100 protein-coding genes and 2 pseudogenes (1 of these 102 only partly in view) are annotated in these 111,996 nt (G+C 60.4%); 26 read left to right on the plus strand and 76 right to left on the minus strand.

Annotated features, from left to right (window positions below):
* Together flhF and flhA are read right to left on the minus strand one after the other, a co-directional pair.
* Positions 1 to 155, minus strand: partial view of a flagellar biosynthesis GTPase FlhF gene (gene flhF / locus NN484_RS19000; RefSeq protein ID WP_127651598.1) — the 5' end (the start) only. It extends 1,186 nt beyond the left edge of the window; 155 of the gene's 1,341 nt are visible here — the first part of the coding sequence; it begins with the start codon at positions 153 to 155; its stop codon lies off the left edge, out of view.
* Positions 156 to 166: 11 nt separating this feature from the next.
* A complete protein-coding gene (gene flhA, locus NN484_RS19005) occupies positions 167 to 2,296 on the minus strand; it encodes a flagellar biosynthesis protein FlhA (RefSeq protein WP_098967853.1) in 2,130 nt (709 codons plus the stop codon).
* Positions 2,297 to 2,816: 520 nt separating this feature from the next.
* On the opposite strand from flhA, the gene NN484_RS19010 reads away from it, so the two are divergent.
* On the plus strand, positions 2,817 to 3,176 hold the full coding sequence (locus tag NN484_RS19010; protein WP_274657658.1) for a DUF6124 family protein: 360 nt from the start codon (positions 2,817 to 2,819) through the stop codon (positions 3,174 to 3,176).
* Positions 3,177 to 3,389: 213 nt separating this feature from the next.
* Here the strand turns inward: NN484_RS19010 and NN484_RS19015 are convergent, their stop codons facing one another.
* The 55 genes and pseudogenes from NN484_RS19015 to NN484_RS19285 form a co-directional block, all read right to left on the minus strand.
* Positions 3,390 to 4,061 (minus strand): hypothetical protein, encoded by a 672-nt coding sequence (locus tag NN484_RS19015; RefSeq protein WP_274657659.1) that lies wholly within the window; start codon positions 4,059 to 4,061, stop codon positions 3,390 to 3,392.
* Between the two features lie 112 nt (positions 4,062 to 4,173).
* Positions 4,174 to 5,313 carry a flagellar biosynthesis protein FlhB gene (gene flhB, locus NN484_RS19020; RefSeq protein WP_274657660.1) on the minus strand — a complete coding sequence of 380 codons (1,140 nt, stop codon included), beginning with the start codon at positions 5,311 to 5,313 and terminating at the stop codon, positions 4,174 to 4,176.
* Positions 5,314 to 5,316: 3 nt separating this feature from the next.
* The gene (gene fliR, locus NN484_RS19025) at positions 5,317 to 6,102 is read right to left on the minus strand and encodes a flagellar biosynthetic protein FliR (protein ID WP_215501669.1); all 786 of its coding nucleotides are present in this window, start codon (positions 6,100 to 6,102) and stop codon (positions 5,317 to 5,319) included.
* 3 nt (positions 6,103 to 6,105) lie between these two features.
* Positions 6,106 to 6,375, minus strand: coding sequence for a flagellar biosynthesis protein FliQ (gene fliQ, locus NN484_RS19030; RefSeq protein WP_003222897.1), 270 nt, complete (start codon positions 6,373 to 6,375; stop codon positions 6,106 to 6,108).
* Positions 6,372 to 7,130 (minus strand): flagellar type III secretion system pore protein FliP, encoded by a 759-nt coding sequence (fliP, locus tag NN484_RS19035; protein WP_003222895.1) that lies wholly within the window; start codon positions 7,128 to 7,130, stop codon positions 6,372 to 6,374. The genes fliQ and fliP overlap by 4 nt, the downstream gene beginning before the upstream one ends.
* Entirely contained in the window at positions 7,130 to 7,588 is a 459-nt protein-coding gene (fliO, locus tag NN484_RS19040; protein WP_274657661.1) for a flagellar biosynthetic protein FliO, read from the minus strand. Before fliO ends, fliP begins: the two co-directional genes overlap by 1 nt.
* Positions 7,589 to 8,047, minus strand: coding sequence for a flagellar motor switch protein FliN (fliN, locus tag NN484_RS19045; protein WP_003222891.1), 459 nt, complete (start codon positions 8,045 to 8,047; stop codon positions 7,589 to 7,591).
* Positions 8,048 to 8,103: 56 nt separating this feature from the next.
* Positions 8,104 to 9,072, minus strand: a complete 969-nt coding sequence (gene fliM, locus NN484_RS19050) for a flagellar motor switch protein FliM (RefSeq protein WP_003222890.1) — start codon at positions 9,070 to 9,072, stop codon at positions 8,104 to 8,106.
* Positions 9,073 to 9,081: 9 nt separating this feature from the next.
* On the minus strand, positions 9,082 to 9,585 hold the full coding sequence (gene fliL, locus NN484_RS19055) for a flagellar basal body-associated protein FliL (protein WP_127651605.1): 504 nt from the start codon (positions 9,583 to 9,585) through the stop codon (positions 9,082 to 9,084).
* A gap of 206 nt (positions 9,586 to 9,791) precedes the next feature.
* Positions 9,792 to 11,180 (minus strand): flagellar hook-length control protein FliK, encoded by a 1,389-nt coding sequence (locus NN484_RS19060; protein ID WP_274657662.1) that lies wholly within the window; start codon positions 11,178 to 11,180, stop codon positions 9,792 to 9,794.
* Between the two features lie 106 nt (positions 11,181 to 11,286).
* The gene (locus NN484_RS19065) at positions 11,287 to 11,634 is read right to left on the minus strand and encodes an Hpt domain-containing protein (RefSeq protein WP_127651607.1); all 348 of its coding nucleotides are present in this window, start codon (positions 11,632 to 11,634) and stop codon (positions 11,287 to 11,289) included.
* Positions 11,635 to 11,664: 30 nt separating this feature from the next.
* Positions 11,665 to 13,368, minus strand: coding sequence for an ATP-binding SpoIIE family protein phosphatase (locus tag NN484_RS19070; RefSeq protein WP_274657663.1), 1,704 nt, complete (start codon positions 13,366 to 13,368; stop codon positions 11,665 to 11,667).
* A gap of 5 nt (positions 13,369 to 13,373) precedes the next feature.
* Positions 13,374 to 13,679 (minus strand): STAS domain-containing protein, encoded by a 306-nt coding sequence (locus NN484_RS19075; protein ID WP_127651609.1) that lies wholly within the window; start codon positions 13,677 to 13,679, stop codon positions 13,374 to 13,376.
* 158 nt (positions 13,680 to 13,837) lie between these two features.
* On the minus strand, positions 13,838 to 14,287 hold the full coding sequence (fliJ, locus tag NN484_RS19080) for a flagellar export protein FliJ (protein WP_003222878.1): 450 nt from the start codon (positions 14,285 to 14,287) through the stop codon (positions 13,838 to 13,840).
* A gap of 6 nt (positions 14,288 to 14,293) precedes the next feature.
* A complete protein-coding gene (fliI, locus tag NN484_RS19085; RefSeq protein ID WP_127651611.1) occupies positions 14,294 to 15,652 on the minus strand; it encodes a flagellar protein export ATPase FliI in 1,359 nt (452 codons plus the stop codon).
* The gene (gene fliH, locus NN484_RS19090) at positions 15,642 to 16,448 is read right to left on the minus strand and encodes a flagellar assembly protein FliH (RefSeq protein ID WP_127651612.1); all 807 of its coding nucleotides are present in this window, start codon (positions 16,446 to 16,448) and stop codon (positions 15,642 to 15,644) included. The genes fliI and fliH overlap by 11 nt, the downstream gene beginning before the upstream one ends.
* 4 nt (positions 16,449 to 16,452) lie before the next feature.
* Positions 16,453 to 17,472, minus strand: coding sequence for a flagellar motor switch protein FliG (fliG, locus tag NN484_RS19095; protein WP_007920042.1), 1,020 nt, complete (start codon positions 17,470 to 17,472; stop codon positions 16,453 to 16,455).
* On the minus strand, positions 17,465 to 19,252 hold the full coding sequence (gene fliF, locus NN484_RS19100) for a flagellar basal-body MS-ring/collar protein FliF (protein WP_127651613.1): 1,788 nt from the start codon (positions 19,250 to 19,252) through the stop codon (positions 17,465 to 17,467). Before fliF ends, fliG begins: the two co-directional genes overlap by 8 nt.
* A 15-nt stretch (positions 19,253 to 19,267) precedes the next feature.
* Positions 19,268 to 19,597, minus strand: coding sequence for a flagellar hook-basal body complex protein FliE (gene fliE, locus NN484_RS19105; RefSeq protein ID WP_003222869.1), 330 nt, complete (start codon positions 19,595 to 19,597; stop codon positions 19,268 to 19,270).
* Between the two features lie 126 nt (positions 19,598 to 19,723).
* Positions 19,724 to 21,115, minus strand: coding sequence for a sigma-54-dependent transcriptional regulator (locus NN484_RS19110; RefSeq protein ID WP_215501707.1), 1,392 nt, complete (start codon positions 21,113 to 21,115; stop codon positions 19,724 to 19,726).
* A 5-nt stretch (positions 21,116 to 21,120) separates the two neighbouring features.
* Complete coding sequence (locus NN484_RS19115) at positions 21,121 to 22,314, minus strand: sensor histidine kinase (RefSeq protein WP_215501706.1); 1,194 nt, start codon at positions 22,312 to 22,314, stop codon at positions 21,121 to 21,123.
* 125 nt (positions 22,315 to 22,439) lie between these two features.
* Positions 22,440 to 23,915, minus strand: a complete 1,476-nt coding sequence (locus NN484_RS19120) for a sigma-54 dependent transcriptional regulator (RefSeq protein ID WP_215501665.1) — start codon at positions 23,913 to 23,915, stop codon at positions 22,440 to 22,442.
* 172 nt (positions 23,916 to 24,087) lie between these two features.
* Positions 24,088 to 24,384 (minus strand): flagellar protein FliT, encoded by a 297-nt coding sequence (gene fliT, locus NN484_RS19125; protein WP_215501664.1) that lies wholly within the window; start codon positions 24,382 to 24,384, stop codon positions 24,088 to 24,090.
* Between the two features lie 11 nt (positions 24,385 to 24,395).
* Positions 24,396 to 24,791, minus strand: coding sequence for a flagellar export chaperone FliS (gene fliS / locus NN484_RS19130; RefSeq protein ID WP_215501663.1), 396 nt, complete (start codon positions 24,789 to 24,791; stop codon positions 24,396 to 24,398).
* Positions 24,792 to 24,920: 129 nt separating this feature from the next.
* Positions 24,921 to 26,363: a flagellar filament capping protein FliD gene (fliD, locus tag NN484_RS19135; protein ID WP_215501662.1), complete on the minus strand. Its 1,443-nt coding sequence runs from the start codon at positions 26,361 to 26,363 to the stop codon at positions 24,921 to 24,923.
* An 84-nt stretch (positions 26,364 to 26,447) separates the two neighbouring features.
* A complete protein-coding gene (locus tag NN484_RS19140) occupies positions 26,448 to 26,804 on the minus strand; it encodes a flagellar protein FlaG (RefSeq protein ID WP_215501661.1) in 357 nt (118 codons plus the stop codon).
* Positions 26,805 to 26,877: 73 nt separating this feature from the next.
* Complete coding sequence (locus NN484_RS19145) at positions 26,878 to 27,729, minus strand: flagellin domain-containing protein (protein ID WP_003222852.1); 852 nt, start codon at positions 27,727 to 27,729, stop codon at positions 26,878 to 26,880.
* Between the two features lie 237 nt (positions 27,730 to 27,966).
* Positions 27,967 to 28,239 (minus strand): hypothetical protein, encoded by a 273-nt coding sequence (locus NN484_RS19150; protein ID WP_274657665.1) that lies wholly within the window; start codon positions 28,237 to 28,239, stop codon positions 27,967 to 27,969.
* The gene (locus NN484_RS19155; protein WP_274657666.1) at positions 28,236 to 29,525 is read right to left on the minus strand and encodes a motility associated factor glycosyltransferase family protein; all 1,290 of its coding nucleotides are present in this window, start codon (positions 29,523 to 29,525) and stop codon (positions 28,236 to 28,238) included. Before NN484_RS19155 ends, NN484_RS19150 begins: the two co-directional genes overlap by 4 nt.
* 85 nt (positions 29,526 to 29,610) lie before the next feature.
* Complete coding sequence (locus NN484_RS19160; RefSeq protein WP_047599991.1) at positions 29,611 to 30,537, minus strand: ketoacyl-ACP synthase III; 927 nt, start codon at positions 30,535 to 30,537, stop codon at positions 29,611 to 29,613.
* A gap of 226 nt (positions 30,538 to 30,763) precedes the next feature.
* Complete coding sequence (gene pseI, locus NN484_RS19165) at positions 30,764 to 31,816, minus strand: pseudaminic acid synthase (protein WP_215501657.1); 1,053 nt, start codon at positions 31,814 to 31,816, stop codon at positions 30,764 to 30,766.
* On the minus strand, positions 31,809 to 33,314 hold the full coding sequence (gene pseG / locus NN484_RS19170; RefSeq protein ID WP_274657667.1) for a UDP-2,4-diacetamido-2,4,6-trideoxy-beta-L-altropyranose hydrolase: 1,506 nt from the start codon (positions 33,312 to 33,314) through the stop codon (positions 31,809 to 31,811). Before pseG ends, pseI begins: the two co-directional genes overlap by 8 nt.
* Complete coding sequence (gene pseF, locus NN484_RS19175) at positions 33,311 to 34,006, minus strand: pseudaminic acid cytidylyltransferase (protein WP_274657668.1); 696 nt, start codon at positions 34,004 to 34,006, stop codon at positions 33,311 to 33,313. The genes pseG and pseF overlap by 4 nt, the downstream gene beginning before the upstream one ends.
* Positions 34,003 to 34,623 (minus strand): pseudaminic acid biosynthesis-associated methylase, encoded by a 621-nt coding sequence (locus NN484_RS19180; RefSeq protein WP_274657669.1) that lies wholly within the window; start codon positions 34,621 to 34,623, stop codon positions 34,003 to 34,005. Before NN484_RS19180 ends, pseF begins: the two co-directional genes overlap by 4 nt.
* Before the next feature lie 31 nt (positions 34,624 to 34,654).
* Entirely contained in the window at positions 34,655 to 35,812 is a 1,158-nt protein-coding gene (gene pseC, locus NN484_RS19185; protein WP_215501653.1) for a UDP-4-amino-4,6-dideoxy-N-acetyl-beta-L-altrosamine transaminase, read from the minus strand.
* Entirely contained in the window at positions 35,809 to 36,810 is a 1,002-nt protein-coding gene (gene pseB / locus NN484_RS19190; protein ID WP_215501652.1) for a UDP-N-acetylglucosamine 4,6-dehydratase (inverting), read from the minus strand. The genes pseC and pseB overlap by 4 nt, the downstream gene beginning before the upstream one ends.
* A 21-nt stretch (positions 36,811 to 36,831) precedes the next feature.
* The gene (locus tag NN484_RS19195; protein WP_274657670.1) at positions 36,832 to 39,756 is read right to left on the minus strand and encodes a TIGR00180 family glycosyltransferase; all 2,925 of its coding nucleotides are present in this window, start codon (positions 39,754 to 39,756) and stop codon (positions 36,832 to 36,834) included.
* A 49-nt stretch (positions 39,757 to 39,805) separates the two neighbouring features.
* Positions 39,806 to 40,534, minus strand: a complete 729-nt coding sequence (locus NN484_RS19200; RefSeq protein ID WP_215501650.1) for a cephalosporin hydroxylase family protein — start codon at positions 40,532 to 40,534, stop codon at positions 39,806 to 39,808.
* Positions 40,535 to 40,563: 29 nt separating this feature from the next.
* Positions 40,564 to 41,229, minus strand: coding sequence for an acetyltransferase (locus tag NN484_RS19205; RefSeq protein ID WP_064586556.1), 666 nt, complete (start codon positions 41,227 to 41,229; stop codon positions 40,564 to 40,566).
* Positions 41,226 to 42,347, minus strand: coding sequence for a DegT/DnrJ/EryC1/StrS family aminotransferase (locus NN484_RS19210; protein ID WP_215501649.1), 1,122 nt, complete (start codon positions 42,345 to 42,347; stop codon positions 41,226 to 41,228). Before NN484_RS19210 ends, NN484_RS19205 begins: the two co-directional genes overlap by 4 nt.
* Positions 42,344 to 43,570, minus strand: a complete 1,227-nt coding sequence (locus tag NN484_RS19215; RefSeq protein WP_215501648.1) for a class I SAM-dependent methyltransferase — start codon at positions 43,568 to 43,570, stop codon at positions 42,344 to 42,346. The genes NN484_RS19210 and NN484_RS19215 overlap by 4 nt, the downstream gene beginning before the upstream one ends.
* A complete protein-coding gene (rfbC, locus tag NN484_RS19220) occupies positions 43,567 to 44,127 on the minus strand; it encodes a dTDP-4-dehydrorhamnose 3,5-epimerase (protein WP_215501647.1) in 561 nt (186 codons plus the stop codon). The genes NN484_RS19215 and rfbC overlap by 4 nt, the downstream gene beginning before the upstream one ends.
* On the minus strand, positions 44,124 to 45,206 hold the full coding sequence (gene rfbG, locus NN484_RS19225) for a CDP-glucose 4,6-dehydratase (RefSeq protein WP_215501646.1): 1,083 nt from the start codon (positions 45,204 to 45,206) through the stop codon (positions 44,124 to 44,126). The genes rfbC and rfbG overlap by 4 nt, the downstream gene beginning before the upstream one ends.
* Positions 45,188 to 45,961 (minus strand): glucose-1-phosphate cytidylyltransferase, encoded by a 774-nt coding sequence (rfbF, locus tag NN484_RS19230; protein ID WP_077571633.1) that lies wholly within the window; start codon positions 45,959 to 45,961, stop codon positions 45,188 to 45,190. The genes rfbG and rfbF overlap by 19 nt, the downstream gene beginning before the upstream one ends.
* A 284-nt stretch (positions 45,962 to 46,245) precedes the next feature.
* On the minus strand, positions 46,246 to 46,467 hold the full coding sequence (locus tag NN484_RS19235; RefSeq protein ID WP_274657671.1) for a hypothetical protein: 222 nt from the start codon (positions 46,465 to 46,467) through the stop codon (positions 46,246 to 46,248).
* 147 nt (positions 46,468 to 46,614) lie between these two features.
* Positions 46,615 to 46,725, minus strand: a pseudogene (locus NN484_RS27395) (hypothetical protein); the annotation flags it as partial.
* A 228-nt stretch (positions 46,726 to 46,953) separates the two neighbouring features.
* Positions 46,954 to 50,547, minus strand: a complete 3,594-nt coding sequence (locus NN484_RS19245) for a glycosyltransferase (RefSeq protein WP_274657672.1) — start codon at positions 50,545 to 50,547, stop codon at positions 46,954 to 46,956.
* A 108-nt stretch (positions 50,548 to 50,655) separates the two neighbouring features.
* A complete protein-coding gene (locus NN484_RS19250) occupies positions 50,656 to 52,224 on the minus strand; it encodes a flagellar hook-associated protein 3 (protein WP_274657673.1) in 1,569 nt (522 codons plus the stop codon).
* 13 nt (positions 52,225 to 52,237) lie between these two features.
* Positions 52,238 to 54,283 carry a flagellar hook-associated protein FlgK gene (gene flgK, locus NN484_RS19255; protein WP_215501643.1) on the minus strand — a complete coding sequence of 682 codons (2,046 nt, stop codon included), beginning with the start codon at positions 54,281 to 54,283 and terminating at the stop codon, positions 52,238 to 52,240.
* Positions 54,284 to 54,304: 21 nt separating this feature from the next.
* Complete coding sequence (gene flgJ / locus NN484_RS19260) at positions 54,305 to 55,588, minus strand: flagellar assembly peptidoglycan hydrolase FlgJ (protein ID WP_127652329.1); 1,284 nt, start codon at positions 55,586 to 55,588, stop codon at positions 54,305 to 54,307.
* 11 nt (positions 55,589 to 55,599) lie between these two features.
* Positions 55,600 to 56,688: a flagellar basal body P-ring protein FlgI gene (locus NN484_RS19265; protein ID WP_274659317.1), complete on the minus strand. Its 1,089-nt coding sequence runs from the start codon at positions 56,686 to 56,688 to the stop codon at positions 55,600 to 55,602.
* A gap of 27 nt (positions 56,689 to 56,715) precedes the next feature.
* Positions 56,716 to 57,411: a flagellar basal body L-ring protein FlgH gene (gene flgH / locus NN484_RS19270; RefSeq protein ID WP_007965503.1), complete on the minus strand. Its 696-nt coding sequence runs from the start codon at positions 57,409 to 57,411 to the stop codon at positions 56,716 to 56,718.
* Positions 57,412 to 57,463: 52 nt separating this feature from the next.
* Positions 57,464 to 58,249: a flagellar basal-body rod protein FlgG gene (gene flgG / locus NN484_RS19275; protein WP_003222804.1), complete on the minus strand. Its 786-nt coding sequence runs from the start codon at positions 58,247 to 58,249 to the stop codon at positions 57,464 to 57,466.
* 45 nt (positions 58,250 to 58,294) lie between these two features.
* Positions 58,295 to 59,035, minus strand: a complete 741-nt coding sequence (locus NN484_RS19280) for a flagellar basal body rod protein FlgF (protein WP_007965507.1) — start codon at positions 59,033 to 59,035, stop codon at positions 58,295 to 58,297.
* Positions 59,036 to 59,306: 271 nt separating this feature from the next.
* The gene (locus tag NN484_RS19285; RefSeq protein ID WP_274657674.1) at positions 59,307 to 60,869 is read right to left on the minus strand and encodes a sigma-54-dependent transcriptional regulator; all 1,563 of its coding nucleotides are present in this window, start codon (positions 60,867 to 60,869) and stop codon (positions 59,307 to 59,309) included.
* A gap of 373 nt (positions 60,870 to 61,242) precedes the next feature.
* On the opposite strand from NN484_RS19285, the gene phhA reads away from it, so the two are divergent.
* From phhA to NN484_RS19315, 6 genes are all read left to right on the plus strand, one after another.
* Positions 61,243 to 62,034 (plus strand): phenylalanine 4-monooxygenase, encoded by a 792-nt coding sequence (gene phhA / locus NN484_RS19290; protein WP_215501642.1) that lies wholly within the window; start codon positions 61,243 to 61,245, stop codon positions 62,032 to 62,034.
* A 118-nt stretch (positions 62,035 to 62,152) separates the two neighbouring features.
* Positions 62,153 to 62,509: a 4a-hydroxytetrahydrobiopterin dehydratase gene (locus tag NN484_RS19295; RefSeq protein ID WP_003222798.1), complete on the plus strand. Its 357-nt coding sequence runs from the start codon at positions 62,153 to 62,155 to the stop codon at positions 62,507 to 62,509.
* Positions 62,509 to 63,702 (plus strand): amino acid aminotransferase, encoded by a 1,194-nt coding sequence (locus tag NN484_RS19300; protein ID WP_274657675.1) that lies wholly within the window; start codon positions 62,509 to 62,511, stop codon positions 63,700 to 63,702. The genes NN484_RS19295 and NN484_RS19300 overlap by 1 nt, the downstream gene beginning before the upstream one ends.
* A gap of 295 nt (positions 63,703 to 63,997) precedes the next feature.
* The gene (locus tag NN484_RS19305; RefSeq protein WP_256214777.1) at positions 63,998 to 64,129 is read left to right on the plus strand and encodes a hypothetical protein; all 132 of its coding nucleotides are present in this window, start codon (positions 63,998 to 64,000) and stop codon (positions 64,127 to 64,129) included.
* 70 nt (positions 64,130 to 64,199) lie between these two features.
* A complete protein-coding gene (locus tag NN484_RS19310; RefSeq protein ID WP_127652334.1) occupies positions 64,200 to 64,382 on the plus strand; it encodes a hypothetical protein in 183 nt (60 codons plus the stop codon).
* 115 nt (positions 64,383 to 64,497) lie between these two features.
* Complete coding sequence (locus tag NN484_RS19315) at positions 64,498 to 65,685, plus strand: MFS transporter (RefSeq protein ID WP_274659318.1); 1,188 nt, start codon at positions 64,498 to 64,500, stop codon at positions 65,683 to 65,685.
* Here the strand turns inward: NN484_RS19315 and arfB are convergent.
* The 3 genes from arfB to NN484_RS19330 form a co-directional block, all read right to left on the minus strand.
* Positions 65,682 to 66,095 carry an alternative ribosome rescue aminoacyl-tRNA hydrolase ArfB gene (gene arfB, locus NN484_RS19320; protein WP_095050152.1) on the minus strand — a complete coding sequence of 138 codons (414 nt, stop codon included), beginning with the start codon at positions 66,093 to 66,095 and terminating at the stop codon, positions 65,682 to 65,684. The genes NN484_RS19315 and arfB overlap by 4 nt on opposite strands.
* Positions 66,096 to 66,268: 173 nt before the next feature.
* Positions 66,269 to 67,687, minus strand: a complete 1,419-nt coding sequence (locus NN484_RS19325; protein WP_127652337.1) for an amino acid permease — start codon at positions 67,685 to 67,687, stop codon at positions 66,269 to 66,271.
* A gap of 290 nt (positions 67,688 to 67,977) precedes the next feature.
* Positions 67,978 to 68,124, minus strand: coding sequence for a hypothetical protein (locus NN484_RS19330; protein ID WP_164747920.1), 147 nt, complete (start codon positions 68,122 to 68,124; stop codon positions 67,978 to 67,980).
* A gap of 455 nt (positions 68,125 to 68,579) precedes the next feature.
* Between NN484_RS19330 and NN484_RS19335 the strand changes: the two genes are divergently transcribed.
* Positions 68,580 to 68,717 carry a hypothetical protein gene (locus NN484_RS19335; protein ID WP_003222780.1) on the plus strand — a complete coding sequence of 46 codons (138 nt, stop codon included), beginning with the start codon at positions 68,580 to 68,582 and terminating at the stop codon, positions 68,715 to 68,717.
* Positions 68,718 to 68,786: 69 nt separating this feature from the next.
* Positions 68,787 to 69,752: a M29 family metallopeptidase gene (locus tag NN484_RS19340; protein ID WP_215501639.1), complete on the plus strand. Its 966-nt coding sequence runs from the start codon at positions 68,787 to 68,789 to the stop codon at positions 69,750 to 69,752.
* A gap of 232 nt (positions 69,753 to 69,984) precedes the next feature.
* Here NN484_RS19340 and rluB read toward each other — a convergent pair whose 3' ends face one another.
* From rluB to NN484_RS19370, 6 genes are all read right to left on the minus strand, one after another.
* Positions 69,985 to 71,205, minus strand: a complete 1,221-nt coding sequence (gene rluB, locus NN484_RS19345) for a 23S rRNA pseudouridine(2605) synthase RluB (protein WP_127652339.1) — start codon at positions 71,203 to 71,205, stop codon at positions 69,985 to 69,987.
* 142 nt (positions 71,206 to 71,347) lie between these two features.
* Entirely contained in the window at positions 71,348 to 71,539 is a 192-nt protein-coding gene (locus tag NN484_RS19350) for a DUF1289 domain-containing protein (RefSeq protein ID WP_003222773.1), read from the minus strand.
* 144 nt (positions 71,540 to 71,683) lie between these two features.
* Positions 71,684 to 72,679 (minus strand): SMC-Scp complex subunit ScpB, encoded by a 996-nt coding sequence (gene scpB, locus NN484_RS19355; RefSeq protein ID WP_274657676.1) that lies wholly within the window; start codon positions 72,677 to 72,679, stop codon positions 71,684 to 71,686.
* 11 nt (positions 72,680 to 72,690) lie between these two features.
* On the minus strand, positions 72,691 to 73,389 hold the full coding sequence (locus tag NN484_RS19360; RefSeq protein ID WP_171061841.1) for a segregation and condensation protein A: 699 nt from the start codon (positions 73,387 to 73,389) through the stop codon (positions 72,691 to 72,693).
* Between the two features lie 123 nt (positions 73,390 to 73,512).
* Positions 73,513 to 74,142 carry an L-threonylcarbamoyladenylate synthase gene (locus NN484_RS19365; protein WP_007966016.1) on the minus strand — a complete coding sequence of 210 codons (630 nt, stop codon included), beginning with the start codon at positions 74,140 to 74,142 and terminating at the stop codon, positions 73,513 to 73,515.
* A gap of 13 nt (positions 74,143 to 74,155) precedes the next feature.
* Positions 74,156 to 75,019, minus strand: coding sequence for a PHP domain-containing protein (locus NN484_RS19370; RefSeq protein ID WP_215501637.1), 864 nt, complete (start codon positions 75,017 to 75,019; stop codon positions 74,156 to 74,158).
* Positions 75,020 to 75,106: 87 nt separating this feature from the next.
* Between NN484_RS19370 and NN484_RS19375 the strand changes: the two genes are divergently transcribed.
* From NN484_RS19375 to NN484_RS19400, 6 genes are all read left to right on the plus strand, one after another.
* A complete protein-coding gene (locus tag NN484_RS19375) occupies positions 75,107 to 75,703 on the plus strand; it encodes a septation protein A (protein ID WP_027613975.1) in 597 nt (198 codons plus the stop codon).
* Between the two features lies 1 nt (position 75,704).
* Entirely contained in the window at positions 75,705 to 76,004 is a 300-nt protein-coding gene (locus NN484_RS19380; protein WP_127652342.1) for a YciI family protein, read from the plus strand.
* A 277-nt stretch (positions 76,005 to 76,281) separates the two neighbouring features.
* Positions 76,282 to 76,692, plus strand: a complete 411-nt coding sequence (locus tag NN484_RS19385; protein WP_127652343.1) for an SH3 domain-containing protein — start codon at positions 76,282 to 76,284, stop codon at positions 76,690 to 76,692.
* A gap of 7 nt (positions 76,693 to 76,699) precedes the next feature.
* Entirely contained in the window at positions 76,700 to 77,377 is a 678-nt protein-coding gene (locus NN484_RS19390) for a response regulator transcription factor (RefSeq protein WP_007966021.1), read from the plus strand.
* A gap of 262 nt (positions 77,378 to 77,639) precedes the next feature.
* The gene (locus NN484_RS19395) at positions 77,640 to 78,089 is read left to right on the plus strand and encodes a Spy/CpxP family protein refolding chaperone (RefSeq protein ID WP_127652344.1); all 450 of its coding nucleotides are present in this window, start codon (positions 77,640 to 77,642) and stop codon (positions 78,087 to 78,089) included.
* Between the two features lie 170 nt (positions 78,090 to 78,259).
* The gene (locus NN484_RS19400; RefSeq protein ID WP_274657677.1) at positions 78,260 to 79,600 is read left to right on the plus strand and encodes a HAMP domain-containing sensor histidine kinase; all 1,341 of its coding nucleotides are present in this window, start codon (positions 78,260 to 78,262) and stop codon (positions 79,598 to 79,600) included.
* A 112-nt stretch (positions 79,601 to 79,712) separates the two neighbouring features.
* Here NN484_RS19400 and NN484_RS19405 read toward each other — a convergent pair whose 3' ends face one another.
* The gene (locus tag NN484_RS19405) at positions 79,713 to 80,279 is read right to left on the minus strand and encodes a nitroreductase family protein (protein ID WP_274657678.1); all 567 of its coding nucleotides are present in this window, start codon (positions 80,277 to 80,279) and stop codon (positions 79,713 to 79,715) included.
* Positions 80,280 to 80,400: 121 nt separating this feature from the next.
* Between NN484_RS19405 and NN484_RS19410 the strand changes: the two genes are divergently transcribed.
* Positions 80,401 to 81,855: a TrkH family potassium uptake protein gene (locus NN484_RS19410; RefSeq protein ID WP_215501632.1), complete on the plus strand. Its 1,455-nt coding sequence runs from the start codon at positions 80,401 to 80,403 to the stop codon at positions 81,853 to 81,855.
* On the opposite strand, the gene NN484_RS19415 is transcribed toward NN484_RS19410, so the two are convergent.
* Positions 81,812 to 82,867, minus strand: coding sequence for an AraC family transcriptional regulator (locus tag NN484_RS19415; RefSeq protein ID WP_274657679.1), 1,056 nt, complete (start codon positions 82,865 to 82,867; stop codon positions 81,812 to 81,814). The genes NN484_RS19410 and NN484_RS19415 overlap by 44 nt on opposite strands.
* A 164-nt stretch (positions 82,868 to 83,031) precedes the next feature.
* Between NN484_RS19415 and NN484_RS19420 the strand changes: the two genes are divergently transcribed.
* Positions 83,032 to 83,343, plus strand: a complete 312-nt coding sequence (locus tag NN484_RS19420; RefSeq protein ID WP_064586526.1) for an Mpo1-like protein — start codon at positions 83,032 to 83,034, stop codon at positions 83,341 to 83,343.
* Positions 83,344 to 83,370: 27 nt separating this feature from the next.
* A complete protein-coding gene (locus NN484_RS19425; protein ID WP_215501630.1) occupies positions 83,371 to 83,961 on the plus strand; it encodes an HD domain-containing protein in 591 nt (196 codons plus the stop codon).
* A 110-nt stretch (positions 83,962 to 84,071) separates the two neighbouring features.
* On the opposite strand, the gene NN484_RS19430 is transcribed toward NN484_RS19425, so the two are convergent.
* Positions 84,072 to 84,887 (minus strand): UDP-2,3-diacylglucosamine diphosphatase, encoded by an 816-nt coding sequence (locus tag NN484_RS19430; protein WP_047292436.1) that lies wholly within the window; start codon positions 84,885 to 84,887, stop codon positions 84,072 to 84,074.
* Between the two features lie 136 nt (positions 84,888 to 85,023).
* Between NN484_RS19430 and NN484_RS19435 the strand changes: the two genes are divergently transcribed.
* Together NN484_RS19435 and NN484_RS19440 are read left to right on the plus strand one after the other, a co-directional pair.
* Entirely contained in the window at positions 85,024 to 85,788 is a 765-nt protein-coding gene (locus NN484_RS19435; protein WP_274657680.1) for an AraC family transcriptional regulator, read from the plus strand.
* A 173-nt stretch (positions 85,789 to 85,961) separates the two neighbouring features.
* A complete protein-coding gene (locus tag NN484_RS19440; protein ID WP_215501628.1) occupies positions 85,962 to 86,855 on the plus strand; it encodes a DMT family transporter in 894 nt (297 codons plus the stop codon).
* Here the strand turns inward: NN484_RS19440 and NN484_RS19445 are convergent.
* Positions 86,849 to 87,136, minus strand: a complete 288-nt coding sequence (locus NN484_RS19445) for an Rdx family protein (protein ID WP_064586521.1) — start codon at positions 87,134 to 87,136, stop codon at positions 86,849 to 86,851. The genes NN484_RS19440 and NN484_RS19445 overlap by 7 nt on opposite strands.
* Positions 87,137 to 87,207: 71 nt before the next feature.
* Between NN484_RS19445 and NN484_RS19450 the strand changes: the two genes are divergently transcribed.
* The gene (locus NN484_RS19450; protein ID WP_274657681.1) at positions 87,208 to 89,409 is read left to right on the plus strand and encodes a patatin-like phospholipase family protein; all 2,202 of its coding nucleotides are present in this window, start codon (positions 87,208 to 87,210) and stop codon (positions 89,407 to 89,409) included.
* 96 nt (positions 89,410 to 89,505) lie between these two features.
* Here NN484_RS19450 and NN484_RS19455 read toward each other — a convergent pair whose 3' ends face one another.
* The 3 genes from NN484_RS19455 to recQ form a co-directional block, all read right to left on the minus strand.
* Positions 89,506 to 91,290 (minus strand): motility hub landmark protein FimV, encoded by a 1,785-nt coding sequence (locus NN484_RS19455; RefSeq protein WP_274657682.1) that lies wholly within the window; start codon positions 91,288 to 91,290, stop codon positions 89,506 to 89,508.
* A gap of 127 nt (positions 91,291 to 91,417) precedes the next feature.
* The gene (locus NN484_RS19460; protein WP_064586519.1) at positions 91,418 to 91,852 is read right to left on the minus strand and encodes a MarR family transcriptional regulator; all 435 of its coding nucleotides are present in this window, start codon (positions 91,850 to 91,852) and stop codon (positions 91,418 to 91,420) included.
* A gap of 133 nt (positions 91,853 to 91,985) precedes the next feature.
* Positions 91,986 to 94,115, minus strand: a complete 2,130-nt coding sequence (gene recQ / locus NN484_RS19465) for a DNA helicase RecQ (RefSeq protein WP_127652355.1) — start codon at positions 94,113 to 94,115, stop codon at positions 91,986 to 91,988.
* 414 nt (positions 94,116 to 94,529) lie between these two features.
* Here recQ and NN484_RS19470 point away from each other — a divergent pair, with 414 nt between their 5' ends.
* The 4 genes from NN484_RS19470 to NN484_RS19485 all read left to right on the plus strand — a co-directional run bounded on the left by NN484_RS19470 (position 94,530) and on the right by NN484_RS19485 (position 102,523).
* Positions 94,530 to 95,117 (plus strand): UPF0149 family protein, encoded by a 588-nt coding sequence (locus NN484_RS19470; RefSeq protein ID WP_127652356.1) that lies wholly within the window; start codon positions 94,530 to 94,532, stop codon positions 95,115 to 95,117.
* Between the two features lie 10 nt (positions 95,118 to 95,127).
* Complete coding sequence (locus NN484_RS19475) at positions 95,128 to 95,523, plus strand: YbaN family protein (protein ID WP_215501625.1); 396 nt, start codon at positions 95,128 to 95,130, stop codon at positions 95,521 to 95,523.
* Positions 95,524 to 95,660: 137 nt separating this feature from the next.
* Positions 95,661 to 97,763, plus strand: a complete 2,103-nt coding sequence (locus NN484_RS19480; RefSeq protein ID WP_274657683.1) for a hypothetical protein — start codon at positions 95,661 to 95,663, stop codon at positions 97,761 to 97,763.
* Positions 97,764 to 97,798: 35 nt separating this feature from the next.
* A complete protein-coding gene (locus NN484_RS19485) occupies positions 97,799 to 102,523 on the plus strand; it encodes an Ig-like domain-containing protein (RefSeq protein ID WP_274657684.1) in 4,725 nt (1,574 codons plus the stop codon).
* A 76-nt stretch (positions 102,524 to 102,599) separates the two neighbouring features.
* On the opposite strand, the gene NN484_RS19490 is transcribed toward NN484_RS19485, so the two are convergent.
* The 3 genes from NN484_RS19490 to NN484_RS19500 form a co-directional block, all read right to left on the minus strand.
* The gene (locus NN484_RS19490) at positions 102,600 to 104,654 is read right to left on the minus strand and encodes an autotransporter outer membrane beta-barrel domain-containing protein (RefSeq protein WP_274657685.1); all 2,055 of its coding nucleotides are present in this window, start codon (positions 104,652 to 104,654) and stop codon (positions 102,600 to 102,602) included.
* 426 nt (positions 104,655 to 105,080) lie between these two features.
* Positions 105,081 to 107,021: a hypothetical protein gene (locus NN484_RS19495; RefSeq protein WP_274657686.1), complete on the minus strand. Its 1,941-nt coding sequence runs from the start codon at positions 107,019 to 107,021 to the stop codon at positions 105,081 to 105,083.
* Positions 107,022 to 107,170: 149 nt separating this feature from the next.
* On the minus strand, positions 107,171 to 109,090 hold the full coding sequence (locus NN484_RS19500) for a hypothetical protein (protein WP_274657687.1): 1,920 nt from the start codon (positions 109,088 to 109,090) through the stop codon (positions 107,171 to 107,173).
* Positions 109,091 to 109,380: 290 nt separating this feature from the next.
* Between NN484_RS19500 and NN484_RS19505 the strand changes: the two are divergent.
* Positions 109,381 to 111,996: pseudogene (locus tag NN484_RS19505) on the plus strand (hypothetical protein); the annotation flags it as partial.

Here is a 111,996-nt window from a genome sequence, read left to right on the forward strand (position 1 = left end):
GCCAGCGCCGACAATTTGTAATCCAGCGCCGCCGTCAGCTCGACGCCGCCGGCAATGCGGCGGTTGCCGATGATGGCGGCATCAGCGCCCAGCTCATCACGAACCAGCTTCATGGCCTGACGCATATCGGCGGCGAAAAAACGCTTAACTTGCATAAACCACTACCTCAGCCGTTGGGCCCTACTGTCGCAACGATGGTCACTTGCTTGTTGTCCGGAATTTCCTGGTAGGCCAGCACATGCAGCCCTGGGACTGCGAGGCGGCCGAAACGCGAGAGCATCGCGCGTATCGGGCCTGCTACCAACAGGATCACCGGTTGACCTTGCATCTCCTGGCGCTGCGCCGCTTCGATGAGCGAACGCTGCAGCTTCTCGGCCATGCTTGGCTCCAGCAGAACGCCCTCTTCCGAGCCTTGTCCTGCCTTCTGCAGACTATTGAGCAATATTTGTTCCAACCTTGGTTCCAGGGTGATCACAGGCAGCTCGGAGTCAGTGCCTACAATGCTTTGGACGATGGCACGGGATACGCCGACGCGCACCGCAGCCACCAAGGCGGCGGTATCTTGACTCTTGGCGGCGTTGTTGGCGATAGCCTCGGCAATGCTGCGGATGTCGCGCACCGGTACGTGTTCGGCCAGCAGCGCCTGCAGCACTTTGAGCAACTGCGACAGCGAAACCACGCCCGGCACCAGCTCTTCAGCCAGTTTCGGCGAGCTTTTGGCCAGCAATTGCATGAGTTGCTGCACTTCTTCGTGGCCGATCAGCTCGCTGGAGTGCTTGTACAGAATCTGGTTCAAGTGGGTCGCGACCACGGTGCTGGCATCGACCACGGTGTAACCAAGCGACTGGGCCTGGGCGCGCTGGCTGACTTCGATCCACACCGCCTCCAGACCGAAAGCCGGATCTTTGGCGGTAATGCCGTTGAGCGTGCCATAGACCTGCCCCGGGTTGATCGCCAGTTCGCGATCCGGGTAGATCTCGGCTTCGGCCAGAATCACGCCCATCAGGGTCAGGCGATAGGCGCTCGGCGCCAGATCGAGGTTGTCGCGGATGTGCACGGTCGGCATCAGGAAGCCCAGATCCTGCGAGAGCTTCTTGCGCACGCCCTTGATCCGCGCGAGCAGCTGCCCGCCCTGATTGCGATCCACCAGCGGGATCAGGCGATAGCCGACTTCCAGGCCGATCATGTCGATCGGGGTCACATCATCCCAGCCCAGCTCCTTGGTTTCCATGGCGCGGGCCGGCGACGGCAGCAGTTCCTGCTGACGCTGAACCTCTTGCAGTGCCTGAACCTTGGCGACGTTCTGTTTTTTCCAGAACAGGTACGCGCCTCCGGCAGCCAGCGCCGCCATGCTCAGAAACGAGAAGTGCGGCATGCCCGGCACCAGGCCCATGACCGCCATCAAACCAGCGGCCACCGCCAATGCTTTTGGCGAAGCGAACATCTGCCGGTTGATCTGCTTGCCCATGTCTTCCGAACCGGAAGCACGGGTCACCATGATCGCCGCCGCTGTCGATAACAACAGTGATGGCAATTGCGCCACCAAACCGTCACCGATGGTCAGCAAGGCGTACACCTTGCCCGCGTCGGCGAAGGTCATGTTGTGCTGGAAGATACCGACGGCCATACCGCCGATGAGGTTGATGAACAGAATCAGCAGGCCGGCAATGGCATCACCACGCACGAACTTGCTGGCACCGTCCATCGAACCGTAGAACTCGGCTTCCTGAGCGACTTCGGAACGCCGGGCCTTGGCCTGGTTCTGATCGATCAGGCCGGCGTTGAGGTCGGCGTCGATCGCCATTTGTTTGCCGGGCATCGCGTCGAGGGTGAAGCGCGCGCTCACCTCGGAAATCCGCCCGGCACCCTTGGTCACCACGACGAAGTTGATGATCATCAGAATCGCGAAGACCACGATACCGACCACGTAGTTACCGCCGATCACCACCTCACCGAAGGCCTGGATCACCTTACCGGCAGCGGCGTGGCCGTCCTGACCGTGGAGCATCACCACCCGCGTCGACGCCACGTTCAACGCCAGCCGCAGCAGCGTCGCCACCAGCAGGATCGTCGGGAACACCGCAAAATCCAGCGGTCGCAGTGCGTACACGCAGACCAGCAATACGACAATCGACAGGGCGATGTTGAAAGTGAAGAACACGTCCAGCAGGAACGGCGGCACCGGCAACATCATCATCGCCAGCATGACCAGCAGCAACAACGGCACGCCCAGATTGCCTCGACTGAGGTCGGCAACATTCGAGCGAGCAGTGTTGAATAACTGAGAGCGATCCACCGGTTTTCCCCGTTCCTTTAAAGCAAACTTTTGACGCCCAGAGCGGGCTCACGGCGGCTACTGCAAGAAGCCTTCCAACTTTTACGCAGACAAAAAAGATCGCAGCCTGCGGCAGCTCCTACACCGATCCCTGTAGGAGCTGCCGAAGGCTGCGATCTTTTGGTTTTGCGTAATTAAGGAATCGCGGCGTCTTTAAACTTCAGTGTTTAAAAAACACCTCAAGACACGTCTTGCGGGCTACACATCCTTGCGCCATTGCCTACAGCTACGCCAGAATCCGCCGGCTTGTGCGCCATGGGGTCGGGTTCTATTGTGGATCGGTCGCTGACGAATCAGCGATCGGGTCTCGCAGCCCGTCGATCTCTGGACGCACAACACTCGCTTTTTTATGGCGGCTGTACGTGGGAGACCTTTGGGTCTGCCGGTTCTAGAGTCCCGGTCTGCGACCCGCGTATAGCTGCCACCCTCCTTTCGTATCGCAGCGAAATGTGGCGGCTCCGTCGACTCTAGGAGCTTCACCTTGATCAAACCAACGCCAAACCCGCCCGAAACCGACGCCACCTCCCCCTACGAATCCCTCGATTCAAAAAAGCTCCACGATGCCGCCGACCGTGCGCTCGACCATTACCTCTGCCCGCCCGGATCCACTCCACCGCCGCGTAGAACCCGCAGGATGTATGCCGTTACCGCCGACTTCAAAAACGAGGAGCTATTGGCCAACGCCTGCGAAACACTTGCTTCAGCCAGAACCATCGCCGATGACTTCGCCCACCTCATACCCGCATCACAGCGCAGGACGCTGCTGGGTATCGCGCAATTGATCATGCTCGGGGAGCTGGCGGTGAATCGAGTGTTGGATAATCTGGAGTTGCCAGGCTGACACTGGCGCGGTGAAAACCCGCTGAGTTTTTCGTAGTCAATTCTTGCCGCTTTGCGAGCAGGGATCGGGAGTGTTCCGGAGGTTGCCGGTTTGAGTTCGCCCCCCATTCTCGCGGGTTAGAAAGATCAAAAGATCGCAGCCGGCAGCAGCGACTTCATCACTCGGCGCAGGCGCCGCCGAAGGCTGCGATCTTTTTGCTTGAAACACGGCCAACTACGCCGTCAGCACCTGCTTGGCGACGATGTCGCCAAATAGCAGCTGATTGCCGTGAATGTATCGAGTCCCCCGATACAGTTGCTCGCCATCCACCTCAACCAGGTCTTCATCCATGTACATGAACACGACCTTGGTGGCCGGCGCGGCGATATCTCCAGGAAATTTTTCGTGATTTTCCAGCAGGTTGAGCGCCCAGCGAAATTGCATGAGCGGCAGGTGACTGATTTCGATCTGCTCCGTTCCGCCCGGCAACCGGAAATCCCGCCGCGCCGTGATGCGCAACGTGTTCCCTTGCACTTCGAATACTGGTTTTACGTAGCGCACATCGAGAGCAGCGCCTTCAGCCCATTGATCCATGTAGTAATTGGGCGGCGTGAAGAGTTTGAACAGCGCCGCGTTGTCGTGAATGTTGCCAGCGGCATCAAACAGGTAGTTGTAGGAGTAGTGGTAAGCAAGACCATCCAGTTCTGGCCGAATGGCATTGACCGGACTGTTCAAAAAGTCCGGAGAGTGAACGTTTGTCATATGCACAAAGTGGGTGAAGTCCAGATCCATGTCGAAGGTCACGCTGTAACCGAGGGCCCGCTCCGACTCATTCTTCTGCAACCGTCCTGAAACAAAATCCAGAGCCATGCCTTCGAGTTTTCGATAGCTACGTTCTTCTTGCATCACCGTGCCTCCCTGAGAGCGGATATGCCCGCCCCTCATGTCACCGCGTTCGACGATTGACGTCTACTGACAGAACTGACAGGTAAACAAGCATTTCAGATGAACGGCCCCATCAAGAATCGCGGCGCAAATCCGGCGGGATCGGCAGATCATCCTTGAGCGGATCCGGACGCTTGCCCTTGCCGGCGCGGTACTGGCGGATCTGGTAGACGTAGGCCAGTACCTGGGCGACGGCCAGATACAGGCCGCCGGGGATTTCCTGCTCCAGTTCGGTGGAGTAATAGATCGAACGCGCCAGCCCCGGCGATTCGAGGAGCATGACGTTGTTGGCGACAGCGATTTCGCGGATCTTCAGCGCCAGGAAGTCGCTGCCCTTGGCCAGCAGCACCGGCGCCCCGCCCTTCTCCGCGTCGTACTTGAGCGCGACGGCGTAGTGGGTCGGGTTGGTGATGACCACGTCGGCGTCGGGAATCGCCGCCATCATCCGCCGCTGCGACATCTCGCGTTGAGTCTGGCGGATGCGTTGCTTGACCTCTGGCCGGCCCTCCTGATCCTTGTGCTCGTCGCGCACTTCCTGCTTGGTCATCAGCAGTTTCTTGTGGCTTTCCCAGAGCTGCACCGGCACATCGACGGCAGCGATGATGATCAGGCCGCAGGCCAGCCACAGCGAACTCCAGCCGACCAATGTCACGCTGTGAATGATCGCCTGCTCAAGCGGCTCGTGGGCAATGCGCAGGAAGTCATCGATGTCTGCCGACAACACCATCAGCGCTACAAACAGCGTGATAAGAAACTTGGCCAGCGCCTTGACCAACTCGATCACCGCCTTCATCGAGAACATGCGTTTGAGGCCGGCGCCCGGGTTCATCCGGCTGAATTTCGGCGCCATGGAGCCCGCCGCGAACAGCCAGCCACCAAGGGAAATCGGCCCGATCAGAGCGGCCAGCAGCAGGGTGATCATGACCGGCTGAATCGCCACCAGCGCGATCTTGCCCGACACCAGCAGGAAGGTGCCCATGGATTTCTCGTCCATGATCACCTCCCGCGACAGCGAGAAGTTCAGCCGCATCAGGTCCATCAGTTCCTGCGCCAGCATGCCGCCGAATATCAGCAAGCCACCGGCACCGGCAAGCATCACCGCCAGAGTGTTGAGCTCTTTGGAACGGGCAATCTCACCCTTCTCACGGGAGTCCTTTTTGCGTTTCTCCGTGGGGTCTTCTGTTTTGTCCTGACCGCTTTCGCTCTCAGCCATGCCTCAGCGCGCCCGTGCCAGTTCGCGTAGCAACTGCAAGGCCTCGGAGGCCAGCGGTTGATACTGATTGAGAATGTCCGCCAGACCGACCCAGACGATGAACAGACCAAGGACCAGGGTCAGCGGAAAACCGATGGAGAAGATGTTCAGTTGTGGCGCAGCGCGGGTCATCACGCCGAACGCGATGTTGACCACCAGCAGCGCGGTAACCGCCGGCAACACCAGCAACAGCGCCGCCCCCAGCACCCAGCCGAGTTTGCCGGCCAGCTCCCAATACTGCGCCGTCATCAACCCGCCACCGACCGGCAGCGTGGTGAAGCTCTCGGTGAGCACTTCGAAGACCACCAAGTGGCCGTTCATCGACAGGAACAGCAAGGTCACCAGCATGGTGAAGAACTGGCCGATCACCGCCACCGAGACACCGTTGGCCGGGTCGACCATCGAGGCGAAGCCCATGCCCATCTGAATCGCGACAATCTGCCCGGCCACGGCAAAGGCCTGGAAGAACAGTTGCAGGGAAAACCCCAGCACCGCACCGACCAGAATCTGCTCGGCGATCAGCAACAAGCCGCTGAGATCCAGCGGACTGACCGCCGGCATTGGCGGCAGGCCCGGGGCAATACACACGGTGATCGCCACGGCGAAATACAGGCGTATCCGGCGCGACACCAGCGTGGTGCCGAACACCGGCATGACCATCAGCATCGAGGCGACGCGAAACAGCGGCAACATGAACGAGGCCACCCAGCTACTGATCTGGGTGTCGGTCAGCTGAAGCAGCGATTGCATGGCTCAGCCGATGACCATCGGGATGTTTTTGTAGAGCTGGATGATGTACTCCATGAACGTCTGCACCAGCCACGGGCCGGCAACGATCAGGGTCACCAGCATCACCAGCAGACGCGGCAGGAAGCTCAGGGTCTGTTCGTTGATCTGTGTCGCGGCCTGGAACATCGCCACCAGCAGGCCGACCAACAGGCTCGGCACCACGAGGATGGCGACCATCATCGTGGTCAGCCACAACGCTTCACGAAAGATATCGACCGCCACTTCCGGCGTCATGGCGAAACACCCCCGAAGCTACTGGCCAGAGTGCCGATGATCAGCGCCCAGCCATCCACCAGCACGAACAGCATGATCTTGAACGGCAACGAAATGATCAGCGGCGACAGCATCATCATACCCATCGCCATCAGCACGCTGGCCACGACCAGGTCGATGATCAGGAATGGAATGAAGATCATGAAGCCGATCTGGAACGCCGTCTTGAGCTCGGAGGTGACGAACGCCGGCACCAGAATAGTCAGCGGCGCCTGATCCGGGGTAGCGATGTCGGTGCGCTTGGACAGGCGCATGAACAGCTCCAGATCACTGGTGCGCGTCTGGGCGAGCATGAAGTCCTTGATCGGCACTTGCGCCTTCTCCACCGCTTGCTGCGCAGTGAGTTTTTCCGCGAGGTAGGGCTGCAGCGCATCGTTGTTCACCCGATCGAACACCGGCGCCATGATGAACATGGTCAGGAACAGCGCCATGCCGGTGAGGATCTGGTTCGACGGCGTCTGCTGCAGGCCCAGGGCCTGACGCAGGATCGAGAAGACGATGATGATCCGGGTGAAACTGGTCATCAGAATCACGGCCGCCGGAATGAAGCTCAGGGCGGTCATGATCAGCAGGATCTGCAGACTGACCGAATACTCCTGCGCGCCGTCGGCGTTGGTGCCCAGCGTGATCGCCGGGATCGACAACGGATCGGCGGCGAACGCCAGCGGCGCGGCCAGCATCAGGGCCAGCGTCAAGACGATGCGTAGCGCACCCATTACTTCTTATCCTTCTGATCCTTGCCGAGAATCTTCAGCAGATGCTGGGCAAATTCCGGGGTCGCTTTTTCGCTGGTGCTCGGCACCTGCACCGGCTCCTTGAGCACATGCAGCGCAGTGATGGTGCCGGGGCTGAGGCCGAGCAGAATCTGCTCGTTGCCGACCTGCACCAGCATCAACCGGTCACGAGGGCCGAGCGCGCGCGAACCGATCAGCTCAATCACCTGGCCCTTGCCCGCCGGCCCCGCCTGCTGCACCCGGCGCAACAGCCAGGCGAGGAAGAAGATCAAGCCCAGCACCAGCAACAACCCGAATACCAGTTGCGTCAGTTGCCCGGCCACACCACTGCCGATCGCCGGCGCAGCAGTCGCAGCAGTCGCAGCGGCAGACGTAGCGGCCGGTTCAGCGGCCAGCACACTCAGTGGCAGCGCCAGCAATGCCCAGAGAAACCGTTTCACTCAGCGCAGCTTCTTGATGCGTTCGCTTGGGCTGATCACGTCGGTCAGGCGGATGCCGAACTTCTCGTTGACCACCACCACTTCGCCGTGCGCAATCAGCGTGCCGTTGACCAGCACGTCCAGCGGCTCACCGGCCAGACGATCCAGCTCGATCACCGAGCCCTGGTTCAGTTGCAGCAGGTTGCGAATGTTGATGTCGGTGCTGCCCACTTCCATCGAAATCGATACCGGAATGTCGAGGATCACGTCCAGGTTCGGACCGTCCAGGGTCACCGGATCGTTGTTCTTCGGCACACTGCCGAACTCTTCCATCGGCAGACGGTTGGAGCTTGCGGCGCCAGCGTCGGCGGCCAGCAGCGCATCGATGTCGGCCTGGCTGCCATCACCGGTCTCTTCCAGGGCCGCAGCCCATTCGTCGGCCAGTGCCTGATCGTCCTGGGCGTTCATTTCGTCGTTCATCATTTGTCCTCGGCGGGCAACAATTCAGTTAAATGCGTGGGGGTGAGAGCGCCGCTTCAGCGACGCTCGATCGGCTCGATCACTTGCAACGCGAGGTTGCCTTTGTGCGAGCCCATCTTGACCTTGAAGGCCGGTACGCCGTTGGCGCGCATGATCATGTCTTCTGGCATCTCGACCGGGATCACATCCCCCGGCTGCATGTGCAGGATGTCGCGCAGCTTCAACTGGCGGCGGGCCACGGTGGCACCGATTGGCACGTCGACATCGAGCACGTCCTGACGCAGGGCATTGACCCAGCGCTCGTCCTGATCGTCGAGGTCCGACTGGAAACCGGCGTCGAGCATTTCGCGCACCGGCTCGATCATCGAGTACGGCATGGTCACGTGCAGGTCACCGCCACCGCCATCGAGTTCGATGTGGAAGGTGGAGACCACAATCGCTTCGCTCGGGCCGACGATGTTGGCCATGGCCGGGTTAACTTCCGAGTTGATGTACTCGAAGTTGACTTCCATGATCGCCTGCCAGGCTTCCTTCAAATCGACGAAGGCCTGCTCCAGCACCATGCGCACCACACGCAACTCGGTCGGGGTGAATTCACGCCCTTCGATCTTGGCGTGACGGCCGTCGCCGCCGAAGAAGTTGTCCACCAGTTTGAACACCAGTTTGGCGTCGAGGATGAACAGCGCGGTGCCGCGCAACGGCTTGATCTTGACCAGGTTGAGGCTGGTCGGCACGTACAGCGAGTGCACGTATTCGCCGAACTTCATCACCTGCACGCCACCGACGGCAACGTCCGCCGAGCGGCGCAGCATGTTGAACATGCTGATGCGGGTGTAACGGGCAAAACGCTCGTTGATCATTTCCAGAGTCGGCATGCGTCCGCGGACGATGCGATCCTGGCTGGTCAGGTCGTAGCTTTTGACACTGCCGGGTTCGGCAGCGTTATCGGTCTGTACCAGACCATCGTCGACGCCATGCAACAGCGCGTCGATTTCATCCTGGGACAGCAGATCCTGCACGGCCATGTCGTGTTCCTACTGCAGTACGAAATTAGTGAAAAGCAACTGTTCGATCACCACTTTGCCCAGCTCTTTCTGCGCCACTTCCTGGACGCTGGCTGTGGCCTTCTGGCGCAACATCTCTTGGCCGACCGGAGTCGCCAGTGTGGCGAAGTCCTGACCGGAGAAGAGCATCACCAGGTTGTTGCGGATCACCGGCATGTGCACTTTGAGCGCCTCCAGATCGGCCTGGTTACGCGCCAGCATGGTGATGCTCACCTGCATGTAGCGCTGACGGCCGTTCTGGTTGTAGTTGGCGACAAACGCCGGCGCCATCGGCTCGAAAATCGCCGGCTGCTTGCCGACCGGCGCGCTCTCGGCCGCTGCGGCAGGCTTGCTCTGAGCACTGTGCATGAAGTACCAGGTCGCGCCCACGGACACACCGATCGCCAGCAGCAGAGCCACCACGATCAGGATGATCATCTTGAGTTTGCCTTTGGTCGCGGGGTCTTTTACAGCTGCTGCTTCGCTCTTCGCCATGCCAATAATCCGTCACTAATCGGGTTTTCACAGTCGCACGGCAAGGCAAGAGCAAGTGTTATGCCAGAAGTGTCGGAGGAAGGACCTGCAAGAAATCGCCGAGAGCCAAAAGCAAAAGATCGCAGCCTTCGGCAGCTCCTGCATTGGAAGGTGTACACCCTGTAGGAGCTGCCGAAGGCTGCGATCTTTTAGTGTCGCCGCAATCGTCAGGCGTAATAGTCGACCGCGCTGCTGCCGATCACGCTGGTCGCTTGAGCAGCAGCTTCAGCAACAGCCGCTGGCGCCAATTCTTCATCGGCCGAATCCAGACGCCCGCCAGCGGCACTGGTGCGACCGCTATGGCCCTGCTGCGCCTGCTCTTGGCCCTGCTGACCTTGCCAGCCACGGCTCTGGTCGGAGACGTTGACGTCGACCTGGCCCATGCCCTGCTGAGTGAACATGTCGCGCAGACGATGCATCTGGCCGTCGAGGGCTTCACGCACACTTGGATGCGCGCTCATGAACGTCACTTGGGTCTGCTGGTCCGGGACCATGTTCACCCGGATATCCAGACGCCCGAGCTCCGCCGGCTGCAATTGAATATCCGCGGCCTTCAGGTTCGCGCTCGACAGGTACATGACGCGGTTGACGATCTCTTCGGTCCAGCCGCTCTGGTGCATGGCGATCGGTTGATTCACCGGCACTGCATTCGCGGTCTTCGGGGTGGCCGCCTGGGTCAGCGCCGCCAGACGGTTGGCGAAATCATCAACCCGGGTGTCGCTGGTGGCGGACTTGAGATCTTTCAGGCCATCGTCGATCAGGCCGCTGAAGGCTTTCTCGCCATTCTGGCTGGTGCTGTCCTTGTCGGCCTGCACGTCGAGCATGCTGGCCATGCCGGCGGCAAAGGTCTGCGCCGAAGTCAATTCACCGTCGGCCTGAGTCTGGGCTGGCGCGGCTTTAGGCTGGGACTGGCTGGCGGCGGAAATATGCCCGCCCTGCTCCATTGCCATGCGCACCGCTGGCAGCGAGTCGAGAGGATCGGCCGCGGGGTCGAAATCACTGTCGGTGGATGCCGCCGGGTCTTTGACCACCGCCGACGCCATGGTAGCGGCCACAACCGGTGTGTCGATTTTGGCCGGCGTTGGCGCAGGTGTTTCAGCGACCGGGGCTGGCACCACGGGCGTCGTCACCAGCGGTTGTACGGTTTGCGCCAGGGCCGGATCCAGCGTCGGATCAACCGGCGTGGTGTCAGCCACTGGAGTCTGCGTTGTGTCCGCGGCAGCTTCATCGCTGGCGGCCTGATCATTGGATGCGGTCGAGGCTGTCTTGTCGGCAGGCAAAGCATTGCCGCTATCGGCAACGGTCGGTTGTGCGGCGGCAGACTGCGACTTGCCGACATCCTTTTTATCGCTGCTATCGGCGACCTTGTCGCCTGCCGACTTCGTTGCGGTGTCAGTGCTGGCGAGGGTCTTTTTCGGGCCTTGATCGGCAAACACCTGAGCGAAGCTTGAGGCCTTGTCCCCAGCATCTGCGGCCACTGCCGAGGTTTTGGCAGCCGCGGCTTGCGCCTTGGCCTGGGCGGCAGATTGAAGAAGAACATTGGGGGTCGCAGGCATGACACGGTCTCCGCTGCACTGGAATCGTAGGTACAGTTGAAGGGGATTATTGCAAGTGTCGGGCCAGATTTGTCCGGCGCCTGAGAAAAGCGCCGGACGGCAGGATTTAATGAGTCAGTGCGTGCTGGCGTTCGTCTTCGTAGACCGGACGCACTTCGGCAAATTCGCTACCGATATCGGCCACCAGTTTGACGATTTCCGCCGGACTACTGTTTTTGGCGCCTGCCTCAAGCTCCTGACAGAGCTTCGCCAGTCGAACAGCGCCCATGTTGCTGGCGCTACCCTTGAAGCTATGCGCAACCCCGGACAACTGCTCGGCATCGGCGGTCTCTTGCAACTGATGCAAGCGACTTTCGGAATCTGCCAGAAAGGTATCCAGAAGCTCCGGATAGCCCTCCTCCATCACTTCGCGCAGTACGCTCAGCGCCTCGCGATCAATATGTGTATCAGCCACTTGTTCACTCCTTGATCAAGAATTCGTGAATTATGCCTTAACCTCCCAGAAAAACTCCACGCAAGCACTGCGACCTTCGTCCGACCAACTGGCGTTATGCCCCAATTGCCGGACCAAACTGACGCCACGCCCCGACAGACGGACACCATCAAGCGGTCGCCCCATCACCCGCGCCACGTCAAAACCCTTGCCGCTGTCCTCGACGCGGATGACCAGACAGCCACCCGCCCCTTGCGGCCGCACCTGCAGATGCACGCGCACGTAACCGTCCTGCAACGCCTCCAGCCGCTCGTTGCGCTGTTCGTAGTAGCGGGCGAATCCCGCTGCATCGCGCTTGAGACTGGAATCCAGGCCCAGCACCCCGTGCTCCAGCGCGTTGGAGTACAGCTCGGCAAGCACGCTGTAGATCGCGCCGCTCTGGCTGCGCAACCCATGCACTTCCAGCAACAATTGCAGGAGGTAAGGCAAGGGATTGAAGCGCTTGAGTGTGGCGCCGCGAAACTCGAAGCTCACCGACCAGTCCAGCGGACACGATTGGCCGCTGTCGGAATAGACCGGCGCCGACGGCACCACCTGCGCGGCCTCCAGCAGGCTGATCTCGACCATGCTCACATCGTCACGGGGCTCGCCGCGAAATTCGTGCAAGGCCTGCTCGATCTCGGCAAACAGGTTGTCCGGCTCATGGTTGGCGGCAAACAGTTGCTGCAAACGCTCGACACCGAACAACCGGTCATCGGCGTCAGTGGTGTCGATCACCCCGTCCGACAGCAGGAACACCCGGTCACCCACGGCCAGGGTCTGCACTTGCGTGCGGTCATCAAACGCTTGCGGGCTGAGCACTCCCAGCGGCAAATGCCGCGCCGGCAGCGGTACGCGCTCGCCCGTGGCAATCCGGTGCAGATAACCGTCGGGCATGCCGCCGTTCCATACCTCCACCGAACGGCGCTGAAAACTCAGGCAGAGCATGGTCGCGCAGCAGAACATGTCCACTGGCAGGATGCGCTTGAGCTTGGCGTTCATCTCGCGCAGGGTCTCGGCCAGGCCGTAGCCCTTGGCGGTCATGCCGTAGAACACTTCGGCCAGCGGCATCGCGCCCACCGCCGCCGGCAAGCCGTGACCGGTAAAATCGCCGAGCAGCACATGCATGTCGCCGGCCGGGGTGTATGCCGCCAGCAGCAGATCACCGTTGAACAAAGCATAGGGCGATTGCAGGTAACGAATGTTCGGCGCACTGAGGCAACCCGAGTGCGCGACCTTGTCGAACACCGCTTTGGCCACGCGCTGTTCGTTGAGCAGGTAATCGTGATGTCTGGCGATCAGGTCGCGCTGTTGCAGCACCGTGGCCTGCAGACGGCGCAAGCGATCCATTGCCTTGATTTTGGCGGCGAGGATCACCTGGTTGTAGGGCTTCGCCAGAAAGTCGTCACCACCGGCCTCAAGGCAGCGAGCCAGCGCTTCGCTTTCGGTCAGCGAGGTCAGGAAGATGATCGGCACCAGGGTTTCCCCCGCCAGCGCCTTGATCTGCCGCGCCGCTTCGAAGCCGTCCATCACCGGCATCATCGCGTCCATCAGCACCAGATGCGGCGGCTGACGCAGGAACACCTCCAGCGCTTCGGCGCCATTGGCCGCCGTCAGCACCTCATGCCCCTGCCGGCGGACGATGGTCGACAACAGCAGCCGATCGGCGGCGCTGTCTTCGGCGATCAGGATCGTCAGCGGCTCTTGCGCCTGCATGGCCGTCAACTGATGTCGAAGAGCTTGTCGAAGTTGGAGATGGCGAGGATCTTGCGCACGTCGGAGTTGCTGTTGACCACCCGCACGTCCGAATTGTCACCGCCGGCGTGATCGCGCAGCAGGAGCAACATGCCCAGCGCGGAGCTGTCGAGATAGGTGGCGTCTTTCAGGTCGACCACGATGGAGTCGGGCGTCGGTTTAAGCTGCTCATAGGACTCGCGAAACTCCTGATGGCGACCAAAATCGAACCGCCCCTTGACCGAAATCGTCAGCTTTTGACCATCCGGAGAGACTTCTGTAACGACTGACATTGACTGGCTTCCTTGTCATTGACGAACGTGTACAAGGTTTAGCACTTGCACAGGGTTGCAGCAAGGTTAGAAGCCAGATCAAGAGATCGCAGCCTTCGGCAGCTCCTACACCGATCCCCTGTAGGAGCTGCCGAAGGCTGCGATCTCTTGATCTTGTTTTAGAACGGATTCTGCCGCGGTAAACGCTGCGACAGTTCATCAAGCAGCTTCTGTTCGCGCTTGTCTTCGAGGCGTTGCGCCTCTTCGCGATAGCGCTGCACCAGCTTGCGCAGGCCCTCGACCTTGGCGAACGCCTGTTGCCAGGCGTCCCGCGCCTTGATCAGGTTGTTCTGGTGCCAGACCAGACTCTGGCGCTGCTGGTCGATGGCCGTGTCCAGCTGCGCCAGAAAACCGTGATAACCCAGCAGCCATTGCCCGGAAACCCCGTCGCTGCCACGCACGATCCACTGTTCCTGATAATCCAGACGAAAGGCGTCGAGGTCGGCGAGTTTGCTTTCGGCGACTTTGACCTGGCCCTGGAAGTAACCCAAACGCTGCACGGCAGTTTTTTCGGCCTGCTCGGCCATTTCCACCACTGGCGCCAGGCGTGCGGCGCGACTCACGGCCATGGCCGGTTACCCGCCTGCCGCAGGCGCGAACAGGGTTTCCAGATAAGCCTGGCTTTCGCCCATGTTGATCTTGTCGTTCAGCCCCTGGCGCTGGTAGCGGGTCAGTTGCGGCTGCAGCGAGATCGCCAGATCGGTCTCGCGATCGCCACCGGCCACATAGGCACCGACGCTGATCAGATCGCGGCTCTGCTGATAGCGCGACCACAGTTGCTTGAAGTACTGCGCACGCTGCATGTGCTCCGCCGAAACCACGGCCGGCATCACCCGGCTGATCGAGGCTTCGATATCGATGGCCGGATAATGACCTTCCTCGGCCAGACGCCGGGACAACACGATGTGGCCGTCGAGCACGCCCCGTGCCGAGTCGGCAATCGGATCCTGCTGGTCATCACCCTCGGACAACACGGTGTAGAACGCGGTGATCGAACCCCCGCCCTTCTCCGCATTACCGGCGCGCTCCACCAGTTTCGGCAGCTTGGCGAACACCGACGGCGGGTAACCCTTGGTCGCTGGCGGCTCGCCAATGGCCAGGGCGATTTCCCGCTGAGCCTGGGCAAAACGGGTCAGCGAATCCATGAGCAACAGGACGTTCTTGCCCTTGTCGCGGAAATACTCGGCAATCCGCGTGCAGTACATGGCCGCGCGCAAACGCATCAACGGCGCATCGTCCGCCGGCGAGGCCACCACCACCGAACGCTTGAGGCCTTCTTCACCGAGAATGTGCTCGATGAACTCTTTAACTTCACGACCCCGCTCACCGATCAGGCCGACGACGATGATGTCGGCCTCGGTGAAGCGAGTCATCATGCCCAGCAGCACCGATTTACCGACACCGGTACCGGCGAACAGGCCCAGACGCTGACCGCGCCCGACCGTGAGCAGGCCGTTGATGCAACGGATGCCCACGTCCAGCGGGACGTGGATCGGGTCGCGGTTGAGCGGGTTGATCGTCGGGCCGTCCATCGGCACCCAGTCTTCGGCTTTCATCCCGCCCTTGCCGTCCAGCGCACGTCCGGCGCCGTCGAGCACGCGACCGAGCATGCTCATGCCCATCGGCAGCCGACCGGTTTCGGCCAGTGGCACCACGCGGGCGCCCGGGGCGATGCCGGCGACGCTGCCGACCGGCATCAGAAATACTTTGCTGCCGGAAAAACCCATGACTTCCGCTTCCACCTGGGACGGGTGATAGCTGTCGTCGTTGATCACCAGGCAGCGCGTGCCCATGGCGGCGCGCAGGCCTTCGGCTTCGAGGGTCAGGCCGACCATGCGCAGCAGGCGGCCTTCGAGAATCGGCGCACCGGCAATCTCGACGGCCTCGGCATAACTGCTCAGACGCTTGGCGAAGCTGGTGCGTTCAAGGCGCATCGGGGGCGTCCGCGAGCGGCTCGTCAGGGGTGGCGGCGGATTTCGGTTCTTGCGGCAAGTCCAGACTCAGATCCGGCGCGGCCGGGTGCAAAACCTGTTCGTGCAACTGGTCGAACAGCTTGTCCATGACCTGAGTGATGCGGGTTTCAATGCTCGCGTCGATGCGGCTGTGCGCGGTTTCAACCCGGCAACCACCGGGCATCAGCGATTCATCCTCGACGATCCGCCAGGATTCCTCGTGACGCTCGCGCAGGGCCTTGGCCTGCTCGAAGTCCTGCGGATTGACGTACAGACGCACGTTGTCCACACCCAGCGGCAACAGCTTGATGGCGTCACGCATGACGTGTTCGATCTGGCTGGAATCGATGGCCAGTTCGCGCTTGATCACCTGTTTGGTGATGTGCTGCACGAGGTCGACCAGCGACTTTTCGATCTGTGTGTCCTGCTCGGCAATCGGCTCGAACAAGTGCGTCATCAGTTGCTCGAGGCTGGCCAGTTTTGCCGCCAGCGCGACTTCGGCTTCCTGACGCACCTTGAGCGTAGCGCTGTGAAAACCTTCTTTCTCGCCGATGCCAAAGCCCTCGTTGTAAGCCTCCTGACGGATGCTTTCGAGTTCTTCCAGGGTCAGTGGCTGGACTTCCTCCAGCGGCACTTCTTCCATTTCCGGCGGTTCGGGCTCCGGTTCCGGCTCGGGTTCCGGTTTCGGCGGATCGAAGCTGGGCAGTGCCCAGGACTCGAAACCACGGACATCCCGGGCGCGGATCAGATCCGTCACTGACTCGTCATGCTTGTCCATGGGCTTAGATCATTTCCTCGCCACCCTTGCCACCGAGCACGATTTCGCCGGCTTCGGCCATGCGACGGGCAATGGTGAGGATTTCTTTCTGCGCGGTTTCCACGTCGCTGACGCGCACCGGGCCCTTGGCCTCGAGGTCGTCGCGCAACAGTTCGGCCGCACGCTTGGACATGTTCTTGAAGATCTTCTCCTTGACGCCTTCGTCCGAACCCTTGAGGGCCAGTACCAGCACGTCGGAGGACACTTCGCGCAACAGCGCCTGGATGCCGCGGTCGTCGACATCGGCGAGGTTGTTGAACACAAACATGAGGTCTTCGATCTGACCGGACAGGTCTTCGTCGACTTCGCGGATCGAATCCATGAGCTGGCCTTCGATCGAGCTGTCGAGGAAGTTCATGATGTCCGCCGCGCGCTTGATGCCACCCAGGGTGGTGCGCGAGGCATTCGAGTTGCCGGAGAACTGCTTCTCGAGAATCTGGTTGAGTTCTTTCAGTGCGGCTGGCTGCACGGTGTTCAACGACGAGACGCGCAGGATGATGTCCAAACGCACCTTGTGGTCGAAGTTGCCGAGCACTTCACCGGCCTGATCCGGGTCGAGGTACGCGACCACGATTGCCTGGATCTGCGGGTGTTCGTAACGGATCACGTCGGCAACGGCACGTGGCTCCATCCACTTCAGGCTGTCGAGGCCGCTGGTGTTGCCACCGAGCAGGATGCGGTCGATCAGGCCGTTGGCCTTGTCTTCGCCCAGGGCCTGGGTGAGCATTTTGCGCACGTAGTCGTCGGAGCCGACGCCAAGGCTGGTCTGGTCGCCGACGATATCGACGAACTCGCTCATGACCTGCTCGACCTGCTCGCGATGGACGTTGCCCATCTGGGCCATGGCCACACCGACACGCTGAACCTCTTTGGGGCCCATGTGGCGCAGCACTTGCGCGGCATCGGTCGAACCCAGGGACAGCAGCAGAATCGCGGCTTTGTCGACCTTGTTCAGTTTGACGGTTGCGGCTCGGTTATCACTCATCTGCGTTAATCCACTCTTTCACGACCTGAGCCACGCGACCCGGATCTTCGGCCACCAAGCTCTTGATTGCATTCAGCTGTGCGTCATAACCCTCGCTCGGGCTAGGCAACAGAATGCTCTGCGGACCACCGAGGCTTACGCGATCGTTGGCCAGTTCGCCGTCCAGGCCGCCCATGCCACCGAGTTCCACGTCGCTGCCCAGACCGGCCAGCTCCTTGCCTTTGCCGCCACCGGTGATGTTGTTCAACACCGGACGCAGCACACCAAACACCAGCACCAGGATGAACAACACACCCAGCACTTGTTTGACGATGTCCCAGAACCATGGCTGGGAGTAGAACGGAATATCGGCGACCACTTCACCGCGCTCGGCGGAGAACGGCATGTTGATCACGCTGACGCTGTCGCCACGGCTGGCGTCGAAGCCGACGGCGTCCTGCACCAGACGGGTGAAGCGCGCCAGTTCATCGGCACTCCACGGCGCACGGGTGGTTTCACCGTTGGCAGCATTGACCTTGACCTGATCGTCGACCACCACCGACACCGACAGACGATTCAGGCGACCCTGCTGCTGTTTGGTGTGGCTGATGGAACGGTCGAGTTCGAAGTTCTTGGTGGATTGTTGACGCTTGTCCGCCGGGTACGGCGCGAGCATTGGCTGGCCGGTGGCCGGGTCCATGATCTGCTGACCGTTGGCGTCCACCAGGGGCTGACCGGGCTGAATCATGCCGGCAGCAGCCTGCGCGCCACCCGTGGTTTGCGGTGCCGAAGCCGGCGCCGGCGGCTGGTTGCTCAGGGCACCCGGCACACCTTGCGGACCATTGCTGGCGGTGCGTTGTTCGTTGACCGACTGCTCGCTGCGCAACGCCGGTTGATCCGGGTTGAACTGCTCGGCGGTCGATTCGACGGCACTGAAATCGATGTCGGCCGAAACTTCAGCCTTGTAGCGATCATTGCCCAGTACCGGCTGCAGAATGTTGTGCACGCGCTGGGTGAGCATGCTTTCCATGCGGCGGCTGTAATCGAACTGCTTGCCGGCCATGGTCATTTCGGAGTTCTCCGCCTGATCGGAGAGCAGGTTGCCCTTCTGATCGACGACGGTGATCTGCGATTTGCTCAACTCAGGCACGGAGGTCGCCACCAGGTTGATGATCGCAACCACCTGCCCCGGCTCCAGCGAACGCCCGGAGTACAACTCGACCAGCACCGAGGCGCTTGGCTTGCGCTCATCACGCACGAACACCGAACTCTTCGGAATCGCCAGGTGCACGCGGGCGCCCTTGACGTTGTTCAGGCTGGAGATGGTGCGTGCCAGCTCGCCTTCCAGACCACGACGGTAGCGCGTCGCTTCCATGAACTGGCTGGTGCCCAGACCCTGTTCCTTGTCGAGGATTTCGAAACCGATGTTGCCATCGCTGGGAGTGACACCAGCGGCCGCGAGTTTCATCCGTGCACGGGACAGATCGTCGGCCTTGACCAGCAGGGCGCCGGAGTTCGGTTCAACGGTGTAGGGAATGTCGGCGGAGGCCAGAGTGTCCATGACCTGCTTGGCGTCCATGCCGGCAAGGCTGCCGTACAACGGACGGTAATCCGGCTGCTGCGACCACAGCACCACGGCAAAGCCAATCGCCACGCTCGCAGCCAGGCCGACCAACAGGCCCACCTGACGCAGCATGGTCATCTCGGAGAGGTTTTCCAGGAAGGACAGGCCGAACAGCGGCGGTTTGCCGTCTATCGGGGTGGCCTTGGCCGGAACGTTATCGGCGACTGCTTCTGCCATGACTCAATCTCGTCCTTAAACCGGCATCTGCATGATGTCTTGATAAGCCTGAACCAGTTTGTTGCGCACCTGGGTCAGAGCCTGGAACGACACGCTGGCTTTTTGCGAGGCAATCATCACGTCGGTCAGATCGACGCCGCTCTTGCCGATTTCAAATGCGTTGGCCAACTGAGTCGACGCCTGCTGGGTATCGCTGACTTTGTTGATGGCCTGACCGAGCATGTCGGAAAAGCTGCTGCCTGCCAGTTCCGGGACGGCGGCAGTCGATTTCGGCGTGGCCATGGCGTCCATTTTCATGGCCTTCATGTCCATCATCAACCGATTAAATTCAATACCTTGGCTCATGGTCTACTCTCTTGGGCGGCCCGCAATTTTTTGACACTCACTCGGCGGGTACACAGGTGTTAGCAACAAGGGTGCCAGCTCATGGGCAGCCTTTTCAGAAAAGCGTGTTCAAACGTCTGGCGCGGCTCAGGTGGCGAACAGATACCCTTCGACATCCATCCCGGCATCACGCATTTGCGCCAGTTTGTAGCGCAGGGTACGCGGGCTGATCCCGAGCTTTTGCGCGGCTTCTTTACGCCGGCCACGCTCGGTACGCAGGGTGTCGATAATCATCTGAAACTCCCGACGCCGCAGGTCATCGCCCAGCGCACCGGCGGATTCGGCCTCGACTTCGATCTCGCGCACCGACGGTAGAACCGGAGCAACGGCGGGCGCTGCGGTGTATGTCACCACGCCCGTCAGACAGAAATCCTGCGGCTGGATCAACCCGCCCTGCTGCAGAATCAGTGCACGTTGAATCGCGTTATCCAGCTCGCGCACATTGCCCGGCCACGGGTAACCAGTCAGACACGCCTGAGCCTCTGGCGAGAGTTTCGCCGCCGCATGCTTCATTTTATTGACGTGTTTGTTCAGCAACCGCTGCGCCAGCGGCAGGATATCGGCGGTGCGCTCGCGAAGTGGACGCCACGCCAGAGGGAAAACCGACAGCCGGTAGAAAAGGTCTTCACGGAAGCGCCCCGCCGCCACTTCGCCCGCCAGATCACGGTTGGTGGTAGCGACCACGCGGATGTCCAGAATGATCGGCTTGCGTGCGCCGACACGCTCGACTTCGCGCTCCTGCAGCACCCGCAGCAACTTGGCCTGCAGGCCCAGCGGCATCTCGGAAATTTCGTCGAGCAGAATGGTGCCGCCATCGGCCTGCTCGAACTTGCCGGCCTGCGCCGCGATGGCGCCGGTGAACGAGCCCTTCTCGTGACCGAACAACGTGGCTTCGAGCATGTTGTCGGGGATCGCCGCGCAGTTGATCGCGATGAACGGCTGACTGGCGCGATGGGAATGCTGGTGGATGTAGCGCGCCAGCACTTCCTTGCCGGTGCCGGACTCGCCGGAAATCAGTACCGTGGAATCGCTGCGTGCGACCCGCGCTGCCAGCTCCAGCAACTGCGCACTGGCGGGCTCGACCGCCACCGGGCCTTCACTGTCAGCAAGGCTGACACCCCCCAGGGCATGGCGCGAGACCAGATCCAGCAGCGCCTTCGGCTCGAACGGTTTGACCAGATAATCCGCCGCGCCCTGACGCATCGCATCCACCGCGCGCTCCACCGCGCCATGGGCGGTCATCAGCAGCACCGGCAATTGCGGCTGCCGCGCACGCAACAATCCAAGCAGTTGATGGCCATCCATGCCGGGCATGTTGACGTCGCTGACCACCAGACTGAACGCTTCGTGCTCGACCGCCTTCAACGCCTCTTCGGCGCTGCCGACCGCCTGGTAGTCGTGGCCCGCCAGCAACAGCGTATCGGCCAGCGCTTCGCGCAACGAGCGGTCATCCTCGACCAGCAACACCTTGATGCCCATGACGTTCACTCAGCTCCCTGAACAGCGGAAAACAACGGCAGGATCACCTGCGCGCACGTGCCGCGCCCGACTCGCGAACGCAGCTGCAACTCTCCCTGATGTGCCCGCGCCACTGCCTTGACCACGGTCAGGCCAAGTCCGGTGCCGGTGACTTTGGTGGTAAAAAACGGCTCGCCGAGACGCTCGAGCACCACCGGATCAATGCCGCTGCCGCTGTCGCTGACGCACAGGCGCAGGCTGTTGTCGCGGGTGTAGCAATGCACTTTCAGGCGCACGTTGCCGTCACTGGCCTGAATCGCGTTTTCAATCAGATTCAAGATCGCCCCGACCAGGGTGTCGCGATTGCACAGCAACTCGCCGGCATGACTGTCGCACTGCCAGCGGATGGGCAGGTCCTGCACATGGGTCAACGCGGCGGCTTGCAGCGACTGCATCAGGGCACTGGGGGTGATGCGATCGGTCAGTGGCAGTTCGCCACGGGCGAACACCAGCATGTCGCGCACCTGATGCTCCAGTTCATGCAGGCGCTCCTTGAGGCGCCCGGCAAAGCGCTGCTGGGTGGCGACCGGCAGAGCCTGCTCAGTCAAATGACTGGCGTAGAGCAAGGCGGCGGACAACGGCGTGCGGATCTGATGGGCCAGCGAGGCAACCATGCGCCCCAGCGAAGACAGACGCTCGTGGCGCGCCAGTTGATCTTGCAGATGACGGGTTTCTGTCAGGTCGTTGAGCAACACCAACTGCCCCGGCTCGGCGTCCAGCGAGCGGGTGGCAATCGACAGGCGCCGACCGTTCTTCAGGGAAATTTCGTGGCCGTCGTCTTCACGCGGGGCAAAGCAACGGGCGATGACATGGCGCCACAACTCGCCTTCGAGTGGCAGACCGAGCAATTCGATCGCCGCCGGGTTGGCTTCATGGACGATGCCGTGACCGTCAATCACGATGACGCCACCGGGCAACAGGTCCAGAAGGTTTTGCAAACGGTTGGCCAGACGCTCCTTCTCGGCCAGCTCCTGCATGCGCTGGGCACTGACCACCGCCAGTTCGCCCTTGAGCTCGGTGACCCGGGCTTCAAGCATGCTGTAGGAGTCGGTCAACTGGCTGGACATCTGATTGAACAACGCGAACGCGTGCTCAAGACCCTGACGGCTCGCCTGCTCGATGGACGCTGGTTGCCCCTCGGCATTGGAGGCAGAAGACATCTGGGCGTGGGGCATTGTGTTCTCTCGCTTGGCTGACCGTCAGTTAAACGGAACGTTGCGAGGGATGTAGCAATACCCGTGCCTAAAAAAAACTGCTTATAAATGAAGAGGTTGAAAAACAGGCGTCAATCATCCGCCTGTTCGTCTCCTTCGCGCCGGCTCATGCCGTACTTGCGCATCTTTTCCACCAGCGTGGTGCGACGGATACGCAGGCGTTCGGCGGCACGCGCCACAATGCCATTGGCATCGTCCAGCGCCTGCTGAATCAGGCCCTGCTCCAGACCACCGAGATAGTCCTTCAGGTCCAGGCCTTCGGGCGGCAGCATGGCGTTGGCGGTGAAGTCCGGCGTATGACCATTGATCGCCACACGCTCTTCGAGATCACTGCGCAGGTTGTCGACCATCTGCTCGTCTTCGTCGTCGACGTAGCGGAATTTCTTCGGCAACTCGACCACGCCGATCACCCCGTACGGGTGCATGATCGCCATGCGCTCCACCAGGTTGGCCAGTTCGCGGACGTTGCCCGGCCAGCCGTGACGGCACAGCGACATGATCGCCGCCGAGTTGAAACGGATAGAGCCGCGCTTTTCGTGCTCCATGCGCGAGATCAGTTCATTCATCAGCAGCGGAATATCTTCGACACGCTCACGCAGCGGTGCCATCTCGATCGGGAACACGTTCAGGCGATAGTAGAGGTCTTCGCGGAAGGTGCCGATCTCGATCATGCTTTCGAGATTCTTGTGGGTCGCGGCAATGATGCGCACGTCGACGCTCTGGGTCTTGTTGCTGCCCACGCGCTCGAAGGTGCGCTCCTGCAACACGCGCAGCAGCTTGACCTGCATCGGCAGTGGCATGTCGCCGATTTCGTCGAGGAACAGCGTACCGCCGTTGGCCAGTTCGAACCGTCCGGCACGGCTGGTGATCGCGCCAGTGAAGGCACCCTTCTCGTGACCGAACAGCTCGCTTTCCAGCAGCTCCGCCGGGATCGCTCCGCAATTGACAGGAACGAATGGCGCATCGCGACGCTTGGAGTGGTAATGCAGGTTGCGCGCAACCACCTCCTTACCGGTACCGGACTCGCCGAGGATCAACACACTGGCGTCGGTGTCGGCTACCTGCTGCATCATCTGCCGAACGTGCTGAATCGCCCGGCTGGTGCCGACAAGACTGCGGAACAGATTGGGTTCGCGATGACGGCCGCGCTCGCGGGCCTGGTCGTACATCTCGCGATAGACCTGGGCACGGTGCAGGGAATCGAGCAATTTGCTGTAGCTGGGCGGCATTTCGAGGGTCGAAAGCACTCGACGACGCTGGTCTTCAGGCAAGTCAACGGAAGAATTATCGCCCATCAACAAAACCGGAAGGAACTCATCCCAGGTTGAGAGTGTCTTTAACAAGCCCAAAAGTGCACCCGGAGCATTGACCGTCCCGATTAGTACACAAATGACTTCACGACTTGATGACAAAGAGCCGACAGCCTGCTGCCAGTCATGGCTGCCGCAGGGTAAATTTTCTTCGCCGAGAAAATTTAAAATCACCGCCAGGTCGCGGCGGCGGACGCTATCGTCATCGATCAGCAGAATTTTGGTTTCACGCCACATGCAATAGCAACTTCCCTAGTCAACTCAATGCCCGAAAAATGGGGCAAGCGAGACGCTTGCAGGACACCTTGTGCCTGTAGACGCCTGAAATCTGAAAACAGCCACTAGTTAAGTCAAAAAACCGTGCACAGTCAAATTTATGGCGCACATATCTGGATTAACTTCGGGTTAATTAACCAAACAGATGGTAAACCTTTGCCGCCTTTTGCGCTTGGGTGATCTGCGACATCTCGTTGGCTATCGCCTGCCGCTCACCCATGGCCGCCTCCAGCAATTGCTTGTAGACGTGCAGCAACTCCTCGAGGTTTTCGCGCAACGCAGCTTCGTCCAGCGAAGCCTCGGCCATGACGTCTTCCATGCAGGAACGGCAAGCCAGATCCAACTCGCCAATGGCTTCCCAATTGCGTTCGGCCAGCGCGCCGACCAACGCTTCACGGGTATCTGCGATTCGCTGCAATACAAGATTCATGGTGATCTCCTTTAAAACTGAGGACCCGGCGGAGCAATGCCGTCCCAGCCTTCCTTCACGGTGCGCAGCAGACCTGCCACTTCATCGAGAATCTTCGGGTCGCTGCTGATGTTGGCCTCAGCCAGACGCTTCATCATGTAGATGTACAACTGATCGAGTTCACCCACCGTATCGGCGCAGTTATCCAGATCCAGACCTTCGCGCAAGCCACTGATGATGCCGATAGCCTTGCTGATCGATGTGCACTTGCCCGGAATATCCTTGCGCGCGATGGCGCCTTTGGCCTGAGCGATGCGGTCCAGACCACCTTCCATCAACATTTGCACCAGACGGTGCGGGCTTGCTTCGGACGTTTGCGCGTGCGCACCCACTTTCTGGTACTGCCGAAGGGCTAACATTGGGTTCATGTTCTACCTCATTGCAACAATGACTCGTATAGCCAGTGTATCGCCAACGAATGACAAAACTTTAGATCTAAAGACAAAAACCCGGCGCACGCCGATAAAGCGTAGCCGGGTTTTTGTCGCTCTAGCCTGTTACTTCGCGGACTGCTGAGCGTTCAGCGAGCTGAAGAACGACGTAATGTTGCTCGCCGTGGCCTTCATTTGCCCGACCAGCAGGTCCATCGCGTTGTATTTGGCGGTCAGGGTAGCCGTCAGGTTGGTGACGTGCAGGTCCAGTGCAGCCTGTTGCTTCTGCACGTTCGAGGCCAGGTTCGTCAGGTTGGAACTGCGCTGATCGAGCAAGCCACCGGTCTTCACATAAGGATCGACCGCAGCGTTCATGCGCGCCAACAAGCCATTCTTGGCATCGGTACCGCTGAACATCTGTTGAACCTGACCCGCCATGCCTGGCGTCGCCAGACGCTGATTGAGCGTCGAGCTGTTGATCGTCAGCAAACCGGTCTGGCTGTCGGTCATGACACCCAGCTGCGACAACACGGCCAGTTGACCGCCAGCACCTGTGTCCGTCAGCTGTTCACGGATATCCGCCATCAGCGAACGCGGCAGCGAGTCACCGGTGAACGCCGCGGAAACCGTCAGCTTGCCATCGGCGTCCGGCGTGGCCTTGGACAGCGTGTCGATGGTTTTCTTCAGGGTGTTGTAGGAGTCGACGAACGTCTGCAGCGACGTCTGGATCCCTGTAGTGTTGGTCGCCACGGAGATGACCGATGCGGTTTGCGCGCCGTTCACAGTAGGGCTGGCGGCAGTCAGGTTCAGCGTCATGCCGCTGATTGCACCCGTCACCGTGTTGGTCTTGCTGGTAACAGGCAGCCCGTCGATGGTGAGCAACGCATCCATGGCCAATTCACCCACTGCACCGGCAGTACCCGCCGCAGGATTTGTGCCCATTTTCTGGGTGCCATCGATTTCCAGACCGGCAATGCCGCTGACCTTCAGGTCCATGCCCGCGCCGGTCTTGCTCGAACTGAGCACCAGACGTGAAGCGCCGGAGCTGTCTGTCACGATGTTGGCGGAAATACCGTTGCTTGCCTGCGCGGTGTTGATCGCATCGCGAGTGCTCTGCAACGTGGCATTGGCCGGGATCGTGACGTTGTAATCAGTGCCATTCTGACTGATTTTCAAAGTACCACTCGGAATGGCACTGGCGGCACCACCGGCAAATGCGGCACTGGCTACTTTCGAGCCGGTGGCCAGGTTCTTGACGACCACGTTGTAAGTACCCGGAACAGCGGTACTGTTGGAGGTCGCACCGATAACCGACGGCGAGTCCGAAGTGGCGGTATAGCCAGCAAATGCGGGGGACGTCGCATTGTTCAGGTCATTCATCGACTTCTGGAAGGCTGCCAGTGCGCTTTTCAACGAACCGACACCGGAAATCTTCAGCGAGTTGGTTTTCGTCTGATTATCGATTTGCGTCTGTTTCGGCGCCTTGTCGGCGTTGACCAGTGCCGTCACGATCGCACCGATATCCAGGCCGGAACCCAGTCCCGAACCCGGTAAAATTGGACTTGCCATGCTGAATCTCCCTTCAGGTTACTGCCAGACTTTTGACCTGTACCAGCTTCTGAAAAATCTTATAAACACTATTCATGCCAGCTATCAGACTTTGGCGTCGAACAATACGTGACTCGCATTGGCGAGGCTGTCTGCCAGCTTGAGAGCTTCTGCGGAAGGGATTTGTCGAACGACCTCACCCGTCTCGCTTGCAATCACCTTGACGATGACTTTTCCTGAATGCTCGTCGATCGAGAATTCCAGGTTGCGCTTGATCGACTGTACAAACTTCTCGATCTCCTGCACTGCCAGTTTCAACTTCGTATCATCCGAATCCTGATTTTTATCAGCAACCGGCGTATCGACACTGGAAACTTTAGGCGTCTCTGGCGGCTTTTCAGCAACTGGCGTTGCTGGCTTTGGAGCCGGATAAGACACGTTAAGCTTGACGCTCATGTCCATGCTCATCACCTCCTAACGTAAAAAAGCGAGAGAGCGCGACCAGCGCACTCCCCCGCCCTAACTCTTTCCGAAATTACTGAAGCAGCTTCAGTACAGCGGAAGGCAGTTGGTTGGCTTGAGCCAGAACGGAGGTCGAAGCCTGCTGCAGAGTTTGCTGCTTGGTCAGGTTAGCAGTTTCTGCGGCGAAGTCGGTGTCTTGTACACGACCCTGTGCTGCAGTGGTGTTTTCCACGATGTTCTGCAGGTTGGAGATGGTGCTGGTCAGACGGTTTTGCGAAGCACCCAGGCTCGAACGAGTGCTGTTGATCGCGGCAATTGCAGCGTCGATCGCGGTGATTGCGTTGTCGATGTTGGTAGCAGCGCCCGATACGCTTGCACCGGTCAGAACGACAGTACCGCTACCTACGGACAGGCTGACGGCGTCGAACTTGGAGCTCAGTACCAGGTCGATGTGGTTAGCCGAACCAGTGTTCGCGCCCACTTGCAGGGTCACAGTACCAGCCGAACCGTCCAGCAGGTTTTTGCCGTTCAGGTTGGTGGAAGCAGCGATACGGGTCAGTTCGTCCGACATCTGAGCGAATTCAGAGTTGGTTGCGGCCTGGTCGATGCTGCCGTTGGTACCGGTACGGGCTTTAACAGCCAGTTCACGCATACGCTGCAGAATGTCGGTCGAAGCTTGCAGAGCGCCTTCAGCGGTCTGAGCAACGGAGATACCGTCGTTGGCGTTCTGGATAGCCTGGTTGCCACCACGGATCTGGGAAGTCATGCGGGTAGCGATTTGCAGGCCGGCAGCGTCGTCTTTAGCGCTGTTGATTTTCAGGCCGGAAGACAGGCGCTGCATCGAAGTCGACAGGGCGTCGGAAGCGCGGTTCAGGTTCTTTTGAACGTTCAGCGACGTGGTGTTGGTGTTTACTGTTAAAGCCATGACGAATTCCTCGTTGGTTGGGTACTGCGGCTTCCGGCCCTGGCAACCGCCTGGAATGGCCTAGAGAACCTTCGTAATAGTTATCGTCGGGTTGGCAGGTTGCTTGAGGGCTTTTTGAAAAAAAAATGCCATCACCCTGCCACCCCAGAGAAAACAAGGGCTTAGCGCCCTCCCACTCACGAAAAAATGACGCCACAAAACCGACCTTCGCGCAAAGCCGCGGGCCAGTGCGGTCGGTCAATGTGCCAATCGTGCTTTTTGCAACAGTTCAACCAACTCGAACTCCATCCAGTCAGCCAACCCCAGCCAGTCCTGACGCTCCTGACAGTCGAGCATCTGCGTAAGCACCAAGGCCCAGTCCTGCGCGATGGTCATCGGCGCGGATATCAGCAACTGCTGCGCGCCCTCGAACACATCGACCATGTTCAGCGCCGCCTCGACATCGCGCCCCAGACGAAACAGCCCGGCGCACTGACGGCATTCGTCGACGCATTGCTCGATCACCGTCATTGCACAAACTCCTGATTGAACTGCGTCCCGGCAATCCGCGCGCCCGCGCGACTGCTGTTGAAGAACTGCACCTGCGGATGCAGGGCGATATAACGCTCCAACACACACAGGTAGCCACGGAAATTCAACTGCGTCCTGACCCGTTCACCAAACCCGTCACGGACCCAGTGCCGAGCCTGCTCGACGGGAGGCCCCAGATCGCCGTCATCCCATCCGGCATGAGTCCTGTTCATAGGGAAGGCAAAGTCGGCGCCGAAAAGGGTGATGCGTGTGGCGCCCATTTTCACGGCCAGGTCCACGGCGGGGTGAATCACGCTGCCGCCGGCATGCAGTTCGCCCCGAGGATGCTGCTGACGCAAGGTGGCGTAGATGGGACTGGCGGTGTACGCGCCATAGCGCTTGCCCTTCCAGGCTTTCAATACATCCGGAGCGCTCATGGGCAGGTACACCAGCGGGATGCCGTCGGACTCCTCGAAAGGCAAGTGTCGAAAGCCGATCAGCTTGTCGATCGTCACCACCAGATCGGGGATGATCCCGTGTTGGCGCAACGGCCGATAAGCGGTGTCGACGCAGATGAACAACGGCCGCTCGGCCTGCCCGCGCACTGCCGCCAGCCGTTCGAAATGTTCTTCCAGGCTCGGCCCGGTGCCGATCACGTAGATTTCGCGGCCGATGCAAGTACCAAACAGTTGCGCCACATCATCATCCGCCAGCAGCACCTCCAGGCTTTCCTGCAAGCGCTGTTGAATCGCCGGCAATTGCGGATCGAACTCGCGATTGTTGAAGCTCAGGTGGACTTCATTGACCAGCCGATCGCGAACCTTCGCATTGAAGTCATCGGCCAGCAGCATTTCGGCAGGGAGCGCAAAAAACGGCGTGAAGATATCGGCATGATCGCCGGCGTACATCAGCTCCACTCTAGGGTCGGCCAGCCATTGCCGCTGATCGAGCAATTGCAGCACCAACGCAAACAGGGCGCCGTTGAGGACATGCACGTACAACCGCTCAAGCCCGGCTCGCTCCAGCAACACCGACGGCAAATCCCCAAGGCCGGTGCCGTAGACGTGCAACCGAGGTTTTTCCGGCAGGCTGGCTGCCTGAACGCGGGCCTCATGAACCCGGTCGTGGCGACTGGTGAGTTGAATTCCGTCCACACTCAGCGTCGAACCCAGGCCTTGCACCAGCCTGGCTTGAATGGCCGAACTGTCTTCAGCCTCCAATCGTACAGACAGCGCCGGCCAGCGCTGCTGGATCACCTCGGCGTTGGCTTGGAAAAACTCGCTCATGCCGGCTCGCGCTCCTTTCAGGCAAAAAAATAGCGTTCAAGGGTAACCTTGAACGCTATTTTTGTATTCGCCGTTTTTGCTTCGATCAAGGACGATAGATGATCGCCGAGCCCCACGACAGACCGACACCAAAACCGCTCAGCGCAATGCGCTGCCAGTCGGAATCGAGTACGTGTTTTTCCAGCAGCAACGGAATGCTCGACGACACGGTGTTGCCGGTCTCGACCATGTCCTTGATGAACTTCTCCGGCTCGCCTTCGAAACGTCGCGCCACGGCATCGACGATCGCCGCACTGCCCTGGTGAATGCAGAAGGCGTCGATGTCGTCAGCCTTGAGGCCAGAATCGTCGAGCAGCTCATGCAAGTGCGCCGGGACTTTGAGCAGCGCGAAGTTGAACACCTGACGCCCGTTCATGAAGAACACGCCATCGGTAACTTTCAGGTGTGGAGCGCCAGAACCATCAGTGCCGAACTTGGCCTTGCCCAGCGCCCAGGACGGGTCTTCGCCCATCCAGGTAGCCGTGGCGGCATCGCCGAACAGCATGGTGGTGTTGCGGTCTTCCGGGTCGACGATTTTCGAATACGGGTCAGCGGTGATCAGCAGGCCGTTCTTCAGGCCGGCGGCTTCCATGAAGCCCTTGATCGCGTAGATGCCGTAGACGTAACCGGAACAGCCCAGGGAAATATCGAACGCAGCGACATGGGTCGGCAGACCGAGTTTGTCCTGGACGATCGCCGCGGTGTGCGGCAAACCTTCTTCGTCACCGTTCTGGGTGACGACGATCAGCGCGTCGATCGATTCACGTTTCAGTTCAGGGTTGCTGGCAAACAGCGCATTGGCCGCTTCCACGCACAGATCGGAGGTTTCCTGTTCAGCGTCTTTGCGCGGCAGGAAGGCCGAACCGATTTTACCGAGGATGAATTCTTCATCCTTCTCGAATTTTGCACCTTGTGCGTAATTGTCCACGCCGGCTACAGGAACGTAGCTCGCAATGCTTTTTATGCCAATCATTACGGCTTCCCAATAAAAAACAGCCCAAAACCACCGCTCGCAAGGATTCGAGGGGCGCCGACAAACAGAAAACGGCCGCCACAACGGGCAGCCACGGGGAGCGCAAAGGGCTATCACTGGAACCGATCAACGGCCAGGCGCCATCTCCCCGGTCAATACAATACAGTGAAGATGCGCGTTATGACTCGCAGGTCACGCTATTTTGCCGAATCGGGTGCAGATCGGGTTATTCGACCAACGACCAGTCCAGCGGCGTGCCGCGTTTGATCGCCTGGCGAGCGCGGCGACCGAGGACCGCGTCAGTGTGCTTGGGCGGCAGACCGAGACCTGGGCGAATGGCGCGCAGATTGGCTGCGGTGAAGGGCTCACCGGCGGCCATGTCGGCGGTGATGTACAGCGAGCGGCGATAGACCAGCGACTTGCGCTCGGCCTCCGTTACGCCGTAATGCACCTGGCCCATGGCCTGCCAGGCGCGTTCGGTTTCGACCACCAGACTGGCCAGTTCCGCAGGCTCCAGCGAGAAACTGGCATCCACGCCACCCGCCGAACGGTCGAGGGTGAAGTGCTTTTCCACCACCGTGGCCCCGAGTGCCACGGCGGCCACCGATACGCCAACCCCCATGGAGTGATCGGACAGCCCCACCTCGCAACCGAACAGTTCACGCAGGTGCGGGATCGTGCGCACATTGCTGTTGAGCGGCGTTGCCGGGTAAGTACTGGTGCATTTGAGCAATACCAGATCCTTGCACCCGGCCTCGCGGGCGGCGCGTACGGTTTCGTCGAGTTCAGCGATGCTGGCCATGCCGGTGGAAATGATCAGCGGTTTGCCGGTCGCCGCCACACGGCGGATCAGCGGCAGATCGGTGTTTTCGAAACTGGCGATCTTGTACGCCGGGACGTCGAGGCTTTCGAGAAAGTCCACCGCCGTGTCATCGAACGGCGTCGAGAACGCGAGCATGCCCAACGCTTTTGCCCGAGCGAAAATCGGCGCATGCCATTCCCATGGAGTGTGGGCCTTCTCGTACAAGTCGTACAGCGAAGTCCCGGCCCACAGGCTGTTCGGGTCCTTGATGAAAAACTCGCCTTCGGCCAGATCCAGGGTCATGGTCTGGGCGGTGTAGGTCTGCAATTTCAAGGCATGCGCCCCCGCCTTCGCGGCGGCCTCGACGATCTGCAGGGCCACCTCCAGCGACTGGTTATGGTTGCCGCTCATTTCGGCAATGATGAACGGTGGCGCCTCGGCACCGATCAGACGTTCGCCAATCTTGAAACTACTCATCGCGGTGATCCTTCAAAACCTGGGTGAACGCGCAGGCACTCTGGGTGAATCCGGCGTCACGAAACACATTCAAAGAGGGGCGATTGCCCGGCAGGACCTGCGCAGTAATGGCAGTCAATTGCGGCCAGTGAGTGCGCACGAACGCTTCACCTCGCGCCAGCAACGCCCTGCCCCAACCAAGACCGAACCGTCCTGCCAACAGATAGAGCGACACTTCGGCCTCAAAGCCGCGCAGGTCATAGCGCAAGACGCCCACCGGGCCGTCATCGGCCTCGGCGATCAACAGCAGGCGCTGCGGATGGCGCAGGCTCGCATTCAGCCAGTGCAGATGCTGCGGCCACTCGATCGCGCCGCTGTCCAGCGACCAGCGCCTTACGGCCTCGGCGTTGCGCCCCTCGAACAGCAATTGCGCATCGTCGAGTGTCGCCGGGCGCAGCTTGAGCACCGCACCGGCCAGCGCTGCCGCCACCCGCAACGCACCACGGCCATCCACCAGTTGCCGCGAACGTTTGGCCAGGCTTTGGCGCAGATAGACATTGTCGACGACAAAGCCGATAGCGTCGCGCAGTTGCTCGACGCTGACCTGTTCACGGGCGCCCAGGAACACATGCGCCCCGGCCGCGGCCATGACTTCGCCGTTGGCCTGCTGATTGTTCGATACCGCGATGCACAGGGTTGGCAGACCCAGGGCTGCACGCTCCCAACTGGTACCGCCACCGGCGCCGATGAACAGATCGGCGCCGGTCATGCGTTGCTGGAAATCGCTGACGAAACTGTGCAGGCGCCAGTGCGGCCGCGTCTCGGCCAAGGCTTGCATTTGCGTCCACGCCGGGTTGTCTGCACCGGCGACGAAATCCACTTCCAGCGCTGTGAAATCCTGCAGCGCGAGCATCGCGTGATGAGTCTGCATCGCCGCGTCGAAACCACCGAAATTCACCAGCACGCGGCGGGCCTTCGGTTTGATCTCGATGGCCGGGCACTCGAATTCTTCGCGCAGCATGGCGTAACGCGGGCCGAGCAAGGTGCGGCAGCCGTCAGGCAGCAACGGCGCGTAGTTTTCGCTGAGGCCGGAGAGGTTCTGATTGAGCAGCAGATCGACGTTGTAATGCCGAGTGCCAAGATCGTCGACCGCCGCAATCCGTGGCGCCCAACGCCGGGCGGCGGTTTGCCAGTGATGGTCAAGGCCGTAATGGTCGGCGATGATCCAGTCGAACCCGGCATGCCCCTCCAGCAACGACGCCAATGCGTCGATATCGGCCTGCCACGGCAGCATCGATTCAATGGCCTGCTGCGGGTCTTCGTCGGGGTAAAAGTCCGGTAACGCGAAGGTTTCGAACCCCTCATCGCTTAGCGCATCGAGCCGATGCCCCGGCAACAGTCGACAGGCAAACGCAACATGACTGCCCTGCTTGCGCAGCACCCGCGCCAAGGTCAGGCAACGGGCAATGTGGCCGCTGCCGATGGTCGGCGAGGCGTCAGCGCGGATCAACACTCTCATGACAGTTCTCCGCCAGCCTTCAGTGCGGCGTAAAGGTATTCGGCGCGCTTCCAGTCTTCAAGCGTATCAATGTCCTGCACCAGATGCCGCGGCAGAATCACCGGCAGGCTGGCCGGTGAATACAGCACCTCACCGCGCAGCCAGGCTTCGCTGCGGCCCCAGTAGAACTGCCCGGCGTCCTGAAAAGCTTCGGGCAAGTCCTGCGAACGGGTGTTGCGAAATTCGGGGTACAACGCGGTGAGCGCGCCCTGCCCGTCCAGCGTCAGCGCGCGCTGCACCGGAAAACCGAAGCTGCACACGGAGAATGCAAAGGCTTTGTCCGGGTGCTGCGCCAGCAGCTCAAAGCCTTCTCGCAGGAATCGCGCCTGCAACAATGGCGCCGTGGCGTACACGCAGCAGGCGTAATCGAAGGCCGGCAGCTGTTGCAAGGCGTGCACGATCACCGCTGCTGTGCCGGTGAAATCATCCGCCAGTTCAGCCGGGCGCAGGAACGGCACTTGTGCACCATGGGCCAGCGCCAGCTCGGCAATCTCGGCGTCGTCGGTGCTGACCACAACCTGGTCGAACAGGCCGCAATCCTGCGCCGTGCGGATCGAGCGGACAATCATCGGCACGCCGTCGAACGGCAACAGATTCTTGCGCGGGATGCGCTTGCTGCCGCCACGGGCCGGGATGATCGCAACACTGTTCAAGGACGTTTTTCCAGCAGGAACCAGGTGATGTCGTCTACCGGGAATTGCGGGTCACGGTGATAACCAAAGCCGTAATCGAGCAAGTGCAGATCGGGATAACGATCGAGCATTTCCCCGGCGAAATCGCGCTTGAACAGCTTGCCGCTGGTGCCGCGATAAGACACCTCGACGGGCGTCGGGTTGTAATACTCGGCGATCAGGATGTAGCGCTGGCTCAACGCGTACAACTGCGCATAGGCGGTCGCCAGCAGCGTGGGCGCCAGATGGATCAGTACGCCTTTGCTCACCGTCAGGTCATAACCGCGATCACGAGGAAAATCGAACAGTGAGCCATGCCAGATCTGCGCTATGCCCAACGCCTTTGCCTGAGCACAGGCGAGCTGATTGATCTCGACGCCGAACAGTTCGCAGTGCGGCAACAACTGACGCAACGCTTGCAGATTGTTGCCGGCATTGGTCCCCAGCTCCAGCAGGCTGTCGATCCGGCTGGCGCGGGTCAATGCTTTGGCGAACAACGCCAGATTGCCCGCCACCAGTGGTTGACCGACGTTGCGCTCAACGTAGCGGTTGCCGAAATCGCCCTGCCAGAATTGTTCCTGTTCGCTCAAATCACGCATCGCAGATTCCCACCCACCGCCGCAGCGGTCTCTATTCGGTCAATCGCCGCAATTGCTCGACCACATGATCCTGCTGCTCATCGCTGAGCAACGGGAACAGCGGCAGACTGATCGCTTGAGCGTAATAACGCTCGGCTTCGGGGAAGTCGCCTTCGGCAAAACCCAAGTCACGATAGTACGGCTGCAAATGCACGGGAATATAGTGCAGGTTCACGCCGATGCCGGCTGCCCGCAAGCCTTCGAACACCTGACGGTGGGTCAGGCCGATACGCTCGGTCTGCAGGCGCACCACGTACAGATGCCACGCCGACTCCGCCTCTGGCTGCGCGCTGGGCAAGGTCAGCGGCAGGTACGCCAGCAAGTGATCGTAGCGCGCCGCCAGCTCGCGACGGCGGGCGATGAAGTCATCCAGCCTGCCCAGTTGCGACAGGCCCAGCGCTGCCTGCAAATCGGTGATCCGGTAATTGAAGCCCAGCTCGATCTGCTGGTAATACCACGGGCCGTGGCTGGGCTCGGTCATCTGTTGCGGGTCACGGGTCATGCCGTGGCTGCGCAGGCGTTGCAAGCGCTCGGCCAGCTGCGGACGATTGGTCAGCACCATGCCGCCTTCGCCACTGGTGATGATCTTCACCGGGTGAAAACTGAACACGGTCATCGCCGCAAATTCACCGCAACCCACCGGGCGCCCGGCGTAGCTCGCGCCCACCGCGTGCGAGGCATCTTCGATCACGGTGAAGTTGTAGCGCTCGGCCAGTTCGGCAATCTTGCGCATGTCGCAGCTCTGCCCGGAGAACGCCACCGCCACCAGCACTTTCGGCAACGTACCGTCCTGTTCGGCCTGATCGAGTTTCGCGGCGAGGGCGAAGGCATCGAGGTTCCAGGTCAGCGGATCGATGTCGACGAAGTCCACCTCGGCGCCGCAATAGCGCCCGCAGTTGGCCGAGGCCAGAAAGGTGTTTGGCGTAGTCCACAAACGATCGCCCGGGCCAAGGCCGGCCGCAAGGCAGGCAATGTGCAGCGCCGCCGTGGCGTTGCACACCGCGACCGCGAAGTCGGCCTGACAACGTTCGGCCATCGCCTGTTCGAAGCGCTCGATGCTCGGCCCCTGGGTCAGCCAGTCCGATTGCAGGACTTCGACCACCGCATCGATGTCCGCCTGATCGACGCTCTGCCGACCGTAGGGAATCATACCGAGAGTTTCGCGTGCAGGTCGGCGATCTGCCCGACCGAGAGGAAGTGCGGATTGGTGTCGGAGCGGTACTCGAAGTCCTCACCCACCGGCCGGCCGCATTCGCCAAGCTTGTCGACGGCAAAATCGACATCGACGCTGGTGAAACGGATCGACGGCTGAATGGTGTAGTGGTCTTCGAACTCCAGCGTCATCCGCGCATCGTCCAGCGGCACCATCAATTCATGGAGTTTTTCCCCGGGACGGATACCGACGTTCTTGTGCGGCAATTGCTCGGCCATGCCCCGCGCCAGATCGACGATACGGATCGACGGGATCTTCGGCACGAACACTTCGCCGCCGTGCATCCGCGCGAAGCTGTCGAGGACAAACTGCACGCCGTGATCGAGGGTGATCCAGAAACGGGTCATGCGCTCGTCGGTGATCGGCAGCTCCGTCGCGCCATCGGCAATCAACTTGCTGAAGAACGGCACCACCGACCCACGGGAACCGGCCACATTGCCGTAGCGCACCACGGCAAAACGGGTCTGCTGTTCGCCGGCGATGTTGTTGGCGGCGACGAACAATTTGTCCGAGAGCAACTTGGTTGCGCCGTACAGATTGATCGGGCTCGCCGCCTTGTCGGTGGACAGCGCGACGACTTTCTTCACGCCGTTGTCGATGGCGGCGGCGATGATGTTCTCCGCGCCATTGACGTTGGTGCGAATGCATTCGGTCGGGTTGTACTCCGCCGCCGGCACCTGCTTGAGCGCCGCCGCGTGCACCACGTAATCGATGCCGCGCATGGCCTGACGCAGACGATCGGCATCGCGCACGTCGCCGAGGAAGTAACGCATGCACGGCGCGTTGAACGTCTGCTGCATTTCGTACTGTTTGAGTTCATCGCGGGAGAACACCACCACGCGCTTGGGCTGGTATTGCTCAAGCAGACGGGCGATGAATTTGCGCCCGAACGAGCCGGTGCCGCCGGAGATGAAGATCGATTTACCGTTGAACATGTGCTGATTCCTGTCGGCAGCTCAGGCGAGCAACTGCGCCCAATTGATCGGGGCACTTTCACCCAAAGTGAAACCTTTGCCGGTCAGGGCCAGGTTGGCGTTATAGGCCGGGTCCTGTGCAAAGGCCGCGCTCCATTTTTCACGCAATGCCGCCAATGCTTCAGGGGCTTGCGGCAGCTCGCCGGTGTGCAATACCTGCACCAGCGGCGTCCACACGGTGAGGTAACCGACCTGACCGGCCTTCAGACACAGATCAACATCACTGAAGCCATCGGCGAAGGTCACTTCGTCCAGGCCACCGAGCGCGTCGAACAGCTCTTTACGCACCATCAGGCACACCTTCGACACGGCCGAATAGTTCTGCTCGACCGACAGGCGCTGCATGTAGCCCTCGGCAGCATGTTTCTCACCGATGAAGGCTGAAGCCACCCCATCGTTGAATCCAAGAATCAAACCTGCCTGGGAGATCTTGCCGTCGCGGTCCACCAGTTTGGCACCGACGATGCCGACTTCGGGACGCTGGGCATGATTGAGCAACGACTCGATCCAGTTCGGGTTGACCACCTCACTGTCGGTCGCCAGCAACACCAGATATTCGCCCTGCGCCTGCTGGCTGGCCGCGTTGTACAACGCCACTTGATCAAGCGGACGATCAGCATGCAGCACCCGCACTTTGGCATTGTGCAGGGTTCCCAGCCAGTCGTTGACCTCGGCCAACTGGTTCGGGTTGGCCGCAATCAACACTTCATAGCGGGTGTAACGTGTTCTGAGCAGCACGCCATCCAGGCAACGTTGCAATGCGCCAAGATCGTCGCCAGCGGGCACGATCACCGACACCAGCGGCCGCTCGATATGGCGATAGTCGATCTGCCAGGTGCCAGGCAGCGTCGAGGTGACTTGAGCCTTGTAACCGCGATTGCCCAGGTGACGCAGCAGCGCCTGACGCTCATGAGCATTTTCTGCCAGCACGGGTGCCCGGGTGATCAGCAGCGGCTCGTCGAGATGAGCCAGACCGTCGAGGCCACCCTGTTCAATGATGCGCAGCAACACATCGAGTTCCAGCGCCTTGCTGAAATCTGCCTGGTAACCACCAAGACCGGTCAGCACTTCGCGACGGATCAACCAGTGCCGCGCCATCAATGACGGAACGCTTTGCAGCAGATCCAGATTGAAGCCCGGACGGAACATATCCACCAGCGCACCGTTTTCCTGGCGCAGGATTTCATCCGTGGCCACCGCCCTTACACCAGGCGCCGCCATCAGTTCCAGGCTGGCACGCAGCAGGCCGGCAGCGGTGAACTCGTCACCCGCCTCAGCCAGCAGCAGCCAGTCGCAAGTCGACTGATTGACGCTCTGGTTGAGCTTGTCGACGAAATTGCTTTGGGTCACTCGCACAAAGTGCAGGGTATTTTGCGCAGTGGTTGCGGCCGGCGGTTCACCCGTGGTGAAGACCACAACCTTGAAGGCTTTGCTGTGACCTTCGAGCAAGCTGTCCAGAGTGACCTGCAACTTGTCGATGTCGTTGTCCAGATCGAGCAGGAAAATCCCGAACTGCGGACCACCGGCATTATCGGCCAGGTAACGGGCAATCGTCTCGGCCTGCTCGGCATCCGGCGCGCGCGCAGCGAGCCACTGGAGCAGGCGGCCGGTCAACATCTTGTCGAATGTCGGCTGATACCCTTCCAGCAATACCGCGTCCAGACGAGCCACCCACTCACGCAATTTCGGCGCGTCGTCTTCTTCGTCCAACGGTTGCAATTGCGCGATCAGCCGCTTGATCACCGCGCGATTGAACACGTTGCTGTCATGCGCTTGCCACAGGCGGTCGAGCACACTTTCCGGGGTGTCGTTGTTGCGCGCCAGCATCAGGCTCTGCTGGCGAGCCCAGATACCTTCCAGCTCCTTGAGCTGAACGCGCCCGGCAGGCATCGCGTGCAACAAAAACTCGAATTGAGTCAGCTGATCGAAAAACACCTGGTTGTAGAAAGGCATTTCAACGTATTGCTTCGGACCGAACCGGCGCTGCGGGCCGGTCTCGATATCGATCCATGTCGATTCGAAGATCAGCTCGGCGGTGAGTGCGCGATTGGTCAGCAGGCTGTCGGCCAGCGAAGCAAAACTTTTCAGAACAAACTGTTTGCCCTGCTGTGGATCCTGATGCTGGATCTGGGTCGGCAACCCGGCGAGGAATTCGGCAAAGGCTTCGCGACCGGCCACGCTCTTGGCATCCATATAGGCCAGAGAGTGATAGATCTCGGTGTTGTGATCGGACTGCACGTAGTTGATTTCGCGCACGACATACGGAATCGGCAGAATCCGCGCCTTGCCCCGGGCCAGCATGTAATAGGTGTGACCGACTTCCTGCCACTGGAAGATTGTGTCCTGCGGCATCGCGTCGTACCAGTCGCGCAAGATCGCCGTACGCTGCACGGCATAGAACGGCGGCAGGTACTGATGCATGTAATCGAGCAGACGATCTTCAGCCTGGTCGGCCGAGTAGTCCTCGCAGACTTTCTTGTCACGTCGGTAGTAATTGACGCTGTTGGCCAACGCCAGATACATCAGGCTGTAGCCATGGCACAGGCTGTAATCGGGGTTGGCCTCCATGAATGCCACAGCTTCATGCAGGGCTTCATGCACAAGGAAGTCATCGTCGGCGGCGAACACCATGTAAGGCGTCTGCAACTGCTCGACACCGTAGGCCAGCTTGGCGCGAATGCCCCAGTAGCCGAACTGTGGCAAGTGCTGATAATCCACGTGGGTGAATTCGGCAGGGATGCCCGCCAGCGCCACCGCCGACGAGTCCAGCACCAGAATCCTGCACGGCAGGCTGCTGTAGAAGCGAATGGCTCTACGCAGAAATGCCGGACGTTCGTGAGAGATCAGCACAACAGTCAACTGTTCGTTGAGTGCCAGACCGGTTCCAGAAGTGTTCTTGCCTTGCATATATTCCCCACACGCGGCGAGTCGCCGAAAACTCATCGTTGTTTGTCGATTAGCGCACGCGACGCAGATAGCCATCCGGCGCGACAGTGATCAGCAATTTGCTGTGAATCGCCTGATCGATTTCGAAATCGCGGTTTTCTTCCAGGTAAGCCCATACCGCGGTTTTCGGGTTGTCACCCTTGCCCCACGGACGATCCGGGAAAGCATCGGCGGGCATGTCTTCGACCACGGTGTCCATGACCACGCAGTAGCTGCCCACCGACACCAGCGGTGCATACAGGCGCAGTTCTTCGAGGACGTGCTCGTGGGTATGGTTGGAGTCCAGCACCACCAGCACTTTCTTGCCCTGCACACGCTCGCGCACCTGGTCGACGATGGCGGTGTCGATGCTCGAACCCTGGATCATGCTGATGCGTTTGAACATCGGGTGCGCTTCGATGGCTTCGCGGTTGTGCTGGCGGATATCGATGTCGACGCCCAGGACTTCGCCATGGCCGATCAGCTCCAGGATCGAGGCGTAGAACACCAGCGAACCGCCGTGGGCGATGCCGGTCTCGACGATCACGTCCGGACGCAGGTTCCAGATGATTTCCTGCATCGCAACCATGTCCTGCGGGAACTGAATGATCGGCCGGCCCATCCAGCTGAAGTTGTAGGTGTACTTGTGTCTGGCCGTGGTGCCGACCCAGTCCAGGGACTCGGCCTGCAGTGCCTTGTCTTGCTGCAGGCCTTCGATGTTGGCTTTCACTTCTTCGCGAAACTGCTCATGCGGATTCATTGCAACTCTCCAAAAATTCGGGAAACGGCTTACTTGAACACCCTGGCGTCCGGGTAAGGCACTGCGTTGGTCTTGATGATCCTGGCGGGATTACCCACCACGACCGAAAAATCCGGAACATCCTTGGTCACTACGGCACCGGCACCGATGGTTACCCAGCGACCGATGCGCAGGCGCGGCAGGATCGTGGCATTGGTCCCGATAAAGGTCCCGTCACCGATTTCCACGCAACCTGCGATACACACGCCCGGCGCCATGAACACCGAGTGACCGATCCGCCCTTCATGCCCCACGACACTGCCGGCGCTGATGCTGGTGTTGTCGCCCAAGGTCACTTCGGCCTGCATCAGCACGCCTTCCTGCAGATAACTGCCCTGCCCCATGCGGATCATGCTCAGGTCAATACCCGGATGAACGAACTGACCGAGGCGCGCACCGGCATCGACCAACTGACAGGTAGTTTCGTAGCGTAACCGGGTACTGCCGGTGATCAGATTGACGAAGCGCACGTCCTCGCCATTGAGTTCACCGACACGTTCGCAACCACCGAGCACCGGCACCCCGTAAAATAGCGTGCCGTGCTTGCGCGGGTCGTTGTCCAGAAAGGCGAATTCGATGTTCGGCGTGCTGCGCTTGACGGCGTGCAGCATGCGCACCGCTTCCGGGTTGGCGGCTCCCAGCAGATACATCTTCACAGTGCGTGCCTGCGAGCCAGTAGATCCAGCACCACTTGCACCACTCGCTGCTGGTCGGCGTCGGTCATGTCGTGATAGCTGGGCAGGTTGAAGGCACGCTCTGGCAACGCAAACGCCAGCGGCGTGTCGACCACGTATTGGCTGAACATCGGCAGCGACGACAACGGCCAGAAAAACACCCGGGCGTCGATGTCGGCGGCCTGGAACGCGGCGATCATTTGTTCGCGGTGGATGCCGGCGTCGGCATCGAACACCACGGTCGGCATCCAGTAACCATTGCGGCCATGCGCCGGTTCCGGGTTCAGCGACACGCCAGGCACACCCTCGAGCGCTCGCGCGTAGTTGGCAAAAATCGCGCGTTTACGTTCGATCAACTCGTCGATTCGCTCGACCTGAGCGCAGCCGACCGCCGCCTGCAGGTTGCTCATCTTGTATTTGAAACCGACAAACTCCGGCCAGAACTGCTTGGTGCAACCGGCCACACGACCATGGTTGGACAGGGTCAGGACCCGCTCATACAAAGCCTTGTCGGAGGTGACGAACATGCCGCCCTCGCCGGTGGTCATGGTCTTGGTGCCATGAAACGAAAAGGCGCCGAAAGCCCCCAGCGAACCCGCAGCCTTGCCGCGCCATTGCGAGCCGATGGCCTCTGCCGCGTCCTCGATCACCGGGATGCCGAACTCGCGACCGATGGCGAGCAGCGCGTCCATGTCACACAGGTTGCCGTACAGGTGCACCGCGAGAATCGCCTTGGTGCGCGGGGTAATCGCGTTTCTGACACGTTGCGGATCCAGGCACCAGCTGTCGGCCAGCACGTCGACAAACACCGGCGTGGCGCCCAGGTAAGTGATCGGCGCCGCCGAGGCAATCCAGTTGGTGTTGGCCAGGATCACTTCATCGCCGGCGCCAACGCCCAGCGCCGCCATGCCCATGTGCAGCGCACCGGTGCAGCTGGAGGTGGCGATGGCGTAGGTTGCACCCAGATGCTCGGCAAAGCCGTGCTCGAAACGCGTCAGGTATTCGTAGCAACGTGCGCCCCAACCGTTCTGCACGGCGTCCAGGGCATATTGCGCTTCGAGTTCGCCAACGCTGGGTTTGGTGTAATGAATTCTGCTCATTGGATGCTCAACTCCGGAACGGCGACGACAAAGCGTGCGCCCCATGCCTTGGCCGAAGACAGCTGCTGCGTCACTTCGCTCAACAGATTCCACGGCAAGACCAGAATGTAGTCAGGCTGCTCCTGGGCAATACGCTCAGGTGCAACGATCGGGACGCGACTACCCGGCAGGAACTTGCCCTGCTTGTGCGGGTTGGCATCGGCCACCCACGCCAGCAAATCGGGTTTGACCCCGGCGTAGTTGAGCAAGGTATTGCCCTTGGCTGCCGCGCCGTAGCCGACCACACGCTTGCCGTCGGCCTTGGCCTGCAACAGGAAGCGCAGCAGTTCGTGCTTGATGCGTTCGGCCGCCGGCGCCAGGGTCGCGTAGTACTCGGGCGTTTTCACCCCGGCATCCAGTTCGGCCTGCAGCTGTTGCTGCACCGCTGGTTGCACCGCACGACGCTGGCCGTCTTTACGTTGCACGAATACCCGCAGCGAACCGCCGTGGGTGCTCAATTGGCTGACGTCGAACACTTCCAGGCCATTGCGCTCGCACAGGGCCTGCACGGCGGTCAGCGACAGGTACGAATAGTGTTCGTGATACAGGGTGTCGAACTGCGCGCCGGCCATCAGCGTCAGCAGTTGCGGAAATTCGAAGGTAGCGACACCGGTCGGCTTGAGCAGCGTGGCGAAACCGCCGAGGAAGTCGTTGATGTCGGGCACATGCGCGAGCACGTTGTTGGCGGCCATCAGGTCGGCGCCCCAGCCTTCGCTGTGCAGCTGCGCAGCGCTGTCGCGACCGAAAAACACTTCACGAATCTGCAGGCCTTTTTCTCGCGCCGCTTGCGCGGTGCTGCGGGTCGGCTCGACGCCCAGGCACGGGATGCCGCGAGCGGCGACGTACTGCAACAGGTAACCGTCGTTGGCGGCGACTTCGACCACACGGCTGTCGGCGTTCAAGCCAAAGCGCTCGACCATCTCGGCGACATAGCGCTCCGCGTGGGCCAGCCAGGTACTGGAGAACGAACTGAAGTAGGCGTACTCGGCGTCGAACAGGCTGTCGGCGCGGGTGTAATCCTCGGTCTGCACCAGCCAGCATTGCTGACACACGGCGACCTTCAACGGCACCCATTGCTCGGCCTGTTCCAGGCGATCGGCGTGCACGTAGGCGTTGGACGGTGGCGAGGTGCCGAGGTCGATCAGCGGCAGGCTCAGCGGTGCGGCGCACCCACGGCAGTTCATAGACGCACTCCAGCAAAGTGTTGATCGAGCACGGGATGGCTGGAATCACGCGCTGACAAATTATTGACAGGCAACGGCCAGGCAATCGCCAACCGTGGATCGTTCACCGACAAGCCGCTCTCGTGCTCCGGCGCGTAATCGGCGCTGTGCAGGTAAAGCAGTTCGGCGTCGTCGGTCAGGGTCTGGAAGCCGTGGGCGAACCCGGCGGGAATCAATAGACTGCGACCATCGCCAGCCTTGAGGTGCTCGGCGTGCCAGTGCAGAAAGGTCTCGGAGTCAGGACGCAGATCCACCGCCACATCCCACACTTCACCGCGCAGGCAGGTGATCAGCTTGGCTTCCGGCGCGTTGGCGTTCTGATAATGCAAACCGCGCACACTGCCCTTCTCGCGGGTGCAGGAATGGTTGATCTGACGGATGTGAAATTCGTTGCCGAACGCACTCAGACTGCCTTCGCAGAACAGCCGGGCGAAGTGCCCGCGCTGGTCTTCGAAACGCTTGTGCTGGACGCTGAACAATCCGGTCAGCGGCAACTGTTTCAAGGAAAACTCGCTCACAGCGCGCCTCGGTACAGGTTCAGTTGGCCGAGGGTCACGGCGCGCATGTCGTCGCCGTTCTGCCACGCCAGGTGCCAGTCGAGGGTCTGAGTCAGGCATTGCTGCAAAGTCCAGCGCGGCTGCCAGCCAAGGACTTGGCGGGCGCGGCTGCTGTCCAGACGCAACAGGCCGGCCTCGTGCAGTTCGCTTTTTTCGATGCGCAGACCGCGTGCCTGTGGCCAGCGATTGGCGAGCAGTTCGACCACTTCGCCGACGCTGCACATGTCCGCCTCGCCCGGGCCGAAGTTCCACGCCCCGGCGTATTCAGGGCCTTGTTCATAGAGGCCGGCAGCCAGTTGCAGGTAACCGGCCAGCGGCTCCAGCGCGTGCTGCCACGGACGCACGGCTTGCGGGTAACGCAGGGTCACCGGCTCGTCGGCAGTCCAGGCCCTGAGCACGTCGGGAATCAGGCGCTCCGGGGCGAAGTCGCCGCCACCCAGCACGTTGCCGGCGCGCGCGGTGGCCAGGGCCAAACCGTGCTCGGCGTACTTGTCAGCCGGGAAGAATGACGCCGCATAAGACTGTGCCAACAATTCGCAACAGGCCTTGCTGCTGCTGTAAGGATCGTGGCCGCCGAGGGCTTCGTCTTCGCGGTACGGCCACAGCCATTCCTTGTTGGCGTAAACCTTGTCGGTGGTCACCAGCACGCAGGCGCGCACGCCACCGACCTGACGAATCGCTTCAAGCAGGTTCAGCGTGCCCATGACGTTGCTGGAGTAAGTGCCCAGCGGATCGCGATAACCTTCGCGCACCAGCGGCTGGGCGGCCAGGTGCAGAACGATCTCCGGCTCGGTGTCAGCGATGATCTCCAGCAGCGCGCCGAGATCACGCAGATCACCGCGTTGGTCGTTGATGCCTTCGTGAACCCGCGCCAGCTCATACAGGCTCGGTTCGGTCGACGGATCAAGGGCAAAACCACTGACTTGCGCACCGAGGCTTTGCAGCCACAGGGTCAGCCAACTGCCTTTGAAACCGGTGTGACCGGTGACCAGTACACGCTTGCCGCGCCAGAAATCCGCACTCAGTCCCATTGCTTCCATGGGGCCTCCCCGCTCTGCCACAGTGCTTCGAGGTGGTTCTTGTCGCGCAGGGTGTCCATTGGCTGCCAGAAACCGTCGTGCTGAAACGCCATCAGCTCACCGCGGGCGGCCAGACCGTCAAGCGGCCCTGACTCCCACGACGTCGAATCGCCTTCGATCAGCGGCAGGACCTTGGGCGACAGCACGAAGAAACCGCCATTGATCCAGCCACCGTCACCACGCGGCTTCTCGGTGAACCCCAGTACTCGATCACCTTCGCGATCCAGTGCACCGTAGCGTCCCGGCGGTTGTACGGCGGTGACGGTGGCGAGTTTGCCGTGGGTCAGGTGGAAGTCGACCAGCGCGCTGATGTTCAAATCGGAAACGCCGTCGCCGTAGGTGAAGCAGAAGGCTTCTTCATCCTCCAGATAGCGCGCGGCGCGCCCCAGGCGGCCACCGGTCATGGTCTCTTCGCCGGTGTCGATCAGCGTCACACGCCATGGCTCGCTGTAGTTCTGGTGTACGTCCATGCGGTTTTCACGCATGTCGAAGGTCACGTCGGAGGTATGCAGGAAGTAGTTGGCGAAGAAGTCCTTGATCGCGTACCCCTTGTAGCCCAGGCAAATCACGAAGTCGTGAATCCCGTGGGCGGAGTACTGCTTCATGATGTGCCAGAGAATTGGCTTGCCGCCAATCTCGATCATCGGCTTGGGCTTGAGGTGCGACTCTTCACTGATGCGCGTGCCCAGACCACCCGCCAAAATAACTGCCTTCATCCTCTCCCCTCTCGTTCGTCACAGGGCTGCGCGTCGCTTTCTTGCGCGCCGCGGCCTTCTGGCTAAACCTTTCTGCCGATTCGGGCGCAGGGGCAATGGCCGCGAGCGCTCGTTTTATGGCGATTTGAGGGGGACTTGCAGGAAACGCGCCAGCTCGCAGAGCCAATCGGCGGGCGCAGAAAAAAGGGGCTGATCCGGCTCATGCAAACCGGATCAGCCCCTCCCCGAACGTCAAACGAACGCCTTCACGTTTCTTGCAGGCGCAAAGGTGCCTTATTCAACGATCAGCCGAACATGGCGAACGCATCATTGCTGGTTGGCAGGCCGATGTACTGGCCGTCAGCCGTCTTGATAACATCCATAGTGGCGGAGCCGGCGAACCAGTCCTTCAGACGCACGCCGTCATCGGGAGTCTGACCTTCGAAAACACTGTACTGGTGTACGTAAAGGTCATTGCCGACGCGATCGAACAGCAGTTGCTGAGCGTTGATGTTGGTCAGGACCAACGTGTCACCTTGACTGGTGCCATCATCCTGAATGGTCACCAATCTCCCGCTGGTGACGGTGTAGGTGTCATCACCCTCACCACCAAATGCCGAGCCGGCGTTCTGCAGATTCAGTTTGTCAGCGCCAGCGCCACCGTCGATCTTGTCCGCACCGGCACTGCCCTTGATCAGGTCGTTACCGTCCAGACCATTGATCTGGTCATCGTCACTGGTACCGTTCAGCGTGTCCGCGCCATTTGTCCCGTTGATAACTGCGATTACTTCTTCCTTGCCTTGTTAAGAACCAGTACCGGCTCGCCAGGCGCTCACACGTCATCGCCGCGACCGCTAAAACACTTACGAATGTGTTGATATCGACAGGAACTGACGGTGTCTTGAGCCATCGGACAAAAACTGTATCGAAATTGATGCAAAGACGAATTTCAGAAAAAAAACAGGCGACTGCAAGGTCGCCTGTTTTTTTGGAAGGGGGATTGCGCGAATCGGTCAGTCCGCCAGCCAGCCATTTTCCCAATAACGCAGGTTATCGCCGCGCAGCACGTAATCGCGTAGCACCATCTCACGCAACTCGTCGCCCATGCGGTAGCTGGCATCCGGATCGGCCAGGTGCATGCGGATCGCCTGCAGCCACTCATCAGTGGTGTTGGTCTTGACCCGCGTGCACGGCAGGTAGCCGCGATAGGCCTCGGTGTCAGTGCAGATCACCGGGTAGCCACAGGCGCCGTACTCCAGCAGACGCAGGTTGCTCTTGCAGTCGTTGAAGATGTGGAACTCCAGCGGTGCGAGGGCCAGATCCAGATTGAGGCTGGCCAGTTTCGCCGGATACACGTCCAGCCCGATCACACCGTGGAACTCATGCATGTACGGACGCAAGTCGTCCGGGCACATGCCGAAAAACACCCAGTCGACTTCACTGGCCAACTCGCGCACGACATCGGCGATCACCGCCAGGTCGCCGTGGTGGCTGGTGCCACCGCCCCAACCGACCCGTGGTTTCTTCGACGTGCGCCGGCGGCTCCGCAGATGGCTCCAGAGGTCCTTGGCGAGCATGTTCGGGACGACACGAATGTCGTGGTGCATGTCCGACAGAACATTGGCCAGCGGCTGGGTCGACACGACTACCCGATCACAGAGACCGATCGCCCGACGTACCATGCGCTCCATGTCCTGCTTGCTCGGCATGTTGCGGATGTGCGCGTTGCGATGAGGTACGTCAATGACATAGTCATCCAGCTCGAAAATCCGCCGGGCACTGAAGTATTTCTTCAGTGGCGGAATTTCATCGATGGCGTGCTCCGAGTAGCGTCCTTGCAGCACGATCACGTCGGGCGCCTGACGCTCGATTTCAACGATCGACGGCAACCCGTAGCAGATGCGTCCTTCGACCCGGTTGGCCGCCACCAGCTCAATCATCGGCTGGCTCATGCGGTAATGGCCGATCGCGGAAGCATTGATCGGCACCGCGAGTACATTGGGCAGATGCGACTTGGAAAACGCACTCCAGCCGGTCAGCAGACCCGGTTCGAGGCTGAAATTTGTGGCGCCGACGCCCTGCAGCGCGAGGTTGACGTTGTACGCCGGATCGCGGGCTATCAGCGGCAACCAGCGCTGGTAAAACGCATCCTGCTCACGCTCGTGCTGTTGTTGCTCTTCGCTTGTTGCCACGGTGCTCGGGCGAGCGCCCACGGCCAGCCGGGCATGCGGATTCCACACCACCAGGTAGCCTTCGCGGCCGACACGCAGGCATAGATCCACGACGTTGTACGCGACCTTCAAGTCCTGTTCGTCGAGCCCCGCGACCTCCTCGAAAACCGACTTGCGCACCATCAGGCAGTCACCGCCGACGGCGCTCAGGTCCTGCACGGCCTGCAGCCGGAACATATAGCCTTCCGACTGCATGGGCTGACCATAGAACGGCAGCCCGGCCGGCCCCTGCAAGCCGAGAATCAGGCCGGCATGCAGAACGCCGCCGTCCGGGTCGAACAACTTGGCGCCAACGACCCCGACTTCCGGACGCTGCGCATGATTGAGCAATTCGTCGAGCCAGTCGGCTTGAGTGATCACCGCAAAGGCATTGAGCAGCAACACATACTCGCCGCGCGCCTGGCCAACGGCAAAGTTGTGAATGGCGGCGGGGTTGTTCTTTTGCGGGCAGCTCAACACGCGGATCCGGTCGCTGCCCAATTGCGCCATGCCGCCGAGCCATACCTGCGCCTCGGCGCTTTCGCTGCCGCTGTCGACCAGCAGGATTTCGTACTCGGTGTAAGCGGTCTTTTCCAGCAGCGTTTCGACGCAGCGTTGCAGGGCAGCCGTCTGATCCTGAGCGACGATGATCACCGACACCAACGGGCGTCGGGCATGCCGATAATCGACCCGATTGAGCAGCTCGTGGCCCTCTCGTCGGGTCTCGCAGGCGATGCCCAGGCGCTGCAGATGCGCATTGAGCACCCGCGGATTCTGCTCAAGGACACCCGGGTCGGTGAGCCACTGCGACAGATCGAACTTCGATTCCAGCAGCACCTCGGCAACATGGCCGATCACCTGAATGCCGTCGCTCTCGACCATGCGCCACAGCAGGTCGTGAGGCGCCAGTTGTGCGAAGTCCGAATCAAAGCCACCCAGCGCAAGAACTCGCTCGCGCTTGAACGCCAGAGCGCGGCCGACATAGGGATAGCTGCGCATCAGGTCAAGGTTGAAATCCGGCTTGAACGCAGGCTCTGCCGACTCGCCATCGCGCAGGCTGCCTTCGTCGCTGTACAGGCAGGTGAACGACCGCGAGTGCACGATGCGATCGGCCATGATCAGCAACGCCGTGGTCACCGGACGATCGCCGGGCTGCAGCATATAGAACCAGTCGGCACCTTCCAGCTGCGGCAACAAGGCGTTGACCTGTTCCAGCCCGTCATCCTGCAGCGGAAGACGGAACACCCGCCCATCCAATTCAGCTTCGGAGCAGGAGGCGGACAGCACCAGCACCAGTTCCGGCGGGTAATCCTGATTGGCGAGGGCCTCCAGCGTCCGCTCCACACCATCACGACTGCCTTTGCCGTCGATGATGATCGGCACGATCCGCGGTTGGTGCGACCAGCCGGCGATGGTTTCCGGCAGCAACTTGCGCTGTCCTTCGGTCAGCACCCGGCACTCCAGCCATTGCGCGTAGAGCTCGCCGAAACTCAGGCTGTCGACCCCGACGCCACACTCCTGACGGCTCTGCCGGGTGCCAAGGGTACGGCTCAACGGCAGTTCTTCCCACACCCTCGGCGACTCGTCAGCCTTGGTCAACGGGATGTAGCGAACCCAGCCTGGCGCAGGCGCCGATTCACCGCTGCGGACTTTGAGCATTTGCGAAAGCCACTCGCGCTCGACTTCCATCGCGTCCTTCATCGGTTGCTGCGCGCTCAGTCGCTCCGGGTACAGACGCTCGGCACTCAGCACATTGTTGGACACCGCCAGATTGCCGCGGCGCAGCAGGCAGATGTACAAGGCGAAATCCAGGCTGGCGACGAAGCAGCAACCCTCCTCGGTCAATGCTGGCAACAGTTCGGCGACGTCCGCGCGCCGAAACAGCGCATTGCTGAATCCGCCGAGAACGTTGACCGGGAACTTTTCAAATATCGCCAGCAGATCGTCACCCTTGAACAGGCCACTGACCGGTGACAGCGAGGTGTTTTCCAGCCGCGCAGGCAGGATGATGTCGTTCGCATCCCAGAGCAGTCGCTGAGCCAGCACCAGGCTGACCTCATCACGGCGCATCTCGTGCGCCTGCTGCTCGATACAGGCGGAATAGAGCAGATCATCGTCACACAGAAACTTGATGAACTCGCCCTGCGCCTGATCCAGGCAGGCTTTCAGGTTACCGACCAGGCCCAAGGTACGCGGATTGCGCACATAACGAACCGCAACGCCCGTGTCCTCGACGACCTTGGAGACGATGTTTTCGATCTCGCCGCCACGGCTGTCATCACAAACGATGATTTCGAGATGGCCATAGCCTTGGCCGACGGCACTGCGCAGTGCTCGCTCGAAAAAACGTGGATTGAAGGCGGGAATGACAAGGCTGACGAGAGGGAGTGAATTCACGGCGGGCTCACAGGCGGTACGAGCCCGCTCGGTAAAGCGAGCCCTGGAAACCGCGAAAAACATTAACTGAGGGACTGGACAAACGGGCGCTTGCGCGCCCGCTTACCGTCAGATCTTGTTGAACAGACCCAACTGACTGATCTTGCTGAAAGCCAGCTGCGAGGCCTGCAGCATGGTCTGTTGCAGGGTCAGGCGAGTCATGACTTCGGCCGGATCCGAATCTCGGATCGAGCCCTGGGTCGTGGTGTTCGCCGTACTCAGGCTCTGGTTAGTGACGTTCTGCATGTCCAGCGACTGACCACGGGCACCAATGGCGGTGACAGAGGCACCGATCTGGTTGGTGGCGGCGTCGATGTTGCCGAGACCTGCCTCCATCACGCCCTGAAACTTCTGTTTGGCAACCGGATCACCGTCGATCGGCGTATTCATGGCCGTAATCATCTGGCCCAGGGTGTCGAGCACGTTCTGGGTCTGGTGATTGTTCGGCTGAATCGAGAACTGATCGCCAGCAGCCGGAGTGTTGCCCAGCGCGAAGGTCACGCCGGCAGCGGTGGCGTTGCCGCCAGCGACGGTGCCCGACGACACCGGCTTGCTGTCTGCAGTGACGGGTGCTGCGTACAGATCGAAAGCCGTGGCGCTGGTGAACTTGAGCACCGCACCGCCCTGCGGGAATGCCGCCGTATAGGCCGCCTGGTTGGTGATGCTGGAACCGGTGATCACGGCAGTCGACGGGTTACCCGGGCTGCGCGCGGTGGTGAACGAGTCAGGCGTGGTCGACAACTGGAAGCTGTGCCCGGCAATGACCGCGTCCGGGTTGGTGTCACCGGCCTTCAGGTTGATGTTCAGCTTCAGGTCGACACCACGGAAACTGACCGACTGGTTGGTCCCGGTGGTGTTGACGATCGCGCCGTTCTGGCTGGCTTCTGAAGTCACGTCGTTGCCCAGCGCATCAGTGATTTTCAACTGAGTGCTGCTGACGAAACTGACGGTGTACGGCTGACCACCGGAGAATCGGGAATTGTAGGTGGCGGCCGTGCCAACCGTACCGTTGGACAGCACCACTCGGCCGTCATCCACCGCTGGCGCAGTCATCTGAGTGGAGGTCCGACCGGTGTTGATGGTCTGCTGGAAGGCATCCCAACCGGTGGTGTTGGTACCGACCGTCATGCCATCGCCAATGCCCAGGTTGATGGTGGTCTGGTCACCGTTGTAAGTGTAGGTACCGTCGGCGTTCTGCGAATACGGTGCGGTATCGGTTTTCGAACCGGAGAACAGATAGTTGCCGTCGGCATCCTTGGAGTTCATCAGACCCAGCACTTGTTGCTGGATCTGCCCCAGTTCTGCCGCGTAAGCCTGGCGATCCTTGTCGGTCGCCGTACCGTTGTTGGCAGCCAGGGACAGATCCTTGGCGCGTGCCAGCGCCGTCGTGATGGCATCCAGTGTGGATTCCTGGACGTTCAACGCGCTCTTGGTGCTGTTGATGTTGGTGTTGTACTGATCCAGCATCGCCGCCTGCTGACCCAGCTTGAGCAGGCGACCGGCGCCAATCGGATCGTCGGCAGCCGTGTTGATGCGTTGCAGGCTGCTCGCTTCGTTGGCGGTCGCGACCGTCTTGCTGTAGTTGCGCTGATATTGAGCAGCTTGTGTCGCGTAATACTGGGCGGTGGAAATGCGCATGAATTACGACTCCTTAAAGACTGTTGATCAGCGTGGCGAAGGTTTCCTGCGCAGCCTTGATGATCTGCGAAGACGCTGTGTAGTACTGCTGATACTTGACCAGGTTGCCGGTCTCTTCATCGAGGTTGACCTGGGACAACGAATCGCGCGCGCCCTTGGCCTGATCCAGGATCACCGAGGTGGCGTTGTTGTCGGATTTGCTCTGCGCCGCCTTGGTGCCAACGTTGGTCACCAGCTTGTTGTAGGCGTCGGTCAGGCTGATGCCCTTGCTGCCGGTGCCGGTGTCCACGGTCTGCTTGGTCTGCAGGCCAACCAGTGCCTGTGCGTTGCGGTTGTCCGAAGACGCCGCGCCGGTCAGGTTGATCGTGAAGGTTTCGCCAGACTTTGGCGTCGCACCCACAGTGGTCTGCACGGTGAAGGTCTTCTGTACGTTCGGCGTGACGCTGGTATCCATCACCGGAGCGCCGGTGGAGTCGACCATGCCGACCTTGAGGTTCAAGGTGTTGGCCTGCCCCGGCACGATGGTGCCCGAGCCGATGGTGTTGCCCTTGGCGTCGACCATGTTGTACGACTGACTGCCGCTGGCGACCGCCCCGAACACCAGTTTGACCGGCGTCGAATATTTGAGCGCATTCTGCAGCTCGGCCTGAGACGCCGGGTTGTAGATGTTGATCGAGTCGGTCAGCGTCGGCTGCGTGTAGGTGCCGGAATTGTTGGCACTGGCGACGCCCGTCAACGGTGCTGCCGCCGCGACTTTCTTCGGGTCGGTCAGTACGGTCTGAATGGCGGTTGCCGCGTTACGGGTCGGGGTCACCTTGAAGGTGTCGCCAGCGCTCAGTGCGCCGCCGTTGAGGGCCAGGGTGAAGCCGTCGATCACCGGCGGTGGCGTGGTCGTGGTGCTGAACGACCCCATATCGGTGCCATCGGAACGCTTGACCGAATAGTTGGTGGCGCTGGTGAAAGTGACCTGATAATCGCTGGTGGTCAGCTTGCCGGTGTCCTTGATGGTGACATCGAGGTTGCCCGAGCCTGCACTGTTGCCCGCCTGCGCGATGCTGCGCTGGCTGATCAGCGCTGCACTGTTGATGTTGTTGAAGATCGCCGCGCCGAAGTCACCGTTCTTGTCGATGCCCTGGGCTTGCTGGCTGTTGACCTGATCGGCCACCACCAGCGCAACACGCCCCAGCTCATTGAGCGCAGGATCGAGCACTTCTTTGCGATAGGTCAGCAGGCCACCGATTTCGCCACCGCTCATGGCCGACGTGATGTCGATGACGCTTGAGCCGCGGTCCATCTGAATGGCCACGCGCGACGGGTCGTCTTTGCTCGGGACGGTGCTCAGGGTGTTGGTGGTGTTGCCGATCACCAGCGGCTGGCCGGTGCCGATATACACGTCAAAACTGGTACCACGCTCGACGACTTGCGCACCGGTCAGCTCGGAAAGCTGACGCACGGCTTCGTTACGGCTGTCGAGCAGATCGTTCGGCTGGCCACCGCTGGTGGAAATCTCGCCGATCTTCTGATTGAGATTGGCAATCGAAGTGGCCAGCTTGTTGACCTGGGACGTCATGTCGCCCAGGTTGCCGTTGATCGTGGTGTTCTGATCGTTCAGCTGTTTGGCCAGGGCATTGAAACGGCTGGTCAGTGCCTGCGCACCGGTCAGCACCGACTGACGGGACGTGTCGTCGGTCGCCGACGTTGCCACACCTTGCATTGAGGTGAAGAACTTCTGCAGCACGCCGGTCAGACCGGTATTGGTATCGGACAGCGAGGCGTCCAGCGCAGTCGCCTGGCCACCGTATGCAGCCGCTTCGCTGTTGAGCGAGGTGGCGGTGTGCAGTTGGTTTTCGAGGTAGGAGTTGTAGACCCGGCGCACGTCGGCCAGGGTGGTACCAGTACCGATGAAAACATTGCCGAACTGCTGCGAGGCCTTGGTGCCCTGCACGGTTTGCTGGCGTGAATAACCGGCGGTGTCGACGTTGGCAATGTTGTTACCTGTCGTCGCCAGAGAGGAAGAACTCGCGGCCAACCCCGACATACCGATATTGAGCAAACTCATGATTCAAACCTTACCGTGTGTTTATAGAGGCGTCGTTGTAACGCCGGCCGCAGCGTAGTTTTCGAAACTGTTCATCTGCTTGGCAATCTGCGAAATCTTGGTCGCGTAGTTCGGGTCGGTTGCGTAACCGGCCTTCTGCAACTCGCGTACAAACTGTTCTGGGTTATCGGCCGACTTCACAACATCTTGATAGCGATTGTTGGTCTGCAGCAAAGTCACCAGATCGTGGAAACTGTCTTTATACGAGGCATAGGAACGGAACTGCGCCGTCTCCTTGACCATCTGCCCGTTGCGGAATTCGCTGGTGATCGCCCGAGCCGAATCGCCGGTCCAGTTGCTGCTGGCCTTGATGCCGAACAGGTTGTGGCTGCTGCTGCCATCCTGGGCGCGCATGACCGATTTGCCCCAGCCGGTTTCCAGCGCGGCTTGCGCCACCAGATAACGCGGATCGACGCCAATGCGCGCGGCGGCCTCTTTGGCCATCGGCAGCATGGTGTTGACGAATTCGTCGGCGGAGCTGAAGGCGCGCTTGGCCGGTGCCAGCGGAATCTGCGCCATCGCCCGGCCGTAGATCTGCATCTGCCCGCCGGACGCTTTCGCGTCTTCGGCACGACTCAGCCAGTCGCCGTTGTACAGCGGGCCAGCGCCAGTGGCAGCAGTGGTCGCAGCACGTTGTGGCAAGGCATTGGCAGCGGTCGGCGTGGCCGACGGCACCAGACCGGCGAGCAGACGATCAGCCAGTTTCGGCGGCAGCGCCAGACGACGCTTGTTGATCATCTCCATGTCGTTGGTGTGCGCCAGCTGTGTGTTCGGCGCATGCAGCGAACGCGAGGCCCACAATGGACGCTCGCCATTGAGCCGCGACAGCGGTCCGGTGCCCGTGGTGCCGGCAGCGATCGGCGTCTGCACCGCAGCGGCTTTCGCCGCCTCTTGCTTGGCGGCGGATGCGGCCGCAGCCTCACCCGGGGCCATTGGCTTGTTCTTCGACATCTGCTTCATCAGCACGTCGGCCAGGCCAATACCCCCGCCCTCGCGGGACAGCGACACCGCCAGTTGCTGGTCGTACATTTCCTGATACTGCTTGGCCGCCGGGGTGTTCATCGGGTTGTCTTTACCCAATGCCTCGGTGGCCGAGCGCATCGACTTGAGCATTTCGCCCAGGAACAGCGATTCGAATTCCTGCGCCACCTTGCGCATGTTCGCATCGCTATTCTTGTCACCGACCTTGAGCTGGTTCAGACGATTGAGGTCGGAGTACGAACCCGAATCGCCCGTGCCCACCAGACTGCCTTTGCGCATATCCATGGTCGCCGTCCTCAGATCACGATCAGGTCGGCTTGCAACGCGCCGGCCTGCTTCAGTGCTTCGAGAATGGCCATCAGGTCACCCGGTGCCGCGCCGACCTGGTTCACCGCCCGCACGATCTCGTCGAGGGTGGTGCCCGGGCCGAACTTGAACATCGGCTTGGCTTCCTGCTCGGCATTCACACGCGAACGCGGCACGACCGCGGTCTGGCCGTTGGACAATGGCCCCGGCTGGCTGACGATCGGGTCTTCAGTGATGGTCACGGTCAGGCTGCCGTGGGTCACGGCGGCGGGCGAGACTTTCACGTTCTGGCCGATGACGATGGTGCCGGTGCGCGAGTTGATGATGACTTTTGCCACCGCCTGGCCCGGGTCGACTTCGAGGTTTTCCAGGATCGACAGATAGTCGACGCGCTGGCTCGGATCGAGCGGCGCAGTCACACGGATCGAGCCGCCGTCGATGGCCTGCGCCACGCCAGGGCCGAGCATGTCGTTGATCTTGTCGACGATGCGCTTGGCGGTGGTGAAGTCGGAACGGTTGAGGTTCAGCGTCAGGCTGTTGCCCTGGTTGAAACCGCTCGGCACCGAACGCTCGACCGACGCACCGCCCGGGATACGACCGGCCGACGGAACGTTGACGGTGATCTTCGAACCGTCGCGCCCTTCGGCATCGAAACCACCGACCACCAGGTTGCCCTGAGCGATGGCGTAGACGTTGCCGTCGATCCCCTTGAGCGGGGTCAGCAACAGGGTGCCGCCGCGCAGGCTCTTGGAGTTACCGATCGAAGACACGGTGATGTCGACCTGCTGACCCGGCTTGGCGAACGCCGGCAGATCGGCACTCACCGACACCGCCGCGACGTTTTTCAACTGCACGTTGCCCGATCCCGGCGGCACCTTGATGCCGAACTGCGAGAGCATGTTGTTGAAGGTCTGCAGGGTGAACGGAGTTTGCGTCGTCTGGTCGCCGGTGCCGTTAAGCCCGACCACCAGGCCGTAACCGATCAACTGGTTGGAACGCACGCCGGAAATGCTGGCGATATCTTTCAGCCGCTCGGCGTGAGCACCAAAGGCAACGGACATCATGGCCGCTGCCAGCATGAAGCTTTTCAGATTCAACGTAGCCACCTAGAAAGGGAACAGCGGGCTGAGGAAGAAACGGTCGAACCAGCCTGGCTGACTCGCATCGGCAAACGAACCGGTGCCCGAGTAGGTGATGCGCGCATCGGCGACACGGGTCGACGACACGGTGTTGTCGGTCGCGATGTCATCGGCACGCACCAGACCTGCGATCCGCACCAGCTCGTCGCCGGTGTTGAGGGTCATCCACTTCTCGCCGCGCACGGCGATGATGCCGTTGGGCAACACGTCGGCCACGGTCACGGTGATCGAGCCGGTCAGGGTGTTGCCCTGCGCGGCCTTGCTGTCGCCCTTGGTCGCACGGTCGCCGCTGTAGCCGACGTCCAGGCTCAGATCGTTACCGCCCAACGGGTTGTTGGTGGTACCGCTGCCGCCGAACAGCGACGTCAGGCCGATGCCGGTCTTGCTGTTCTTGGCCACTTGCGAGTTGGCGTTCTTGCTCGCCTGCGTCTTCTCGTTCAGGGTGATGGTGATGATGTCACCGACCCGGAACGCCTTGCGGTCGCTGTACAGGTTCTGCTCGAAGCCGGCCTGATAGATCGAGCCGTTGTTGGCCGCAGCCGGCAATGGCGTGCGCGGCAACACCGGGGCGTAGTAAGGGTCATTGGGCTTGGGCGTCGGTGCGACGCAGCCCGCGAGCGAGACGACCCCACCCAATGCCAGAACAGATACGAAGCGTTTCATGACCCTACCTCACGGTGTTGCTGGCGACCTCATGGCCGCCCCATAGACTTGATTACAGATTCTGCGTTACGAACGAGAGCATCTGGTCGGCGGTGGAGATCACCTTGGAGTTCATCTCGTAGGCGCGCTGAGTGGTGATCATGTTGACCATCTCTTCAACGGTGCTGACGTTGGAACCTTCCAGGGTGTTCTGCAGCGTGGTACCGAAACCATTCAGGCCCGGGGTGCCGATTTGCGGCGCGCCGGAAGCAGCGGTTTCCAGGAACAGGTTGTTGCCCACCGCTTGCAGACCGGCCGGGTTGATGAAGTCGGCGGTTTGCAGGTTACCGATCACCTGAGCGGCCGGGTTGCCTGGCACAGTGATCGACACGGTGCCGTCGGTGCCGACGGTGAAGCTCTGCGCGTTGTTCGGAATGACGATGGCCGGCTCCAGGGCGAAACCGCTGGCGTTGACGATCTGGCCATTGGAATCGAGGTGGAAGGTGCCGTCACGGGTGTAGGACGTGGTGCCGTCCGGCTGCAGGATCTGGAAGAAACCGCGACCGTCGATGGCCATGTCCAGCGGCTGCTCGGTGGTTTGCAGGCTGCCGGCGGTGAAGTTTTTCTGCGTGCCGACGATGCGCACACCGGTACCCAGTTGCAGACCCGACGGCAGTTCGCTGTCCTGGGTCGACTGGGCGCCTGGCTGACGCTTGATCTGATAGAGCAGGTCCTGGAACTCGGCACGGTCACGTTTGAAACCCGTGGTCGAGACGTTCGCCAGGTTGTTGGAAATGGTGGTCAGGTTGGTGTCCTGGGCGGACAGACCGGTTTTGGCAACCCATAGAGCCGGAAGCATTCGATTCTCCTCGTGCGCCTGTTTTACGGCGCGACGTTCTGATAATTAGCTGATCTGCAAGACCCGAGCCATGGCCTGGTCGTCGTCTTTGGCGGTGTTCATCATCTTGACGTGCAACTCGAACTGCTTGGCCAGGGCCAGCACCGACGTCATTTCTTCCACGGCATTGACGTTGCTCGACTCAAGGAAACCCGACACCAGTTTGACGTTGGCATCGGCCGGCGCAGGCTGGCCGTCCTTGGTGTAGATCGAGCCGTCGAGGCCTTTGTTGAGGTTCTTGATGTCCGGGTTGACCAGTTTGATCCGGTCGACTTCCGCCATGACGCGCGGGCCTTCGCCCATCGCACGAATACTGATGGTGCCGTCTTCACCGACTTCGACCTGCTGCTCGGGCGGCACGGCGATCGGACCGCCATTGCCGAGTACCGGCATGCCGTTGCCGGCGCGCAGTACGCCGAGGGCGTCGATGTTGAGGCTGCCGGTGCGCACGTAGCTTTCGCCACCGTTAGGGTTCTGCACGGCAATAAAGCCGTTGCCGGTCACGGCCACGTCGAGGTCGCGACCAGTCTGCACCAGGGAACCTGCGGTGAAGTCGGTGGCGGGCCGTTCGCTCATGGCAAACGCACGCGCCGGAAAGCTGTCACCGAACACCGGCATCGAACGCGCCTGCTCCAGGTCGCGCTGAAAACCATTGGTGGAGATGTTCGCCAGGTTGTTGGCATGCGCCTTTTGCGCCAGTGCGTTCTGACTGGCGCCGGTCATTGCCACATAAAGGTACTTGTCCACACTCTTTCCTCTGCATGCCGGACGTTTGCCGCCCACCGCTGTACTGCTGAGCCATAAGCAATTTGCAGACCAACTTTTTTCTGGCGGCTTGCGGCCCGGTAAACAAAGGACTTGGGGGCAAGTGAGGGGATTTTTGAAATGTATCGAAGTCGAAAAACCGGCGGTGTAATGCCGCTTGGCGGCAAAGGATCAAAAGATCGCAGCCTTCGGCAGCTCCTACATTGAAATGCCTGCTCCTGCAGGCGCTGCCGAAGGCTGCGATCTTTTGAACTTAAGCTTCCGTGTCTTTACCGACTTCGTACTCACGCAGCTTATTGGCAATCGTCGTATGCGAAACCCCCAGCCGTTTGCCCAGTTGCCGACTGCTCGGGTGCTCGGAATACAGCCGCTCCAGCACCGCTTTCTCGAAGCGTCCGACGATCTCGTCCAGCCCGCCCTCCAGCGAGAAATCGCCAAGCGGCTGACGCACGCCATAGTCCGGCAAGCGAATATGCTCGGCCTTGACCGTGCCGCCGTCACACAGGGAAACCGCCTGAAACAGCACGTTCTCCAACTGCCGCACGTTGCCCGGCCAGTGATAGTGACTGAGACGCTCCATCGCCGCCGGCGCCAGTTTCGGCAGCGAACAACCGATCTGGCGGCTGGCTTGATCGAGGAAGTGTTCGACCAGTGGCGTCAAACCGTCGAGGCATTCGCGCAGCGGCGGGATGTGCAGCGACAGCACGTTCAAGCGGTGATACAAGTCCTGACGAAACTCACCGCGGGCGCACAGTTCGGACAAGTCGACCTGGGTCGCGCAGATCACCCGCACATCCAGATACACCTCTTCGTCGCTGCCCACCCGGCGGAAGCAACCGTCCTGCAGAAAGCGCAGCAACTTCACCTGCAAGCGCGGGCTCATTTCCCCTACACCGTCGAGGAACAGCGTGCCGCCCGCCGTCAGCTCCAGCAGGCCAAGTTTGCCTTCGGCCCGCGCGCCTTCGAACGCGCCGGGGCCGTAGCCGAACAGCTCGGTCTCGGCCATCGACTCCGGCAGCCCTGCGCAGTTGAGCGCCATCAACGGCGACTGCCCACGCGGACTGGCGAGGTGGCAGGCGCGCGCCAGCAACTCTTTGCCGGTGCCGGTTTCACCTTCGATCAACAGCGGTGCATCCAGCGGCGCCATGCGCCGTGCTTCGCGCACCACCGCCGCCATGACTTTCGAACTCTGGAAGATGCTGTCGAAGCCGCGCAGTTCCTGTTTGCGCACGTTATAGATGCGCTCGCCGACGCGATCGGCGCGGTGCAAGGTCAGTACCGCACCGGCCATGGCTTCGCTGTCGTCATGCTCCGATTGCAACGGCGCGATGTCGGCGAGAAAGATGTCACCCTTGACCTTGACGCGCATGCCGTTGATCCGCGACTTGTTGGCGCGCACCAGCTCCGGCAGGTCGAAATCCTCGGCATAGCGTGACAGCGGAATCCCCGGTACCTCGTCCACCCGAACGCCAAGCAACTGCGCGGCAGCACGGTTGGCGGCGACGATCGAGCCACCCATGTCGATCGACAGCACCGGGAATTCCAGCGCGCCGAGCAACGCGTTCAACTCCATGTGCCGGCGCTCGCTGGGCATCAGCCCGACGCGCTTGACGCCAAACACCCCGGCAATCGCCTCGAACTTCGGCCGCAGCGCCTGGAACTGAATGTTGATCAGGTTGGGGCAGTGCAGGTAGATCGCATTGCCATGCTCGCCACCGACCTCGCCACGCGCGACGTTGATCCCGTACTCCACCAGCAGGTTGAGGATGTCGCGCAGGATGCCGATGCGGTTCTGACAGTGGACTTTGATACGCATATAAAAGGCCTGAGAAAACGATGATTAACCTGTAGGAGCGAGCCTGCTCGCGATGAGGCCAGGCCAGTCAGCGCCTTCATTGACTGATACGCCGCCATCGCGAGCAGGCTCACTCCTACAGGGGTTAGCGCCACGAATTTTCTGTCGAGGCGCGCAGATAGTTGTCAAGATTATGTGACAGCAACACGCCTTTTCAAACCTGCAAATCACCGCAAACGCGAGATACCGGCCAAAGCGTAACGATTTTTTTACGAAATCCGGCGATTTTTCCTACAAGCAACGCCATCAACCTGCTGCATCCCGCCCCGCTCTCGGGTAATTCTGAAGCCATCGCTGGACATAACAAGAACGAATTCCCTAGCAGGAGAGCAGTATGAAGCAGACGCAATACGTGGCCCGCGAGCCCGATGCGCAAGGTTTTATCGACTACCCCGCCGAAGAACACGCGGTGTGGAACACGCTCATCACCCGCCAGTTGAAAGTGATCGAGGGTCGGGCGTGCCAGGAATACCTGGACGGTATCGAAAAACTCGGTCTGCCCCACGACCGCATCCCGCAACTGGGCGAGATCAACAAGGTGCTCGGTGAGACCACCGGTTGGCAGGTTGCCCGTGTCCCGGCGCTGATCCCCTTCCAGACCTTCTTCGAATTGCTCGCCAGCAAACAGTTTCCGGTGGCCACGTTCATTCGTACCCGCGAAGAACTGGACTACCTGCAAGAGCCGGACATTTTCCACGAGATCTTCGGTCACTGCCCGCTGCTGACCAACCCATGGTTCGCCGAATTCACCCACACCTACGGCAAGCTCGGCCTACAGGCCACCAAAGAGGAGCGCGTGTACCTGGCGCGCCTGTACTGGATGACCATCGAGTTTGGCCTGGTCGATACCCCGCAAGGCCAACGCATCTACGGTGGCGGCATCCTGTCCTCGCCGAAGGAAACCGTTTATTCGCTGTCGGAAGAGCCCGAGCATCAGGCCTTCGATCCGCTGGAAGCCATGCGCACGCCGTATCGCATCGACATCCTGCAGCCGTTGTACTTTGTCCTGCCAAACCTCAAGCGCCTGTTCGATCTCGCTCACGAAGACATCATGGGCATGGTCAAGCAAGGCATGCAGCTGGGGTTGCACGCTCCGAAGTTTCCGCCAAAACCGAAAGCCGCGTGATCCGCGACTTTTGCTGACAATTGAGTCTGTCAGTCGCCGTCACTTTGGTTTAGCGTGACGGCATTGACGGCCCAAACGCTTTAATAAAAAAAACACCCTCGATTTCAGGAATCACACCATGTCCACTTTGAACCAAGCCCACTGCGAAGCCTGCCGTGCCGATGCGCCACAAGTCAGCGACGAAGAACTGCCGATCCTGATCAAGCAGATCCCCGACTGGAACATCGAAGTGCGCGACAGCATCATGCAACTGGAGAAAGTCTTCCTGTTCAAGAACTTCAAGCATGCGCTGGCGTTCACCAACGCCGTCGGTGAAATCTCCGAGGCCGAAGGTCACCACCCGGGCCTGCTGACCGAGTGGGGCAAAGTCACCGTGACCTGGTGGAGCCACTCGATCAAGGGCCTGCACCGCAACGACTTCATCATGGCCGCGCGCACTGACGAAGTGGCCAAGACTGCAGAAGGACGCAAGTAATGCACTTCGACGCCATCGGCCGGGTACCCGGCGACCCGATCCTCGGTTTGATGGAGGCCTATGCGCAGGACAGTAACCCGCGCAAGTTCGACCTCGGCGTTGGCGTCTACAAGGATGCCCAGGGCCTGACACCGATCCCCGAGGCGGTGAAAATCGCTGAGGCGCGACTGGTCGAGAGCCAGGACACCAAGACCTACATCGGTGGTCACGGCAACCCGCTGTTCGGCAAGGTCATCAATGAGCTGGTGCTTGGCGCCGACTCGAAGCTGATCGCCGAGCAGCGTGCCGGCGCCACCCAGACCCCGGGGGGTACCGGTGCCCTGCGGCTGGCCGCTGATTTCATCGCCCAATGCCTGCCGGGCAAAGGCGTGTGGCTGAGCAACCCGACCTGGCCGATCCACGAAACGATTTTCGCTGCGGCCGGGGTCAAGGTCAGTCACTACCCGTACGTGGGCAGCGACAACCGCCTCGACGTCGACGCCATGCTCGCGGTGCTCAACGACGTGCCGAAAGGCGATGTGGTGTTGCTGCATGCGTGCTGCCACAACCCGACCGGTTTCGACCTCAATCACGATGACTGGCAGCGTGTACTCGACGTGGTACGCCGCCGTGACCTGCTGCCGCTGATCGACTTTGCCTACCAAGGCTTCGGCGACGGACTGGAGCAGGACGCGTGGTCGACCCGCCTGTTTGCCGCTGAAGTGCCTGAGTTGCTGATCACCAGTTCCTGCTCGAAAAACTTCGGCCTGTATCGCGACCGCACCGGTGCACTGATCGTCTGCGCGAAAACCGCTGACAAGCTGATCGACATCCGCAGCCAACTGGCCAACATCGCCCGCAACCTGTGGTCCACGCCACCGGATCACGGCGCGGCGGTGGTCGCGACCATCCTCGCCGACCCGGAGCTGAAAAGCCGCTGGGCCGACGAAGTGGAAGCCATGCGTTTGCGTATCGCGCAGTTACGCAGTGGTCTGGTCGAAGCGCTGGAGCCGCACGGCTTGCGCGAGCGCTTTGCGCACATTGGCGTGCAACGCGGGATGTTCTCCTACACCGGCCTGTCGCCGGAGCAGGTCAAACAACTGCGTGAGCATCACAGCGTGTACATGGTCAGCTCGGGCCGGGCGAACGTCGCCGGGATCGATGCCACGCGCCTGGCGCTACTGGCCGACGCCATCGCCGACGTCTGCAAGTAACACCGCCACCACAATTGATCGCGCCCACGCGAATGAACGATCTACACCGCAATACCCTGTAGGAGCTGCCGCAGGCTGCGATCTTTTGATCTTTGTTCTTAAAATCAAAGTCAAAAGATCGCAGCCTGCGGCAGCTCCTACATTTGTTTCGCAGTGATCCTCCTCCCCTGCGGCCATCTGTCGCATTAATTTGAATTAAAAGTCTGATTGTCATTTTTCCTGCTGTATCCTGCGCAGGCTTTCAAGAAGCGCGGATCTACCAGATCTATCAACAGACTTAGCGAGGAGCGCAACCATGCACGAGATTCCTAATCTCCCCTTCCCAAGCCTGCACGTACCTGAGCAGACGACCACGCAACAAGCCGGCGCACAGCAGCCCGAGCCGAAAGAAGCCGTTGAGAGCCGCAAGGCCGACAGCGAAGAGTAAAACCCCGCCGTACAGACCGTGTGGAAAGCGCTAAGATGCGCTTTCCACACTGCCTGAAACCGAGCCCGCCATGACCGACGAATTTTCTGAAAGCCAAGCCGCCGTCCTGATCGGCGCGACCGAGAAAATGATCGAGATCTGGAACCGCCTCTCCCCGGAAAAACAGGCCGCCCTGCTCGCCCGTTTCGGCAGCGAAGAAAACGCCCTCGCCGCCCTCGTCACCACGCAACTGGTCGCCCCGGCCCAACCCTGATTTCACCACCCGGCAAATAGTTTTACTTTTCCCCGCCTCTGACTCGTTCGCGCCGGTATCATAAGCAGCCTATCTAATCCTGCTTTGCCGTGGATCGTTTCCCATGTCGTCCTCTATGTCAGAACCGCAGCGTCCCCTGGCGGTCACGCTGCAAGTCGTTTCCATCGTCCTCTTCACCTTCATCGGCTATCTGAACATCGGCATTCCCCTCGCGGTGCTGCCGGGCTATGTCCACAGCGACCTGGGCTTCGGTGCGGTGATCGCGGGACTGGTGATCAGCGTGCAATACCTCGCCACCCTGCTCAGCCGTCCGTACGCCGGCAAGATCATCGACAACCAGGGCAGCAAACGCGCGGTGATGATCGGTCTGGCCGGTTGTGGCTTGAGCGGTGTGTTCATGCTGATTTCGGCGTGGACACCGAATCTGCCGATGCTCAGCCTGATCAGCCTGTTGATCGGTCGCCTGGTGCTGGGCAGCGCGGAAAGCCTGGTCGGTTCCGGTTCGATCGGCTGGGGCATCGGCCGGGTCGGGGCGGCGAACACCGCCAAGGTGATCTCGTGGAACGGCATCGCCAGTTACGGCGCACTGGCGGTCGGCGCGCCGTTCGGGGTGTGGCTGGTCGGCCAGTTGGGGCTGTGGAGCATGGGTGTCAGCATCATCCTGCTGGCGGCGCTGGGCTTGCTGCTGGCGTGGCCGAAAACCGCCGCGCCGATTGTCGCCGGCGAGCGCTTGCCGTTCATGCATGTGCTCGGCCGCGTGTTCCCACACGGTTGCGGCCTGGCGTTGGGCTCGATCGGTTTCGGCACCATCGCCACCTTTATCACCCTGTATTACGCCACGCAGCATTGGGACAACGCGGTGCTGTGCCTGAGCCTGTTCGGTGCCAGCTTCATCGGCGCGCGGCTGTTGTTCGGCAACCTGATCAACCGTCTCGGCGGCTTCCGCGTGGCGATCGCCTGCCTGTCGGTGGAGACGCTGGGCCTGCTGCTGTTGTGGCTCGCGCCAGACGCGCATTGGGCGCTGGCCGGTGCGGCGTTGAGCGGTTTCGGCTTCTCGCTGGTGTTTCCGGCGCTGGGCGTAGAGGCAGTGAATCTGGTGCCGGCCTCCAGCCGCGGTGCAGCGGTCGGCGCTTACTCACTGTTCATCGACTTGTCGCTGGGGATCACCGGGCCATTGGCCGGAGCGATTGCGGCAGGCTTTGGCTTTGCTTCGATCTTCCTGTTCGCCGCTCTCGCTGCATTGAGCGGGTTGGCCTTGAGCGTTTATCTGTACAAGCACACGGCCAAGTACCGCGAAGACTAGAAGTCCACTTTGCCGCGCCCGGCCTTGATACTGCCGCGCTTGGTCTTGGACTCTAGGCGGCGCTTCTTCGAGCCGAGAGTCGGCTTGGTCGGACGGCGCTTCTTTTCGACCTTGGTGGCGCTGAGGATCAGCTCGACCAGACGCTCCAGCGCATCGGCACGGTTGGCTTCCTGCGTGCGGTATTGCTGGGCCTTGATGATCAACACGCCATCGCTGGTGATGCGGCTGTCGCGCAGCGCCAGCAGCCGCTCCTTGTAGAACTCGGGCAAGGACGAGGCCGGAATGTCGAAGCGCAGGTGCACGGCGCTGGAAACCTTGTTGACGTTCTGCCCACCGGCGCCTTGCGCGCGGATGGCCGTCAATTCGATCTCGGCATCCGGCAGATGCACATTGTTGGAAATCACCAGCATGGAAAAGCGTCCGTAATCAGAGTGTGCAGGATACGCCATCAATCCTGTAGGAGCTGCCGAAGGCTGCGATCTTTTGATCTTTTGTCCGAACCCGCCCCGAGCCTTCGGCAGCTCTTACAGGGGCAATAAAAAACCCGGCACATTGGCCGGGTTTGTTGTTTTTGCGTCAGCGCCTACTTCGAAGCACTTGCCGCGTGCAGCGCCTGCTGTGCGCCGCGCTTGTTCTTGATCACGTAGCAGACCCACATGAACACGACCCACACCGGAATCGCGTACACCGAGATCTGGATGCCCGGGATCAGCAGCATCACGCCCAGGATGAACGCCACGAACGCCAGGCAGACGTAGTTGCCGTACGGGTACCACAGGGCCTTGAACAGCGGCGTCTGTTGGGTCTTGTTCATGTGCTGGCGGAACTTGAAGTGCGAGAAGCTGATCATCGCCCAGTTGATCACCAAGGTCGCCACCACCAACGACATCAGCAGTTCCAGCGCGTGCTGCGGGATCAGGTAGTTGAGCAATACAGCCACCAATGTCACCGCCGCCGACGCCAGGATCGAACGCACCGGTACGCCGCGCTTGTCGATTTTCGCCAGACCTTTCGGCGCATCGCCCTGCTCGGCCATGCCCAGCAGCATGCGGCTGTTGCAGTAGGTGCCGCTGTTGTACACCGACAGTGCTGCGGTCAGCACCACGAAGTTGAGGATGTGCGCAGCCGTGTTGCTGCCAAGCATCGAGAACACCTGCACAAACGGGCTGCCGCTGTACGAGTCGCCAGAGGCGTTGATGGTTTCCAGCAGGCTGTCCCATGGGGTCAGCGACAGCAGGATCACCAGGGCGCCGATGTAGAAAATCAGGATCCGGTAGATCACCTGGTTGATCGCTTTCGGGATCACGGTCTTCGGTTTGTCGGCTTCAGCGGCGGTGAAACCGAGCATTTCCAGACCGCCGAAGGAGAACATGATGATCGCCATCGCCATCACCAGACCGCTGACGCCATTGGGGAAGAACCCACCGTGCGACCACAGGTTGCTGACCGAGGCTTGCGGGCCGCCATGACCGCTGACCAGCAGGTAGCTGCCCAGCGCGATCATGCCGACGATCGCCACGACCTTGATGATCGCGAACCAGAATTCGGCTTCACCGAAGACTTTGACGTTGGCCAGGTTGATCGCGTTGATCAGCACGAAGAATGCGGCGGCGGTGACCCAGGTCGGGATGTCCGGCGCCCAGTAGTGGATGTACTTGCCGACTGCGGTCAGCTCCGACATGCCAACCAGAATGTACAGAATCCAGCAGTTCCAGCCCGACAGGAAGCCAGCGAAGCCGCCCCAGTACTTGTGCGCGAAATGGCTGAAGGAACCGGCCACCGGCTCTTCGACGATCATCTCGCCGAGCTGGCGCATGATCATGAAGGCGATGAAGCCGCAGATGGCGTAGCCGAGGATCATCGACGGGCCGGCGGATTTCAGGACCCCGGCGGATCCCAGGAACAATCCGGTACCGATCGCGCCACCGAGGGCGATCAGTTGAATATGGCGATTTTTCAGGCCGCGTTTCAGCTCGCCTGATTGCGAGTTTTGTCCACTCATGAAAAAGGTCTCACGCAAGGTTTGATGATGTTCAGTAGACGTTGCTGCAAGGTTGCGATTTCAGGCAGCCCCGATCAAACCCCAGCGCAGGCACCAGGAGTTCAGCGTTTTTACAACGGTCATGCGTCACCTGTTTGTTTTTGTCTGTGACGAAATCGAACCCGACACGCTTGTGACGCGGCGGAGTGAACAAGGCGGATAGCCTCGAGGTTTGCGCGATTACGCAGGGAGTCACAGTAAAACGCGGCGCATTGTACACCGCTAACCCCCTGCTGCCAGACCCCGCTGGATCAGCGTGGCGCTTGCCGGGATTGCGTGAGTCCGCCTCGAAATGCCCGGGCGGCTGCAAAAATTGAGTCAGGCCTTTGCAGACCATCGACGAGGACGAGCGAAAAACCGTCCCACAAAGAGAAGTGAAGATCGATCACGGCGTTCATTGCGCCTCCTTCTTGTTATGCACCTGCACGACAGGCATGAGGCGCATCTCACCCTTCAATCGTTGCTGAAACAAGCGCGCCAGAGCCTTGCACGGCGCAGGCGCGGCCGGGCTTCGGCAGATTTTCCTTACAGCCTGGGGAGGCAGGTCATTCCACTGGGTTTTCTCGCGCTTTTCGTAAACATTTCTTTACGATGCGTAACGCAGATTTTCCATTTCAGAAAAATCCGTAGGACGTCTGCAAATTGACGGTAGCAAGCTAGCTAATGAAAGTGACGGCTTAGTTTTTTGTTTTCAAATAAGAAAATCATCGGCAAAAAACAGAATAAAAAGTTTATTTAAATTTTAAATAAATAATTTTTTGCATTACAAAACACCCTGAACTAGGTTCTTCACGTCTTGCCGGCCACCTCGACCGGCCAGTCACAACCGTGAAAGTCATCTAGGAGATCGACCATGCAAGCACTGGAAAAAGACTTGGATACCGAACTGCAGCTGGACGAATGGTTTGAAGCACCGACCCATGAGGCCGCCGTGGAAATGATGCAAGCCGACGCGGTGGTTCCGTTCGGCACGGCGATGTGGCCTCTGTAAGACATCCCGGGCAGGCACGATCCGGCCGGTCGTGCCTGCCGCTTCTTCACGGTCAGTCAGGGAGGACACATGGATAAGCCCCGCGCGATCTCGCATTTCCTTTACTACCTCGAACATCACCCTGCCCTTGCCGGCCTCGACTCGGCGAAGGTATTGCTCGGCCACACCGCCGATTACGAAGCCCTGACCGGCGCCATTGCCGAACAGGCCGGCGCTCATCCGCGTTTCACCTTCAGCGCCCGACGGCTGGATCTGGAAAGCACCGCAGCGCTGACCGCGGCGATTGCCGACAGCGATCTGTACATTTTCTTCTACGACTCTTCCACCCTGCCCAACCCGCGCCCCGACGGCCCGGAATTTGTCCGTGCGCTGCAAGGCGTGATGGCGGAAAACTGGAAGAAGTCGCTGCTGTTCAAGGATTACGGCGACTATTTCTACGACACCTTCAGCGTCACCCCGCAGCGCATTGCGGGGCTCAACAGCCACTTGATCCAACGCATGTCCCAAGCCACGACGCTGAGCTTCAAGGACGACCACGGTTCCTGGTTCGAAACGCCGTTGAGCAGCATCAAGAAGTGGACCGACATCAACGGCGTCGGCAACTTCGACCTGGCCCCTGGCGAAATCGCCACCCACAGCGAAGCCATCAATGGCCATGTGAAATTCAAGGGCACCTTCCTCAGCACCATCCCGTTTGCGCGCAAGTACGGTGTGCTCGAATCGCCGCTGGAATTGTGGATCGAGAACTCGACCATCAGCCGCATCGCCACCAACGTGCCGGGCCTGGAGCACGACTTCAACAAGTACCTGGACGCCAACCCGTCGAACCGGCGCATCGAGGAACTGGGGATTGGCACCAACGAAGGGGTGAAGGATCTGTATGCGCGCAATGCCGGTTTCGAAGAACGGCACTGCGGCTTGCATCTGGGCCTCGGCGGTGGGGCCAAGGGCAGCCATCACCTGGACCTGATTTTCTCCGGTGGGGTGTTGGCGCTGGATGACAAGCCGGTGTTTGATGGGCGGTTTGTGTTCTGAACTGAAGTTTTGTGTTGAGGCCACTGCTCCCTGTAGGAGCTGTCGAGTGAAACGAGGCTGCGATCTTTTGATCTTGCTTTTGAAGATCAAGAGCAAAAGATCGCAGCGTGCCGCAGCTCCGACATGAATAGCGCGCAACCCAACCAATAATCCAGACGAAAAAAAACGCCAACCCTGCGGTTGGCGTTTTTTGCTTTAGCTTGAAGCTTGCCGCTCAAAGCTCACGGCTGCTTCACTCCGGCTTCTTGCGACCGAAACCCGGACGCTGACCGGAGCCGGCCGGCGCACCACGGCGCTTGCCCGATGGCTTGTCACCGTCGACCAGTTTGATCCCTGGACGCTTCGGCGCCGGTTTGGCCGGACGCTTGTTGGTGGTGTCCGCCGGACGATCCGCCACTGGCGTACCGCGACCGGCAGGAGCGCCACGCTCGCCACGCTCAGTGCGACCGTTGGCCGGACGCGGTGCGCGCTCGCCGTCACGGGCCACTGGCTTGCGCCCTGGACGCTCACCTTCGATCTGCGGCTCACGGCTCTGACGCGGGCCGGTCGGCGCGCCAGCAGCAGGACGCAGCGTGCGTACGCGCTCGGTCTTGGCCATCGGCCGCGACGATTTGCGCTGCATACGCTCCAGCTTGTCTTTGCTCTTGGCGTTCAGTTGCGGCATCGCCACCGGCGTCAGGCCGACTTCGGCGCTCAGCACGTCGACTTCGTACTGGCTCATTTCGCGCCAGCGGCCCATTGGCAGGTCGGAGTTGAGGAACACCGGACCGAAACGCACGCGCTTCAGACGGCTGACCACCAACCCCTGGGATTCCCACAGACGACGAACCTCACGGTTACGGCCTTCCATCACCACGCAGTGGTACCAGTGGTTGAAGCCTTCGCCGCCCGGTGCCTGTTGAATGTCGGTGAAACGCGCAGGGCCGTCTTCCAGCACCACGCCCGCCTTCAGGCGCTCGATCATTTCATCGTCGACTTCACCGCGTACACGCACGGCGTACTCACGGTCCATCTCGTAGGACGGGTGCATCAGGCGGTTGGCCAGTTCACCGTCGGTGGTGAACATCAGCAGACCGGTGGTGTTGATGTCGAGACGACCGATGTTGATCCAGCGACCTTCTTTCGGACGCGGCAGTTTGTCGAACACGGTCGGACGGCCTTCCGGGTCGTCACGGGTGCAGATTTCGCCATCAGGCTTGTTGTACATGATCACGCGGCGGACCGACTCGGCAGCCTCTTCGCGCTTGATCACCTTGCCATCGATGGTGATGGCGTCGTGCATGTCGACACGCAGGCCGAGGGTGGCGTCTTTGCCATTGACCTTGATCCGGCCCTGGCTGATCCAGGCTTCGACGTCACGGCGCGAGCCGACGCCGATACGGGCGAGGACTTTCTGCAGCTTTTCGCCTGCGGGGCCGATTTCCTGGTCGTCTTTCTGATTGATGTCACTCATCTGGGCACCTCCCGGTGTGGTCTGTTCAGGCGGCGCCTGAAGCTTTGAAAACGGGTATTCGGGCGAAGGGATCGCCGAAGGGTCGCGAATCATACGCGGATGTGCGCCGTCGCGCATCAGAGACTAGCTGATCGATCGACAGTTATTTCTTTTTCCGCCGACCGGCGCCACCGAGTTTGATCAGGCGCAGCGCGGCTTCGGCCAGTACCGTGCGCTTGTCGTCCTTGTCGAGCTTCTTCCAGGCGCGAATCTCGCGCTTGCTGCGGCCGCAGCCCAGGCAGATGTCGTCGGTGAATTTGCAGAGGCTGATGCAGGGGTCTTTGGTGGAACTCATACTCACTCCAGAAGCACACAATCCTTTGTAGGAGTGAGCCTGCTCGCGATAGCGGTGTGTCAGTCAACACCTTCTTGCCAGATACACCGCCATCGCGAGCAGGCTCACTCCTACAGGGGGGCGGCAGTGTTCAGGCGATCGGGCTCAGTCGTCGAACTCGCGACGTTCGGCTTCGATCGCTTCGGCCAGGGCGCGGGCTTCGGCTTCTTCTTCGCTCAGTTCGGGCTCTGGGGCCGGTTGTTCGAGGGCGGCAACGGCGGCCAACAGCTTTTCGCGGGCTTCGGCGACGCCGAGGATGTCTTCTTCCGGTTCGGCTTCTGACTCGACTTCAAGTTCAACTTCGATGGCCGGTTCGGCAATCGCGGTTTCAGGCTCAGGCTCGACCTGAGTCACTGCATCGGGCGTCGGCGCCTCACCATCGGCCGCATCACGCAGCAAATCATCGAAGTCGGTCTTGATCCCCTCCTCCATGCTGTCCAGCTCCAGCAGCAAGGTGTGGAAACTGGTTTCCTCTTTCGGCTCTTCCGGTTCGGCGCTGGCGTCGGCCAACTCTTGCAGGCCGGCGGGCACCGGTGCGTCGTCGAAATCGAGCACCGGCTCGGTTTCCATCTCGCGCAGTTCGGCCAGCGGTGGCAGGTCTTCGAGGTTCTTCAGGTTGAAGTGATCGAGAAACGCCTTGGTGGTGGCGAACATCGCCGGTTTGCCCGGTACGTCGCGGTAGCCGACGATGCGGATCCACTCACGCTCGATCAGCGTCTTGACGATGTTGGTGTTGACCGCCACGCCCCGCACGTCTTCGATTTCACCCCGGGTGATCGGCTGGCGATAGGCAATCAGCGCCATGGTTTCCAGCAGCGCACGGGAATAGCGTTGCGGGCGTTCTTCCCACAAACGCCCGACCCATGGCGAAAACTTCTCGCGGATCTGCAAGCGGTAGCCCGAGGCGACTTCCTTGAGTTCGAACGCCCGCCCCTCGCAGGACTTGGCCAGCAGGCTCAGGGCTTTCTTGAAGACCGGCGGTTCGGGCCGTTCGCCCTCCTCGAACAGTTCGAAAAGGCGTTCAAGCGATTGCGGCTTTCCCGAGGCCAACAGAAAGGCTTCAAGCAGGGGCGCCAGCTCGCGGGGTTCAGTCAGGTTCATGTTTCGACTCGTTATTCGGCTCGGGCTCGCACGTGGATCGCGGCGAACGGCTCATTCTGCACCAGCTCGACCAAGGATTCCTTGACCAGTTCAAGGATCGCCATAAAGGTCACCACCACGCCGAGGCGGCCTTCCTCGGCGGTGAACAGCTCGACGAACGGCACAAAGCCGCCGCCCTTCAATCGTTCCAGCACATCACTCATGCGCTCGCGGGTCGACAGTGCCTCGCGGCTGACCTGGTGGCTCTCGAACATGTCGCCACGGCGCAGCACCTCGGCCATGGACATCAAAATCTCTTCCAGCGCGACATCCGGCAACAGCTTGCGCGCCCGAGCTTCGGGGGCGTCGAGCTTGGGCACGACCACATCGCGGCCGACCCGGCTCAGGCCGTCGATGCCTTCGGCAGCGGCCTTGAAGCGCTCGTATTCCTGCAAGCGGCGGATCAGCTCGGCGCGCGGGTCGTCTTCTTCGTCTTCGACGGTTTCGGCCCGAGGCAGGAGCATGCGCGACTTGATCTCGGCGAGCATCGCGGCCATCACCAGGTACTCGGCGGCCAGTTCCAGACGCACCGACTGCATCAACTCGACATAGCCCATGTACTGACGGGTGATTTCCGCTACCGGGATGTCGAGGATGTTGATGTTCTGTTTGCGGATCAGGTACAGCAGCAGGTCGAGCGGGCCTTCAAAAGCTTCGAGAAAGACTTCCAGCGCATCCGGCGGGATGTACAGGTCCAGCGGCATTTCCGTGACCGCCTGGCCATAGACCATGGCAAACGGCAGTTCCTGCTGGGCGCCGGCCTGGGGATCGACAACGGTTTCCACTGCGGACATTCAGGCCTCGACCATGAACGGCGCGGGGTCGCCGCAACCGACGCGGATCACTTCCGGGTCGTCGCCGGTCAGGTCGATCACGGTGGACGCCTTGATCCCGCCGAAACCGCCGTCGATGATCAGGTCCACCTGGTGCTCAAGCAATTGACGCATTTCGTATGGATCGCTCAACGGATCTTCGTCGCCGGGCATGATCAGGGTCACGCTCATCAGCGGCTCGCCGAGTTCGGCCAGCAAGGCCAGGGCAATCGGATGGCTCGGCACCCGTAGGCCGATGGTGCGCTTCTTCGGATGCAGCAGCAGGCGCGGCACTTCGCGGGTGGCGTTGAGAATAAAGGTGTATGGCCCGGGCAAATGCGCCTTGAGAATGCGGAAGGTGCCGGTGTCGATCTTGGCGTAGTTGCCCAGTTGCGACAGGTCGCTGCAGATCAGCGCAAAGTTGTGCTTTTCATCCAGCTGACGCAGGCGTCGCACCCGCTCGATGGCGGTCTTGTCGCCAATCTGGCAACCGATGGCGTAGGACGAGTCCGTGGGATAAATCACCACCCCGCCCTTGCGGATGATCTCGACTGCCTGTTTGATCAGGCGCGCTTGCGGGTTTTCCGGATGTATCTGGAAAAATTGACTCACGTTTTCTACCTGTTCAGACGGCGGCAATAACTGTGTCATGTTTGAACCGACACCACAGGGGTGGAAGGTCCTCGGGAACCGGCCGGTACTGGCCGATCTCGGACCAGCCTCCAGGGCCATGGAAATCACTGCCGGCGCTGACCAGCAGACCGAACTCACGGGCAAGGATTGCCAGGCTGCCCACCTGTTCTGCGGGCTGAAAGCCATTGACCACTTCAATCGCATGCCCGCCCGCTTGAATATAGTCGGCAATCAGCTTTCGGCGCTTGCTGCGGGTGAAATCGTAGTGCCACGGATGCGCCAGGCTGACCCACGCCCCGGCGGAGCGCAGGGTGCCGACGGTGTCTTCCAGGGTCGGCCAGTGCTGTTTGACGTCACCGAGCTTGCCGGCGCCGAGCCATTTGCGGAATGCCTCGGCGCGATCCTTTACAAAACCTTCACGCACCATCCAGTCGGCAAAATGCGGACGGGCCGGGGCGTTGCCGCTGTCACCCAGTTCCTGCTGGATCTGCCGGGCGCCGTCGAGGGCACCGGGCATACCTTTGAGGCCGAGTTTGCGGCTTATTTCTTCGGACCGCAGCCAGCGACCATCGTGCAATCGGGCGATCGCCTCGACCAGTGGCGCGGCGTTGACATCGAAACCGTAGCCCAGCACGTGGATGGTCGCGCCGCCCCAGGTGCAGGACAGTTCGACGCCATTGACCAGTTGCATGCCCAGTTCTTCGGCGGCGGTGCGCGCTTCGGCAAGGCCTTCGAGGGTGTCATGGTCGGTCAACGCCAGGACTTGCACGCCGTTTTCGAACGCACGCGCAACCAGAACCGCCGGCGCCAGGGCGCCATCGGAGGCCGTGCTGTGGCAGTGCAAATCAACATTCACGGGGAGTTGTAACCTCAAATCAGCTGGCGCTATCGCGCGCCCATATGTTTGTTATTATGCCGCCACATCCAGCTTCTGGCTCTCACTGTGAAACAATTCATCGATTTCATCCCGCTTCTGCTGTTTTTCATCGTTTACAAACTTGATCCACGGGTCGTCGACATTGCCGGCCATGAGGTGACTGTAGGCGGTATTTACAGCGCCACCGCGATGCTGATCATCAGCTCCCTGGTGGTCTACGGCGCACTGTTCATCAAGCAACGCAAGCTGGAAAAGAGCCAATGGCTGACCCTGATCGCCTGCCTGGTGTTCGGCAGCCTGACCCTGGCCTTCCACAGCGAGACCTTCCTGAAATGGAAAGCCCCGGTGGTCAACTGGCTGTTCGCCCTGGCCTTCATCGGCAGTCACTTCATCGGTGACCGCCTGCTGATCAAACGCATCATGGGCCACGCGCTGACCCTGCCGGATCCGGTCTGGACCCGCCTGAACATCGCCTGGATCGCCTTCTTCCTGTTCTGCGGAGCCGCCAACCTGTTCGTGGCGTTCACCTTCCAGAGCATCTGGGTCGATTTCAAAGTATTCGGCAGCCTGGGCATGACCGTGCTGTTCCTGGTCGGTCAGGGCATCTACCTGTCCCGTCACCTGCACGACGCCGATACCACAACGCCAAAAACCGAGGACTGACATGCTCTACGCAATCATTGCCACCGACGTCGCCAACTCGCTCGAAGCCCGCCTCGCCGCGCGCCCGGCCCACCTGGAACGCCTGCAAGTGCTCAAGGGCGAGGGCCGCATCGTGCTGGCCGGCCCGCACCCGGCGGTCGACAGCAATGATCCGGGCGCTGCGGGTTTCACCGGCAGCCTGATCGTCGCCGAGTTCGACTCCCTGAGCGCCGCCCAGGCCTGGGCCGATGCCGATCCGTACGTCGCCGCCGGTGTGTACGCCAACGTGATCGTCAAGCCGTTCAAGCAAGTTCTGCCATAAGGCTATCGCTCCCTTGTGGCGAGGGGGCTTGCCCCCGTTGGGCTGCGAAGCAACCCCAGAACCATTCAACGCGGTGTGCCTTACGCACCGCGCGCCATCATCTGCGACTGCTGCGCAGCCGAACGGGGGCAAGCCCCCTCGCCACAAAAGCACCTCTGCCCCATACACGTCTTTTTCTCACGCTGAACCTTCCCGATTCATCGCACTCTCAATCGCTCATTATTCTCGTTTGCCTGCCGACAACCTGCCCAATATCCATTTGCTAGCAGGAGTCGCAATGCGCAAAGGTCCGTTGTGTCTGATGTGGGTCACGCTGTCGATCATGGCACCCGCCCACGGTGAGGAAACCACCGAAAGCGGCAGCTCCACGCCATTGTCTTTGAGTGCCGGCAGCCAGATTACCGAGTTGCAGCAGCGCCTGAAGGTCAGCGAGCAGCAGCGGGAAGAACTGAACAAACAACTGCAAAATGCCGACAACGCACGCGAAAGCGCCCAGCTCGCCCGGTTGCGCCAGGAGAACCAGCGCCTGAAGCTGCAACTCAAGGAAGTCCAGGCCAGCCCGTTGCCGCGTCTGTTGACTGAACAGCAGCAATGGTTCGTCACGGGCGCCGGGGTAGCGCTATTGGCGCTGCTCTGCGGTATCTTTGCCAGTGGAGCAAGCCGAAAACGTCGGCAATGGCTAAATTGAGTGAGTCATGAGCGAGCTGTTACTGATTGATGATGACCAGGAGTTGTGCGAACTCCTGAGCAGTTGGCTGAGCCAGGAAGGCTTTCAGGTACGTGCCTGCCACGATGGCCAGAGCGCCCGCAAGGCCTTGGCCGAATCGGCCCCGGCAGCGGTGGTGCTGGACGTGATGCTGCCCGATGGCAGCGGTCTGGAACTGCTCAAGCAACTGCGCAGCGAACACGCCGATCTGCCGGTGCTGATGCTCTCGGCCCGTGGCGAACCGCTGGATCGCATCCTCGGTCTGGAGCTGGGCGCTGACGATTACCTGGCCAAGCCCTGTGATCCGCGCGAACTCACCGCTCGCCTGCGCGCCGTGCTGCGTCGCAGTCATCCGGCTGCCGTGTCGACCCAGCTCGAACTGGGCGACCTGAGCTTCAGCCCGGTGCGCGGCGTGGTCAGCATCGACGAGAAAGAACTGACCCTCACCGTTTCCGAAAGCCGTTTGCTCGAAGCCCTGCTCAAGCAGCCCGGCGAGCCGCTGGACAAACAGGAACTGGCGCAACTGGCCCTCGGTCGTAAGCTGACCCTGTATGACCGCAGCCTCGACATGCACGTGAGCAACCTGCGCAAAAAGATCGGCCCGCACCCCGATGGCCGCCCACGGATCGTCGCCCTGCGCAGCCGCGGCTACTACTACAGCCTGTAACCGCTTGCTCGTCTGTGGCGAGGGAGCTTGCTCCCGCTGGACTGCGCAGCAGTCCCCTGCTTTTGAGCTGAAAAGCGAGGGCCGCTTCGCAGCCCGGCGGGAGCAAGCTCCCTCGCCACAAGCCGGTTTGCCAGTGATATTTGTCAGGTCGGGCGCAAAACGTCTTTACCCAAGCTTTACGCAGCGCTGACCGCCGCTGACCTTGATCTCCGTAATCTGTACTCATCCGGAACGTACCGGGAACGAGACAAGGAGATACACCATGCGCAAGACTCTTATCGCTCTGATGTTCGCTGCCGCTCTGCCAACCGTCGCCATGGCCATGCCACAGGATGGCGGTCCGATGGATGGCCCGATGGACGGTGCACGCCACGGCGGTCAGATGCACGGCATGCACGGCAAAGGCCCGTACAGCCAACTCGACCTGACTCGCGAACAGCGCGATCAGATCCGCAAGATCATGGGCGAGCAGATGCACGAACGTCGCCAGGTGGTCGAGAAGTACCTGGAAAAACTCTCGCCGGCTGACCAGAAAGCCATGAAGGACGAGATGGCGGCCAACCACAAGAAAGCCGAAGCCGACGTGCGCAACCTGCTGAAACCGGATCAACAGAAGAAATTCGACGAGATCCAGAAAAAACAGGCTGAACGCCGCGCCGAATGGGCCGAGTTCAAGGCGTGGAAGGCGCAACAGCCGCAAAAAGCGCAATAATGTTTTAACCACAGGCCCGATGGCTGACACCGTCGGGCCTGTTCACATCCGCCCTCTGTAGGAGCTGCGGCACGCTGCGATCTTTTGATTTTGCTTCTGAAAAATAAGATCAAAAGATCGCAGCGTGCCGCAGCTCCTACAGGGGTTACGCGTTTGATTGAGGATTTTCTGTGCGTTCATTGTTCTGGCGTATTCTCGCGAGCTTCTGGCTGGCCATTGCCCTGGTGGCCGGGCTGTCCATTCTGCTCGGGCACATGCTCAACCAGGACGCGTGGATCCTCAGCCGCCATCCGGGACTCAACACCCTGGCCGCCGAATGGACGCAAACCTACGAAGCCCAGGGCGAAGACGCCGCGCAGGAAATCCTTCAACAGCGCAAGCGCCAATACCACATCGACGTCCAGGTGCTGAACGAAAGCGGCGACCCGGTGGTTCGCGGCACCTTCCCGCGTCGTGCCGCCGCGTTCGAAGCCCGGCAGAACAACGATGACCGGCGTCTGCCATGGCGCCGTCTGACCGACGAATTCACCAGTGACAAAACCGGCGACACCTACCTGTTCATCTTCCGCATCCCGCACCCGGAACTCGACGCCTGGCACCGCGAAAGCCTGCTGTGGCCGTTGAGTGCGCTGGGCATCGCGTTGGTGGTGCTGACCCTGTTCAGTCTGCTGGTGACCTTCTCCATCACCCGCCCGCTCAGTCGTTTGCGCAGTGCGGTGCACGATCTGGGGCAAACCACCTATCAACAGAACAGCCTGGCCAAACTGGCGAACCGCCGTGATGAGTTCGGCGTGCTCGCGACCGACTTCAACCGCATGGGCGCGCGTCTGCAAAGTCTGATCGGCAGTCAGCGTCAGTTGCTGCGCGATGTATCTCACGAACTGCGCTCACCGCTGGCGCGGCTGCGCATTGCGCTGGCACTGGCCGAGCGCGCCAGCCCCGAAGAACGCGAGAAACTCTGGCCGCGCCTGACCCGCGAGTGCGATCGGCTGGAAGCGTTGATCAGTGAAATCCTCGTGCTGGCGCGGGTCGATGCCGATAACGCCAGTGCTGAAGAAGTGGATCTGAATGCGCTGCTCGGCACACTGCAGAAGGACGCGCAGCTTGGCTCGCCGGAGCAGACCGTGCGGCTGGATGCGGAACCGCAATTGAGCATGACCGGCTGGCCGACCATGATCGAACGCGCCGTCGATAACCTGCTGCGCAACGCCCAGCGCTTCAACCCGGTGGATCAGCCGATTGAAATGCAGGCTTCGCGCCAGGGCGAACGGATCGTGGTGAGCGTGCGCGACCATGGGCCGGGTGTGCAGGCCGAGCATCTGAGCCAGTTGGGCGAGCCGTTTTATCGGGCCCCGGGGCAGACGGCGGCAGGACATGGCCTGGGATTGGCGATTGCCAGGCGCGCGGCGGAGCGGCATGGCGGGAGCCTGACCCTGGCCAATCATCCTGACGGCGGGTTTGTGGCCAGCCTGGAGTTACCGTTAGTGCCGGGTGCCGTTGTCCAACCCTGAGCAAAACCTGTAGGAGTGAGCCTGCTCGCGATTGCGGCGTATCAGTCGGAATAAAAGGTGCCTGACCCACCGCAATCGCGAGCAGGCTCACTCCTACATTGGATCGGTGGCGTCAGGCTTCACCCGGCCAGGCGCTGACGAATTCGGCCAGATCAGCCTTCTCGGCCACACGCGGCTCTTTCTGCGGCGTGCCGAGGTACAGGAACGCAATCACCTGCTCACCTTCGCTCAGGCCCAGCCCCTTGGCCACGTGCGCTGAATACGCCAGATCACCGGTGCGCCACACCGCCCCGATGCCCTGCGCGTACGCCGCCAGCAGGATCCCGTGGGCTGCACAGCCAGCTGCCAGCAATTGCTCGGACTTCGGATACTTGGCGTGTTCCTGCAGTTTCGCGATCACCACGACCACCAGCGGCGCCCGCAGCGGGCCGTTGCGGGCCTTGTCGATCATCGCTTCGGTGACTTCACCGTCCTGCATCTGCGCCGCTTCGGCCAGCAGCTCGCCCATTTGCTCGCGTGCCGCGCCTTCGACGGTCAGGAAACGATACGGCTGCAAGTGGCCGTGATCCGGTGCGCGCAGGGCTGCACCGAACAAGGCTTCGCGCTGCTGCGCGGTGGGGGCCGGTTCGACCAGTCGGGGAACGGAAACACGGTTGAGCAAAGCGTCGAGAGCCTGCATCGGCCACCTCCTGAGAAAAATGTGCGGCTATTCTAGCTTCATCTGCCAACGGGATGCCGGTTTACATGCCCTGCCTCATGGGTAGAATGGCGCCCTTCCCACTTCAGCCCGAGCGGACTTCATGGCGTTGCCGACCTTACGGATCATTGGTTTCATCATCGGCATCTTCCTGATCACCCTGGCCGTCGCCATGGTCGTGCCCATGGCCACCCTGGTGATTTTCGAACGCACCAGCGACCTGCCGTCGTTCCTCTGGGCGAGCATGATCACCTTCGTCGCCGGCCTCGCGCTGGTGATCCCCGGGCGCCCCGAACACATCCACCTGCGCCCGCGCGACATGTACCTGCTGACCGTCAGCAGTTGGCTGGTGGTGTGCATTTTCGCCGCGCTGCCGTTCCTGCTGACCCAGCACATCAGCTACACCGACTCGTTTTTCGAAAGCATGTCCGGCATCACGGCCACCGGCTCGACCGTGCTCAGTGGGCTGGACACCATGTCGCCGGGGATCCTGATGTGGCGCTCGCTGCTGCACTGGCTCGGCGGCATCGGCTTCATCGGCATGGCGGTGGCGATTCTGCCGCTGCTGCGCATCGGCGGCATGCGCCTGTTCCAGACCGAATCGTCCGACCGTTCGGAAAAGGTCATGCCGCGCTCGCACATGGTGGCGCGGCTGATCGTGGCGGCGTACGTCGGCATCACCATCCTCGGCAGCCTGGCGTTCTGGTGGGCCGGGATGAGCCCGTTCGATGCGGTCAACCACGCAATGTCGGCGATTTCCACCGGCGGTTTCTCGACCTCCGACCAGTCGCTGGCGAAGTGGACGCAACCGGCGGTGCACTGGGTCGCGGTGGTGATCATGATCCTCGGCAGCCTGCCGTTCACCCTGTACGTCGCGACCATGCGCGGTAACCGTCGTGCGCTGATCAAGGATCAGCAAGTACAGGGGTTGCTCGGCATGTTGCTGGTGACCTGGCTGGTGCTCGGCACCTGGTACTGGTGGACCACCAAGCTGCATTGGCTGGAAGCGCTGCGGCATGTGGCGCTGAACGTGACCTCGGTGGTCACCACCACCGGTTTCGCCCTCGGCGACTACAGCCTGTGGGGCAACTTCTCGCTGATGCTGTTCTTCTATCTGGGCTTTGTGGGTGGATGCTCGGGCTCGACGGCGGGCGGGATCAAGATCTTCCGTTTCCAGGTCGCCTACATCCTGCTCAAGGCCAACCTTAACCAGTTGATTCACCCGCGCGCGGTGATCAAGCAGAAGTACAACGGCCACCGTCTCGACGAAGAGATCGTGCGTTCGATTCTGACCTTTTCGTTCTTCTTCGCCATCACCATCTGCGTGATCGCCCTGCTGCTGTCGCTGCTCGGCGTCGACTGGATGACCGCACTGACCGGCGCTGCCAGCACCGTGTCCGGCGTCGGCCCGGGCCTGGGCGAGACCATCGGTCCGGCGGGCAACTTCGCCACCCTGCCGGATGCAGCCAAGTGGATCCTGTCGTTCGGCATGCTGCTCGGCCGACTGGAGATCATTACGGTGTTTGTACTGTGTATTCCGGCCTTTTGGCGTCACTGATCGGCGCCTGCAGCAGCCGCGTCCGGTAATCGCCGGGCGTGGTGTCGAACCAGCGACGGAACGCGCGGAAGAAGTTGCTCGGATCGGCAAACCCCAACAGATAGGCAATCTCCAGCAGGGTCATGGTTGGCTGCGCCAGGTATTGCTCGGCCAGTTCACGCCGGGTGTCATCGAGCAACTGCTGGAAACTCGTGCCCTCCTCCTGCAAGCGCCGTTGCAAGGTGCGCTGCGACAGATGCAGGGTCTGCGCCACCGTATCGCGCTTGGGCTCGCCCTGGGGTAGCAAACGACAGAGCACCTGCCGCGCCTTATGGGTCACGCGGCTTTCGGAAAAACGCGCCAGGTATTCCCCGGCAAACCGGTCGTGCAACAGCGCCATGGCTTCGTTGGCGGTGGGCAGTGGTGCTTCCATGTCGGCCCGTTCGAAAATCAACGCATCGTACGGCGCGTTGAACATCAGCGGCGCATGGAAGGCGTGTCTGTAGGGTTGCAGGTCTTGGGGCTCGTCGCCCTGAAACAACACTTTGACCGGGTGCAGCGCGCGCCCGGTCAGCCAGCCGCACAGGCTCAGTGCGCAGGCCAGCGAGGCTTCGGCGCTCTGTCGGGTCGGTGGCAGGTGATCGCCATGTACCGTCAGAATCAGTGCATAACCCTCTTCGAGCAGACGAAAACTCAGGTCGGCGCTTTCGGCGATGATCCGCTGATAACGCACCAGCCGTTGAAAGCCTTCGGCCAGGGTATTGCTCGACATCAAGGCGTAGCCGGCGACATGGAACGAGGCCGGTCGCACCACCTTGCCCATGTTCAGACCGATCGCCGGGTTGCCGGACAGCTCGACCGCCCGTTGCCAGAGTCGGGTCATGGAATCTTGCGGGAAGCGTGCATCCGGATCATCCAGGGCGGCGTAATCGAGCCCCAGTTGCTTGAACAGTGCCCGGCAATCCAGGCCGTCCATCTCCAATGCTTTGACAATCCCCATCGCCCAGCTTGCAGAAGTCGTTCGTTCGCTCATGGCGTTATTCTTTTACATGATGGATCGCATGCTACGACCCGATTTGCGAAGGATACTAAAGTGGCGCCCATTGTCACTGGCTGATGCCACTGTTCACTCTAGACTCAAATAAGCTACCCGCCGAACAACTTGCCGTCAGAACAATAACCACAGAGATCGCAGTCGTGGAAAACATCAAACAATTCAATACGTTCGCTGAGTTCTATCCGTACTACCTCAGCGAACACAGCAACAGTACCTGCCGCCGGTTGCATTTCGTCGGTACCACGCTGGTGATTTTCATTCTGGCCATGACCATCGCCAAGGGCGCCTGGCTGCTGTTGCTCGCCTTGCCGCTGGCCGGTTACAGCTTTGCCTGGGTCGGGCATTTCTTCTTTGAAAAGAACCGCCCGGCGACCTTCCAGCACCCGCTGTACAGCCTGCTCGGCGACTTCGTCATGTACCGCGACATGATCCTCGGCCGCGTGGCGTTCTGAACCCCGACACACCAAGGAGGCTTGCCGATGAACGCCAATGCCCGCTTCACCCACATGAAGGACGGCACACAGGAAGACTGGGCGATCATCGCCGCAGACTTCAGCGCCTATGCCCGGCAACTGCCGTCGCGGATCGTCGCGCACCTGAAGTTGTTAGAGGGCGATTTCGGCGGCTTCCCGGTGGATCGCCTGACCCACTCGCTGCAAACCGCGACCCGCGCCTTTCGCGACGGGCGTGACGAGGAATACGTGGTCTGTGCGCTGCTGCACGATATCGGCGACACCCTCGGGTCCTACAATCACCCGGACATCGCGGCGGCGATTCTCAAGCCGTTCGTCAGCGCCGAGAACCTGTGGATGGTCGAAAAGCACGGCATCTTTCAGGGCTACTACTTCTTCCATCACTTGGGCATGGACCGGCATCTGCGCGAGCAATTCAAGGAGCATCCGCAGTTTCAGGCAACCGCCGAATTCTGTGCGAAGTACGATGCGGCGGCATTCGACCCGGCGTATGACAGCCTGCCGCTGAGCTTTTTCGAACCGATGATGGAGCGGCTGTTTGCCCAGCCGAAGCACTCGATCTACAAAGCAGCGATGGAAGAACACAGCCCGGCGTAAGGCGAACCGCTACGCGGTTCATCGCGAGCAGGCTCACTCCTACAGTTGACCGCATTCCAACTGTAGGAGTGAGCCTGCTCGCGATGAGGCCCTCCCTGACAACCGAAGACTCAGGCAAGTTCAGCGACCTTGGCCGCCTTGAGCTGCGCCTCCCGCGCCTGCGCATCCGCCAGTCGATACAACTCGATCGTGCCGTCCCAGTGCTCGATCAACGCCGTGCACGACTCCACCCAGTCGCCGCAATTGAGGTAGTCCACCTCGCCGACCTTGCGAATCTCGGCATGGTGAATGTGCCCGCAGACCACGCCATGCAATTCGCGCTTGACGCACTCGTGGGCGATGGCTTCTTCGAAGTCGCTGATGAAGCTCACCGCGGTCTTGACCTTGTGCTTGAGGTACGCTGACAACGACCAGTAACCGTAGCCATAGCGGGCCCGCCAGTGGTTGAGCCAGCGATTGAGGGTCAGGGTGAATTCGTAGGCCGAGTCGCCGAGAAAGGCCAGCCAGCGGTGATAACGGGTGATCACATCGAACTGATCGCCGTGAATCACCAGCAGGTGCCGGCCATCGGCCGTGACGTGTACTGCTTCGTCGACCAACTGGATGTTGCCGAGGATCAGCTTCGAATAACGGCGCAAAAATTCGTCATGGTTGCCAGTGACGTAGATCACCTCGGTGCCGCGCTTGCTCATGGTCAGCAGGCGGCGGATCACGTTGGTGTGCGCCTGCGGCCAGTACATGCCGCCGCGCAGCTTCCAGCCGTCGATGATGTCACCCACCAGGTAGATCTTGTCGGCGTGGTAGCCCTTGAGAAATTGCGACAAGTGCTCGGCCTGGCAATCCCGCGTGCCCAGGTGCACGTCGGAAATCCACAGGGTACGCACCCGTTGTTTACGGCTGGGTCTGGCGAGCTCGGCGCTGGTCATGGGCAACCCTCTGCGATGTTTTCGCAAGAGTGCGCCCGCCGGGTTAATCGACCATGACAGGCATGCGTCAATCGTGTGACAGCGCGCAGACCGGTGGCCCCGGTGTAGACTGGCGCTCACTTCGGAGACTTCTGCCATGCGCCCGATCCTGACCCTGCGCCAATACACCCACGACCTGATCGTCCACAGCCACGACCACGCGCAACTGGTGTTCGGTTTGTCGGGCGCGCTGGATTTCGAAGTCGAGGGCCGTGGCAGTCAGGTGCGCCAGCAGAGTTTCGTGGTCGTCCCGTCCGGCGCCCATCACGCCTGCGGCAGCCCGCAAGGCAGCCGTTGCCTGGTGCTGGACATCCCCAACGAGCAATGGCTGACGGATTCGCTGGGCGAGCATGCCGAGGCCAGTCGCCAGTTGCTCGACCGCCCGGCGCGGTTGGCGCTGGACGCCGGACAAAGTCAGCTGGTCAGTTGGCTGGCGAACAGCCCGGTCAGCGATCCGTTGATCGCCCGCCAGGGCGCGGTGCTGTTGCTGGCCAGCCTGAATCACACCCGCCCCGCTGAACTCAGCGCCCGCCGCCTGCCCTACGCGGCCCTCGATGCGCACATCGAGCAATACGCCGCCTATCCGCTGCAAGTGGCCGACCTGGCGCAGATCGCCGGGCTGTCCAGCGCACGTCTGCATGCACGCTTCATGGCCGAATGCGGGCAGACACCGATGGACTACATTCGCAGCCGGCGCCTGCACAAGGCGGTCGGCCTGTTGCGCGAGACCGCGTTGCCGATCGGCGAGGTCGCCAGCCGGGTCGGTTACAGCTCGCAAAGTGCTTTCTGCGCAGCAGTGCTGCGTGAGTTCGGTGCCTCGCCCGGCCGGTTGCGCCGCGATTCCTGCGACAAAAAACGCTAGTTCGCCGACAGACTTCTGCGCCGCAACACGCTTCAATGTCTCCCATGTTCCCCTGTAGGAGCTGCCGCAGGCTGCGATCTTTTGATTTTGACTTTTCAAGATCAAAAGATCGCAGCCTGCGGCAGCTCCTACAGTGATGGTGTTGTGTATCGACAGACTCAAGAAGGATTGCAATGACTCCGCGTACCGCCCTCGGCGCCCTGCATATCGGCGCTCTGATGTTCGGCCTGACCGGTGTGTTCGGCAAACTCGCTGCCGCCTCGCCGGCGGTCATCGTCTTCGGCCGCGCCGCGTTCGCCGTGCTCGCCCTGGCCTTTTTCGCCCGCTTCGCCAGCCAGAACGGCTGGCAGAAACTGCAGGCGGTCGATTGGCGGCGCCTGGCGCTCAGCGGCGTATTGCTGGCCGGGCACTGGGTGAGTTTTTTCATCGCGGTGAAGGTGGCCGGGGTGGCGATCGCGACGCTGGGCTTTACCAGTTTCCCGGCCTTCACGGTGATTCTCGAAGGGTTGATCTTCCGCGAACGCATCCGCACCAATGAAATCGTGCTGGTGGTGCTGGTCAGCGTCGGCCTGGTGCTGGTCACCCCGGCGTTCGACCTCGCCAGCGGCGCCACCACCGGGCTGCTCTGGGCGGTGCTGTCGGGCCTGCTGTTCGCCCTGCTCTCGCTGACCAACCGCGCCAGCTCCGGGCGCATCCCGGCGGTGCAGGCGGCGCTGTGTCAGAACGTGGTAGTGACGCTGTGTCTGCTGCCGGTCGCCGCCCCGCAACTGAGCGAAGTACGGGCCCTGGACTGGTTGTGGATCGGTCTGCTCGGGGTGTTCTGCACCGGCGTCGCGCACAGCCTGTTCGTCGCCAGCCTGGCGGTGATCAAGGCACGTACCGCCGCCGTGGTGTTCGCCATGGAACCGGTCTACGGCATCACCATCGCCTGGCTGCTGTTCGACGAAAACCCGACCGTGCGCATGCTGATCGGCGGCGCACTGATCATCGTCGCCATCGTGGTCTCGGCGCGGATGTCAGGCAGTGCCGACAAGAAAACCGTCGCTGCCGAAGCCGCGTCTCACTGAGTACGGTCGTTGTGGCCGAGGTCGCGGTCAGGGTCGATCTGATCGCGCACCCGCTGCTTGAGCACCTTGGCCTCGGGAAAACCACCGTCCGCCTTGCGCTCCCAGATCTGCACGTCGTCGCAGCTGATGTGGAACACCCCGCCGGTGCCGGGCACCAGCGAGACCTTGCCGAGGTCATCGCCGAAGGTGCTGAGCAGCTCCTGCGCCAGCCACGCGGCGCGCAACAGCCACTGGCATTGGGTGCAATAGGTGATGACGATTTCCGCTTTGGCGACGGTCATGTTCACTGAAACTCCTGAGACAGAGGGCGCCGCTATAATAGCCGGCTTTATCGCTTGCCCCGAGACTCACCATGCGCCGTTTGCTGTTCTGCCTGCTGCTTGGCTTCCTGCCGTTTTTTGTTGATGTCAGCGTTCATGCTGCCGAAGCGCCACGCCCGAAAGTCGGTCTGGTGCTGTCCGGCGGTGCCGCCCGTGGCCTGGCGCACATCGGCGTGCTCAAGGCACTCGAGGAACAAGGCATCAAGATCGATGCGATCGCCGGCACCAGCATGGGCGCGGTAGTCGGTGGCCTGTATGCCTCGGGCTACAAGATCGATGAACTGGAAAAACTTGCGCTGAATATCGACTGGCAGCAGGCGCTGTCCGATTCCCCGCCACGGGAAGACGTGCCGTTTCGACGCAAGCAGGACGACCGCGATTTTCTGGTGAAACAGCAACTGAGTTTTCGCGATGACGGCAGCCTCGGCCTGCCGCTGGGGGTGATTCAGGGCCAGAACCTGGCGCTGATGCTGGAAAGCCTGCTGGCGCACACCAGTGATACCCGGGACTTCGACAAACTGCCGATCCCGTTCCGCGCCGTCGCCACCGACATCGCCAATGGCGAAAAAGTGGTGTTCCGCAAAGGCCACCTGCCCCAGGTGATCCGCGCCAGCATGTCGATCCCGGCGGTGTTCGCCCCGGTCGAGCTGGACGGACGACTGCTGGTGGACGGCGGCATGACCGACAACATCCCCCTCGACGTCGCGCGGGAAATGGGCGTCGATGTGGCGATCGTCGTTGACATCGGCACCCCGCTGCGCAACCGCAAGCAACTGACCACCGTGGTCGACGTGCTGAACCAGTCGATCACCTTGATGACCCGGCGCAACTCCGAAGAGCAACTGGCCGCCCTCAAGCCCTCCGATGTGCTGATCCAGCCGGCGCTGGCGGCGTTCGGCGTCACCGATTTCGGCAAGGCCCAGGAGATGATCGACGCCGGTTACCGCGCCACACGGATTCTCGACGCCCGACTCGCACAGCTCAAGCCCCGGCAATCCCAGGACGCCGAACTCAATGCCGCCCGCGCGCCGGGGCAGCGCACCCCGATCATCACTGCGATCAAGGTCGAGAACGACTCGAAAGTCGGTGACGAGGTGATCCGCTATTACATCCGCCAGCCCATCGGTGAACCGCTGGACCTCGGCCGGCTGCACTCGGACATGGGCACGCTGTACGGTCTGGACTACTTCGAACAGGTGCAGTACCGCGTGGTGCACAAGGGCCAGGATCACACGTTGGTGATCAGCGCCCGGGGCAAACGCAGCGGCACCGATTACCTGCGCGTCGGCCTGAACCTGTCGGACGACATGCGCGGCGACAGCGCTTTCAACCTTGGCGCCAGCTATCGCATCAATGGCATCAACCGCCTCGGCGCCGAATGGCTGACCCGGGCGCAAATCGGCGACAAGCAGGAGCTCTACACCGAGTTCTATCAGCCGCTGGACGTCGGCTCACGCTACTTCGTCGCCCCGTATGCCGCCTTTGAGGCGCAGAACGTCGACGCCGTGCTCGACAACGACCCGATCGCCCAATACCGCGTCGAACGCTACGGTTTCGGCCTCAACGTTGGCCGGCAGATCGGCAATAACGGCGAAATCCGCTTCGGGGTCGGCGAGGCCTGGGGCAAGGCGGATGTGCGGATCGGCGATCAGGACCTGCCGAGCGAAAACTTCACCGAAGGGTTCTATTCGTTGAAGTACTCGTTCGACTCGCTGGACAACGTCTACTTCCCCCACGAAGGCAAGGACGTCAGCCTGACCCTGATGCAATTCGAACCGGGCCTGGGCTCGGACACGCGCTACCGACAGTGGGAGTTCAAACTCGACAAAGCCATGAGCCATGGCCCCGACACGCTGATTCTCGGCGGGCGCTACGGCCGTACCCTGGACGACGCCAATGTGGTGACATCAAGCTTCCTGCTGGGCGGTGCGCGGCAGTTGTCGGGGTTCCGCGAGGATTCGATCTCCGGGCAGAACGTCAGCCTGATGCGCGCGGTGTATTACCGCCGGTTGACGCCACGTTCGTACCTGCCGCTGGACTTCCCGCTATACGCCGGCGCCTCACTGGAACGTGGCCGGGCGTGGAACAACGATAATGAATTCGACAGTGGCTACATCAATGCCGCCAGCGTGTTCATCGGTTTCGATACGCCGTTGGGGCCGTTGAATTTCACGTATGGCTTGAATGATGCGAATGAGCAGGCGGTTTATCTGAATCTGGGGCAGACGTTCTAGGCACTGTCCTGATTTGATGTCGCCTGACAATCCGCCTTCGCGAGCTTGCTCGCGAAGGCGTCAGAACAGGCACCGCATCAGCCAATGACACTCAGATCAACGAATACCCGCCAGCAAGGTTCTGACGGTTTGTTTAAGGGGTTCATCCCCTTCCCTGAGCAACTCATTGAGCAACGCGATCGCGCTGTCGATGTCGCCGTCATCGATGCAGGTCTGCGCCTGTTCGAGTTTCCCCGACCCGGTTACAGGTTCCGGCTCTTGCAATACCAGCGGCTCCAGCGCCAGTGATGGCGGCGGACCGCCGAACTGATTGAGAAAGTCATCGTCCAGCGGCTGTGCGTCCGGCTCAGGGACCCATTCCAGTTCCGCCTCGTCGTTCTCTGCGGTTTCGGGCAACTCGAAGTCTGCCGGCATCACCTCAAGGCCCGAACCCGACGCGGCGGCGTCTGCTGAGGACTTGTCCGCTGCCGCACGGCTATCCTCCAGATCCCAACTGGAGTCCATCGACAACTCGCCCAGGTTCAATTCGAAATCATCTTCAGACGTGGGTTGCGCAGCAGCGACCGGTGCCGCAGCGATGACAGGCAACACCGGCGTCAGCGGTGCAACACTGTTGAGCTTTGGATGACGCGCACGGATCGCCTCCAATTGCTGCGGATCAACCCCTGCCCCGCGCAACTGGCTTTCCTGTTGCTCATACGCCGCGCTGTCGCCCTGGCGACCCAGCACCTCAAGTAACTGCAGGCCCAGATCGTTGCGTTCCGGCTCCTTGTCCAGCGCATTGCGTAACAGCCCGACGGCCTCGTTCAGGCGTCCGTAGGCCAGGTAGATCCCCACCGCCTCCAGCACATCGCCCGCCGCTGGTTCTTCACGCTGCTCGGAGGCAGCGCTGATGCTGGTCGAGGGTGCGGTGGGGGTGTCATCAAAGTCCGGTTGAGGGCCTGTCGGGACAAAACCCACTGGCGCAGCATCCCGGGCCAGTTGCCGTCGACGGCGCAGGAACAGCCCGCCGCCCAACAGTCCCAACAACAGCAGCAAGCCACCCAGCAGCGGCCAATTGAGGCCATCGTCTTCGGCTTGCGGCGCTGCGGTTGATGCAGGCGCTGGTGCCGCCGGCGTGATGACAGGCGCCGCTGGCTTTTGCAGCTCGGTCAAACGCGTTTGCAGATCGCTGACCTGCTTTTTGCCATCAGCCATCTGGACATCCTGCGCCTGCAGTTTCGCGTTCAGCTCATCGACGGTCTTTTGCAGTTGCTGGTTCTGCAGCACGCTGGCCGCCAATTGCTCGGCCAGTGCCGCGTTGGCCGCGTTGGCCGCTGCAGGCGCGGGTGGCACTGGCGCTGAAGGTGCGGCGTCACGTTTGCCCTGGGCAGCCGCAGGCGCCGTCGTGGCGGGTTCGACGGAGGGGAATTCAGAGGATTGCCCGCGCGGCTCGGGCTCATCCGTGGCCGGCACGATGTTCGGCGAACCGGGTGGATCGATCAGCACCGTGTACTCGCGCAGCAAGCGGCCATTGGGCTGGTTGAGCTGCAGCAGAAAATTCAGAAACGGTTCTTTGACCGGTTTACGCGAGGTCACCCGGATCATCTGGCGATTGCCCTGCAGGATCGGGGTGAACCGCAGGTCGTTGAGGAAGAACACCCGCTCGACCCCGGCCCGGCCGAACTCATCCGCCGTGGCCAGGCTCACCGAGAGGTCACTGGCGCTGAGGCCTGCGGCATCGACCAATGCGATGTCGGCCTTGAGCGGCTGATTGAGGCCCGAGTGAACCGTGATGTCCCCCAGGCCCAGGGCCATCGACCAGGTCGAATAGCTGAATACGCCAGCGACCAGCAGCCATTTGGCGCCACCGCGCAGTACTACGTGCCGACTTGCGAGCATGAGCATCCCTTAAATAAGCAAAACCGGTTTCTATGCGTTCGCACATCCGGTACGAACACGATATTGCCCAGTAGTTCTTATAGTCTGCTCAGCGCGATCCCTCAAAAAACCGCTGCACGGTTATGCCTCAAGATTTTTCCAGGTTGGCCAGAATGTGCCCGTGAACGCGCATGCACACCTTCATATCCGCCTCGTCGATACCGACGAACAGCTCGCTGCGCAGTTGCGTGGCAATGGTTTCGATTTGTTCGATCAGCGGCAGCGCCGGGGCGCAGAGAACGATTTTTTTCGCCCGGCGGTCTTCCATCACGGACTGGCGTTGCACCAGGCCCTGGCTTTCCAGGCTATCGAGCAGACGCGCGAGGGTCGGGCCTTCGACGCCGACGCTTTGCGCCAGCTCGCGTTGAGTCGGCGCGTCTTCGAAACGCGCCAGATGCAGCAGCACCAGCCAGCGTGCCTGGGACAGACCCAGGCCAGCCAGCCGGCGATCCAGTTCGGCACGCCAGCCACGGGACATCTGGGCCAGTTGCATGCCAAAGCGGTGTTGATCGGTTAACGGCATAAAACACTCATGAGTAGACTGACAAATAGAGAAAAACTAATTATTAGTCAGCTAAGCATGACATTTGGCTATAGGCAAGAGCCGACCGGTACTGAATCGTTACAACTGCCTGACGGTTGGCGCAAACGCCGTCTTACATTTCGAATTCAGATTGCAGCGCAGCCCTTACGCAATAAAGCACGCCTTCCGGAACGCGACCGGCGAACAGCTCGGCCACTTCGGCGACCGACGGCAACTCGCCCTCGCCGTCGAGGAACGCGTCCTGCACTTCCCCCATCAGCTCTTCCGGCAAATCCAGCGCCTGTTCCAGCGACAACTGCTGCTTGCCGATAGCCTCGGCGAGCATGCTGTAGACATTCTTTTCCGAGCACTGCAACTGCCCCGCGATCTGCATCGGGGTCATGCCGGCGCGGGCCAGGGTAATCAGCTCGTGACGCACGTCGGCCACCACTTTCGGCGCCTCGGCCTCGCCGCCGAGCACCTCGAGGAAGGCCTCGCCGTAACGCTCCAGCTTGCGCGCACCGACCCCGCTGACCCGGGCCATGTCGGCCAGCGAGGTCGGCTGGCTGCGGAGCATTTCCAGCAGCGTCGAGTCGGGGAAGATGACGTACGGCGGCACGCCATGTTCTTCGGCCAGTTTGCGCCGCAGGGCGCGCAGGGCCTCCCACTGTTCGCGTTCCTCGCCGCGCACCAACTGGCTGGCCGGGCTCTTGCTGGCGGTTTTGGCGGTGACTTGTGGCTTGAGGTCGCGGCGTAATTCCAGGGTCACTTCGCCCTTGAGCAATGGCCGGCAGGTATCGCTGAGACGCAGACCGCCATAGCCTTCGTGGTCGACATCAGCCAGGCCGCGAGCCACCAACTGGCGGAACAGCGAGCGCCATTCGCTCTCGCTCAGCGCCTTGCCGACGCCGTACACCGACAGGTGCTGATGGCCGAAGCTGCGGACCTTTTCGTTGTCCTTGCCCAGCAGCACGTCGACCAGATGACCGACACCATAACGCTGGCCGGTGCGATAGATCGCCGACAGCGCCTGACGCGCAGGCTCGGTGGCATCCCAGGTCTGTACGCCGTCAACGCAGTTGTCGCAGTGGCCGCACGGCTCGGGCATGTCTTCGTCGAAGTACGCGAGCAGGGTCTGACGGCGGCAGCGGGTCTCTTCACAGAGCGAGAGCATGGCGTCGAGCTTGTGCTGTTCCAGACGCTTGTGGCGCTCGTCGCCTTCGGAGTTCTGCAGCATCTGCTTGAGCATCACCACGTCTTGCAGACCGTAGGCCATCCACGCATCCGCCGGCAGGCCGTCACGGCCGCCACGACCGGTTTCCTGGTAATAGGCCTCAAGGGATTTCGGCAGATCGAGGTGCGCGACGAACCGCACGTTGGGCTTGTCGATGCCCATGCCGAACGCCACGGTGGCCACCATGATCAGGCCTTCCTCGTTGAGAAAGCGCTTCTGGTGATAGGCGCGCAGGTCGTTAGGCAGACCGGCGTGATACGGCAGCGCCGGGAAGCCTTGCTCGCTGAGGAATGCGGCGACTTCTTCAACCTTCTTGCGCGACAGGCAATAGACGATGCCGGCATCGCTGCGCCGCTCGGCGAGGAACGCCAGCAACTGCTTGCGCGGCTGTTCCTTGGGCACGATGCGGTAGAAGATGTTCGGCCGGTCGAAGCTCGACAGGAAGCGCTCGGCGTTCTGCAGGTGCAGGCGGGTGACGATTTCTTCGCGGGTGCGCTTGTCGGCGGTGGCGGTCAGAGCAATGCGCGGCACGTCGGGGAACATTTCCGCCAACTGGCCCAGTTGCAGGTATTCCGGACGGAAATCGTGGCCCCATTGCGACACGCAATGCGCCTCGTCGATGGCGAACAGGGCGATGTTCAGCCCCTGCAGGAACGACAGCATGCGCGGCTGCACCAGACGCTCGGGCGCCAGATAGAGCATCTTCACTTCGCCACGCTTGATTCGCGCGGCGAGGTCGCGCTGTTGTTCGGCGCTCAAGGTAGAGTTCAGCGCAGCGGCGGCCACGCCCAGCTCTTCGAGGGTGGCGACCTGATCGTCCATCAAGGCGATCAACGGCGACACCACCACCGCCAGGCCCTCGCGCAATAGCGCCGGCACCTGGAAGCACAGGGATTTGCCGCCACCGGTAGGCATCAGCACCAGCGCATCACCGCCGCTGGCCACGCGCTCAATGATTGCACCCTGACGGCCACGGAAACTGTCGTAGCCGAAGATGTCCTTGAGGACGCGTTGAGCCTGTTCGAGCATAAAAACTCCAAAAATCTACCGAAACATCCCTGCACAGGCTGGTTCAGGACAGCCACAGCTGCTTAAACAAAACGTAAGAGCGCATTGCCAGACCACCGCAATACGAGCAGGGAGCGCAAAACGCGGCAGTATACCCGAGCCCTTCCCGGCAGGGGGTGCCGCTGAGAAGACTCAATCCGCCACACGGTCTCGCTTTCCCCTGTAGGAGCTGCCGAAGGCTCGGGCCGCGTTCGGACGATCTTTTGATGTTGATCTTGAAAAACAAAATCAAAAGATCGCAGCCTTCGGCAGCTCCTACAGGGATGAGCGGTGGATATGCAGGCTGTGGCAGGGCAAATCTGCCGTGCGGCTGGCTTGAGCGCTCAAGAAGGCCTAGAATTCCCGCATTGTTTATTCCCCCAAGGTAGCCCCGTAATGTCCTTCGCTGAGCAACTAACCCGCCTGCAAGTCTTTCTCGACGCCGACGAGCTGCACGAAGAGGCGCTGGATTACGTGGCCGCCCACGGTTACCTGACCGCGCTGTCGATCTGCTCGGACATCGTCCCTGATCGTGAGTGGATCGACGCCCTGTTCGCCGAAGAGCCGCATTACAGCAGCGACGCGCAGCGCGCAGAGATCGAAGCCACCCTGATCGGCCTCAAGGCCCACATCGCCCGCCAACTGGCGTCCGACGAAGAGTTCGAGCTGCCATGCGATCTCGACCTGGGCGACGACCCGGACGATTCCGAACTGCGCGGCTGGTGCATCGGTTTCATGGAAGGCGTGTTCCTGCGTGAAGCCGCCTGGTTCGAGACCGCCGAAGAGGAAGTCAGCGAAATGCTCCTGCCGATCATGGTCGGTTCCGGCCTGTTCGACGAACAGCCAGAGTTCGAAGACATCGCCAAGGACGCCAACCTGATGGACGACATGATCGTGCAGATCCCGGAAGCCCTGACCGCGCTGTACCTGCTGTGCCAGGCGCCAGACGAAAAACCGGCGATCCTCAAGCCACGTCACCACTAAGACCCTGCCTATGGACAACCCCATAGGCAACCGCCCCCTGATGTTGCGCTACATCCTGCTGGCCATCGGCTGGCTCAGCGTGGCATTGGGGGTGATCGGGATTTTCCTGCCTGTTCTGCCCACCACCCCCTTCCTTCTGCTCGCAGCGGCCTGCTTCGCGCGCAGCTCTCCGCGTTTCTATCACTGGCTGGTCGGGCACCCAAAGCTCGGGCCATGGATCCGCAACTACCTCGATGGCAACGGCATTCCGCTCAAGGGCAAGGTCTACGCGATCGGGCTGATGTGGGCGAGCATTCTGTTCTCCTGCTTCCTGGTGCCACTGCCGTGGGCGCGAGGGTTCATGCTGACCAGTGCGGTGCTGGTGACGGTTTATATTTTGCGGCAGAAGACCCTTGGCAAACGTTGAACAAGCACATTCTGAAATGACCTTTCATCCGAAAAAGCTGCGCACCTGTTATTTCTGACAGTAGCCATCCGAGGCATATTCACACCTAAATAACTCCATCGTCAGTCTTTACCAGAAGCTGGACTGGAGTTCCGATCATGCTCAATCAGCGCAAGCAAAGTCTTACCCCTTTGGCGCTTCTCGAACCCGATATTCCCGGGCGTACCCGGCCCATAATGGACTCCGGTGAATGGGGTATAAACCTGGCCGCCGCGAAGCTCAACTTTCCGGAAGATGGTTTATTGGTGCAGATCCCCGTCTGGCTTCACAAAGGCCTGGGAGACCTTGTCGAATTGCTACTCCATGAGAAAGTCGTCGACCAAAAGTACATTGAAGACCCTGCCGAACTAACGCAACGCACGACATTGTGGGTGGCAGAGCGGCACATTCCGAGCGGCTCGTACTCATTGTCCTATCGCGTCACACGGCTCAACCAGACCCCGGAAACCCAGACCCCGCCTCTCAGGCTATACGTCAAACTCGAACTTCCCGGAGGCCAGGACACCAACCCTGAGCCAGGCCACTCGAATCTTTTCATGCACATCCCCCCTGAAATCATCAGCGGTGGCGTGGACAAAGAGGTGGCTGAAGCAGGTGTGCCCATTACCATCCGCTCCGCCAGCGGGACCGGTTTGCCCTATCCGAATATCGCGGAAGGCGATTGCGTCATTCTGAGCTGGGGCGGCATCTTTATGTTTTCCGATCCGGTCACCGATTTACAGATCAGCGACCCGGTCAACCATCCTCTCATCATCCATGTCACCAAAGAAGTCATTGAGCGCTCCGGAGACAGTGACAGCTCCGGGCTGGCCGTCACCTACAAGCTGCGCGACATTGTTGGCAATGAGTCTACGGACTGGAGCGACGCCATACGCATTGTGGTCAACATCGGCATCAGCCTGCTGCTCGCCCCTATCGTCAAGGAGGCCATCAACAATGTCATTGACCTTGATGAGTTGGGCGATGACCAACTGACGGCTCAGGTCTGGGCTACAGATTCTACGCTGCAGAAAAACGATGTTATTCACCTGAAGATGCGCGGGACGACCGAGAGCGGCGAAACCATCGAGGTAGCTGCTGAGCCGCAGACCGTCGACAACCTGCCGCATACCTATGAGTTTTATTTCGACAACGTCGATGTGCGCAAACTGACCAATACCCAGGTCACTTTCCTGTATACGGTGGTACGTGCCGACACCCCGGAACCTTTACGTTCCAAAGGCCAGTTTGTCCAGGTCATTGGCGAGGCACAACGCCTGGCCGCTCCGCGTGTCATCGATGAACACCAAGGTGCTATCAATCCTGATCTGCACTACGTACGCCTGCACATTCCGCATAACCCACTCATCGTGCAAGGTTCGGCGCTCGATATCATCTGGTTCGGCAGGAGGCCCGATGGCAGCACTCACAATCCCGAACTGGACTGGTATTTCCCAGACAATCAGGAAGCCAGTGACCCCGAAGGGTTCGTCATCACCGTAGCCACCATTGAGGACAATCATCTCAAAACCCTGGAGGGCGGAACGCTGACTATCGCCTACTACCTGCTGACGGTCGAAGGTGACGACACCGTCTCTCGTGAATCACGGCACACCAACGCATTCCAGGTGGGCGAACCGCAATTCGAGCTGATCAAGCCGGATATCCTGGGCGAACAGGACGGCGTGCTTAAGCCCGAAGACTTGTCCAACGGCACCAGCAGACTGACCGCCCCCCGGCCAACCGGGACGCCGAGCGAGAATAAGGACGTTGTGATCTTCACTTGGTTTGGCGAAATCACCGGCAAGGTGGAAGACTCGGTCAACAACGTGGAAGCCTGGGTGAGTCGCTATGGCAACGCGCCACGCAGCAGCTGTGCGTTCAATATTGACCCTGCACAATTCCAGCTGAGCATCGACGTGCGTCCCAGCGTCCCCGATGGCGATGGCTGGAATGAGGTCATGGTCGAAACATGGCCTCAGGACATTCCCTTACGAATCCCGCTTGAAGCTTTCTACTACAGCCTCAAGGCGCATTACGCGAGCGATGGGCTGTCACAGGCTCAGTTCGCCCAGCGTGACTACTTCCAGACCACGGGACGCTTCTTGCCCATCGTCCTGATTGATCTTGAAGCGCCGGCAAACCAGGTCTTCACATACAACCCAGTCGAACAGAACTCACCTGGGGCGCCCGCCCGTGTGTTGGTCATACCGGACCTGTAACTCTGTCGCGCTCACAGCCCTCATCCCGATCACCGGTGAGGGCATTGGTTGACCGGCGGTTTCTCGGGTCGACAGCCCTGATAACCCATCGCCCCGACGACCATTTATCGAAAACACTCGCCTACCTGTCAGATCTGACAGTAGGCAGTGTCCGCCACATCGTGCTCAATCAAACGACACATCCCAGTCCGAGTCGCATTCTTTTCGATGAGGTTTTTGTCATGACCCACCTCCGCTCATTTCTGTTTCCCGTCTGCCCTTTTCCCGTTGCGCCTCTGGCGCTGCGTCCAATCGGAATTTCAGGCATGACACAACCGGTGGTCAATGCCGATGGCGGTATCAACCTCAAGACTTACAACCAGTCGCCCAGCGGCTTGTTGTGCTACATCAGTGCGTACGCCCCACCCATGCTGGCAGGTGACAAGCTGGAAATTCGCCTGGGAACCGAGATTCTTACAACCCGGGTTCTGCAACCCGAAGAAGAAGACAGCAATCTTCCGGTGTTTTTTCGCCTGCTCTCTAACCTCCTCGAAGAAGGCTTGGTCGAGGACCTGCACTACACGCTGACCCGTAACGGCAACACCGACCCGGATGACATCTCTGTGCCGCTCAGATTATTGGTGAAGCTGGATCTGCCCGGCGGACACGACAAGTGCCCGCATCGACCGGGGCACTCCGAGCTGCATATCGTGCAATTGCCGCAGGACGTCATAGACAACGGGGTGGACGCCGTGTGGGCCGCGAGAGGAGTGCCCATGACAATCCCCCGATACCTGAATATCGCGGTGCGCGACGTTATCCAGGTGAAATGGGGACGTGCCAGACTGACGCCCCATGTGGTCACCGCCGATGAAGCGGCCGGCACGACGCCGATCGTGATCACGGCCGTCCAGGAGGACATTCTCGCTGGCGGCGACGGCAATGCGGTGCCGGTGCACTACGAGATCCACGATGAGGTCTGGAACTACTCGGTGGATTGGTCCCAGAGCACCAACGTCAAGGTCGAAGCCGGCGGCGAGCGTCTGGACGCACCCATCTTCAAGGATTCGGTCAACGGCATCATCACCCTTGCAGATCTGAACAATGAGGATGTGACCGTGCAGATCCTGGTCGCCTCCGCCGACTTCGCCTTGGGTGATACGCTGACCATGACTTGCACCGGCACACCGTTGACTGGCAAGCCATGGATCGATACCCAATCGAAAGACATAACCAACTTTCCCAGCGTCGTCGAATTCAAGATCAAGTACGCGCTGTTCCGGGCGATTGCCATGGGAAAGGCTGATGTGGCCTATGTGCTGTACAAAAAAAACGGCCTCCCTCCGTCATCCTCCAAACGCACATTCGCCTCGGTGGTAGGCCAGGTAGCGTTGATACCGGCCCCGGACATCCGGGAATTGCTGGGCGATACCCTGGAGCCGGACATCCCGTTCGCCACCGTGGATATTGAATATCCGGGCATGGCCAACGGTGATGTCGTGCAAGTGGCCTGGATAGGTACCCGAGCCAACGGCAACCCGTATGTGTATGAGGACGAATACATCGTCAGCGAGGGCGATGCGCAACGAGGCGTCATCACCGTGTATGTACCGGGTGAGCATGTACTGCCACTGGAAAACGGCACGCTCGACCTGTTTTACCGGGTGGCCAACGACAATCCGCAACTCTACGGTGTGAGCGAATCCGAGCACTTGCGGGTCGCGGTCGGGACGGTGCAGGCCACCTTGCCGATACCCAAGGTGGTGGAGGCCGATCCGCCCGATGTGCTGGACCCCTCGAAGATATTCGACACCGCAACCGTGTTGATCGAATACCTGGGCACGCTCAAGGGCGACATCCTGACCTTCTACTGGACAGGGTTCAATTCAGCGGCCAGTACCAGCGACTGGGTGCCGATCACCGAACTGAGTGTCGGCAAGCCCGTACGATTTCGCGTGCCAGCCAGATTCGTCACACTCAATGCCGGCCAATACGTGAAGGTGCGCTACAGTCTCAAGCACGCGGCCACCGGCCGATACAGCCATTCCGCCACACTCAACCTGCTGGTCGGTGAGTTGGTCGGTCACCTGCCGCCTCCGGACGTGATCCAGGCGCCGGACAACAACCTCGACCCGATGAATGCGCTGTCGGGGGTGGACATCGGGTTCGGCTTCAAAAACATGAAGTCGGCGCTGGATCGCATCGGGCTGCAGTGGCTGGGCTCTGCCGGGGCAGGCACATCCACTGACCTCGAGCTGCCGGGCAGCGACACTGGCCGGGTGCAGTTTCATCTGCCGCCGCCATTCGTCGGCCCCAATATTGGCCGGATGGTCACCGTCAGTTGCGAGGTCTCGCGCTACCACACCACCACCAACTCCGAGACCCGCGATATCAACGTGCTGCGCTTTCAGAACCCGGAAACCCAGCTGCCACGGCCGCAGGTTCCACAAGCCAGTGGCGGTGTCCTGGACCTGATGATGATCACCGGGGATGCCAGGGTTCGCGTGGCCACCTGGCCTTTCATCGCCCTGAAGCAGCGCGCCTGGCTGCGCATGGAAGGCACGACCGCTACCGGCGCCATTTACCGCATCGAACTGCTCAACGCAATGGAAATCAGCCCCGCACACCAGGCCAACGGGCTTGACGAACTCCTGCCCAGAAGCGAGCTGATGAAACTGGGCCACAGCACGCCAGCGACGGTGGTGTGCTGCGTCACGTTCGACGGTGATTCGCAGGAAAGCAGAGCTATCGAGTTTCCGTTGCTGCGGTTGACCGTCCGTACCCGATACGACTATGTGACTCCCGACATCATCCGGATACAGGACAGTCGCGGCGAAGTCATTGAGGACGGCGTGACCCGTGACACCAAAGTCACGATCAGCGGCAGCGCGACCCGGGGCGAAACCATCGAACTGTTCAACGCACTGTCTCAATCCATGGGCACCACTACAGTCCGTGACGACAGCACTTGGAGCCTGGAGATCGGAATTCTGACGGAGAAAAAATACAGCATCACGGCCAAGGCCCTGTACGACGCCGATCCGGTGTCCAGCCAACCGCGTACCTTTACGGTCAAGTTTTCGATCACACCGCAGATTCGTTCGGTGACCGACTCCAGAGGGCTGGTCAATCCAGGTGCAAACACTTTCGATAACAGCGTCTTGATCGAGGGCGAAGCCACTCCCAACGAACAGGTGCGGCTGATGGATAGCACCTCATCCGTCGCCACGGTGAACACAAATGACCGGGGCGAGTGGCGTCATCGCCATGACAACCTCGGCGTAAAAAGTTACAACATGATCGCCAGGGCGCTCTATGACGTTCAGCCTGCCGACAGCCCGCCCTACCCGTTCAATGTGATTCAAGCCGTCACGCCCAGCATTTCCTATGTAACCGACGCAAAAGGGAACCTGGACAACGGCGGGACGACCTATGGCCGCCGGGTCACGGTCGGCGGCAGAGCCAGTAAAAGTGAACGGATCGAGCTGCGCGATGGCAGCAGTACGCTGGTCGCGGCGATCAATGTCGGTGCCGATGAAAACTGGTCCCACGTTCTGGAAAATCTGACACTGAAAACCTACAGCCTGACCGCGAAGGCCTTGTACGGCGCACAACCGATTTCCGCTCCGCCTCGAACGTTTACTGTCGCTGCGCACGTGACTCCGACCATCACTGCAGCCACCAACTCCTCAGGCACGATTCCCGACGGCGGCACCAGCTACGGCAACGCCGTAACCCTGATTGGCACAGCTTCGCAACGCGAGCAAGTGCAGGTCTACAACGGCTCGACCACCATTGGCTCGCCTGTCACAGTCGGTGGCGATAACCAATGGAGGCTAAACCTCACAGGACTGGTGCTGGGCATCTACAGAATGACCGCCCATGCGCTGTATGACGTTACGCCGATATCGAGCTCGCAGCGTACTTTCACAGTTGCCAGCCACATCGCCCCTACCATCACCTCCGTCAAGGGCGCCAACGTCGAGATCCCCAATAGCGGGAGCACCACCAGTACCACCGTCAGCCTGTCGGGCGATGTCACCTCGGGGCATCAGGTTCAGATAATCGACAACAACGATGCCAAACATACCGTCACCGCGAGTGGGACGAGCTGGAGTACAACCCTGGCCGTGCCCGTGGGCGGGCACTCGATCACGGCAAAAGCGGTGACGACCGGACAGGTGTCCGCTGCCCGAAGCTTCAGCGTCGTCGCGCCGATCCCGCCGCTGTATTTCAATACCAGTCCGGTGACGTTGAGCGGGAAGATTTATCTGGTTCCAGCCAGTCCCCACGTGCTTCCGGCCTTTGGTCCGGGTACGTCCGTGCAACACGTAGCCTCCGGTGGACAGCCCGGGTACACCTATTCGTCCAGCAATGCCGGGGTAGCGGTAGTGGATGGTGCAGGGCTGGTCACTGTACGAGGGCGGGGTACCGCGGCCATTACCGTACGAGATACAGCCAACCAAATGGCGAGTTATTCAGTGACGGTGACGGGAGTCATCCATTGTGTCTACCTGGGAACCGGTACCAATACCTGGACTGGAGTCAACCAGCTGGCCAGCGCGGCCGGAGCAAGAATCCCCAGCCTGGCTGAGTTGCGCGAACTACATGCCGCCTATGGAGGAAGATGGCCGATGGGATCCCACCATTTTTGGTCAACCGACAACAGCAACGCATACTGGCCGTTCTCCGCCAAATATGCACTCACGATCACATCCGGCGCCCTCAGCTCAACACGGACGACTGGTGGATCACACGCAAACGGAGTAGGCCTGAGATAGACACAGCATTCACGTAAAAAAACACCTCGCACGATGCGAGGCATTTTTTTACTGCGTGGCTACCAAGTCAAAGCATTTACCACTCCCAACGCAACCCGACATTCACCCCATACGGCTGCTCGATGTTCTTGCCCTTGCTGTAGTCGAAATCAGCATGCACCTGCAGGTCCTTCGACAACGCCAGCGCCACACCGGCGCCAAGCTGACCACGGCTGCCGGACAGATCATTGTTGAACTGGTTGTTGTCGTTGACCGTCACGCGGTTGTTGTTGATGAACTCGTGCTGCAGCGCTGCCCGCACATAAGGCTGAGCGACCATGCCGTTGCCCATGTTGAAGCTGCGCCCGAGCGTGGCACCGGCTTCACCCAGCACCGAACGCGCACGGTCACCATCGGCCTGCATGCCGTTGTCCAGCGCGTACTGGCTGCCCTCGATGGTGTCCATCGTCAGTCGGGTATAGGGCTCGACGAAATACCCGTCGTCCAGTTTGATGTTGCGCCCGAACTCTGCCGAAACGCCGACGCCGGAGTTGTGATAATCGCCTTTCGCCCGACTACCGTCACTCAAAGTGACCTTGGCGTCATTGTTGAACCGGTTGAACTTGAGCAGTGCGTCGAAATAGTACCCGCTCTCGGCATCCAGCCAGGTCACGTAAGGCCCGAAGTAGTAGCTCTTGATCGTACCGGACGTGCCTTGCTCAACGCTCAGGTCGGTGTCGCTGTAGCCGCCCATCACGCCCGCCAGCCATTGACTGTCGCCCAGACGCACATCAGCGCCCAGAGACAAGCCGCGCTGGGTTTGCTGATACGCCACCCCCGAGCCTGCGGCGATGTTGTATTTATTACCGTACGTGCGCATCCAGAGGCCGGGCTGGCTGCCGTTGAAGCGCAACTCGCCCATCCGGCTGCGCAGCGTCGCCCCCTCCGCCAGCATGACCGTGGTCGGCGCGCTGAACAGGGCCAGCACCGATCGTGCGCCCGGGCTGATGACTTCGGTGGTCGGGTCGAGAAACCACTCCTTCGCCCCCCCTTCAATCTCCCGACTGGCCAGGCTGTAGGACCAGGTGCCGACATCAGCCCGCTGATTGCCGGCCAAGGTAAAATTCGCACTGTCGGTGGTGGCGGTACGCACCAGCGTCAACGCCTTCGTCGAAGTCGCGTCCAGGCCAGAGGCCGTAACCGCCAGCGCGAAGTCCCCCGCCGAAGCACCGGTGACATTGAGAAAATCACGCTCACCGCTGGCGAAATCGCCCTTCATCACAAATGTCCCATTGCCGGAAAGCGAGCCCACATTCAACTGGTAATACGTACCCGGGGCGTCGGAGGCGCCGAAAGTGACGGTGCCACCGTTCATGCCCAGCGCACCGATCGAATCGGTGCCGGTGAGTGTCCAGTTTGAGCTGCTGTTGACGTTCACGCTGTCGACAGCGTCGAGGCGCCCCGTCAATTGCGAGTGGTTTTCCAGCGTGACGGTGGCGGTAGAGCTACCATCGACCAGCACGTCCCCCGTGATGGTCCCCAAGTCGAAAACGAGATTGGCCCGGCTGTTATCCGCCACGCTGATGTTGCCATTCAGGGTGCTGTTGGCAACGGTCATGCTGGCGGTCGATGAGCCTTGAACATCCAGTAATCTGCCGTTGCCAGCAAGAAGGCTGGCACCGTTGGAGACGCCTATCGTGGCCTGAGTCCCGCGATCCACCAGAATCGCAGAACCACTGATACCTTGTACCGTTGAGTTATCCAGCGACAAAGTACGGTCTCCCACATTGAGGGCGTCATTGACCATCCGCACACCTGTCGCCTGACCGGTGATGGTCGTCAGCGCGGAAGTACTCACCTCGCCACCAAGGATATTCACACCGATGCCATTGCTGCCCGCACCCATGATTTGCGTATTGATCAATGACAGGGAGCTCAGCCCCGTGACCTGCGACCCGATCAGTTGTCCACTGATCTGACTGTTGGACACCGTCACAGTAGATCCACCCGCCGCAACACTGGAGCGGTTGACCGCCAGCCCGATTTCATCGCTGGTCACGGTCGTTCGATCGATGGTTGCCTGACTGCTGGTCACTGTTACGCCATCACCACCGTCGTTACCGACGATGGTGGCACCGTTGATGTTCAGCAACGACCCGGACCTCGCCGTGATCGATCGGGTATTGGCTCCGGAAGCATTCAATACGCCATTGTTGCGCACCAGATAGTCTGTAGGCTCAACCGATGAATCGATAGCCAGCGTGGTGTTATCGACGATAGTTGCCGAATGTGCAAAACCCGCGAAAAAAAAAAACGGCAGGCAGGCAAAGCATTATTCCAGATCTGCCTGCCGGGATTACGCGGACGTGTGATACATCCAACATTTTCATGATTGATTCACCTCGAAATGATTACAGGCCAGAACAGCTCAATAGCGTTGGCGGGAGGGGGGGGACAATAACGTTACTTCCCCCCTAAAAATGTAGGAATAGTCCGCAATGCACATAGAAAAGTCCTGCCGCTCGGTAATCCTTATAAGAAAAAGGGAGGCCTTTAATGCCTCCCCTGACATCGACGATCAGATATCACACAGTGATCCATCACCCTTCTTCATGTGCACCTTGACAAGGTGTCGCTGAGCTTGCACTGGGCGTCCGTCAATCATTGCAGTGTAATTTACATCGCCCCACGCACTCTCTGTTGCCAAAATTTTCTGATAGGGGAATTTCACGATAAACCCGTCAATCGTTTCCTGTAACGTTGGTATATAGGTGACTTTCTCTTCAGTACCAGGTTTTTTTAAAGTACCTGCCGCATCGGTATAACCCTGATAGATAAACTCCAACGTTTGATCGGCCAACTGCGGTTCACCGGGAGAAACCAGCACTTCGGCACACTTGACAAGTACCGGATCTGATTGCAGGGAGCCACAGTTGAACCAATCAGTAAAATCCGGATCAAGGTGCTGAAACTTAACCTCAGGAACAACACCGGGCCGAATCAGAACATCAACATCCCGGGGCCGTGAGTGGACTTCATTATCATTGATAGCAGGGTTAGTAATTTTATAGGTAACCGGCAGTGGATTACCGTTGTTGCCCGCCTCCACAACCTCCCAAAGAATACTGAACGTCAAAATCCCGGTTTCCGTACCGTCCAGTTCTATAACGCCACCTTGTGCCTCTGTAACCTCGACGCCTTTCCATATCAGCGTCATGATGTCTCCATCTTTGACACCAGCAAAAACAGCTACAGTTACAGCGACATTATCAGACGCGTCGGCATCCGTCAGAATATTCGGGCCATTACCACCTGTACCTTGCACAGTAACCAGAGCCAGATTAGGATCCGGGTTTTCCCCGCCGTCACCATCTCCCGGCCGACGCAGATCGACATCCACAACTTTTGAAGGCACTGGAGTTCCTAATGGGTAACGCAGGTTATGACGTTTGATCCGATAACTGACGTCTACCTTTTTTACATCCACGTTGCCGTTAAATACATCCCGGTATGGAATGCTCACGTAGAACGGGAACGTATTGATCTTCTGCGCAGGCTGCAAGATACCGTCATATTCCACCTCCAGTTCGTCGATATCGGGCAGGAAGTTTATGTACTCAGCCAGAATACCGACCCCCAGTGGGGCCTGAGCGTCGGCCAGATCCACCAGTTTTGGCGCGGCGTCGTCATCAAACAGTGGAATACTGGGCTCTAGAAGCCCTTCAGGTGGATCGGTCAGAGTGACATTAAGCTCTGTGAAATATTGTGGTGTATTTCGGTTGCCCTTACGGTCGCTGAGGTAATAAAAAAGAGATTTTAAACCTTCCTCGGTACCCACATGCGCAGGGGTCAATCGAAACTCGATCGGAGCGGTGAGATCAGTTATGGTAAACACGCCAACCAGCGTCGGGTTTGTCAAACTCACGCCGAACCAGCACTCAATTACATCGCCGAGCTTTCTATTCCCGTAGTTTGGAACGGTGACCAATACAAAACCATTCTCATCGAAGTATTTTTTGGTAATGCCATCTCTTTCCACCTCGGCAGGAACAGTCGCCTTGCCGAAAGCTACCGGTGGTGTTGTATCAATATTAATTACAAGTGGCGTTACCTCTGATCCGTTGCCTCCAAAATTCAATACGTAACTCAATTCATGAGGTCCTGGGGTCGACGTGTAGCCTTGTGGTAAAACAAGATCAAACACGGTGATAGCTGGATCAATGGGTGTCTCGAAAAGTACTCGAGTAGCACGTATGGGAGTGCCGTCCCATTTAAGCTCAAGATATCCATTAATAATGTCTGGATGATCCGCGTCGGCAAATCGCGCGATCTGCACTTTCAGCGCAAACCCTTGAAAGCTTGAATGCAGCTGATTCGGAGCATCATCCGGTTCATCAAGCAGTAACGGATTATCCGGATGAAGTGTCGGTGGTAAAGCTGCAGCTTTCGGACTGCGAAAACGGACGCCAAAGAAACGTTCGCGGTTCTGCGCCGGTGTCAACGAGTGGAAACTTGTCATCTTTTATCATCCTCTCAGCAACTTGATTGACTGGCACAGGGCAAACAGCCTCCTTGCCAGAGTTCTTGCACAATGACTGCATGGGTAAACAGAATTTAAATAAAACTTGAAGCCAGCTTCGATTAATACTGTATCAGTACGCCTGCAACTTACTCTTCACAAAGATCGTTATCCGGCCCGCAAACAGCACTACTCGGCATTGTGCGATTGATAATGACAAACTCCGATTTTGAATTACCGATACCGCCGTTAACTTTCTTCAGGTGATAACTACACAGCGCCGAGCCATTGTTTACCATTGGCGCAATCAAGCGCTCGTAGTCGCTGACATGCACATCAAAACCTTCACGAGCCTGTTCGGCAGTGAGTTTTGTTTCGAACATGTCGGAGGCTCCGTCAATCGGATCGGTTCCATTGCGCCCCAAACACCCCTGCCAGGACAATTCGACGATATCGTCTTCATCAAAGGCCGCATTGCCGTTGATATGTACCCAGACACCTTCCCACAACCTGGGTTTGGCGCAGCAGTGAAGTGCTCCATTCCAGTCGGCATGAGGAAACGTCGGTTCCGGCAAGTTCTCGATCACGATGATCGCCACATCAACCGCCGTCACATCCGCCTGCTGCAGGTTCACGCCATTACTGGTGGTATACCAGGTCAGCAACGACGGATTCACTTTGTCCTGGTCGATGGCCTCCCAAGGGATAACGAACTTGATCGGCTTACCGGCGACGTCACCGAGTTCAACCTCGTACTCGGCGACTGGTGTGCCGATTGCGCCCCAATAGAGGAAGAGCTTTTCACCTGGCACCGGAGTGTCATACAGAGGCAGATGTGCCTCGGCAGGCTCACCGAAATCGACGGTTAACAGCTTGTTCCGTTGTTTCGATCTGGCACCGTAAACTTCCAGCCTGGTCAATGTGGAATTCAACAATGCCGGGGCGTTGGCATGATCCTGGCCGGCGACTGTCAGATTCACCAGCACCCACGTTTCGGCAGATGGCAAGGTCGGTGTGCCGCCGCGCTGAATGCGGTAGCTCACCCAAACGTCCTGTGGCCCAAGCCCATCTGCCGTCAAGGTCGACCAAGGCACGGTAGCGACTTGCGTCTGCTTGCCGGGATCGACGTCGAGCGGAGCCAGATCATGCCCGTTCCACTGGATCAGGACCTTGTCGGAAGGGTCCGGGTTCTCATACGTTTCGATTTCGACGGTGACTGCCCGCTGGCTCACCGCGCCTTCACGAGCATGTTGACGGTCAATCAAGCCACGCACCGACAATGGCACTTTCGGCGGTTTGAGGGTGCCAGGGGCCGGACTCAAATTGACAAAAACCGGTAACAGCGTGGAGCGCGGCCCGCGATTTCCGGCCCAGTCACGGAGCCGGTAGTAAATGTAGCGCTGCCCGGCACCGCTATGACGAATATCTGCCTCATACATCGTGATGATCAGACGTTTCTGATCAATGTCTTGCTGACTGAATTCTTGCTCACGAATTTCGATCTCCGAATCCGGAGGATCCGGGTTTTTCGTCCAGAAATAGATCGAACGATCCTTGGTCTTGACGTCGACATACAGCGGTACCTGAAACCGGACTTCGCCATACTGGGAAAGATAGTCGTCAGTGATATCCCCTGTTACATCCAGCATGATCAGACGGTCGGGTTCCTGATTGTCGTTCGGCGGCGATCTGTCGACAGTGACTAGTTTGGGATGGGAGTGCAGAGGATTGCCGCCATAGCTGACTTCGTAAGACAAGGAATAAGTGCCATGATCCAACTTCAACTTTTCCCGTGGGACGATCAGGGTCTTCTCTCCCGTATCGTCAAACGACTCACGGTAGACCTCCGAGAACGCGCCACCCAGATCCACCCAACTGACCCTGATGATGAAAGGAATGGGGTCCTCAAAGGGAGCGCTCCAATCAGGGATGATGACCGTCAGATCTTCAGCCAGAGCGGTACGTGGTAGCAGCCCGTCAGGCGCCTCCTTCCCGTCTTCGTCCTTGAGGATGGCAGGTACGCGTGGCACTTCGATCAGGTCTTCATCCCTGTGTTCAGAGCGTGTCATTGAACGAACTCCCTCGCATCAAACCAAGCAGCACATGCGCAAAGGACCAACTGTCTACGGGTCCCGCTGCGATTGATTTAACGACGTTGAAAGGGTCTTGCCTACTGTCAGAAATTACAGGTATTACTACCGCTTGTCGGAATTGGTGTTCGTACGCGAGGGGATTTCACTCCACTCGCCCCTCTGCCATTCGTCGCAAATACGCTCCTACCTGTAATTTCTGACAGTAGCCAGCCTGCCCCTCCAAGCCTTAAATGACTCCGTCCCCCCTTTCGACCGGAGTCCCTACCATGTTGAAACAACCCCTCAGAGGCATCCCTCCTCTGGCCTTGCGCGCTCCGGAAATTCCCGGTCGTACCGAGCCGCAACTGCCCTCCGGCGAATGGGGCATCAACCGTGCCGCTGCAAAGGACAACTTTCCTGGCAAAGGTCTGAAAGTCTTCATCCCGCCCTGGAGCAACATGAGCAAAGGGGACGAGGTCGAATTGCATTACGATGGCGGCCGGGTCGACTACCACGCCATCGCGCTTGACATCGAAATCGGCGAACGTGTGACGCTCTGGCTGGAGCCGGGTCGGATCACCAACGGTTCCCATACGCTGGGCTATTCCGTCACACGCCTCTTCCAGACGCCCGAACCCTACACCCCGGCCGAACGGATCTACATCAAGCTCGATCTGCCGGGCGGTCAGGATCTGGATCCCGATCCCGGGGAACATTCAGAGCTGTACCAATACATCGACCCGGCGCTGGTTGCCGACGGTATCGACAAAGACTCCTCGGCGGCCGGTGTGGATGTGATCATCGAAGCCAAACCGGGCAACGAGTCCCGCCGGCCCTACCCGAACATTGCCCCGGGCGATGTGGTCATAGTCAGTTGGGGCGGCGTGCTCTTACCGTCTGCACCAGTCACGCAGGCGCAGATCGACGATCCGGATGCCAATCCCATTGTTGTCCATGTCCCGGAAGCGGCGATTCTCCAGGCAGGGGATTCCGGCCCCGAAGGACTTGCAGTGACCTTCATCATCCACGATCTGGTGAACAACGAGGCTGAGGATTGGTGTACGGCAACCCGCCTTGTCGTCGACACCGGCAATTCACGGCTGGAGGCGCCTATCGCCCAGCAAGCCGAAGGCAATAACCTTCATCTCGACACGCTCAACGGCGCCGCCCTGCAACTGATGGTCTGGGCCTCTACGGCTGCTTATATGCAGGGCGACATCATCATCATGCACATCAAAGGCACCACCCTGGACGGTGAAGCCATCGACGTTACGGTCCGCGAATCCATTGAAAAGAACCCGCCGATGGTCGTCGAGGTCTTCCTGCCCAACAGCGCCGGCCGTGCCCTGGCAAAGACCCAGGCGCTATTTTTCTTCGAACTGGAGCGCGACGACACGATCATCCAGCGCTCCAAAGGCCGCTTCATCAACATCGTCGGCGATCCCGTACCTCTGCTGGCCCCTATCTGTGAAGACGCACAGAACGGCGCGCTCGATCCTGACCTGCCCATTGTGCGCATCCGCATCCTGCATGACGAACGCATCAAGGAAGGCATGGGCATCGAACTCAGATGGTTCGGTACCCGTGCCGACCTGACGACCTACGAGCCAGTTCTGGACTGGTATCTGCCGAGCGCTGCCGAGGCCAACGATCCAGCAGGTTTCGTCATCACGGTGGAAGGCAAGCATGCCAAGACTCTCGACGGCGGGACGCTGGATCTGTCCTACAACCTGCTTGAAGATAACAACGGCCAGATCATCGAACGCGGTTCACAGCACGCGGCACTGCTGAATGTCGGTGAAGCGAAACTCGAATTGGTGCCGCCCATCGTCCTCGGAGAAAAGGATGGCGTACTGGAGCCCAGGGATTTGCTCAATGGCATCAGCAAGGTCACTTGCCCCACCCCCGTCGCCAATCCGACGCTCCCCAATGACGCGGTCACCTGGCAACTGCGCGATACCGACGGCGCTCTGCTTTTCGAAGACAGCAAGACACTCAATGCTCTGACCGCCGGCAAAGATGTCAACTTCCCCCTCGATATGGCATTTGTGCAGCAGTACTTTGAAGCCCATCGAGACGAGCAACTGGCCGTCAGCTACAGCATCCTGCGCTATGAAACAGGCAAGACCAGTTATTCGAATCCGTTGGTATTCCATGTTGGTGAAGCCCTCGCCCTGATCCCGCCGAGAATCCTTCAGGCCGACCCCGATGGCAACACCCTGCAGCCGATCAACGCCGTGGATGCACTGACGTCCGTCATTGATGCGCAAGGCTTGCAGCCCGACTATCTGCTGAGCGTGAAATGGGTGGCCCCCGCCGGCACCCCCGCTGGCGGCTCCCACACCACCCCGGCCAGCCCCATCAGTGACACCACACTGAACGTCGAATTGCCGGTCAGCGTGCTGGCGTTTTGTTTAGGCAAAATCGTCACCCTGACGTACCTGATTACGCACGGCGAGAAAACCACCGAGTCGTTGCCATTGATGCTGAGTATCGGGGTGTTGCCGGTCTCGTCGCTGAATTCACCGATCATTACCGATGCCGTAGACGGTGTACTGGATGTGGCGGGGCTGGGCAGCAGCGTCCCGATCCGTGCCAGGGACTGGCCGCTGATGGCGGTCTACCAAAAAGTGTGGATGACGCTGCGGGGCAAGAACGCGGACGGGAAAGACCATAACCTGGAGGTTTGGGCCGGGGGCGAGTATTACGTCAACACCATCTGGTTTGCGCAGAAGTACTGGATAAGCGATGTCCCCAAAAGCTACTTCACGGAACTACTTAACGATAGCCAATTGAGCGTCAACTTCAAGGCTGCTCTGGATCAAAGAGATGTTGAAGCCGATGCAGTGGTGTTTCCTGATCAGCGTTATACGATCAAGGCAGTTGAGGAGGTTACGCCGATC

This window comes from Pseudomonas serboccidentalis, from assembly GCF_028830055.1.
GTDB classification, from domain to species: Bacteria; Pseudomonadota; Gammaproteobacteria; order Pseudomonadales; family Pseudomonadaceae; genus Aquipseudomonas; species Aquipseudomonas serboccidentalis.

Coding starts and splice junctions, on each gene's coding strand:
- NN484_RS19015 (WP_274657659.1), bottom strand. CDS start 4,061: ATGCAAGAAGAACGTAGCTATCGAAAACTCGAAGGCATGGCTCTGGAT.
- flhB (WP_274657660.1), bottom strand. CDS start 5,313: ATGGCTGAGAGCGAAAGCGGTCAGGACAAAACAGAAGACCCCACGGAG.
- fliR (WP_215501669.1), bottom strand. CDS start 6,102: ATGCAATCGCTGCTTCAGCTGACCGACACCCAGATCAGTAGCTGGGTG.
- fliQ (WP_003222897.1), bottom strand. CDS start 6,375: ATGACGCCGGAAGTGGCGGTCGATATCTTTCGTGAAGCGTTGTGGCTG.
- fliP (WP_003222895.1), bottom strand. CDS start 7,130: ATGGGTGCGCTACGCATCGTCTTGACGCTGGCCCTGATGCTGGCCGCG.
- fliN (WP_003222891.1), bottom strand. CDS start 8,047: ATGAACGACGAAATGAACGCCCAGGACGATCAGGCACTGGCCGACGAA.
- fliM (WP_003222890.1), bottom strand. CDS start 9,072: ATGGCCGTGCAGGATCTGCTGTCCCAGGATGAAATCGACGCGCTGTTG.
- fliL (WP_127651605.1), bottom strand. CDS start 9,585: ATGGCGAAGAGCGAAGCAGCAGCTGTAAAAGACCCCGCGACCAAAGGC.
- NN484_RS19060 (WP_274657662.1), bottom strand. CDS start 11,180: ATGCCTGCGACCCCCAATGTTCTTCTTCAATCTGCCGCCCAGGCCAAG.
- NN484_RS19070 (WP_274657663.1), bottom strand. CDS start 13,368: ATGCAGGCGCAAGAGCCGCTGACGATCCTGATCGCCGAAGACAGCGCC.
- NN484_RS19075 (WP_127651609.1), bottom strand. CDS start 13,679: ATGTCAGTCGTTACAGAAGTCTCTCCGGATGGTCAAAAGCTGACGATT.
- fliJ (WP_003222878.1), bottom strand. CDS start 14,287: ATGGCCGTGAGTCGCGCCGCACGCCTGGCGCCAGTGGTGGAAATGGCC.
- fliI (WP_127651611.1), bottom strand. CDS start 15,652: ATGCGCCTTGAACGCACCAGCTTCGCCAAGCGTCTGAGCAGTTATGCC.
- fliH (WP_127651612.1), bottom strand. CDS start 16,448: ATGGACAAGCATGACGAGTCAGTGACGGATCTGATCCGCGCCCGGGAT.
- fliG (WP_007920042.1), bottom strand. CDS start 17,472: ATGAGTGATAACCGAGCCGCAACCGTCAAACTGAACAAGGTCGACAAA.
- fliF (WP_127651613.1), bottom strand. CDS start 19,252: ATGGCAGAAGCAGTCGCCGATAACGTTCCGGCCAAGGCCACCCCGATA.
- fliE (WP_003222869.1), bottom strand. CDS start 19,597: ATGAGCCAAGGTATTGAATTTAATCGGTTGATGATGGACATGAAGGCC.
- NN484_RS19110 (WP_215501707.1), bottom strand. CDS start 21,115: ATGGGCATCAAGGTGTTGCTGGTCGAGGATGACCGCTCGTTGCGCGAA.
- NN484_RS19115 (WP_215501706.1), bottom strand. CDS start 22,314: ATGTCTTCTGCCTCCAATGCCGAGGGGCAACCAGCGTCCATCGAGCAG.
- NN484_RS19120 (WP_215501665.1), bottom strand. CDS start 23,915: ATGTGGCGTGAAACCAAAATTCTGCTGATCGATGACGATAGCGTCCGC.
- fliT (WP_215501664.1), bottom strand. CDS start 24,384: ATGAATCTTGTATTGCAGCGAATCGCAGATACCCGTGAAGCGTTGGTC.
- fliS (WP_215501663.1), bottom strand. CDS start 24,791: ATGAACCCAATGTTAGCCCTTCGGCAGTACCAGAAAGTGGGTGCGCAC.
- fliD (WP_215501662.1), bottom strand. CDS start 26,363: ATGGCAAGTCCAATTTTACCGGGTTCGGGACTGGGTTCCGGCCTGGAT.
- NN484_RS19140 (WP_215501661.1), bottom strand. CDS start 26,804: ATGGACATGAGCGTCAAGCTTAACGTGTCTTATCCGGCTCCAAAGCCA.
- NN484_RS19145 (WP_003222852.1), bottom strand. CDS start 27,729: ATGGCTTTAACAGTAAACACCAACACCACGTCGCTGAACGTTCAAAAG.
- NN484_RS19150 (WP_274657665.1), bottom strand. CDS start 28,239: ATGACGGTGATCGAGCAATGCGTCGACGAATGCCGTCAGTGCGCCGGG.
- NN484_RS19155 (WP_274657666.1), bottom strand. CDS start 29,525: ATGAGCGAGTTTTTCCAAGCCAACGCCGAGGTGATCCAGCAGCGCTGG.
- NN484_RS19160 (WP_047599991.1), bottom strand. CDS start 30,537: ATGATTGGCATAAAAAGCATTGCGAGCTACGTTCCTGTAGCCGGCGTG.
- pseI (WP_215501657.1), bottom strand. CDS start 31,816: ATGAGTAGTTTCAAGATTGGCGAACGTCTGATCGGTGCCGAGGCGCCA.
- pseG (WP_274657667.1), bottom strand. CDS start 33,314: ATGAGAGTGTTGATCCGCGCTGACGCCTCGCCGACCATCGGCAGCGGC.
- NN484_RS19180 (WP_274657669.1), bottom strand. CDS start 34,623: ATGCGTGATTTGAGCGAACAGGAACAATTCTGGCAGGGCGATTTCGGC.
- pseC (WP_215501653.1), bottom strand. CDS start 35,812: ATGATTCCCTACGGTCGGCAGAGCGTCGATCAGGCGGACATCGATGCG.
- pseB (WP_215501652.1), bottom strand. CDS start 36,810: ATGTTCAACGGTAAATCGATCTTCATCTCCGGCGGCACCGGCTCGTTC.
- NN484_RS19195 (WP_274657670.1), bottom strand. CDS start 39,756: ATGCAAGGCAAGAACACTTCTGGAACCGGTCTGGCACTCAACGAACAG.
- NN484_RS19200 (WP_215501650.1), bottom strand. CDS start 40,534: ATGAATCCGCATGAGCAGTTTCGCGAAGAAGTGAAAGCCAACATCGAA.
- NN484_RS19210 (WP_215501649.1), bottom strand. CDS start 42,347: ATGAGCAGAATTCATTACACCAAACCCAGCGTTGGCGAACTCGAAGCG.
- NN484_RS19215 (WP_215501648.1), bottom strand. CDS start 43,570: ATGAACTGCCGTGGGTGCGCCGCACCGCTGAGCCTGCCGCTGATCGAC.
- rfbG (WP_215501646.1), bottom strand. CDS start 45,206: ATGGAAGCAATGGGACTGAGTGCGGATTTCTGGCGCGGCAAGCGTGTA.
- rfbF (WP_077571633.1), bottom strand. CDS start 45,961: ATGAAGGCAGTTATTTTGGCGGGTGGTCTGGGCACGCGCATCAGTGAA.
- NN484_RS19250 (WP_274657673.1), bottom strand. CDS start 52,224: ATGCGCATTTCCACCGCCCAGTATTACGCGACACAAGCTGCTCAATAT.
- flgK (WP_215501643.1), bottom strand. CDS start 54,283: ATGAGTTTGCTCAATATCGGTATGTCGGGGTTGGCCGCGAGTTCTTCC.
- flgJ (WP_127652329.1), bottom strand. CDS start 55,588: ATGGATATGCGCAAAGGCAGTCTGGTGGGCACGGGCGATTCGGGTTCG.
- NN484_RS19265 (WP_274659317.1), bottom strand. CDS start 56,688: ATGCTGGCAGCGGCCATGATGTCCGTTGCCTTTGGTGCTCACGCCGAG.
- flgH (WP_007965503.1), bottom strand. CDS start 57,411: ATGAAACGCTTCGTATCTGTTCTGGCATTGGGTGGGGTCGTCTCGCTC.
- flgG (WP_003222804.1), bottom strand. CDS start 58,249: ATGCTTCCGGCTCTATGGGTTGCCAAAACCGGTCTGTCCGCCCAGGAC.
- NN484_RS19285 (WP_274657674.1), bottom strand. CDS start 60,869: ATGCGTATCAAAGTCCACTGTCAGAACCGCATCGGCATCCTGCGCGAC.
- phhA (WP_215501642.1), top strand. CDS start 61,243: ATGAAGCAGACGCAATACGTGGCCCGCGAGCCCGATGCGCAAGGTTTT.
- NN484_RS19295 (WP_003222798.1), top strand. CDS start 62,153: ATGTCCACTTTGAACCAAGCCCACTGCGAAGCCTGCCGTGCCGATGCG.
- NN484_RS19300 (WP_274657675.1), top strand. CDS start 62,509: ATGCACTTCGACGCCATCGGCCGGGTACCCGGCGACCCGATCCTCGGT.
- NN484_RS19305 (WP_256214777.1), top strand. CDS start 63,998: ATGCACGAGATTCCTAATCTCCCCTTCCCAAGCCTGCACGTACCTGAG.
- NN484_RS19310 (WP_127652334.1), top strand. CDS start 64,200: ATGACCGACGAATTTTCTGAAAGCCAAGCCGCCGTCCTGATCGGCGCG.
- NN484_RS19315 (WP_274659318.1), top strand. CDS start 64,498: ATGTCAGAACCGCAGCGTCCCCTGGCGGTCACGCTGCAAGTCGTTTCC.
- arfB (WP_095050152.1), bottom strand. CDS start 66,095: ATGCTGGTGATTTCCAACAATGTGCATCTGCCGGATGCCGAGATCGAA.
- NN484_RS19325 (WP_127652337.1), bottom strand. CDS start 67,687: ATGAGTGGACAAAACTCGCAATCAGGCGAGCTGAAACGCGGCCTGAAA.
- NN484_RS19330 (WP_164747920.1), bottom strand. CDS start 68,124: ATGAACGCCGTGATCGATCTTCACTTCTCTTTGTGGGACGGTTTTTCG.
- NN484_RS19335 (WP_003222780.1), top strand. CDS start 68,580: ATGCAAGCACTGGAAAAAGACTTGGATACCGAACTGCAGCTGGACGAA.
- NN484_RS19340 (WP_215501639.1), top strand. CDS start 68,787: ATGGATAAGCCCCGCGCGATCTCGCATTTCCTTTACTACCTCGAACAT.
- rluB (WP_127652339.1), bottom strand. CDS start 71,205: ATGAGTGACATCAATCAGAAAGACGACCAGGAAATCGGCCCCGCAGGC.
- NN484_RS19350 (WP_003222773.1), bottom strand. CDS start 71,539: ATGAGTTCCACCAAAGACCCCTGCATCAGCCTCTGCAAATTCACCGAC.
- scpB (WP_274657676.1), bottom strand. CDS start 72,679: ATGAACCTGACTGAACCCCGCGAGCTGGCGCCCCTGCTTGAAGCCTTT.
- NN484_RS19380 (WP_127652342.1), top strand. CDS start 75,705: ATGCTCTACGCAATCATTGCCACCGACGTCGCCAACTCGCTCGAAGCC.
- NN484_RS19385 (WP_127652343.1), top strand. CDS start 76,282: ATGCGCAAAGGTCCGTTGTGTCTGATGTGGGTCACGCTGTCGATCATG.
- NN484_RS19390 (WP_007966021.1), top strand. CDS start 76,700: ATGAGCGAGCTGTTACTGATTGATGATGACCAGGAGTTGTGCGAACTC.
- NN484_RS19395 (WP_127652344.1), top strand. CDS start 77,640: ATGCGCAAGACTCTTATCGCTCTGATGTTCGCTGCCGCTCTGCCAACC.
- NN484_RS19405 (WP_274657678.1), bottom strand. CDS start 80,279: ATGCAGGCTCTCGACGCTTTGCTCAACCGTGTTTCCGTTCCCCGACTG.
- NN484_RS19410 (WP_215501632.1), top strand. CDS start 80,401: ATGGCGTTGCCGACCTTACGGATCATTGGTTTCATCATCGGCATCTTC.
- NN484_RS19415 (WP_274657679.1), bottom strand. CDS start 82,867: ATGAGCGAACGAACGACTTCTGCAAGCTGGGCGATGGGGATTGTCAAA.
- NN484_RS19425 (WP_215501630.1), top strand. CDS start 83,371: ATGAACGCCAATGCCCGCTTCACCCACATGAAGGACGGCACACAGGAA.
- NN484_RS19430 (WP_047292436.1), bottom strand. CDS start 84,887: ATGACCAGCGCCGAGCTCGCCAGACCCAGCCGTAAACAACGGGTGCGT.
- NN484_RS19435 (WP_274657680.1), top strand. CDS start 85,024: ATGCGCCCGATCCTGACCCTGCGCCAATACACCCACGACCTGATCGTC.
- NN484_RS19440 (WP_215501628.1), top strand. CDS start 85,962: ATGACTCCGCGTACCGCCCTCGGCGCCCTGCATATCGGCGCTCTGATG.
- NN484_RS19445 (WP_064586521.1), bottom strand. CDS start 87,136: ATGACCGTCGCCAAAGCGGAAATCGTCATCACCTATTGCACCCAATGC.
- NN484_RS19450 (WP_274657681.1), top strand. CDS start 87,208: ATGCGCCGTTTGCTGTTCTGCCTGCTGCTTGGCTTCCTGCCGTTTTTT.
- NN484_RS19455 (WP_274657682.1), bottom strand. CDS start 91,290: ATGCTCGCAAGTCGGCACGTAGTACTGCGCGGTGGCGCCAAATGGCTG.
- NN484_RS19460 (WP_064586519.1), bottom strand. CDS start 91,852: ATGCCGTTAACCGATCAACACCGCTTTGGCATGCAACTGGCCCAGATG.
- recQ (WP_127652355.1), bottom strand. CDS start 94,115: ATGCTCGAACAGGCTCAACGCGTCCTCAAGGACATCTTCGGCTACGAC.
- NN484_RS19470 (WP_127652356.1), top strand. CDS start 94,530: ATGTCCTTCGCTGAGCAACTAACCCGCCTGCAAGTCTTTCTCGACGCC.
- NN484_RS19475 (WP_215501625.1), top strand. CDS start 95,128: ATGGACAACCCCATAGGCAACCGCCCCCTGATGTTGCGCTACATCCTG.
- NN484_RS19480 (WP_274657683.1), top strand. CDS start 95,661: ATGCTCAATCAGCGCAAGCAAAGTCTTACCCCTTTGGCGCTTCTCGAA.
- NN484_RS19495 (WP_274657686.1), bottom strand. CDS start 107,021: ATGACAAGTTTCCACTCGTTGACACCGGCGCAGAACCGCGAACGTTTC.
- NN484_RS19500 (WP_274657687.1), bottom strand. CDS start 109,090: ATGACACGCTCTGAACACAGGGATGAAGACCTGATCGAAGTGCCACGC.